91 protein-coding genes, 3 tRNA genes, 3 rRNA genes and 6 pseudogenes (2 of these 103 cut by a window edge) are annotated in these 115,343 nt (G+C 71.5%); 65 read left to right on the top strand and 38 right to left on the bottom strand.

All coding sequences use genetic code 11. The annotated features are described in order from the left end of the window. The 5 genes from WHN02_RS26990 to WHN02_RS26970 all read left to right on the top strand — a co-directional run. Positions 1 to 1,005 carry the 3' portion of a M16 family metallopeptidase gene (locus WHN02_RS26990; protein ID WP_434741420.1) on the top strand. The gene continues 336 nt to the left of window position 1, outside the view, so only the last 1,005 of its 1,341 coding nucleotides appear in the window; its start codon lies beyond the left edge, outside the window; the stop codon is at positions 1,003 to 1,005. 84 nt (positions 1,006 to 1,089) lie between these two features. Further along, positions 1,090 to 2,115, top strand: a complete 1,026-nt coding sequence (locus tag WHN02_RS26985) for an aspartate-semialdehyde dehydrogenase (RefSeq protein WP_434741419.1) — start codon at positions 1,090 to 1,092, stop codon at positions 2,113 to 2,115. Positions 2,116 to 2,346: 231 nt separating this feature from the next. Then, positions 2,347 to 2,763, top strand: coding sequence for a CBS domain-containing protein (locus WHN02_RS26980; RefSeq protein WP_434741418.1), 417 nt, complete (start codon positions 2,347 to 2,349; stop codon positions 2,761 to 2,763). Between the two features lie 259 nt (positions 2,764 to 3,022). Then, on the top strand, positions 3,023 to 3,394 hold the full coding sequence (locus WHN02_RS26975; protein WP_350899778.1) for an SCP2 sterol-binding domain-containing protein: 372 nt from the start codon (positions 3,023 to 3,025) through the stop codon (positions 3,392 to 3,394). After that, on the top strand, positions 3,394 to 5,448 hold the full coding sequence (locus tag WHN02_RS26970) for an amylo-alpha-1,6-glucosidase (protein ID WP_434741417.1): 2,055 nt from the start codon (positions 3,394 to 3,396) through the stop codon (positions 5,446 to 5,448). The genes WHN02_RS26975 and WHN02_RS26970 overlap by 1 nt, the downstream gene beginning before the upstream one ends. Positions 5,449 to 5,480: 32 nt before the next feature. Here the strand turns inward: WHN02_RS26970 and WHN02_RS26965 are convergent, their stop codons facing one another. Beyond that, on the bottom strand, positions 5,481 to 8,417 hold the full coding sequence (locus WHN02_RS26965) for a helix-turn-helix transcriptional regulator (RefSeq protein ID WP_434741416.1): 2,937 nt from the start codon (positions 8,415 to 8,417) through the stop codon (positions 5,481 to 5,483). A gap of 647 nt (positions 8,418 to 9,064) precedes the next feature. Here WHN02_RS26965 and lanKC point away from each other — a divergent pair. From lanKC to WHN02_RS26940, 5 genes are read left to right on the top strand one after another with little or no spacing between them, the layout of a single operon-like run. Beyond that, on the top strand, positions 9,065 to 11,734 hold the full coding sequence (gene lanKC, locus WHN02_RS26960; protein ID WP_434744091.1) for a class III lanthionine synthetase LanKC: 2,670 nt from the start codon (positions 9,065 to 9,067) through the stop codon (positions 11,732 to 11,734). Beyond that, complete coding sequence (locus WHN02_RS26955) at positions 11,724 to 12,275, top strand: flavoprotein (RefSeq protein ID WP_434741415.1); 552 nt, start codon at positions 11,724 to 11,726, stop codon at positions 12,273 to 12,275. Before lanKC ends, WHN02_RS26955 begins: the two co-directional genes overlap by 11 nt. Continuing rightward, positions 12,272 to 13,501 carry an MFS transporter gene (locus WHN02_RS26950; RefSeq protein ID WP_434741414.1) on the top strand — a complete coding sequence of 410 codons (1,230 nt, stop codon included), beginning with the start codon at positions 12,272 to 12,274 and terminating at the stop codon, positions 13,499 to 13,501. The genes WHN02_RS26955 and WHN02_RS26950 overlap by 4 nt, the downstream gene beginning before the upstream one ends. 28 nt (positions 13,502 to 13,529) lie before the next feature. Continuing rightward, positions 13,530 to 14,756: a cupin domain-containing protein gene (locus WHN02_RS26945; protein WP_434741413.1), complete on the top strand. Its 1,227-nt coding sequence runs from the start codon at positions 13,530 to 13,532 to the stop codon at positions 14,754 to 14,756. Positions 14,757 to 14,778: 22 nt separating this feature from the next. Further along, a complete protein-coding gene (locus WHN02_RS26940) occupies positions 14,779 to 15,534 on the top strand; it encodes a lysophospholipid acyltransferase family protein (RefSeq protein ID WP_434741412.1) in 756 nt (251 codons plus the stop codon). 100 nt (positions 15,535 to 15,634) lie between these two features. On the opposite strand, the gene WHN02_RS26935 is transcribed toward WHN02_RS26940, so the two are convergent. From WHN02_RS26935 to WHN02_RS26915, 5 genes are all read right to left on the bottom strand, one after another. Then, on the bottom strand, positions 15,635 to 16,390 hold the full coding sequence (locus WHN02_RS26935; RefSeq protein ID WP_434741411.1) for a hypothetical protein: 756 nt from the start codon (positions 16,388 to 16,390) through the stop codon (positions 15,635 to 15,637). Positions 16,391 to 16,465: 75 nt separating this feature from the next. Further along, a complete protein-coding gene (locus WHN02_RS26930) occupies positions 16,466 to 17,182 on the bottom strand; it encodes a response regulator (protein WP_434741410.1) in 717 nt (238 codons plus the stop codon). Then, positions 17,152 to 18,456, bottom strand: a complete 1,305-nt coding sequence (locus WHN02_RS26925) for a hypothetical protein (protein ID WP_434741409.1) — start codon at positions 18,454 to 18,456, stop codon at positions 17,152 to 17,154. Before WHN02_RS26925 ends, WHN02_RS26930 begins: the two co-directional genes overlap by 31 nt. Further along, the gene (locus WHN02_RS26920) at positions 18,446 to 19,663 is read right to left on the bottom strand and encodes a sensor histidine kinase (RefSeq protein WP_434741408.1); all 1,218 of its coding nucleotides are present in this window, start codon (positions 19,661 to 19,663) and stop codon (positions 18,446 to 18,448) included. The genes WHN02_RS26925 and WHN02_RS26920 overlap by 11 nt, the downstream gene beginning before the upstream one ends. A 199-nt stretch (positions 19,664 to 19,862) precedes the next feature. After that, entirely contained in the window at positions 19,863 to 20,756 is an 894-nt protein-coding gene (locus tag WHN02_RS26915; RefSeq protein WP_434741407.1) for a septum formation family protein, read from the bottom strand. Positions 20,757 to 20,897: 141 nt separating this feature from the next. On the opposite strand from WHN02_RS26915, the gene WHN02_RS26910 reads away from it, so the two are divergent. Next, positions 20,898 to 21,428: a hypothetical protein gene (locus WHN02_RS26910; RefSeq protein ID WP_434741406.1), complete on the top strand. Its 531-nt coding sequence runs from the start codon at positions 20,898 to 20,900 to the stop codon at positions 21,426 to 21,428. Here WHN02_RS26910 and WHN02_RS26905 read toward each other — a convergent pair. The 3 genes from WHN02_RS26905 to WHN02_RS26895 form a co-directional block, all read right to left on the bottom strand. Then, positions 21,421 to 22,296 (bottom strand): hypothetical protein, encoded by an 876-nt coding sequence (locus WHN02_RS26905; RefSeq protein ID WP_434741405.1) that lies wholly within the window; start codon positions 22,294 to 22,296, stop codon positions 21,421 to 21,423. The genes WHN02_RS26910 and WHN02_RS26905 overlap by 8 nt on opposite strands. Beyond that, positions 22,293 to 23,447: a WxL protein peptidoglycan domain-containing protein gene (locus WHN02_RS26900; RefSeq protein ID WP_434741404.1), complete on the bottom strand. Its 1,155-nt coding sequence runs from the start codon at positions 23,445 to 23,447 to the stop codon at positions 22,293 to 22,295. The genes WHN02_RS26905 and WHN02_RS26900 overlap by 4 nt, the downstream gene beginning before the upstream one ends. Positions 23,448 to 23,537: 90 nt before the next feature. Then, on the bottom strand, positions 23,538 to 25,079 hold the full coding sequence (locus tag WHN02_RS26895; protein ID WP_434741403.1) for an HtaA domain-containing protein: 1,542 nt from the start codon (positions 25,077 to 25,079) through the stop codon (positions 23,538 to 23,540). A 231-nt stretch (positions 25,080 to 25,310) separates the two neighbouring features. Here WHN02_RS26895 and WHN02_RS26890 point away from each other — a divergent pair, with 231 nt between their 5' ends. The 8 genes from WHN02_RS26890 (at position 25,311) to WHN02_RS26855 (ending at position 31,566) form a co-directional block, all read left to right on the top strand. Continuing rightward, positions 25,311 to 26,159, top strand: coding sequence for a hypothetical protein (locus WHN02_RS26890; RefSeq protein WP_434741402.1), 849 nt, complete (start codon positions 25,311 to 25,313; stop codon positions 26,157 to 26,159). Beyond that, positions 26,156 to 27,184, top strand: coding sequence for a heme/hemin ABC transporter substrate-binding protein (locus WHN02_RS26885; RefSeq protein WP_434741401.1), 1,029 nt, complete (start codon positions 26,156 to 26,158; stop codon positions 27,182 to 27,184). The genes WHN02_RS26890 and WHN02_RS26885 overlap by 4 nt, the downstream gene beginning before the upstream one ends. Then, positions 27,181 to 28,281: a FecCD family ABC transporter permease gene (locus WHN02_RS26880; protein ID WP_434741400.1), complete on the top strand. Its 1,101-nt coding sequence runs from the start codon at positions 27,181 to 27,183 to the stop codon at positions 28,279 to 28,281. Before WHN02_RS26885 ends, WHN02_RS26880 begins: the two co-directional genes overlap by 4 nt. After that, positions 28,278 to 29,174, top strand: coding sequence for a heme ABC transporter ATP-binding protein (locus WHN02_RS26875; protein WP_434741399.1), 897 nt, complete (start codon positions 28,278 to 28,280; stop codon positions 29,172 to 29,174). The genes WHN02_RS26880 and WHN02_RS26875 overlap by 4 nt, the downstream gene beginning before the upstream one ends. Continuing rightward, positions 29,171 to 29,854, top strand: coding sequence for a heme oxygenase (biliverdin-producing) (locus tag WHN02_RS26870; RefSeq protein ID WP_434741398.1), 684 nt, complete (start codon positions 29,171 to 29,173; stop codon positions 29,852 to 29,854). The genes WHN02_RS26875 and WHN02_RS26870 overlap by 4 nt, the downstream gene beginning before the upstream one ends. Then, positions 29,851 to 30,159 carry a DUF2470 domain-containing protein gene (locus WHN02_RS26865; protein ID WP_434741397.1) on the top strand — a complete coding sequence of 103 codons (309 nt, stop codon included), beginning with the start codon at positions 29,851 to 29,853 and terminating at the stop codon, positions 30,157 to 30,159. The genes WHN02_RS26870 and WHN02_RS26865 overlap by 4 nt, the downstream gene beginning before the upstream one ends. 193 nt (positions 30,160 to 30,352) lie before the next feature. After that, a complete protein-coding gene (locus WHN02_RS26860; RefSeq protein WP_434741396.1) occupies positions 30,353 to 30,877 on the top strand; it encodes a DinB family protein in 525 nt (174 codons plus the stop codon). A 56-nt stretch (positions 30,878 to 30,933) separates the two neighbouring features. Then, on the top strand, positions 30,934 to 31,566 hold the full coding sequence (locus WHN02_RS26855; protein ID WP_434741395.1) for a hypothetical protein: 633 nt from the start codon (positions 30,934 to 30,936) through the stop codon (positions 31,564 to 31,566). Between the two features lie 84 nt (positions 31,567 to 31,650). Here WHN02_RS26855 and WHN02_RS26850 read toward each other — a convergent pair. Next, a pseudogene (locus WHN02_RS26850) lies at positions 31,651 to 31,716 on the bottom strand (hypothetical protein); the annotation flags it as partial. 121 nt (positions 31,717 to 31,837) lie between these two features. Here WHN02_RS26850 and WHN02_RS26845 point away from each other — a divergent pair. Beyond that, the gene (locus tag WHN02_RS26845; protein ID WP_434741394.1) at positions 31,838 to 32,674 is read left to right on the top strand and encodes a hypothetical protein; all 837 of its coding nucleotides are present in this window, start codon (positions 31,838 to 31,840) and stop codon (positions 32,672 to 32,674) included. Here the strand turns inward: WHN02_RS26845 and WHN02_RS26840 are convergent. From WHN02_RS26840 to WHN02_RS26815, 6 genes are all read right to left on the bottom strand, one after another. Beyond that, positions 32,640 to 33,119, bottom strand: coding sequence for a DUF488 domain-containing protein (locus tag WHN02_RS26840; RefSeq protein ID WP_434741393.1), 480 nt, complete (start codon positions 33,117 to 33,119; stop codon positions 32,640 to 32,642). The two genes, WHN02_RS26845 and WHN02_RS26840, sit on opposite strands and share 35 nt — an antisense overlap. A 57-nt stretch (positions 33,120 to 33,176) precedes the next feature. Then, positions 33,177 to 33,249 (bottom strand) — tRNA-Arg (locus tag WHN02_RS26835). A 106-nt stretch (positions 33,250 to 33,355) separates the two neighbouring features. Next, positions 33,356 to 34,396, bottom strand: a complete 1,041-nt coding sequence (locus tag WHN02_RS26830) for an alpha/beta hydrolase (protein ID WP_434741392.1) — start codon at positions 34,394 to 34,396, stop codon at positions 33,356 to 33,358. A 125-nt stretch (positions 34,397 to 34,521) separates the two neighbouring features. Continuing rightward, positions 34,522 to 34,941, bottom strand: coding sequence for an HPF/RaiA family ribosome-associated protein (locus WHN02_RS26825; RefSeq protein ID WP_434741391.1), 420 nt, complete (start codon positions 34,939 to 34,941; stop codon positions 34,522 to 34,524). Positions 34,942 to 35,158: 217 nt separating this feature from the next. Further along, entirely contained in the window at positions 35,159 to 35,632 is a 474-nt protein-coding gene (locus WHN02_RS26820) for a hypothetical protein (protein ID WP_434741390.1), read from the bottom strand. After that, on the bottom strand, positions 35,629 to 36,171 hold the full coding sequence (locus WHN02_RS26815; RefSeq protein WP_434741389.1) for an RNA polymerase sigma factor: 543 nt from the start codon (positions 36,169 to 36,171) through the stop codon (positions 35,629 to 35,631). The genes WHN02_RS26820 and WHN02_RS26815 overlap by 4 nt, the downstream gene beginning before the upstream one ends. A 249-nt stretch (positions 36,172 to 36,420) precedes the next feature. On the opposite strand from WHN02_RS26815, the gene ssb reads away from it, so the two are divergent. The 3 genes from ssb to WHN02_RS26800 all read left to right on the top strand — a co-directional run bounded on the left by ssb (position 36,421) and on the right by WHN02_RS26800 (position 39,990). After that, positions 36,421 to 37,302: a single-stranded DNA-binding protein gene (ssb, locus tag WHN02_RS26810; protein ID WP_434744090.1), complete on the top strand. Its 882-nt coding sequence runs from the start codon at positions 36,421 to 36,423 to the stop codon at positions 37,300 to 37,302. Between the two features lie 100 nt (positions 37,303 to 37,402). Next, entirely contained in the window at positions 37,403 to 38,446 is a 1,044-nt protein-coding gene (locus WHN02_RS26805; protein ID WP_434741388.1) for a cobalamin biosynthesis protein, read from the top strand. Then, complete coding sequence (locus WHN02_RS26800; RefSeq protein WP_434741387.1) at positions 38,443 to 39,990, top strand: cobyric acid synthase; 1,548 nt, start codon at positions 38,443 to 38,445, stop codon at positions 39,988 to 39,990. The genes WHN02_RS26805 and WHN02_RS26800 overlap by 4 nt, the downstream gene beginning before the upstream one ends. A gap of 166 nt (positions 39,991 to 40,156) precedes the next feature. Here the strand turns inward: WHN02_RS26800 and WHN02_RS26795 are convergent, their stop codons facing one another. Continuing rightward, positions 40,157 to 40,558 (bottom strand): rhodanese-like domain-containing protein, encoded by a 402-nt coding sequence (locus WHN02_RS26795; protein WP_434744089.1) that lies wholly within the window; start codon positions 40,556 to 40,558, stop codon positions 40,157 to 40,159. A gap of 192 nt (positions 40,559 to 40,750) precedes the next feature. On the opposite strand from WHN02_RS26795, the gene WHN02_RS26790 reads away from it, so the two are divergent. The 5 genes from WHN02_RS26790 to WHN02_RS26770 all read left to right on the top strand — a co-directional run bounded on the left by WHN02_RS26790 (position 40,751) and on the right by WHN02_RS26770 (position 46,414). Then, positions 40,751 to 41,374 (top strand): uridine kinase family protein, encoded by a 624-nt coding sequence (locus WHN02_RS26790; RefSeq protein WP_434741386.1) that lies wholly within the window; start codon positions 40,751 to 40,753, stop codon positions 41,372 to 41,374. Between the two features lie 171 nt (positions 41,375 to 41,545). Further along, on the top strand, positions 41,546 to 42,670 hold the full coding sequence (locus tag WHN02_RS26785; RefSeq protein ID WP_434741385.1) for a M48 family metallopeptidase: 1,125 nt from the start codon (positions 41,546 to 41,548) through the stop codon (positions 42,668 to 42,670). A 36-nt stretch (positions 42,671 to 42,706) separates the two neighbouring features. After that, the gene (locus WHN02_RS26780) at positions 42,707 to 44,065 is read left to right on the top strand and encodes a dipeptidase (protein WP_434744088.1); all 1,359 of its coding nucleotides are present in this window, start codon (positions 42,707 to 42,709) and stop codon (positions 44,063 to 44,065) included. Between the two features lie 62 nt (positions 44,066 to 44,127). Further along, positions 44,128 to 44,334 (top strand): hypothetical protein, encoded by a 207-nt coding sequence (locus WHN02_RS26775; protein ID WP_350899549.1) that lies wholly within the window; start codon positions 44,128 to 44,130, stop codon positions 44,332 to 44,334. A 277-nt stretch (positions 44,335 to 44,611) separates the two neighbouring features. Then, a complete protein-coding gene (locus WHN02_RS26770) occupies positions 44,612 to 46,414 on the top strand; it encodes an ATP-dependent DNA ligase (protein ID WP_434741384.1) in 1,803 nt (600 codons plus the stop codon). A gap of 88 nt (positions 46,415 to 46,502) precedes the next feature. Here WHN02_RS26770 and WHN02_RS26765 read toward each other — a convergent pair. Then, a pseudogene (locus WHN02_RS26765) lies at positions 46,503 to 47,297 on the bottom strand (SURF1 family cytochrome oxidase biogenesis protein); the annotation flags it as partial. A gap of 199 nt (positions 47,298 to 47,496) precedes the next feature. Between WHN02_RS26765 and WHN02_RS26760 the strand changes: the two are divergent. Next, positions 47,497 to 48,915: a cobyrinate a,c-diamide synthase gene (locus WHN02_RS26760; protein ID WP_434741383.1), complete on the top strand. Its 1,419-nt coding sequence runs from the start codon at positions 47,497 to 47,499 to the stop codon at positions 48,913 to 48,915. Between the two features lie 90 nt (positions 48,916 to 49,005). On the opposite strand, the gene WHN02_RS26755 is transcribed toward WHN02_RS26760, so the two are convergent. Then, positions 49,006 to 51,138 (bottom strand): transglycosylase domain-containing protein, encoded by a 2,133-nt coding sequence (locus tag WHN02_RS26755; protein ID WP_434741382.1) that lies wholly within the window; start codon positions 51,136 to 51,138, stop codon positions 49,006 to 49,008. A 121-nt stretch (positions 51,139 to 51,259) separates the two neighbouring features. On the opposite strand from WHN02_RS26755, the gene cobC reads away from it, so the two are divergent. The 3 genes from cobC to cobA are packed head-to-tail and all read left to right on the top strand — an operon-like array spanning position 51,260 to position 54,746. Beyond that, entirely contained in the window at positions 51,260 to 52,330 is a 1,071-nt protein-coding gene (cobC, locus tag WHN02_RS26750) for an Rv2231c family pyridoxal phosphate-dependent protein CobC (RefSeq protein WP_434741381.1), read from the top strand. Beyond that, positions 52,330 to 53,481, top strand: coding sequence for a nicotinate-nucleotide--dimethylbenzimidazole phosphoribosyltransferase (gene cobT / locus WHN02_RS26745; protein WP_434741380.1), 1,152 nt, complete (start codon positions 52,330 to 52,332; stop codon positions 53,479 to 53,481). The genes cobC and cobT overlap by 1 nt, the downstream gene beginning before the upstream one ends. Beyond that, the gene (gene cobA / locus WHN02_RS26740; protein ID WP_434741379.1) at positions 53,478 to 54,746 is read left to right on the top strand and encodes a uroporphyrinogen-III C-methyltransferase; all 1,269 of its coding nucleotides are present in this window, start codon (positions 53,478 to 53,480) and stop codon (positions 54,744 to 54,746) included. The genes cobT and cobA overlap by 4 nt, the downstream gene beginning before the upstream one ends. 78 nt (positions 54,747 to 54,824) lie before the next feature. Here the strand turns inward: cobA and otsB are convergent, their stop codons facing one another. Then, positions 54,825 to 57,434 (bottom strand): trehalose-phosphatase, encoded by a 2,610-nt coding sequence (otsB, locus tag WHN02_RS26735; RefSeq protein ID WP_434741378.1) that lies wholly within the window; start codon positions 57,432 to 57,434, stop codon positions 54,825 to 54,827. Further along, the gene (locus tag WHN02_RS26730; RefSeq protein ID WP_434741377.1) at positions 57,431 to 58,831 is read right to left on the bottom strand and encodes an alpha,alpha-trehalose-phosphate synthase (UDP-forming); all 1,401 of its coding nucleotides are present in this window, start codon (positions 58,829 to 58,831) and stop codon (positions 57,431 to 57,433) included. The genes otsB and WHN02_RS26730 overlap by 4 nt, the downstream gene beginning before the upstream one ends. 370 nt (positions 58,832 to 59,201) lie before the next feature. Between WHN02_RS26730 and ettA the strand changes: the two genes are divergently transcribed. The 4 genes from ettA to WHN02_RS26710 all read left to right on the top strand — a co-directional run bounded on the left by ettA (position 59,202) and on the right by WHN02_RS26710 (position 62,813). Further along, positions 59,202 to 60,878: an energy-dependent translational throttle protein EttA gene (ettA, locus tag WHN02_RS26725; protein WP_434741376.1), complete on the top strand. Its 1,677-nt coding sequence runs from the start codon at positions 59,202 to 59,204 to the stop codon at positions 60,876 to 60,878. Between the two features lie 2 nt (positions 60,879 to 60,880). Next, positions 60,881 to 61,336 (top strand): acyl-CoA thioesterase, encoded by a 456-nt coding sequence (locus WHN02_RS26720; protein WP_350899162.1) that lies wholly within the window; start codon positions 60,881 to 60,883, stop codon positions 61,334 to 61,336. Then, a complete protein-coding gene (locus tag WHN02_RS26715) occupies positions 61,333 to 62,097 on the top strand; it encodes a hypothetical protein (protein WP_434741375.1) in 765 nt (254 codons plus the stop codon). The genes WHN02_RS26720 and WHN02_RS26715 overlap by 4 nt, the downstream gene beginning before the upstream one ends. A gap of 131 nt (positions 62,098 to 62,228) precedes the next feature. Beyond that, positions 62,229 to 62,813, top strand: coding sequence for a YbjN domain-containing protein (locus WHN02_RS26710; protein WP_434741374.1), 585 nt, complete (start codon positions 62,229 to 62,231; stop codon positions 62,811 to 62,813). 21 nt (positions 62,814 to 62,834) lie between these two features. Here the strand turns inward: WHN02_RS26710 and WHN02_RS26705 are convergent, their stop codons facing one another. From WHN02_RS26705 to WHN02_RS26695, 3 genes and pseudogenes are all read right to left on the bottom strand, one after another. Beyond that, a complete protein-coding gene (locus WHN02_RS26705; RefSeq protein WP_434741373.1) occupies positions 62,835 to 63,257 on the bottom strand; it encodes a globin in 423 nt (140 codons plus the stop codon). Between the two features lie 67 nt (positions 63,258 to 63,324). Then, positions 63,325 to 64,726: pseudogene (locus WHN02_RS26700) on the bottom strand (MFS transporter). Positions 64,727 to 65,438: 712 nt separating this feature from the next. Further along, positions 65,439 to 66,401: pseudogene (locus tag WHN02_RS26695) on the bottom strand (mechanosensitive ion channel family protein); the annotation flags it as partial. A gap of 379 nt (positions 66,402 to 66,780) precedes the next feature. Here WHN02_RS26695 and WHN02_RS26690 point away from each other — a divergent pair. Beyond that, positions 66,781 to 67,314 (top strand): HNH endonuclease, encoded by a 534-nt coding sequence (locus tag WHN02_RS26690; protein ID WP_350898125.1) that lies wholly within the window; start codon positions 66,781 to 66,783, stop codon positions 67,312 to 67,314. A gap of 58 nt (positions 67,315 to 67,372) precedes the next feature. Here WHN02_RS26690 and WHN02_RS26685 read toward each other — a convergent pair whose 3' ends face one another. From WHN02_RS26685 to WHN02_RS26675, 3 genes are all read right to left on the bottom strand, one after another. Beyond that, the gene (locus WHN02_RS26685) at positions 67,373 to 68,257 is read right to left on the bottom strand and encodes a class F sortase (RefSeq protein ID WP_434741372.1); all 885 of its coding nucleotides are present in this window, start codon (positions 68,255 to 68,257) and stop codon (positions 67,373 to 67,375) included. A 15-nt stretch (positions 68,258 to 68,272) separates the two neighbouring features. Then, positions 68,273 to 68,818, bottom strand: a complete 546-nt coding sequence (locus tag WHN02_RS26680) for a hypothetical protein (protein ID WP_434741371.1) — start codon at positions 68,816 to 68,818, stop codon at positions 68,273 to 68,275. Between the two features lie 72 nt (positions 68,819 to 68,890). Next, a complete protein-coding gene (locus WHN02_RS26675) occupies positions 68,891 to 69,328 on the bottom strand; it encodes an Lrp/AsnC family transcriptional regulator (RefSeq protein WP_434741370.1) in 438 nt (145 codons plus the stop codon). A 114-nt stretch (positions 69,329 to 69,442) separates the two neighbouring features. Between WHN02_RS26675 and WHN02_RS26670 the strand changes: the two genes are divergently transcribed. The 4 genes from WHN02_RS26670 to WHN02_RS26655 all read left to right on the top strand — a co-directional run bounded on the left by WHN02_RS26670 (position 69,443) and on the right by WHN02_RS26655 (position 72,633). After that, entirely contained in the window at positions 69,443 to 70,378 is a 936-nt protein-coding gene (locus WHN02_RS26670; RefSeq protein WP_434744087.1) for a tryptophan 2,3-dioxygenase, read from the top strand. Positions 70,379 to 70,410: 32 nt separating this feature from the next. Beyond that, complete coding sequence (kynU, locus tag WHN02_RS26665; RefSeq protein ID WP_434741369.1) at positions 70,411 to 71,706, top strand: kynureninase; 1,296 nt, start codon at positions 70,411 to 70,413, stop codon at positions 71,704 to 71,706. A 218-nt stretch (positions 71,707 to 71,924) separates the two neighbouring features. Then, complete coding sequence (ctaJ, locus tag WHN02_RS26660) at positions 71,925 to 72,233, top strand: aa3-type cytochrome oxidase subunit CtaJ (protein WP_434741368.1); 309 nt, start codon at positions 71,925 to 71,927, stop codon at positions 72,231 to 72,233. Then, complete coding sequence (locus WHN02_RS26655; protein WP_434741367.1) at positions 72,220 to 72,633, top strand: DUF5130 family protein; 414 nt, start codon at positions 72,220 to 72,222, stop codon at positions 72,631 to 72,633. The genes ctaJ and WHN02_RS26655 overlap by 14 nt, the downstream gene beginning before the upstream one ends. 98 nt (positions 72,634 to 72,731) lie before the next feature. Here WHN02_RS26655 and pepN read toward each other — a convergent pair whose 3' ends face one another. Further along, complete coding sequence (gene pepN / locus WHN02_RS26650) at positions 72,732 to 75,287, bottom strand: aminopeptidase N (protein WP_434741366.1); 2,556 nt, start codon at positions 75,285 to 75,287, stop codon at positions 72,732 to 72,734. 234 nt (positions 75,288 to 75,521) lie between these two features. Between pepN and WHN02_RS26645 the strand changes: the two genes are divergently transcribed. From WHN02_RS26645 to WHN02_RS26635, 3 genes are all read left to right on the top strand, one after another. Beyond that, the gene (locus tag WHN02_RS26645; protein ID WP_434744086.1) at positions 75,522 to 76,121 is read left to right on the top strand and encodes a mycothiol-dependent nitroreductase Rv2466c family protein; all 600 of its coding nucleotides are present in this window, start codon (positions 75,522 to 75,524) and stop codon (positions 76,119 to 76,121) included. A 181-nt stretch (positions 76,122 to 76,302) separates the two neighbouring features. Next, a complete protein-coding gene (locus WHN02_RS26640) occupies positions 76,303 to 77,499 on the top strand; it encodes a DUF1015 family protein (RefSeq protein ID WP_434741365.1) in 1,197 nt (398 codons plus the stop codon). A gap of 97 nt (positions 77,500 to 77,596) precedes the next feature. After that, positions 77,597 to 78,064, top strand: a complete 468-nt coding sequence (locus tag WHN02_RS26635; RefSeq protein WP_350898117.1) for a ribose-5-phosphate isomerase — start codon at positions 77,597 to 77,599, stop codon at positions 78,062 to 78,064. A gap of 15 nt (positions 78,065 to 78,079) precedes the next feature. On the opposite strand, the gene WHN02_RS26630 is transcribed toward WHN02_RS26635, so the two are convergent. Next, positions 78,080 to 78,529, bottom strand: coding sequence for a hypothetical protein (locus WHN02_RS26630; RefSeq protein WP_434741364.1), 450 nt, complete (start codon positions 78,527 to 78,529; stop codon positions 78,080 to 78,082). A gap of 188 nt (positions 78,530 to 78,717) precedes the next feature. Here WHN02_RS26630 and WHN02_RS26625 point away from each other — a divergent pair, with 188 nt between their 5' ends. Continuing rightward, on the top strand, positions 78,718 to 79,290 hold the full coding sequence (locus tag WHN02_RS26625) for a hypothetical protein (RefSeq protein WP_434741363.1): 573 nt from the start codon (positions 78,718 to 78,720) through the stop codon (positions 79,288 to 79,290). Between the two features lie 162 nt (positions 79,291 to 79,452). Here the strand turns inward: WHN02_RS26625 and WHN02_RS26620 are convergent, their stop codons facing one another. Next, positions 79,453 to 82,200, bottom strand: a complete 2,748-nt coding sequence (locus WHN02_RS26620) for an Hsp70 family protein (protein WP_434741362.1) — start codon at positions 82,198 to 82,200, stop codon at positions 79,453 to 79,455. Positions 82,201 to 82,329: 129 nt separating this feature from the next. Between WHN02_RS26620 and WHN02_RS26615 the strand changes: the two genes are divergently transcribed. The 5 genes from WHN02_RS26615 (at position 82,330) to WHN02_RS26595 (ending at position 88,372) form a co-directional block, all read left to right on the top strand. Further along, positions 82,330 to 82,467 carry a hypothetical protein gene (locus WHN02_RS26615; protein WP_434741361.1) on the top strand — a complete coding sequence of 46 codons (138 nt, stop codon included), beginning with the start codon at positions 82,330 to 82,332 and terminating at the stop codon, positions 82,465 to 82,467. Positions 82,468 to 82,493: 26 nt separating this feature from the next. Then, the gene (locus WHN02_RS26610; RefSeq protein ID WP_434741360.1) at positions 82,494 to 85,598 is read left to right on the top strand and encodes a M14 family zinc carboxypeptidase; all 3,105 of its coding nucleotides are present in this window, start codon (positions 82,494 to 82,496) and stop codon (positions 85,596 to 85,598) included. A gap of 240 nt (positions 85,599 to 85,838) precedes the next feature. Further along, the gene (locus WHN02_RS26605; RefSeq protein WP_434741359.1) at positions 85,839 to 86,297 is read left to right on the top strand and encodes a hypothetical protein; all 459 of its coding nucleotides are present in this window, start codon (positions 85,839 to 85,841) and stop codon (positions 86,295 to 86,297) included. Positions 86,298 to 86,400: 103 nt separating this feature from the next. Beyond that, on the top strand, positions 86,401 to 87,294 hold the full coding sequence (locus WHN02_RS26600; protein ID WP_434741358.1) for a helix-turn-helix domain-containing protein: 894 nt from the start codon (positions 86,401 to 86,403) through the stop codon (positions 87,292 to 87,294). A 73-nt stretch (positions 87,295 to 87,367) separates the two neighbouring features. Next, a complete protein-coding gene (locus WHN02_RS26595) occupies positions 87,368 to 88,372 on the top strand; it encodes an SMP-30/gluconolactonase/LRE family protein (RefSeq protein WP_434741357.1) in 1,005 nt (334 codons plus the stop codon). Positions 88,373 to 88,489: 117 nt separating this feature from the next. On the opposite strand, the gene WHN02_RS26590 is transcribed toward WHN02_RS26595, so the two are convergent. Beyond that, positions 88,490 to 88,563: transfer RNA gene (locus WHN02_RS26590), tRNA-Gly, on the bottom strand. Positions 88,564 to 88,864: 301 nt separating this feature from the next. Between WHN02_RS26590 and WHN02_RS26585 the strand changes: the two genes are divergently transcribed. From WHN02_RS26585 to WHN02_RS26560, 6 genes are all read left to right on the top strand, one after another. Beyond that, positions 88,865 to 88,938: transfer RNA gene (locus tag WHN02_RS26585), tRNA-Pro, on the top strand. 157 nt (positions 88,939 to 89,095) lie between these two features. Beyond that, positions 89,096 to 90,442 carry a trigger factor gene (gene tig / locus WHN02_RS26580; protein WP_434741356.1) on the top strand — a complete coding sequence of 449 codons (1,347 nt, stop codon included), beginning with the start codon at positions 89,096 to 89,098 and terminating at the stop codon, positions 90,440 to 90,442. A gap of 172 nt (positions 90,443 to 90,614) precedes the next feature. Then, positions 90,615 to 91,256: an ATP-dependent Clp protease proteolytic subunit gene (locus WHN02_RS26575; RefSeq protein ID WP_350898111.1), complete on the top strand. Its 642-nt coding sequence runs from the start codon at positions 90,615 to 90,617 to the stop codon at positions 91,254 to 91,256. Between the two features lie 14 nt (positions 91,257 to 91,270). Continuing rightward, positions 91,271 to 91,933, top strand: coding sequence for an ATP-dependent Clp protease proteolytic subunit (locus WHN02_RS26570; RefSeq protein WP_350898110.1), 663 nt, complete (start codon positions 91,271 to 91,273; stop codon positions 91,931 to 91,933). 212 nt (positions 91,934 to 92,145) lie between these two features. Beyond that, complete coding sequence (clpX, locus tag WHN02_RS26565) at positions 92,146 to 93,444, top strand: ATP-dependent Clp protease ATP-binding subunit ClpX (RefSeq protein WP_350898109.1); 1,299 nt, start codon at positions 92,146 to 92,148, stop codon at positions 93,442 to 93,444. Positions 93,445 to 93,485: 41 nt separating this feature from the next. Then, positions 93,486 to 94,283: a carbon-nitrogen hydrolase family protein gene (locus tag WHN02_RS26560; protein ID WP_434741355.1), complete on the top strand. Its 798-nt coding sequence runs from the start codon at positions 93,486 to 93,488 to the stop codon at positions 94,281 to 94,283. A gap of 80 nt (positions 94,284 to 94,363) precedes the next feature. Here WHN02_RS26560 and WHN02_RS26555 read toward each other — a convergent pair whose 3' ends face one another. Then, a complete protein-coding gene (locus WHN02_RS26555; RefSeq protein WP_434741354.1) occupies positions 94,364 to 94,585 on the bottom strand; it encodes a hypothetical protein in 222 nt (73 codons plus the stop codon). Between the two features lie 656 nt (positions 94,586 to 95,241). Between WHN02_RS26555 and WHN02_RS26550 the strand changes: the two genes are divergently transcribed. The 3 genes from WHN02_RS26550 to rrf all read left to right on the top strand — a co-directional run bounded on the left by WHN02_RS26550 (position 95,242) and on the right by rrf (position 100,455). Further along, positions 95,242 to 96,756: ribosomal RNA gene (locus WHN02_RS26550) — 16S ribosomal RNA — on the top strand. Positions 96,757 to 97,140: 384 nt separating this feature from the next. Further along, positions 97,141 to 100,254, top strand: a 23S ribosomal RNA gene (locus WHN02_RS26545). Positions 100,255 to 100,338: 84 nt separating this feature from the next. Continuing rightward, a 5S ribosomal RNA gene (gene rrf / locus WHN02_RS26540) occupies positions 100,339 to 100,455 on the top strand. Together the 16S, 23S and 5S rRNA genes form the textbook arrangement of a ribosomal RNA operon. 264 nt (positions 100,456 to 100,719) lie before the next feature. On the opposite strand, the gene WHN02_RS26535 is transcribed toward rrf, so the two are convergent. Next, positions 100,720 to 101,439, bottom strand: a complete 720-nt coding sequence (locus tag WHN02_RS26535; RefSeq protein ID WP_434741353.1) for a hypothetical protein — start codon at positions 101,437 to 101,439, stop codon at positions 100,720 to 100,722. A 69-nt stretch (positions 101,440 to 101,508) separates the two neighbouring features. Here WHN02_RS26535 and WHN02_RS26530 point away from each other — a divergent pair, with 69 nt between their 5' ends. The 3 genes from WHN02_RS26530 to WHN02_RS26520 all read left to right on the top strand — a co-directional run bounded on the left by WHN02_RS26530 (position 101,509) and on the right by WHN02_RS26520 (position 106,024). Further along, positions 101,509 to 104,127, top strand: coding sequence for a valine--tRNA ligase (locus WHN02_RS26530; protein ID WP_434741352.1), 2,619 nt, complete (start codon positions 101,509 to 101,511; stop codon positions 104,125 to 104,127). Between the two features lie 152 nt (positions 104,128 to 104,279). Continuing rightward, positions 104,280 to 105,551 carry a bifunctional folylpolyglutamate synthase/dihydrofolate synthase gene (locus tag WHN02_RS26525; RefSeq protein WP_434744085.1) on the top strand — a complete coding sequence of 424 codons (1,272 nt, stop codon included), beginning with the start codon at positions 104,280 to 104,282 and terminating at the stop codon, positions 105,549 to 105,551. After that, positions 105,548 to 106,024 carry a DUF4233 domain-containing protein gene (locus WHN02_RS26520; RefSeq protein WP_434741351.1) on the top strand — a complete coding sequence of 159 codons (477 nt, stop codon included), beginning with the start codon at positions 105,548 to 105,550 and terminating at the stop codon, positions 106,022 to 106,024. Before WHN02_RS26525 ends, WHN02_RS26520 begins: the two co-directional genes overlap by 4 nt. Before the next feature lie 12 nt (positions 106,025 to 106,036). Here WHN02_RS26520 and WHN02_RS26515 read toward each other — a convergent pair. Both WHN02_RS26515 and WHN02_RS26510 read right to left on the bottom strand, forming a co-directional pair. Then, positions 106,037 to 106,654, bottom strand: a pseudogene (locus WHN02_RS26515) (VOC family protein); the annotation flags it as partial. 297 nt (positions 106,655 to 106,951) lie between these two features. Further along, a pseudogene (locus WHN02_RS26510) lies at positions 106,952 to 107,968 on the bottom strand (glyoxalase/bleomycin resistance/dioxygenase family protein); the annotation flags it as partial. Positions 107,969 to 108,110: 142 nt separating this feature from the next. Here WHN02_RS26510 and ndk point away from each other — a divergent pair. Then, positions 108,111 to 108,536 carry a nucleoside-diphosphate kinase gene (gene ndk, locus WHN02_RS26505; RefSeq protein WP_434741350.1) on the top strand — a complete coding sequence of 142 codons (426 nt, stop codon included), beginning with the start codon at positions 108,111 to 108,113 and terminating at the stop codon, positions 108,534 to 108,536. 58 nt (positions 108,537 to 108,594) lie between these two features. Here ndk and WHN02_RS26500 read toward each other — a convergent pair whose 3' ends face one another. Further along, entirely contained in the window at positions 108,595 to 108,981 is a 387-nt protein-coding gene (locus tag WHN02_RS26500; RefSeq protein ID WP_434741349.1) for a carboxymuconolactone decarboxylase family protein, read from the bottom strand. Positions 108,982 to 109,389: 408 nt separating this feature from the next. Between WHN02_RS26500 and ileS the strand changes: the two genes are divergently transcribed. Both ileS and WHN02_RS26490 read left to right on the top strand, forming a co-directional pair. Beyond that, positions 109,390 to 112,551, top strand: a complete 3,162-nt coding sequence (ileS, locus tag WHN02_RS26495; protein ID WP_434741348.1) for an isoleucine--tRNA ligase — start codon at positions 109,390 to 109,392, stop codon at positions 112,549 to 112,551. Between the two features lie 208 nt (positions 112,552 to 112,759). Further along, complete coding sequence (locus WHN02_RS26490; RefSeq protein WP_434741347.1) at positions 112,760 to 113,455, top strand: lysophospholipid acyltransferase family protein; 696 nt, start codon at positions 112,760 to 112,762, stop codon at positions 113,453 to 113,455. A 108-nt stretch (positions 113,456 to 113,563) separates the two neighbouring features. On the opposite strand, the gene WHN02_RS26485 is transcribed toward WHN02_RS26490, so the two are convergent. Beyond that, complete coding sequence (locus tag WHN02_RS26485; protein WP_434741346.1) at positions 113,564 to 115,039, bottom strand: cryptochrome/photolyase family protein; 1,476 nt, start codon at positions 115,037 to 115,039, stop codon at positions 113,564 to 113,566. A 64-nt stretch (positions 115,040 to 115,103) separates the two neighbouring features. Continuing rightward, positions 115,104 to 115,343, bottom strand: the final stretch of a protein-coding gene (locus WHN02_RS26480; protein ID WP_434741345.1) for a hypothetical protein. Its footprint extends 1,674 nt past the window's final position; 240 of the gene's 1,914 nt are visible here — the last part of the coding sequence; the start codon falls outside the window, past its right edge — the gene reads right to left on this strand; its stop codon occupies positions 115,104 to 115,106.

Raw genomic sequence — 115,343 nt, 5'->3', positions numbered from 1 at the left:
CTGACCGCCGCCGTCGAACTGCTCGCCGAGGCGGTCCGTACGCCCCGACTCGACCCCGCCGACGTCCGGCGGGTCCGCGACGACGAGGCGACGGCGCTGCGGATGGACTGGGCGAACCCGGGTCCGCGCGCCGACGCGGTCCTGCGGGCGGACCTGTACGGCGCCGGGAACCGCTGGGGCCGCCCGATGTACGGCGACCCGGACTCGGTGGCCGCCCTCGACGTCGACGACGTCACCGTCTTCCACTCCGAGTGGTTCATCCGGCCGGGGACCCTGGTCGTCGCCGGTGACCTGGACCGGATCGACCTGGACGCGCTGGCCTCGGTGGCGTTCGCCGGCACCGCCGGTGGGGCGGTCGAGCGGGGTGCCCCGATCGAGGTGCAGGTTCGCCCCGGTCGCCGGATCATCCTCGTCGACCGTCCCGGTTCGGTGCAGTCCACGCTGCGCCTGGGCCACCCGGCCCCGTACCGGGCGCACCCCGACCACGTACCGATGACCCTGGCCGGCACGGTGCTCGGCGGGGCGTTCACCTCCCGGCTCAACCACCTGATCCGCGAGGTGCGCGGGTACACCTACGGCATCCGGGGCGACTTCGGGTCGTCCCGCCGGTTCGGTCGGTTCGCTGTCAGTTCCGGGGTGCAGACGGCGGTGACCGCGCCGGCCCTGGTCGAGGCGGTGGGGGAGATCACCCGTACCCAGGCGGGTGGTGTGACCGAGGACGAGCTGGCGGTGGCGCGCTCCTGGCGGGCCGGTCAGCTCTCGGTGGAGTTGCAGAGCCCCCGGGCGATCGCCTCGGCCCTGACCACCCTGGTCGTTCACGACCTGCCGGACGACTACCACGCCCGGCTGCGCGAGGAACTGCTCGCCGCCGACGTGGAGCAGGTCAGCGCCGCCGCCGCCACCCACCTGCACCCCGAGGCCCTCACCCTGGTGGTCGAGGGCGACGCGGCGGCGATCCGCGACGACCTGACCGCCGCCGGTCTGGGGGAGGTCCTGGCGGGGTGATGTTCGTCGCTCAGGGCGACGGTACGGGCCGGGCGGTGGGAAACGGTTCCCCGTCCGGCCGGTGGGCTGGGTAGCCTCGCGGGCATGAGGATCGGCATTGTGGGCGCCACCGGCCAGGTCGGTGGGGTCATGCGGCAGGTGTTGGCGGAGCGGTCTTTCCCGGCGGACGAGGTGAGGCTGTTCGCCTCCGCCCGGTCGGCGGGACGGACCCTGCCGTGGCGGGACGGCGAGGTCACCGTCGAGGACGCGGCCACCGCGGACTACCGGGGGCTGGACATCGTGCTCTTCTCCGCCGGGAAGGGCTCGGCCAAGGAACTGGCCCCCCGGGTCGCCGAGGCCGGCGCTGTGGTCATCGACAACTCCTCGGCCTTCCGGATGGACCCCGACGTGCCGTTGGTCGTCGCCGAGGTCAACCCGGAGGCCGCCGCCGTACGCCCCAAGGGCATCATCGCCAACCCGAACTGCACCACCATGGCGGCGATGCCGGTGCTGCGTCCGCTGCACGCCGAGGCGGGACTGGTCAGCCTGGTCGTCTCGACCTACCAGGCGGTGTCGGGGGCGGGGCTGGCCGGCGTTGCCGAGCTGGACGAGCAGGTCCGCAAGGTGGCCGAGGACGCCACCGGACTGGCCTTCGACGGGGGCGCCGTGGAGTTCCCCGCCCCCCGCAACTTCGCCCGGCCGATCGCGTTCAACGTGCTCCCCCTCGCCGGTTCGATCGTCGAGGACGGCTCCGCCGAGACCGACGAGGAGCAGAAGCTCCGCAACGAGAGCCGCAAGATCCTCGGGATCCCGGACCTGAAGGTCTCCGGCACCTGCGTCCGGGTGCCCGTCTTCACCGGCCACTCGTTGCAGATCAACGCCCGTTTCGCCAGGCCGCTGAGCCCGCAGCGCGCCGTCGAACTCCTCGACGGGGCACCCGGGGTGGCCCTGTCGGACGTCCCGCACCCGCTGGAGGCGGCCGGTCAGGACCCGACGTTCGTCGGTCGGATCCGGGCCGACGAAACCGTCGAACACGGCCTGGCCCTGTTCTGCTCCAACGACAACCTGCGCAAGGGCGCCGCCCTCAACGCCGTCCAACTAGCCGAACTGATCGCCACCCAACTCCACTGACCCCCACCCCCACCCCCACCCCACCCCCACCCCCTGCGCCCTCCCCCCGGCTCCCCGTCGCGTTGATCAAGGGATTTGCGTCACGGAGACGGGGGGAGGTTGACGCAAATCCCTTGATCAACGCTCAGGGGGAGGGTGGGGAGGGGTGGGGGAGGGCAGGGGTGGGGGTGGGTGTTAGTTCGGGGTGGGGGTGGGTAGGCGGGGGGTTGCCGACACCGAGAGGGGAGCACCATGACGACGGTCGGAGAGTTCATGACGACCCGGTTGGTGACCATGGACGGCACGGACACGCTCACGGCGGCGGCTCGGGTGATGCGCGACAACGCGATTGGTGACGTGGTGGTCACCGACGACGGCGACGTGGTCGGGATCGTGACCGACCGGGACATCACGGTCAGGGGGATCGCCGAGGAGATGGACCCCGACCGGACCCCGGTCAACCAGATCGTCTCCCGGGACGTGATCACCGTCAGCCCGGACGACGACGCGGTCTCGGCCACCGACCTGATGCGCACCTACGCGGTCCGCCGGCTGCCGGTCGTCGACGACGGTCGCCTGGTCGGGCTGGTGTCGATGGGTGACCTCGCTGTCGAGCGTGAGCCCCAGTCGGTGCTCGCCGACATCAGCGCCGACGACCCGAACAACTGACTTCCCTGTCGCAGTGACGCCGGTCCCCGGTTCGGGGGCCGGCGTTCGACGTCGAGGCGGCCGGTCCCACCCCACCGATGTGACACGCCGCCACCCTCGCGGTGTCCGAACCCTGCCCGAGCGGCGCTGAACCCCTGTCGTCGGCGGCCGGTCGCGGGGGTGTCCCGGACCTCACCCGAAGCGGGCGAGGTTGGCCGCGACGGCGGCGGGGACCCTGCTCGGACGTCCGAACACCGCGGACTGCGGGAGGGGTGCACCGATGGTGGACGCGACCACGAGGTTCTTCGAGGACCTGCAACGGCGGGGACACGAGCCCCTGCTGGAGAAGCTCTCCGGGGTCATCCGCTTCGACCTGCGCGAGCGGGCACAGACCCAGCACTGGATGCTGCGCATCGACCGGGGTCGGATGCAGGTCAGCCGGGAGGACGAGGGCGCGGACAGTGTTCTGTCGACGAGCCCACAGCTGTTCGAGGAGATGGCCACCGGACGGGAGGACGGGATCGCGGCCCTGCTGCGCGGCGACGTCACTGTCACCGGTGACGCCCGGCTGGTGCTGCAGATCGAGCGGCTCTTCCCCGGCCCGCCGGACTCCACGGGACCACGTCGGCTCTTCGGTAGGGAGGCGTACTGATGGGGCAGAGTGACACGATCCGGATCCTGGACGGCAACACCTTCGTGGTTTCGGAGGACACCGGCGACATCGAGGCGACACCGAGCGAGCCGACCGGGATGTTCTCCCTGGACACCCGATTCCTGTCCCGGTGGGTGCTCACGGTCAACGGGGAGCGCCTCAACGCGCTGTCCTACGACGACCTCCAGTATTACGAGGCGCGCTTCTTCCTGGTGCCGGGCCTGGCCACGCACTACATCGACGCGAAGCTCTCGATCATCCGGGAGCGGGCGGTGGGCGGCAGCTTCCGGGAGACACTGACCTTCCTCAACCACGACGAGCGCCCCGTCGACCTGGACATCCGGATGGAGGCGGGGTCCGACTTCGCCGACCTGTTCCAGATCAAGGACGAGATCCTCAACAAGAAGGGCGAGCTCTACACCGAGGTCGAGTCCGACCGGCTGCGGCTGGGATACCGGCGGGGCAACTTCCGTCGGGAGACCGTCATCTCCACCTCCGGCGGCGCCCGCTTCGACCAGCGGGGATTCTCGTACACGGTGCATCTGGAACCGAACGAGGAGTGGCGTACCGACATCGACGTGCAGACGTTCGCCCTCGGGCCGGGCGGCCGGGACCTGCGCGTGGGGGTCCAGTCGCACGGCCCGGAACGGCTGGCGTTGCAACAGGACCTGGAGGAGTGGGTCGCCGGTGCGCCGACGGTGAACGCGGAGTGCGAACACCTCGGTCGGACGTACCAGCGGAGTCTGGTGGACCTCGCGGCGCTGCGTTTCGCCCCGCTGACCATGCCCGGACAGACCGTCCCGGCCGCTGGTTTGCCCTGGTTCATGACCCTGTTCGGGCGGGACAGTCTGCTCACCTGTCTTCAGGTGCTCCCGTTCGCCCCGGGCCTGTCGAAGACCACCCTGCGGATCCTGGCCGCCGTGCAGGGCACCCGGTTCGACGACTTCCGGGAGGAGGATCCGGGTCGGATCCTGCACGAGATCCGGTACGGCGAGACCGCCGCGTTCGAGGAACAGCCGCACTCGCCCTACTACGGCTCGGTGGACGCCACCCCGCTGTTCGTGATCCTGCTCGACGAGTACGAGCGATGGAGTGGGGACACCGCGCTGGTCAAGGAGCTGGAGCGGGAGGCCCGGGCGGCACTGACGTGGATAGACGAACACGCCGACCTCGTCGGTAACGGCTACATCTGGTACGAGCGGCGGAACACCGACACCGGCCTGGAGAACCAGTGCTGGAAGGACTCCTGGGACTCCATCTCGTACTCCGACGGGCAGTTGCCGGGTTTTCCCCGGGCCACCTGCGAGGTGCAGGGGTACGCGTACGACGCGAAGATCCGCGCGGCGCGCCTGGCCCGCGAGTTCTGGAACGACCCGGCGTACGCCGACCGGCTGGAACGGGAGGCCGCAGACCTCAAGGAACGGTTCAACCGGGACTTCTGGGTCGCCGACGGCGAGTTCTACGCCCTGGCGCTGGATGCCGACGGGCGGCAGGCCGACGTGCTCAGCTCGAACATCGGGCACCTGCTGTGGAGCGGGATCGTGGACGACTCCCGGGCGGCGAGGATCGCCGAGCACCTGGTCAGTGACCGGCTCTTCTCCGGGTGGGGGGTCCGCACCCTGGCCGAGGGGGAGGTGCGGTACAACCCCATCGGCTACCACAACGGCACGATCTGGCCGTTCGACAACTCGTTCGTCGCCTGGGGGCTGCGGCGGTACGGCTTCGCCGAGGAGGCCGCCACCGTCGCCGACGGCATCCTCGCCGCCGCCAGCTACTTCGACGGGCGGCTGCCCGAGGCGTTCGGCGGCTACCCCCGGGACCTGACCAAGTTCCCGGTGGAGTATCCGACGGCGTGTAGCCCGCAGGCCTGGTCCACCGGGGCGCCGATGCTGCTGCTGCGGACCATGCTCGGGATCGAGCCGCACGAGGGGCACCTGGCGGTCGAGCCGCAGCTGCCGGTGGGTATGGGCCGCATCGAGGTGCTGGACATCCCGGGCCGGTGGGGTCGGGTGGACGCCTTCGCCCGGGGGCGCATCGAGCTGCCACCGCACTAGGCGGTCCCGCCACCGCCGGCCCGGTGCCACTGTCATCCCTCGGTGGCCAGGCCGGCGGTGGCGGCGAAGGCTGCCAACTCCCGCCTGGTGGACTTGCCCACCTTCACCAGCAGGTTCGTCACGTGCTTCTCCACCGTCCGGTCGGAGATGAACAACCGCCGACCGATCTCGGCGTTGCGCAGCCGACCGGTCAGCAGCACCAGCACCTCGAACTCCCGCGCTGTCACCCCGGCCAGCCTCAGCGGCCGGGGAATCCGTTCGCAGCCCCGCCGCTGCTGGTTGACGGGGTGTCCGGCGCGACGGAGCAGGGCCCGGCAGGCAGCGGCTGGTGCGGGTGCCTGCCGGCCGCGGAAGAACTCCTCGGCGGTGCGGACCCAGTCCGCTGCCGGACCCCACCCGTCGGCCAGCGCCGCCTCACCCGCCAACCGCAGGATCAGGTGCCGGGCCAGGGGAAACGGTGCCGCCGTCTGGTCCGCCTGCTGTAGGGCGGCGATCGCCTCGTCGACCCGCCCCGCCCGACCGGCCACCACCGCCCCGGCGGCCAGCCCGAACTGACGGTTCCAGCGCAGGTCGGCCCGGGACGCGGCGGCCGGGTCCCGGTACCCGGTGTCCGTCCGCCCGTCCACCGCAGCGAGCAGGAGAGCCAGCCCGTGGGTCCCGGAGAGGTCGTACGCGTCCGGGTGCGCCGCCTCGGCCGCCCGCGCCGAGGCCAGGAGTTCCACCGCGTGCGGTCGGTCCTCCTCCAGGAGGGCACAGCACACCTCGGCCAGCCCGAGGGCGGTGGCGACCTGCCGGGGCGGGGTACCGCCGTCGTGGAACAGGGTCAGGTGTTCGGCCATCTGTCGGTGGTGACCCTGGTGGGCGGCGCAGATCGCGGCCACCAGGGCGGCCTGCCGGACCACCCCGGGCAGGCCCCGGTGCTCGGCGTCCCTGCGGAGTTGATCGACCAGGGTGGCGGCCCGCTCGTACTCCCCGTTCAGCACGGCGACCAGGGCAGTCGTCGCGTCGAGGTCAGCGGTGATCGGGTACTGACCGAGACGGGCGGCCTGGGCGCGTACCGTCGGCAGCCGGTCGGCGCAGCCCCGCCGCCAGGCGTCCTCGGTGGCGAGCAGGGCCGACGACCGCAGGCGCCACCCCGGCAGGTCGTGCCGTTCTGCCTCGGCGTGCAACTCCTGCAGGTGCGACCGGGTCTGTTCCACGTCGGACCGGGCGGAGAGGGCCGCGCGTACCTCCAGTGCCGCGCAGGTCTGTTCCGGGTGGCCGGTACGCCCAGCCCGGTCGGCGAGTTCGGCGACCCGTCCCGGGGGCTCGTCGGGCAGGTGCAGCAGCAGGTTCGCCTCGACCAGGTCCAGGGCCGCCCGGGTGGCCGCCGGATCGGGGGCCGGATGACCGCTGTCGGCCCCGCCCCGGTCGGTGGCCGTCTGCAGGTCACGCCGGGCCCGGCGGATCCGGGACAGGCCGTCGTGGTGCTGTCCGGCGAGTCCGTCGACGCGCGCCAGGTGCATCCGGAGCCGGGCGAGCCGGGTGGGTGGCACCGCCTCGGCAAGGTCGTCGAGGGCGTCGGCGAGCGCCGTGGCCCGCTGCGGCTCCCCGGCGTCGACCAGGGCGCCCAGCAGGGGATCCAGCACCTCGGCCCGGTCGACGGCGGGCTGGTCCGATGTGGACTCCCAAGCCCTGGTGAGCTGGTCGACGCCGAGATCCGCCAACCCCCGGGCCACGGCCACCCGGCCCGCCTCGGCATGCAGGTCGGCGGCGGTGGCCAGGTCACCGGCGGCGTGCCGTAGCGTCGCGGGGTGGGGCAGCCAGGGCGTGGCCGGATCGGGCAGGGCGTCCTGCACCCCGTCGGCCAGTCGTCCCGCCAGGTCCTGGCGTTCCGCGACGGTCAGACCGGCCAGCAGTGCGTCCGGGGCCAACGCCTCGCGGAAACGGTACCGGCCCGGGGTGGTGTCGTCGGCCCGGACGAACCGGTGATCGACGGCCTGGTCGAGCAGGTCGTGCAGGGCGTTCTCGGTCACCCCCAGGGTGGCCCGGAGGACGTCTGCGGGGAAGACGGCGCCGATCAGGGCGGCGGCCCGCAGCGTCCGGTGCACGTCGGTGGGAAGGTGACGCAGGCGTTGCTCGATGCTGCACACCACGGTGGGGGGCAGGAGCCGCCCCGGTTCGGCGTCGACTCTCCATCCGTCACCGTGGCGGACCAGGACACCGTCGCAGACCATCGCGGTGAGCAGTTCCTCGACGACGAACGGGTTGCCGTCACCGTGTGCGCAGAGCCGGTCGAGGACGGCCGGGGGAACCCGGTCCGGGTCGACACCGAGCCGCCGGGCGGCCAGCAGGGTGACCGACTCCGGGTCGAGGGGGTCCAGACGTACCAGTCGGGCGGTACGTCGCAGCCGGGCGGTGTCGGCGAGGTCGATGGCGGCCCCGGCGTCGGCCCGGGCGGTGCCGACCAGGGCGGTCGGCTGGTCGGTGAGGTTGTCCAGCAGGTACTCGGTGACCGTCAACGTCTCGTCGTCGGCGTGGTGCAGGTCCTCGACGACCAGCAGGCAGCCGTGGTGTCGGCCGACCACCCGCAGCAGGCGCAGCACCGCCTCGGCGAGGACGAGTGGGGAGTGGACCGGCCCGACCTCGGCGTACCGGGTCCATTCGGGCACCAGTTGGCCCAGCACCGGCCGCAGCGGCTCCAACTCCGGGTCGGCGGGCATCCCCCGGGAACGGGAGAGAGCCGACAGCGCCTCGGCGTACGGGCGGCAGTGGGTCAGTCGGGCGTTGGGGGAACTCCGTCCGGTGAGGACGGTGAGTCCGCCGGCTCGGGCTCGTCGTCCCAGCTCGGTCACCAGCCGTGACTTGCCGGTCCCGGCGTCACCGATCAGGAAGGCGGACCGGCCGACCGGACGGTCGGGCCGAGGCAGACATCCGGTCAGGTGGTGCATCTCGTCGGTACGGCCCACCAGGGCCTGCGGATTCGTCATCGTCGGCGGCTCCACGAGACTCGTGTGCCGGGCGCCTCGCGCCCGTTCGGCTACGTCGATACGACTGTCCTCGACTGATTCCTACCAGTCGGTAGCAACGCCGTCCAGTCTTCGCCGTCACTATCCGTAGCGGCGTCTCGTCGGGTGTGGGCTTCCGGCGGTGGGGCGTCCGCGCTGGTCGCGATCGCCCGTCGGCTTCCGGGGAGCGGCTCCGGCGTCCCCCGAGAGTTCAGAACACGAAAAAGCCTCCCGTAGAAGATGCGTGATCGACGGGTGTCGACGGGGAGGCCCGTACCGGTCGTCGGGCGGGCGCGCTCCCACCCCGCAGGTTCGGTCGGCGAACCCCCCACTTTCCCGCAGTGCCATTGATGGTCGTGGGAATCCGGGATTGGCTGTGGACATCCGATCGGACGGAATTCCCGTACACCGACCAAGGAGATCGCCATGATGCACGAGGTTCTGGAGCTGCAGGTCGTGGAGACCGAGGACACGGAGTTCATGCCCGAGCAGCCGATCACCGACGGCAGCGGGGTCAGCTTCACCTGCTGACGCGGTCTTGCCCGGGATCCGGTCCACGCCGGATCCCGGGCACCGCCCGTCACCGAGGAAGTCTCCACCCCGCTGCGTTGGAGGTTGCGTTGCGACTCATGGACTCCCTGCGGTCGTACACGGTGAGCGACCCGCTGCACTTCGAACGTCTCGAACACCGACTGCCCGCCGACGACCTGCTGGCCCTCGTCGAGCGCCGGCTGGGTGCCGTCGCGCCGGTCGACACCGCCGGGATCTGGGCACGCTGTCTGCCCCGGCCGATGGCCGACCTTCCCGGGTACGGGTGGAAGCTGCACGTCTCCAGCCGCCCCGCCGACGTCACCGCCGTCCTCGCCGCCGTCCTCGACGAGTACGAGGTCGAACCCTTCAACTTCAAGTGCGTACGGGACTCCGTCCTCGCCCTGTCCCAGGTCGCCCGGTGGTGGCCCCGGGGCGGCGCCGGCAAGGCGGTGACCGTCTACCCGGAGTCGACAGGTCACGCGTTGCGTCTCGCCGACCGGCTCAGTCGCCGCCTCGCCGCCTTCGACGGCCCGTACATCCTCAGCGACCGCCGCTACCGGGACAGCCGGGTGGTGCACTACCGCTACGGCACCTTCCGCAACGGCGGGGGCATCGACACCGACGGCCACACCGTCTCCGAGGTCACCGGCCCGGACGGCACCGTCTGGTGCGACGACCGGACCCCGAAGTTCGATCCGCCACAGTGGGCCGGGCCGGACCCCTTCGGACCGGCCGTCCCGGACGACTCCTCCGGGACCGGATCGGACCTCCTACGGCGGTACCGGATCACCGGCGTCCTGCGGCACACCACCGCCGGCGGCGTGTACGCGGCGACCGGCCCGGACGGGCGCGACGTGGTCATCAAGGAAGCACGTCCGCACACCGCCGTCGCGCCGGACGGCTCCGACGCCGTCGAGCGGCTGCACCGCGAGCACCGCTTCCTGGAGAAACTGGTCGGTACCGGGATCGCCCCCCGACCCCTGGAACTGGCCACTGTCTGGGAACACACCTTCCTCGTCCAGGAACGGATGCCCGGTGTCACCCTCCAGGTCTGGTTGGGACGCAACCAACCACTGGCCCAGGGGCACTTCGACGCCGGAACCCACGCCACCTACCGGGCCCGGGTCGCCTCGTTGCTCACCCAACTGCGGACGGCCCTGGCGACCTGCCTCGACCACGGGGTGGTCTACAACGACGTGTCGCTGGGCAACATGATCGTCGACGACGAGGACGCCCTGCGTCTGATCGACTTCGAGTCCGGGCGCGAGGTGGGCGGTGACCCGCACCGCCACCAGCGCACCGCCGGCTTCGCCCCGGCCCCCGGCTCACCCGCCTGGTCCGACGACGACCAGTGGCTGCGGTTCGGGGTGGCCGCCGTGGAGGCCGCCTGCCTGGCACCGCGCAACTCGCTGTTCGCCCTGGACCCGGTCGCCGCCGGTCGAAGCATCGCGCACGCCGGTCGACTCGTGGGCTGGGACACCGACGGGCTGCTGCGGATCCTGGACACCGGAGTGCCCGGCATCCGGGCCGCCACCGAGCCGGCTCCGGCCCCACAGTCGGCCCGGGTCGGTCGACGCGAACCCCTCCGCGACGACCCCGCCACCGCGCCCCTGGACGCGACCGACCCCGGCGGCATCGCCGTCGACATCGCCCGGCACATCCGGGCCTCGGCCACCCCGGAGCGTGCCGACCGGCTCTTCCCCGCTGACCCCGAGCTGTTCCGGACCAACCCGCTCTCCGTCGCCTGGGGCGCCGCCGGGATCCTACGTGCGCTGCGGCACCTCGACGGTGAGGTCGACCCCGAGCACGTCACCTGGGTGTACCGCCGGCTCGACGTGGGCCGCCCCCTCCCGCCCGGCCTCTACGTCGGCAGCGCCGGCATCGCCGTCGCCCTGCTGGAGACCGGCTGCCCGGACCGCGCCGCCGACCTGCTGGAATCCGCCACCATCCGGGCCGAACGGGATCCCGACCTGCCCGCCGACGTGGCCACCGGACGGGCCGGCATCGGACTGGCACTGCTCGCCGCCGCCGACCTCACCGGCGACCCGGCGTACCTCGACCGGGCCGCCGCCGTCGCCCGCCGACTCCGCCACGACGCCGAGGACGACGGCACCGGACTGTGGTGGGCACCGAAGCCCGGTACCACCCGCTCGATCGGCTACCTGTACGGCTCCTCCGGCGTCGCCGGGTTCCTCACCGCCCTCGCCGTGGCCACCGACGACCGCCAGCACCTGCGCACCGCCCGCCGCGCCCTCGACCACGACCTGGACCGGGGACAGGTACGCGCCTGCGGAGGACTGGGCTACAACGCCCACGTCGGGGCGGTCGCCTACGAGCCCTACTACTCCCGGGGCGGATCCGGGGTGGCGATGGCGGCCGCCGCACTGCTCGCCGCGACCGGCGACGATCGGCTACGGGAACTGCTGCCGTCGATGGTCAGGGGGCTGGTCACCCCGATCACCGTCCAGCCGGGACTGTTCACCGGTACCACGAGCATCGGCGAGATGCTGCTCGACGTCCGGGCGGTACTACCCGGCACCCCGTACGTCGACGACGGGCTGCGGGATCTGGTGGCGGCGCTCTGCACGCTGGGGCGGCGGACCGGCCAGGGGATCGCGGTACCCGGCAGCGGGTTGGCCCGGTACAGCTGTGACGTGGCCACCGGGTCGGCCGGGGTGGCCCTGTTCCTCCGCCGGCTCGCCGACGGGACCCGCACCGCCGACCTGCGCCACGGTCGGCCGCTGCCGGGGGGCACCGATGGCCGTTGAGCGTACCCACCTGGGGGTGATCTGCACCGGGGCCAGCGGGGCACTCGGCCTCCCGACCCACCTGGCCCAGTGGCGACGGGTGGTGGACGCCCCGGTCCGGCTGCTGCTCACCAGGTCGGCCCTGGGGTTCGTGAACCCCGACGCACTGCGGTGGCTCGCCGACGAGGTGATCGAGCCCGGTGACCGGCGGTTCAACCCGGTCGGGTTCGGGAAGACCGCCCGGCTCCTGGTGATCTGCCCGGCCACCACGAACTTCGTGGTCTCGGCCGCTCTCGGGCTGGCCGCCACCCCGGCGCTGACCGCCCTCCTGGCCCACGGGGAGTCGACGCTGTTCTTCCCGCACACCGATCCGGTGATGTGGTCGGCGGAAACCACCCGGGACGCCGTGGACCGGCTGCGGGACCTGGGTCACACGGTGGTCTCCCCCGAGCGTGAGGAGGCGTACCGGATGTTCGACCGGACCTTCGCCGAGAGCCGGCCGATGCCGCAACCGGCCCGGACCGCCGAGATCGTCGGTAAACGCTGGGCCGACCTGCCGTGACCGGGCGCCTGTCCCTGCTCCGCGACCGGCCGGACTTCGCCCGGTACTGGTGGGGGCAGGCGCTGTCCCACTTCGGCAGCCGGACCGGGGACGTGACCCTGCCGTTGACGGTGCTCACCCTCAGCGGGTCACTCTGGGCGGCCGGGCTGGTCACCACCGTCCGGCTGGTCGTGCTCAACCTGGCCCGGCTCCCCGCCGGGGTGCTCGCCGACAGGTGGGACCGCCGTACGGTGATGGTCGGGGCCGACCTGGCCAAGGCCGTGATCTGGACCGTCCCGGCGGTCCTGCTCCTGCTCGGTCAGGCTCAACTGTGGATGCTGGTGGCGGTCGGCGTGCTCGACGGGCTGGCCAGCGCGATCTACAACCCGGCGGCGGGGGCGGCCCTGCGTCGGTTGGTCGACGACGACGAGCTGACCCCGGCGGTGGCGCTCAACGAGGCCCGCAGTCACGCGGCCGGCATGGCCGGGCCGATCGTCGGCGGGGCGCTCTGGGCAGTCGCCCCCTGGCTGCCGTTCCTGCTGGACGGGGTGACCTTCCTGGTCTGCGCCGGTCTCACCCTGCGCATCGGCACCCCGCTCGGCGGCGGTCCGGCGGCGGTCGCCGACGGAATGGTGGCGGGTATCCGCAGTGGACTGCGGTTCGTCCTGGGGAACCGGTTCCTGCGGACCATGACCGTCTGGGCCGCGCTGTTGAACTTCGCCACCGCCGGGGCGTTCTTCGGCATCGTTCCACTGTTGGAGTCCGCCGGTACCTCGGGCACCTTCATCGGGGTGGCCACGGCCGCGATCTCCGCCGGGGCGCTGGTGGGCGCGCTGGCCGCGCCCCGACTCGCCGGGGACCGGCCGTACCCGGTGCTGCTCGCGGCCGGGGTCGCCGCCGCGCTGCTCACCGCCGCCGTCGCGGTACGCCCCGTCGTCACCGTCACCGTCGGCTGCCTGGCCCTGCTCTCGGCGCTCGGCCCGGTACTGGTGGTGCTGCTCACCGCCCGGATGTACCGGCTCGTCCCGGACGAGGTGATGGGCCGTACGCAGGCCGCCATGCTGCTCGTCGGGTCGCTGCTCTACCCGTTCGGTTCGGTGGTGGTGGGGGCGGTGTGGCAGGCCGCCGGCCCTGCCACCGCGTACGCCCTGATCACCTGCTGCCTGTTCGGGTGCGCGGCGTTGTCGCTGTCGCGGCCGATCCGCGCCGAACTCGCCCGGCCCCCCGTCCAGCCGGTACCCGCGTGAGCGGGGTCGCCCGCCGAAGGAGGAATCGATGCCGTCAGTGCTCGCCCAGCTCGTCGCCGACCCGGACAAGTTCCTGGCCCGACCGCCGACCGAGGCCACCGTCTGGCACCAGCCGGCTGAACCGTTGACCGCGGTGCTCTCCCTGGAGTCGGTGGACACCCTGGTCGCGGAGGGTTCGCTGCGGGCCGCCATGCTCAGTGTGGTGCTCGGCGGTCAGCGGCAACCGGCGACCGCATACACCTGGGGACAGCGACCCACCCAGCCCGGCTTCGCCGACGTGGTCCGTCCGGCGGAGCTCACCGTCCTGCTCGACCGGGGCGCCACCCTGGTGTTGGAGTCGCTGCACCGGACCTGGCCGCCGGTGGGTCACCTGTGCCGGCAGCTCAGCCGGGAGATCGGGATGCCGGTGCAGGCCAACGCCTACCTGACCCCGGCCGGGGCGCAGGGCTTCGCCCACCACCACGACACCCACTCGGTGCTCATCGTGCAGACCGTCGGGAGCAAGACCTGGCAGGTCAGCCCGCCCATCGTCACCGACCCCCTGGAACACCAGCCGTTCCGGGCCTCCATGGTCACCGACGAGCACCGGCGTCGGTTCGCCGAACCGGTGCTGGAGGTCGTGCTGCGTCGGGGGGACGTGCTCTGGGTGCCCCGGGGCTGGATCCACAACGGGTTCGCCACCGACGAGGCGTCCCTGCACCTGAGCCTGTCCCTGCCACCGATCACCCCGTACTGGGTGGCCACCGAGCTGGTCCGGGGCCTCGACGTCGACGAACGGTTCCGCCGGGACCTGCCGTGGGGTTTCGGGCAGGACCCGCAGCTGCGCCGGGAGGTGGTCGCCGAGGTGGTCGACTTGCTGGCGGAGGCGCTCGCCGACCTCGACCGGACCGAGGCGGCCGACCGGCTGGCCCAGCGCTGGCGACGGTACTTCCTGGAACCGCAGCGCCGACCGGTGGAGACCGTGCTCGGTGCGCCGGTGGGGCCGGACACTGCGGTACGGTCGGTGCCCGAGGCAGTCTGCGGCACCGACCGGCTGCCCGACGGGCGGCTGCGGCTGCACCTGGCCGACACGGCGGTGGTGCTGGATCCGCCGACGGTCGATCCGGTCACCGTCCGGCTGGTCGACGCCGACAGGACCTGGACGGCACGGGATCTCGACCTCCCCGAGACGGTGGCGGTGGAGCTGGTCCGAGGGCTGCTCCGGGCCGGGGTGGTACGCCGGGAACCACACGCGCCGGCGTCGATCCGGGCATGACCGGGCAGGGTAGGGTCGCGGCATGCCGGAACTCGTGTACCCGCCCGTGATCGCCGCTGCCAGGACGATGTTCCGGGTGCTCGACCTGCGCCTGACCGTGGAGGGTTCGCACCACGTTCCGCGTACCGGCGGGGCGGTGATGGCCAGCAACCACATCGGCTACCTCGACTTCATCTTCTGCGGTCTCGGTGCCCTGGAGTCCCGGCGGCTGGTCCGGTTCATGGCCAAGCAGGAGGTCTTCAACCACCGGATCTCCGGCCCGCTGATGCGCGCGATGAAGCACATCTCGGTGGACAGGCAGGCCGGTTCCGCCTCGTTCCGGGCGGCGGTCGAGGCGCTGCGCGCCGGTGAGGTGGTGGGGGTCTTCCCGGAGGGCACCGTGAGCCGCTCGTTGACGGTGAAGGAACTCAAGAGCGGCACCGTCCGGATGGCCCGGATGGCCGGGGTCCCGGTGCTGCCGACCGCCCTCTGGGGTACGCAGCGACTCTGGACCAAGGGACGTCCGCGTACCCTGACCCGCCGGCACCTGCCGGTGACGATCCTGGTCGGGGAACCGATGGACCCGGCCGACTACCCGAACAGCCCGGCGATGGCCACCGCGTTGACCGAGCGGTTGCACGCCCTGGTGGAGCGGGCCCAGCGGGAGTACCCGGAGAAGCCCTCGGAGCCGGACGAGACCTGGTGGCAGCCGGCCCACCTGGGTGGGACCGCCCCCACCCCCGAGGAGGCCGCCGTCATCGACGCCGCAACCGGCACCGATCGCAGCCCCACCACCTGACCTCGGCACCGATCGCGGGTCACGCCCGGGCGCGGGCACCGATCGCAGTCCCACCGCGTGACGCCGGGGCCGGCACCGGCACCGGGACCGGCGGTTCGGGTCAGCAGGCCGAGCCGGGGCGGCCGGGCTGCGGCAGCTCGACGGTCTGGGCCGTGCCGACCACGGCGACCGGCCGCACCGGCTCCGGACGGGCGCCCGGGTGGTAGTAGTCGTCGCGGGACAGGAACTCCACAGGCAGGGCACCGGCCAGCCGGACCCGTCGACCGGGCCCGAACGTCTGCGGGACCAGCCCACGGAGCAGTTCGTCGCGCTCCGGCGGGGCGAGTTCCACAAGCTCGGGGCGGTTGAGCCGGAAGGTGGCCACGGCCCGCTGGACCTGCCGGGCGAGCTCCGACACCTCCCGCGTCGGGCCGCGCAGGGCGAGCGCAGGCTGCCGGATCGTCCGCAGCGCGTCGCAGACCACGAAGAGTTCGTCCTCCCACCCGGGGGCGACGTCGGCCAACTCCAGACGTGAGGGCCACTGCCAGCGGATCTGCCCGGTGACCAGTCGGGGTCGACCGATCGGGCGTCGGTGCCGACCGTCGGGCTGGACCACCGTCAGGGTCACTCCCGCGCAGACGTGCACCAGTCGACGGTCGGTCACCGTCACCGTCGCGATGCTCGGCAGCGACCACTGACGCCGCCCCTCGGACGGGCCGAGCAGGTGGCCCGCCAGCCACAACCGGTACCGCCCGAGGATCCGTTCGCCGAAGTCCGGCACCAACTCGTACCGTCGATCCAGGACCGGACCCTCGACCTCGCCGTACGCATCGAACCGATGCGGACCGACGAAGAACGGGTATGCGTCCTCACCCATCGTGCCGACCTCCCCCCCACCGAGGAATTCTGGCCCCGAGCCTCGCCGAACCTGCCCGGAATGTCATGACACCCGTTAGGGGGTCGGCCGGTCGTGCGCTGCGTACGACCGGTAGTTGCCGATGTCTTCCGGTCGGACGAGTCCGTCCTCGATCGCCCGGGCGAGCAGGGCCGACTTGGTGGCCGCCGGCCGTCCCGCCCGGGTGTACTTGATGCGGGCCCGGTCCACGTACTGCTTGACGGTGTGCTCGCTGATCTGCATCCGCCGCGCCACCGACCGCTTCGACATCGACTGGAACCACAACAGCAGCGCCTCCCGCTCCTTGTCGGACAGGGCGGGCCGGTCCGGCCGGGGGTCGCCGACCATCGCCCCGGCCAACGACGGTGGCACGTACGGGCGGTCGCTGGCAGCGGCGAGGACGGTGGCCACGCAGTGCTCCCGCCCCTCGTGTTTGGCGAGGAAGGCCACCGCCCCGGCGTCGAGCGCGGCGAGCATGGTCTCCGGTTCGGTGTGCTCGGAGTAGACCACCACCCGACGACCGGCCGCGCAGAGATCGGCGAGCCGGTCGAGGACCATCCGCCCGTGCAGGCGCAGGTCGAGCAGGAGCACGTCGGCGTCGGGGGCGGCCCGCAGCACCTCGTCCGGGTCGTCGCCGGTGGCCAGCACCGTCAACCGGGGCTCGGCGGCGAGCCAGGCCCGGACCCCGTCGATCACCACCGGGTGGTCGTCCACGATCGCCACCGTGACCGGACCTCCGGCGGTCATCGCCGTCGCCACCGGGTCTGTGTCCATCTGATCGTCCCGTCCCGCTCGTCGAGGTGCTCCACCTGATCGTCGTCCGGGCCCGCGGCGTCGTACGGGTCGGAGGCCGGGGGACCGGCACCGTCCAGTGTGCCAAAGTCGGCACCCGTGGTCTCCTCGTCCGGGGTGACCAGACCGACCACGACCTCGTCGGGACCGGCGACGACCGTCAACCGGGCCCACCCCCGGGCGTCGACGAGTGCGGCGGTGAGCGGTTCTGCCAGCCGACGTCGGATCCGTACCGGCAGGGCCGGGGGCACGCCGACGGTGGCCAGGTCGATCCGGACCCCGTGCCGCTCGGCCAGGTCGGCGGCGGCCCGGATCTCGTGCAGCAGCGGGTCCGGCACGTCGTCGGACTCGGCGATCAGCCGTCGGAGCCGGGCCGCCGCCAGCGCGGCCCTTCGCTGTACCCCCGGGTCACCCGGGTCGGCCCGCCCGGCGGCGAGGTCGGCGAGGACGTCCCCGGCGGTCCCGCCGACCGACCGGAGCCGGTCCCGCCGCTCCCGGAGGGCCTGCTCCGCCGCCTCCCGCTCGGCGGCGGCGGCGAGCGCGGCGGCGGCGGCCTCGGCCCGTTCCCGGGCCAGCGAGGTGATCGTCGCACTGCCGAAGGAGATCGCCAGCGGCAGCGACGCCGTGCCGTAGGCGTACATCGCGTACCGGGCGAGGTCGGCCGGTTCGGTGGCACCGTAGGCGAGCAGCGCGCCGAGGGCCACCGCCGAGTGGGCGCCGAGCAGGACGGCCAGCCCGGTCACCGGACGTCCCCAGCAGATCAGCACGAAGAACCAGCCGAGGGTGCTCCACACCCAGTTCGCCGTGGTGAACAGGTGCGTCGACCCGGCGGCGGCGAAGACCGCCACGTCGAGCGCGAGCAGCAGGACCGCCAACCGGCGTACCGGAAGGGTCCCCCCGGTCAGCAGCCGACCGGCGGCGAAGGCTCCCGCCCCGGCCGTGACCAGCCAGCCCACGCCGACCACCAGCGGTGCGGTCAGGGTGGACCAGCCGGAGAGGACGGCCGGGAGTCCGATCGCCACGTGCCACGCCGCCGCGATGGCGACTGCCACCACCCGGCCACCCCGCTCCGAGGCCCGTCCGACCCCGGCACCGGCCCGGCCCGGTCCCGCCGGATCCGACCGGTCGGGGTGGTCCGCCCCGGGCACCGGGAGGCCGGTTCGGGGCTCCGCGGGGCGGCCGACCGGGGGACGGGGTGGGCGGCGACGGGCCCCGGCGTCGGTCGGTGCCGCGATCGCGTACGGGTCAGCCGACATCGGGCCACTCCAGGCGGATCCGGGTGCCCGATCCGGGGCGGCTGTGCACCTCGACCCGGCCGCCGACCGACTCGGTGCGTCCGCGTACCGACTCGCGCAGCCCGTACCGGTGGACCGGGACCTCGGCCGGGTCGAATCCGGGGCCGTCGTCGGCGACCTCGACCACTGCTCCGACCGTGGTGCAGGTCAACGACAGGGTGGTCCGGGCGGCCGGTGCGTGTCGGGCGACGTTCGACAGCGCCGCCCAGGTGCTCGCGGTGAGCGCCTCGGCGACCTCCGGCGGCACCCGGCAGGGCGAGAGCCGGGCGGTCACCGACAGTTCGGGTAGCCGGTCGAGCAGGCCGCGTAACCGGTCGTCCAGGCCGGACGCCCGGTCGTCCCGGCCGCGTGACGGGTCGTCCCGGTCGGCCCCCGCGCCGCCCGTCGGTTCCACCGACCCGGAGAGGGTACGCAGGTCGTCCGCACACCGCTCGCGCAACGCCGGTGACCCCTGCGGGACCGCCCCGAGACCGACCATGGTGAGGGTGGCCAGGACCGTGTCGTGCAGATCCCGGTTGTGGCGACGCTCCACCTCCCGGGCGGTCCGCGCCACCACCGCCTCCCGGCGGACCCGCTGGTAGTCGCCGAAGGCCCGGTCGGCCCGGCCGATCCGTCGTCGCATCAGGGTGGCCATCATCGCCGTGCAGGTGATCTGGACCAGCAGGGTCGCCACGTGCGCCCGGGCCTCCCCGGGCTGCCCGGCCCAGGTGGCGCCGGTGGCGTACCCGGCGGTGACCAGCAGTCCGGCCGGGATCGACAGGCGGGCCGCTGTGCTGGCCTGGGCGTTGATGACCGTGGTGCTGGCCAGGACCGCCACCCAGCTGCCCTCACCGGGCAGTACCTCCGGCGCCACCAGCCAGGGGATCAGCAGGCAGGTCGCAGTGGTCAGGGTGACGTCACCGAGCACCAGCGGGCCGTCGATGCCCCGACGGAGGGCGCGTACGGCGTACCAGACCGACCATGCGGTCAGGACCACGACGACGGCCAGGAGCAGCGGCACCCGCACCGGCGGGGTACGCACCGACAGGGCCACCGCCGCACCCGCCAGCCCGCAGGTCAGCCGGAGCAGGGCGGGCAGGGTGGTGAAGATCAGGTTCAGCGCGCCCCCGGCCGGGGAGTCGAGCGCCGGTGACGGGGCGGGCGCGGGTGGCACGGATGCGGCCGACATCGGGGCGTCCTTCGGTGGCAAACGACCCGATCCGGGTACGCAAATGCAGATCGACGTCGGAGAGTAGCACGGGGGGTTGCTCCTGATTACCCACCGTACGTGACTGTTTCGCCCCTGGAAACACCGACACCGGCGACACCGACCCCGGCGATCCTCGGCGGTGGCGACACCGGGTTGCCTGCTTCCGGTCGACGCCGGATCAGTTGACCGGGAGTACCGCCGTGCCACCCGCCCGGATCGAGTCGCTCAACGGGCGACCCCCCGACCAGTAGAAGCAACGCACTCCCCGGTCCCCCCGCGACCAGGCCTCCCTCGACGGTAACCGGAACGCCGACCCCGTGCGGTACCGCAGCCGCTCGTCCACCGGCACCCCGGCGTACTCGGCGATCATCTCCCGGCATCGGGCGTGCAGGGCCTCCTCGTCGTCGGCCGCCCTGGTCCACTGTCGCTCCGAGGTGGTCCAGGTGCCGACGTACTCGAACCGGTGCGGCCCGGCGCAGGGCTCGGGGCGCAGCCGGGACCCCTCGTCCTCGTCGAAACAGGTGAGCCGCAACGGCGAGTCGCGCGACAGCACCGACCGGAGGGTGCCGGAGTGCTGGACCGCCCGGTCGCTGGCCCCGTTCGGCCCCGCGACCTCGTCGAGGACGAACAGGTCGCAGCGGAACCAGCGGCTGCCACCCGCCCACCCCCGGGGCGACGGCGGAGTGACCTGGACCGACAACCGGCTGTCCCGCCAGTCGCCGCCGACGAACTCCCCGGCCCTGCGGTCACACTCGGTGAAGGCGGGTCGCATCTGCGCCGATCCGACCCGGGGCGGGACCGCCCGACCCGCCGGTTCCCCGGTGAAGGTGCCGACGTGGAAGGTCTCCACCAGGTGCGCCAGGGCGCAGTCGACCGGCCGGTAGGTGCTCAGGTGTCCGAGCGGTTCGGCGTCGGGATGGCACTCCCCGGCCCGGGGGGTGAACGGCTGCGCCGTGCCGAGCGAACCCCAGCCGTCGGTCAGGTCCCGGTCCAGGTCACCGGCGACACCACAACCCGCGAGAAGCACCGCCACCAGCACCACCGACGCGACGGAGGCGAGCAGTCGTCGCATGTGGACCCCCGAAATCACCCGCGAAGAAGCCGGCGCAGCATACGACACCGGACCCGTGTCGTCGTACGGGTGGCCGAACGGCCCACCCGCTCCGACGGTTTGCCGGACCGACGGATCGGGCATTTGTCCACGATGGACTCCGTGGGGGTGTCGAACGAGGTCCGGTTCCGTCGATCGCGCCGACGGGTCGTCGTCAGCCTCCTGCTGTTCCTCCTGGGCACCTGGGGCCTGACCGTCCTGCTCCTGGCTGTGGTGTTCGGTGCCGACTGGACGGGTTCGCTGTTCTACCTGGCCGCACTGCTGGGGATCACCGTCGCCGGTCGGCGACAACTGTGCGGGTCCGCCGGGCTGCCCCTGGTGCTCGACGGCAGGGGCCTACGGCTGACCGGGCACGGCGGTGAGCCGGTCGCCGTCGACTGGACCGATCTGGCCGAGGTACGGGTGCGGGGACGGCTCGACCGGAAGCTTGTCGTCGAACTCACCGAGAACGGCAGTACCCGGCCGGAGAGCAGCAGGTGGCAGTGGCCCCGGGTGAGCCGGGGCAGCTCCACCCGGGTCCAGCTGACGGTGCCGTTGCTGGGGGTCAGCCCCGGTGTCGGCCGGCTGCGTCGGGAGTTGGCGGCCCGACACGAAGCCGCCCGTCAGGTGGCCGCCGACGAGCAGGTCACCTGATCCGTGAGGCGCGGGCGGGCTCGGCGGGGGCGGGACCGGGTGCGGGGCGGCGGCGGAGTCGGGCGACCAGCGGGAGCAGCAGGAGCCCGACGACAGCGAGCAGGCCCCACGGGTGTCGGGTGTCCTCCACGGCGAAGACCAGGGGTGGACCGGGTGGCTCGATCCGGCCGTGTACCTCGTACCGCCCGAGGGTGGCGACGTCGACCGGCACCGTGAACGAGTAGTCGCGGGTCTGTCCCGCCGCGACGGTGCCGAGCGCCGGGGCCGCGACGATCGTACGGACCCGGTCGGGGGGACCGACGAGCAGCGAGAACGGGGGGTCGACGACGTCGGCCGGGCCCGGATTGTGCAGGCGCAGCTGCACCGTCAGCTTCCCGGGCAGGCCAAACCAGCCACCGAGACCCGACCGGTCGGCGGCGTCCAGGGCGACCAGGTTCAGCTCCCCGGGGCGGGTCTCGGCAGCGACGGCGGGCGCGGTGACCCCGGTCAGTGGCAGGTCCAGGGTGGCGGCGGCGGTGCCGGTCGGGGTACGGGCCCGCAGCAGGCAGGGGCAGGCCACCGGTGGGGCGGTCAGCACCATGGGCAGGGTGGTGGTGCCCGACACGGGTACCTGCCCGGGGGTGGCTCCGTCGGCGGCGCAGTCCAGGGCACCCCGGCGGCCGGCGTTGCCGCAGACCTCCACCTGGACCGTGCCGGCGGGCCAGCCGCTCAGGGTGACCAGTACCTGGTCTCCGACCCGGAGGGTGCCCGCTGGCAGCAGGATGCGGGGCTCGGTGGCCGTACCCGGGGAGGGGTCTGCGGAGGATGCGGGGGCGGGTGCCGGCGCGGCCAGGACCAGCGCGGCCAGCAGGGCGGCGATCCGGCTCACGCGCCGCCGCCACCCGACGGTCGGTCACCCGAGGCGGTGGGGCCGGAGTCGGCGGTGGGGCCGGTGGTCGGACCCGGGGTGGTCCTCGCGCGGCGGCGGCGCCACCACCGCACCCCGAACCAGCCCAGCAGGGCGGCGACCAGGGCCAGCAGCAGCCACGGGGGTGCCCAGACGGCCGCCGCCCGCAGCACCGGGGGCAGGGGATCGTCGACTGTGGTCGCCCTGACGTCCACCTCGGCGGTGAGTCGCAGGGCCGGGGGTACGCCGGTGATCCGCTCGGTCACCGTGAAGGTCGCCCCGGGAAGCAGCTCCGGCAGTTCGACGGGGTCGGTGCGAGCCAGCTCCCAGCCGAAGGGTCCGGCCAGGGTGACGGCCCCGGTGCCGGCGACCCGGATGTTGCCGCTGTTGCGCAGCGTGTACGTGACCACGGCGTCGCCCCCACCGAGGGGGTTGATCGGGTTGTCGTAGGCGACGGTGACCGACTCGACGGTGACGGCCGGCTGTACCTCTCCGGCCACCCGCAGGTAGATCCGGGCGGCGAGGCGCTGGTCGACGAGGACCCGCTGCCCGTCCTGCGTGGTGCGGGCCTGGGCGATGGACCCGATCACCCCGCCGGCGTGGTCACCCGGGGTGGCGTTGGCGGGCACCGTCAGCCGGAAGGGGATGTCGGCCCGCCTGCCCGGCTCCACGGTCCAGCGCCGCTGCTCGAACTGCACCCAGGAGCCCACGTCGGTGGCGGTCTGGGCGGCGGGGAGCAGGGCGAATGCACCGTCGGTGGTGGTGTAGGCGTCGGTGCCGTACACCTCGAAGGCCAGCGGCCGGTCGCTGAGGTTGCTGACCCCGACGTGGTCGGTCAGGGTGTCGCCGGGGGAGAGGTCGTAGATGAAGTAGTTCCGCCCGGTGGGTCCCTTCGCGCTGGAGGGCTGCACCGCCCAGCGGGCACCGGCCGAGGCGTCGGGGGCCGGTGCGGAGGTGCTCCCGGAGGGGCTCGGGGCGGGGGCGGCGAGGGCCGCGCCCGGCCCGGCCATGGGAGCCAGGAGCAGGAGCCCGAGCAGGGCGACCGCGGTACGGGACCGGGCGGCCCGGGGTGCGGCGACCCGCTGCACCGGCGGTGCGGCGAGACTCCGGGACAGGGCGGTACGCAGGGACATTGCCGGGCTCCGGGAGAAAGGGTGGCAGGAGGGAGGTACGGGCCGGTGGGACGGGGGAGGACCCCCCGCCCCACCGGTGACCCGCCTGACTCAGGAGAGGGTCAGGGTGAGGGTCGCGCTGTAGTCACCGGCCGCAGCGGAGGCCGGGACCCCGAGGTTGAGCTGGGCACCACAGGTGAAGGTGCCGTTGCTCGCCCCGGTGGCGGAGGTGCACAGGGCACGGGCCCCGCCGAGGCCCGCACCGGGGTTGGCGGGGGCACCGGGGGTGACCACACCGGAGGTACCGGCGAGGGGGTCCTGCACGGCGGCCGCACTCGGCACCCAGCCGAGGTTGTCCGCCGCGATGGTCCCGCCACCGGTGGAGGAGAAGTCGGAGACCTGACCCACCAGGCTCCAACCGGCGTTGGTGCCCCGCAGGTCCGAGACGGTCGCCTCGTTCAGGGCGCCGCTGGCCACCTCACCGTTGCTGACCGCCGGCAGGGCCACTGTCGAACCGGCCACCCCGAGGGTCAGCGGGCCGCCCTTGACGGTGGCGGTGATCTGCTGGTCGGTGTCGCCACCACCCGGATTACCGGGGTCCGGGTCGCCGCCGCCGGGGGTGGCGAAGGTGACCGGGGTGAAGGTGTCCTGGCTCCGGTCGGGCGAGCCGTGCGCGGCGAAGGTGACGACGTAGCACTGGACCTTGGTGCAGTCCACGGTGTCGCCGTTGCCGTCGGTGTAGACGGCGACGATCGGCAGGGTGGTCCGGAAGGTGCCGTCGGCGTTGAGCCGGTCCCGGGCCTCGGTGGGCTGGTTGGTCCGGCTGACCCACTTGACCGGCTTGAGGACGGCCGAGTTCAGCCAGTGGTTGTCGACCTTCGGGCCGAAGGCGGCGTAGACCCCGAAGCCGTTGTTGCCGACGGGGTCGAACCCGCTGCCCTCGACGGTGATGGTCGCCCCGGCCGGGTCCACCCCGGTGGCCGGGGAGACGCTGACCGCCGGTCCGGCCGGCTCCTCGCCGCCGCCGTCGTTCCCGCCGTCACCAGAGGTGCTGAAGGTGAAGGAGACGGGGTCCAGCGAGTCGCCGGCGGCGTAGAACCCGTTGAAGGCCGAGGCCCCCTCGGTGGTCAGGACCGCCGCGAGGTTGCTGCCGGTGACCGTCCCCGAGCCCCCGGGGGTGCCCGTGAGGGTGGCCACTGTGGCCTGGGTCACCGACACCGGCTCGGCGGCCGTCGTGGTGAGGTCCACATCGGCCTTCAGGGAGGTGGCTCCACCGTCGACGACAACCGTCGGGTTGGCCAGCTTGATGGTGAAGAAGTGCCCCGGGTACGAGAAGGTGACGGCCCCGCCGTACTGGGCGCTGGCCGCACCGGTGGCGGAGTCGTGGGTGCCGCCCTTCGACGGGAAGGTGAACGTCCCGTTGGAGTTGATGGTGGCACCGTTGCTGGCCGCGATCGGCGGATTCCCGTTGCCGGTGTTGACGTACGCGCGGAACGACGCCTTGAAACCCCAGGTCAGGCTACCTGCGGTGATGTCGGCGGGAGCTGCCGAGGCGGGGCTGGCGGCCACGAGTGCGGCAGATGCGCCGAGTGCGGCGACGGCCGCGAAGCGCATCGACAGGTGCCAAGCGCTACCGGCTCTGGATCGGACCATGCTCAATCCCTTCGTGGAACCTACTACGGACAGTGCATGAGGTTAGGCAAACCTAACCCTCTTTGCATCCGTCCGGCGGGTCGAAGATCTTGATCCGAAGAACCCCTTGTGAACAGCGGATCTGTCATTTAGGTTAGGCAAACCTTAGCTACGGTCGGTGGAGCAGCCGACCGTTATCGTCACGTGGGGAGCCTGATGCGAGCAGTGCGTAGCGCCATCCTGACCGCAGCCTTGGTTACTCTGAGTGTTCTCGTTGCCGGGCAACCCGCACATGCCGGCACCGCGCGCGGAGCCGAAGGGCAGACCCTCACCGCGACGCCGAGCACCGGCGTCGCCCGGACCGGGACCACCGTCACCGTCACCGGCAGCGGGTACGACACCACCAAGGGCGTCTACGTGGCGTTCTGTGTGGACAACGGGGCCGGGAAGACCCCCGCCCCCTGCGGGGGAGGGGCCGACACCAGCGGCAGCCTCGGCGCCTCACACTGGATCTCGTCGAACCCGCCCAGCTACGCCGAGGGACTGGCGAAGCCGTACGGCCCCGGCGGCTCCTTCAGGCTGACCCTGAAGGTCACCCCCACCATCGGTGACGTCGACTGCACCACCGGCCGGTGCGTGGTGGCCACCCGGGCGGACCACACCCGCCCCGCCGACCGTAGCCAGGACGTCCGGGTGCCCGTCACCTTCGCCGCCGCTCCCGCCCCCAGCCGTAGCACCGCCCCGGCGAACCCGGCCCCCGCGAACCCCGCCCCCGCCGGGAGCACCGGCGGCGCTGGTGTCACCACCGGAGGCTCCAGCACCACCACCGGCGGCGGCGCCCCGGCCGCCACCGCCCCGGCCGCCGCAGCCCCCACCCCCACCGTCGCCGCCGGGGCAGACCCGACCGGCCCCGCCGGTACGCCCGCAGCCGAGGCGGCCCCCGGCAACCCGGTCGCCCCCGACGCCACCCAGCCGCAGGTCACCCGGGTCAGCGCCGCCACCGAGATCAACCGATGGTGGCTGGTCGCTCCGGTGGTGCCGATCCTGCTGATCACCGCCCTGGCCGGGGCGCGTCGACGCCGGCGGCGGGTGACCCGGTGACCCGACGTGCCCTCGGACCGGTCGTCCTGCTGCTGACCGGCCTGCTCGTCGGCTGCTCCGCGCCCGCCGGGGGGACCGCCTCCGGAACGGCACCGCCCGTCGACTGTGGTCCGGTCACCGCCACCCTGACCGACACCGACGTCACAGCCCTCGACCCACCGCCCACACCCACCCTGCCGGCCACCGTCACCTCCGCCGACGGGCGCACCGTCACGGTCACCGACACCAGCCGGATCCTCCCGGTCAACATGTACGGGTCGATCGCCGAGATCGTGTTCAGCCTCGGCCTCGGCGGAAACGTCGTCGGGCGGGACACCTCCACCACCTTCCCGGCCGCAGCCGGCCTGCCGGTGGTCACCCCGGCCGGGCACGACCTCGCCGCCGAGGCGGTCCTCGCCCTCGACCCGACAGTGGTCCTCGCCGACGACAGCATCGGGCCACCCGAGGTGCTCAACCAGCTGCGTACCGCCGGGATCCCGGTCGTCCTGATCGAGTCCGAGCAGACCCTCGCGGCCGTACCCGCGCACGTGCGGGCGGTGGCGGCGGCGCTCGGGGTGGCCCCCGCCGGGGAGGATCTGGTCGCCCGGGTCGAGGCGGACCTCGCCGAGGCCAGACGCGGCGTCCCGCAGGGCGCGGCGGCCCCCCGGATCGCCTTCCTCTACCTGCGCGGCACCGCCGGGGTCTACCTGATCGGCGGGAAGGGCGCCGGCTCCGACGCGATGATCGAGGCCGCCGGTGGGGTGGACGCGGGCACCGCCATCGGGCTGGCCAAGTTCCGACCCCTCACCAGTGAAGGCCTGATCAACGCGGCACCCGACGTGCTGCTGGTGATGAGCAGCGGACTGGCCTCCGTCGGCGGGGTCGACGGCCTGCTGAAGCTCCCCGGTGTCGGCCAGACCCCCGCCGGGGAGAACCGCCGGATCATCGACATGGACGACGGGGTCCTGCTCACCTTCGGCACCCGCTCCGGCAAGGTCGTCCAGGCCCTCTCCGACGCGGTGCACTCCTGCGGAGCGACGTCGTGACCGATGTGGACACCCGTCCCGGCGCGACGACACCGGTGACCGCCGCCCCGAGCGGCGGTCACCGGGCCGCGACAGGTCGGCTGCTGCTCGTCGGGCTCGGCATCGCCCTGGTGCTCGTCGCCCTGGTGGCCGCCGGTCGGGGACAGGTGCAGACCTCCCCGGCCGAGGTGCTCGGCTCGATCCTGCACCGACTCGGGCTGGAGTGGGGCGCGCTGCCCGCCGCCCCGCAGGGGGAGAACGCCCTCTGGGTCGTCCGGTTCCCCCGGGTCGTCCTCGCCGCCGTGGTCGGTGCCGCGCTCGGTTGCGCCGGGGCCGTCATGCAGGGAGTGTTCGGCAACCCGCTGGCCGAACCCGGGGTGATCGGGGTCTCCGCCGGGGCCGCCGTCGGCGCGGCCCTGGCCATCGTCACCGGCGTCACCGTCCTCGGCGGGTGGACCGTCCCGGCGGCCGCCTTCGCCGGTGGGCTCGTCACCACCTACCTCGTCTACCTGCTGGCCCGCTCGAACGGCCGGACCGAGGTGGTGACCCTGGTCCTGACCGGTGTGGCGGTCAACGCCGTCGCCGGGGCGGTGATCGGGCTGCTCATGTTCGTGGCCGACGAGTCCGGGGTGCAGGCCATCGCCTTCTGGAACCTCGGCAGCCTCGCCCAGGCGAACTGGTCGGCGGTCACCCTGGCCACCCCCTGCCTGCTGGTCGGCCTCGCCGCCGCCCTCGTCGACGCCCGGCGGCTCGACCTGCTCGCTCTCGGCGAACGCTCCGCCCGCCACCTCGGGGTGGACGTGGAACGGCTCCGGATCCGCATGATCGTGGTGACCGCGCTGCTCGGTGCCGCCGCCGTCGCCTTCACCGGCATCATCAGCTTCATCGGCCTGGTGGTGCCACACCTGGTACGCATGGTCGCCGGTCCCGGCCACCGGGTGCTCCTGCCGGCCAGCGCCCTCGGCGGAGCGATAGTGGTGATCGTCGCCGACCTGGCCGCCCGGACCCTCGTCGAACACCAGGAACTCCCGCTCGGGGTGCTCACCGCGGTCGTCGGCGGGCCGGCCTTCTTCTGGCTGCTGCGTCGCACCCGCGACCGGGCCGGTGGTTGGCGATGACCTCCCGACAGTCGACCGCTCCCACCCGCAACCGCCGAGGGCGACTCCGTGCCCTGGGCCGCCGACAGGCGCTGCGGGTACCCGGACCGGTGCCCCCCGGAACCACCCGGATCGAGGCCGCCGGGCTGCGTGTCGAACGCGCCGGCCGACCGGTCCTGGACCAGGTCGACCTTCAGGTCCGCGCCGGTGAACTACACGCCCTGGTCGGCCCCAACGGCGCCGGGAAATCCACTCTGCTCGCCGCGATCAGTGGTGACCTACCCGTCGCGGGCGGCACCATCGAGGTGGACGGTCGGGCCCAGGCCGACTGGTCGCCGGTGGAGTTGGCGATGCGTCGGGCGGTCTTGACCCAGAGCAGCACCCTGAGCTTCCCCTTCGTGGTCGAGGAGGTGGTACGGATGGGACGCGCCCCGTGGACCGGGCGTCCCGAGGAGGAGCACGACGACGCCGTGGTGGCCGAGACGATGGCCCGCTGCGACATCGCCCGGTTCGCCGCCCGGACGTACCCGTCGCTCTCCGGCGGGGAGCAGGCCCGCGCCGCCCTGGCCCGGGTCCTCGCCCAACAGGCGTCGGTGCTGCTGCTCGACGAGCCCACCGCCGCCCTGGACCTGCACCACCAGGAGTTGGTGATGCGGATCGCCCGGGACCGCGCCGACGCCGGGGACGCCGTCGTCGTCGTCCTGCACGACCTGGCCCTGGCCGCCGCGTACGCGGACCTGGTCACCCTGCTCGCCGACGGTCGGATCCGGGCCGCCGGCCCACCGGCCGAGGTGCTCACCGCACCCCTGCTGACCGAGGTGTACCGGCACGACATCGAGGTCGTGCCCCACCCGCGCACCAACCTTCCGCTGGTCGTCCCCCGCCGCCAGCCTCACCCATTGGAGAACCGATGAGTACGACCGACGTCCCGTTCTCGGCCCGGCTGCGCGCCGCCACCCAGGAGGCGCACCAGGACGCCGAGTCCCAGCGGTACGTCTCCGCACTGGTGTCCGGGGACCTCGACCTGGCCGGCTACACCGACCTGGTGGTGCAGCACCACACCATCTACGCCGCCCTGGAGTCCGTCGGCGACCAGTTGCGCGACGACCCGCTGGCCGGTCCCTTCGTCGACGAGGCGCTGACCCGGCTCCCCGCACTCGTCGCCGACCTGGAGCACCTCGTCGGCGACGACTGGCCCACCCGGACCACCCCCACCCCGGCCACGGTGGAGTACGCCGACCGGATCCGCGAGGTCTGCGCCGACTCGCCCGAGCGTTTCATCGCCCACCACTACACCCGGTACCTCGGTGACCTCTCCGGAGGAATCCACATCGGACGTTCTGTTGCCCGAGCCTACGGACTGACAGACGATGAGGGGGTAGCGTTCTACCGGTTCGACCGGATCCCCCGCCCGAAGGTGTACAAGGACGCCTACCGGGCCCGGTTGGACGCGTTGCCGCTGAGCGAGCCCGCCGAGGCCGCCCTGCTGGAGGAGGTGCTCGTGGCGTACCGGCACAACACGGCGGTCTTCGCCGACCTGGCCCGGCACGTACCCGCCGACCGCGCCGTCGAGGACACGGAGGCGGCGGCGTGACCGGCCAGCCGTTCGGTCCCGAGGTGGTCGCGGCGGTCAGTCGGCACATGAACGACGACCACGCCGAGGACTCACTGCTGATCGCCCGTACCCTCGGCGGCTGTCCGAACGCGACCCGGGCCCGGGCCACCGGACTGGACGCCGAGGGGATGGACTTCGCGGTCACCGTCGACGACATCGAGGTGCCGGTCCGGGTCCCCTTCGCCCACCGGCTCACCGAGCGGGCCGAGATCCGCCACGAGGTGGTCCGGATGTACCGGGAGGCCTGCGCCCAGCTCGGCATCGAACCCCGCGACGCCGACTGACCCTATGTGTCGCCCCTGACGCGACGTGTCGCCCCTGACCTGATGTGTCGCCGCTGCCGCGACGTGTCGCGGCTGATGGAGATCTTGGAGCTGAGTGGCCCCTCCGGGGGCCACCTGCCTCCGGGTTCCTCGGGGCGGTCGTCGGGTGTCGGGGGACGGTGGGACGGTCGGGGCTTCGCTAGGCTCACCGGACATGGCGAACCCGATCGATCCGGCGGACGTGTTCACGCTGGATCCGCACGTCACCCTGACCGCCGACGAGCGGACCCAGCTGACCGCCTTCCTCGACGCCCACCGTCGGCTGCTCAACCAGTGCCTCGACGGGCTCACCGAGGAGGAGGCCCGCCGACGCCTGGTCCCGTCCCGGACGACCCTGCTCGGGCTGGTCAAGCACGTCACGTACGTCGAACGGGTCTGGTTCGGCGAGGCGGTGACCGGTGTGTCCCGGGTCCGGATGGGGCTTCCCGCGAAGGTCGACGACTCCTACCTGTTCGACGACACCGACACCATCGCCGACGTCCGGGAGGCCCACCGGGCGGCCTGCGCCTCCTCCGTGGCGGTCCTGGCCGACCTGGACCTCGACGACGTCGTCACCGGGCACCGGTTCGGCCCGATGGCCGTCCGGTGGATCCTGCACCACGTCCTGCGGGAGCTCGCCCACCACTGCGGACACGCCGACATCCTGCGGGAACAGATCATCGCCGCCCGATCGAGCTGACCCGACACCCTTGGACGAGGGTGCTACGGTGCCGCCGGTACCAGGGAGGAGTCAACGTGCAGAAGAAGCATCTCGGTCTCCTGGCCGCCGTGGTCGCGGTGACCGCCGTCTTCGCCGTCGTCGGGACGGTCGGCGGCGAATACCTGGCAGACCGCCTCGGATCACGCTCCGTCGAGTCCACCGGCGACCCGAGCCTGACCGGCTCGGAAACCCCCGACGCCGACCCTGCCGAGTCGTCGTCCCCCCGCCCGGTTGAGTCCCCGACCCCGGTGTCGCGTACCCCCGAGGCCGACATCCCGCCGGGGGACCTCGCCAACGGGACGTACCGGATCGGCCGGGTGATGTACGACCAGTCCGCGCTGACCGTCACCCTGGTCAGCGCGGAGGTCGTCGACGGTCGGCTCCGGCTGAACCTGACCTACCGCAACAACTCGGCGTCGTCCTGGCCGGTCAGCTGCCCGACCGCCGAGATCGACCTGACCTCCTCGGAGGTCACCCTCTCCGACGGGCGGGCCGTGCACCCCGTGGACACCTGGTGCATCAAGGAACGCGCGGGGGAGTTCTTCAGCATCGCGGCGGGCCGGGAGGTGAGCACCTGGGCGATCTACCCGACGGTCCCGGAGCACACCGAGTCCTTCGACGTCACCTGGTACGACTTCCCCACCCTGAAAGCCGTCCAACTCCGCTGACCGACTGTTCGGGCCTACTTCTCGCCTGCGACGTAGACCCCGCGTCCGGGTTGACACCACGACCAGGCCCCGGTCGTGCAGGAGTGAGACCGCCCGGTACGCGGTGGCCACGCTGACGGAGAACCGGTCGGCGAGCTCACTCGCGTCCATCCATTTCAGACCTCGGGCGGCGCTGCAACCTCGTGTTCGGAGCGAGTCCATGAGAATCTGATTCCTCTTGTAGTCGCTCGACTACTTGCGGTGTTCGCAGCTGGGGGTTGATGTGTCGCAGATGTCCTTCTTCGGTCCGGGGAGCGGTGACTTCGACGCTGCATCGAAGCCGACAGGCGACCGCATCATCCGCTTGAAGATCCTGATCACCGTGAAGGCGGCGCCGAATCCCTCCGAGAAGTACGGTGAGACAGTCTGCGTGGCAGGTCTTCGGACTGACGTACTGACTACCTCGTGGATCCGGCTGTATCCGATCAACTTCAGGCACCTGGACAGTGACGAGGCGTTCCGGAAGTACGACATCGTGTCGATCGACGTCAAGCCCACACGGCAGGACCACCGGCGCGAGAGCTGGAAGCCGGTCATGGATACCATCCGCAGAGAGCGTTACCTCGACGGCTGGCGACCCCGACAACCGTTGCTTGATCCGGCCGTTGAGGATTCGATGTGTCGTCTCAATCGCGAAGCGCGGGAACGTTCGGATGCGCAGTCGCTAGCCCTCGTGCGACCAAAGGAGGTACGGTCTTTGATCATCACGCCGCATCCCGGATGGACGATCGACGAACAGCGAAAGATCGACGCGTACGCCTCCCAGCCGGATCTCTTCAGTAGCCGCAGCAGATCGCCGTTGCAGGCCCCACGTTTCAAGGCGGCGTATCACTACCTGTGTCACGAGCCGCGTTGCAACGGACACAAGCAGCATGTCATCGATTGGGAGTTGATCGCGTGCCAGCGTCGGCTCAAAGGTTGCTCGGATGCTGACCTGCGAGCCGCGCTCGAAAGCAAGTTCATGGGTGAGATGTGCCCACCGAACCGCAACGTCGCCTTTTATGTGGGAAACCAGGCCAAGCGCGCTCACGTCTTCAGCGTGTTGGGGGTGTACTGGCCCAGACGGTAGCCGACCGGTCCTTGAGGGCACGCATCACGACGTGACGGTGGCATCGGCTCTCGTCCGCCTCGAAACAGAGCAGAGCGACCAACTCGTCCTGCGCCGCGCTGGCGAGCTCGTCAAGGGCAGCTATGGACTCGGGGCGGTCGAGCAGATCGGCGTACGCCTGGCGTGCAGATTCGAGTTCCGCGGGAGTTCCTGCGAAACCGGGACGGTTCTCCTTAGGGTTTCCGAGTTCGCGCAAGTGTTCGTATCGAATGCCTCGCTCGTTCAGTGCCTGGCTGATCGCGGACTTGCTGAAGCCACGTTTGCGTGAGAGCGGCATCAGCCGGACATCCACCAGCCGATTGACACCCAAGCTCACCAGGCCTGTGACGAACTCGCCGATGGATCGTCCTTCGTACCCGACACCCAGAACGCCGGTTCGGTCACCTACGGCTGCTATGGCGCTCATCGGGACACCCTCTCAGGCTCAGGCTCAGGTTCGGCTGGCGCAGCTGGCTATTGGGGGCGCGCCCGGCAGGATTCGAACCTGCGGCCTTGGGATTAGAAGTCCCCTGCTCTATCCGCTGAGCTACGGGCGCCCGCTGTGTGTCGCGCCAAGAGGGTACCGCCGTCCCCCGGGCGGTGGGTGGAACGGGGGCGGCCCCCGATCGGGACGGCGGGTCGCCGCCGGGGTGGCGGGTCCGTTCAGCCGTCCCGAGGGGTGATCTCGGCGGGGTCGGTGTCCTCCGACGGGGTGCGGGCGGCCGGTACCGCCGGGTTGCCCGTCGTGGTGGTGGGGCCGGTGTCGAGGAACCCCTCGGCCCAGCGGCCGACCTCGGCGAAGACCTGCTCACGGACGGGTGGGCCGGAGAGGGTCAGGTCGTGCAGGGCGCCGTCGAAGCGGACCACTGTGACGTGTCGGCCGAGGCGGGGGGCCCACCGGACCATGTGCTCGACGTCCAGGACGGTGTCGGCGAGGGCTGCCGAGTCGTTCCAGCGTAGGCCCCGGTAGCTGCGGCTGGAGCAGGCCAGCAGGACGGGCACCGGGATGGCCAGGCCCTTGCGCAGTCGCCGCTGGGCGGTACGGACGGCGTCCAGCCACCCCAGTCTGACCGGGAATCCGCGCAGCGGCTTCCAGGCCAGGTCGTAGCGCCACTCGCCCCGGTGGTCGGCGTGCAGGCTCTCGCCGTACACGGTGCCGAGGGTGAGGGGGAGGACACGGTGCGGCGAGCGGCGGCCCAGGTGGGCGACGGCCGCCGCGAGGGGTCGACGGACCAGCCAGGGGGCGTTGAGGTCGAAGAAGGGGCTGTTCAGGACGAGACCGTCGATCAGGCCCGCGTCACGTCGGGCGTGCGCCCACAGGGAGAGGATCAGCCCGCCGGTGGAGTGGCCCATGGCAAGGATCGTCGAGTGCCCGTCCTCGTCGCGGACGATCTTCGCGGCGGCGTCCAGCTCGGGGAAGTAGTCGGCGAGGTGCCGGCAGAAGTTCGGGGTCTGGTGGGGGAGCAGGCTCCGGCCGTACTTGCGCAGGTCGAGGGCGTAGAAGTCCCAACCCCGGGCGACGAAGAAGTCGGCGACGTGGGTCTGGAAGAAGTAGTCGACGAAGCCGTGCACGTAGAGGACGGCGCGGCTGGTCGGGCGGTCGGCCCGGCGGCGGACCAGGGTGGCGACCACCGGCCCCTCGTCGTCGGTGCCCAGGTCGATCGTGTGCCGCTCGTACGGCGGTCCCAACACGTCCGGTTCCACGACCGTGACGGTACGCCCGTGGTCGTACCCGGCGGTAGCCCTCGTGGTCGTCGCCACCCGCGACGCCTCGCCCCCGGCGACCGGGGGAACCGGTGCCGGGGGCGAGGAACCACCGCTGGTACGCCTCAGACGGTCTCCGCCTGGGCGCGGGGCTGGTCGACCTCGGGCAGGTCGACCGGCTCGGCCACGACCGGGACGTCCCGCAGGTGCTTGTTGTTGCGGGGCTCCTGACGGGTCTTGGAGTCGTTGAGCTTGCGACGCAGGTCGTCGCGGACGTCGTTGAGGGCGGCCCGCAGGTCGATCTCGCTGGAGGTGGTGACGATCTTCTGCCGACCGGCGATCCAGCACTCCAGGGTGACCCGCTGCCCCCGGGCCTCCCGGTCCTTCACCGACACCTCCAGCTCGGTGGCGTCGGCGTGGAAGGTGGCCAGACGCGTGTCGAGGGTGCCGAACTGCTCGGCGATCCACTCCCGGTCACCCTGCGAGAATCCGGCACCGACCCGCAGGCACTCGGCCACGGTCGCCGGGTTCGCCACGGCGCTCATCGGCGCACCCCACCCTCGTTGCGGACGGAGCCGGTCGTACGGGGTCGGCAGAAAGTCATCTTCCGTGGCCCTTCTGATCGGACGGGCCGCCCCGGAGGGCGGCGGGCCGTCGTTGGTGCTCGGTTGTCGGATCCAGTACCCAGGGTCGGTCCGTCCGGAAACGTCCACCCGACGCCCGGTCGGGCGAAGCGGCGAATCAGTCGGGCGAAGCGGCGAATCAGTCGGGCGGGGTGGCTTCGAGCCGGCGGGCGTGGTCCAGGAGCCGCCTGCGGTGTGCCCTGGCCCGGACCAGCGCCACGGCGGCGGCGGCCACGAGGACCGTCCCCACCCCGACGGCGGTCAGCACCGCCGCCGTCCCGGCCTGGGTGGCGGCCACCGCCACGGTGGCTCCGCCGACCGACACGCTCGCGGTCAGCGCGAGACCGGCGGCGATGACCCGGTCGGCGGCGAAGAGCGGCCGCCGGGCCAGCGCCCACCCGGCGACGCCGGCCCAGGCCAGGCCGAGGAGTATCACCGCGCCGAAGGCCAGTCGGGTACGCACCGGCAGCGGACCCGGTTCGGTGACCCAGAGCGCGCCCACCAGGACTGCCATGGCGAGGCCGCCGAGACCGGCGACGACGTGGCCGATCCGTCGGGTCAGACTCACGTCCCGCAGGACGTCCTGCGGGGTGTATCCGGGACGATCGGTCATGACTGGTATCCCTTCTCGACGAGGTTCTCGCGCAGCATCCGGCGGGCGCGGTGCAGCCGGGACTTGGCAGTGCCCGGGGGCACCTGTAACACCTGGGCACAGTCGGCGAGCGGGAAGTCGAGCAGGTAGAACAGGACGAGGACGTCCCGTTCCCGGGGCGGCAGCCCCGCCAGCCCCTCGTCCACCTCCCGCCGGTCAAGGACCGTCGACACCTCGTCCGGTACGGCTTCGAACGTTGTCTCGTCGGCCTCGACCTCGGCCCGGCCGTACCGGTCGCGGAGGTGGTCGAGCACCGTACGCCGGGCGATGGTGAACAGCCAGGGGGCGAACCGTTCCGGCTCTCGGAGCCGGGGCAGCGCCTTCAACACCGCAGCCCAGGCCTCCTGGCTGACGTCGTCGGTCGCCCCCGGACGGCCGAGTAGTCGGTGCACGTACCGCCAGAGGGGTTCGTGCCACCGGTCGACCAACTCGCCCAGCGACCCTCGGTCACCGAGCTGTGCGCGTACGACGAGCAGCGCGTCACTGGTGTCCTGCCGCACATCGTCTCCCCTCGACTCGATCCGTCATGTTCGAACAGTCGTCGAGGAGGCGGCCGAGGTTCACGGTCGACGGACCCCGCTCCGACCAGCGGATCCGTGGCGGCTAGCAGAACGATCCATGATCAGGGGGTTTTCCACAGGGCGGTCCGTCGTCCACAGGTCGAGGTCGGCGTGGTGGTGGCACCCGGTCCCAGCGGCCAGTCTCGGCCCTGAGTCGACTCGTCCTGACCGTCCTTCCGTGGAGAGATGATGAACGACACCCATGTAACGATCATCGGTAACGTCCTGACGGCCCCGCAGTGGCGGCGTACGGCCCAGAGCGGCACCCTGGTCGCCAACTTCAAGGTCGCCTCGACCGCCCGCCGACTCGACAAGGAGAGTGGACGCTGGGTCGACGGCAACAGCCTGCGTGTCCGGGTCAACTGCTGGCGCAAGCTGGCCGAGGGGGTGGCCGCCTCGGTGATGGTCGGCGACCCGGTGGTGGTGGCCGGGCGGCTCTACACCCGGGACTGGACCGACGAGGCCGGCAACCACCGCACGCTCTACGAGTTGGAGGCCGTGGCGGTCGGCCACGACCTGGCCCGGGGTCGGAGCCGGTTCGTCCGTAACCGGCCGACCATGACCACCAGCTCGGTGGCGGATGCCGAGACGGAGAACCGGGTGCACGGCGAACCGACCCGACCGGTGCCGGACGAGCAGGCCCCGACGACCCTCGACGACCGTCCGTACGACGACGAGTTCGAGCTGCCAAGCCTGGCCGGGGTCGGCCGTGGTCCGTCGCCGCTGGACCTGCCGCCGCGTCCCGACTTCGGGCGGTCCCGAGTCGCCCTCGACCCGGCGGAGGAGGACCTCTCCCCGGTCGGCCCCGACGATGACGACGAGGACCTCGACGACAGCGACCACCTCTCCGGGACCGAGCAGGCCGACGCGGATTCGATCATCGCCGCGATCGCCGAGGCCCGACCCGTCGCCGGGTTGTCGGACGCGGACCTGACGCCCTCGGAGCAGTCGGACGTCGGGCAGTCGGACCTCGGGCGGTCGAGCGTCGGGCAGTCGGCCGGTGAGCAGCAGGAGACACCCGCTGCCGAGGGCAGCCGACGCAGGCGGTCCCGGGCGACGGCTCGCGCCTGACCGGGCGGTGACCGTCGTCGCCCCCGGGGTGTGGTGGCGATGACGAGCCCGCCGGGTGGTGGTGTCACCCGGTTAGGCTGCGGGCCGGAGGGGGTGCGGGGTGCGGCAGCAGTTGGCGGTGGCGACGACGGTGGGCCTGGCGGCCGGGTACGCCCTGGACGCACTGGTCGGTGATCCGCAACGGTGGCATCCGGTGGCCGGGTTCGGCCTGGCCGCCGCCGCCCTCGAACGGCGCACCTACCGACCGGATGCGACGGCCGGTGCGGTGTTCACGGGTCTGGCGGTGGCGGGTCCGGTCCTGCTCGGGACGGCGGCCACCGTGCTCACCCGGAACCGGCCGGTGGCTCGGGCGGTGCTGGTCACCGCCGGTACCTGGACAGTGCTCGGCGGCCGCACCCTGCGCCGGGAGTCGGCGGTGATGAGAAAGGCCCTGCGCCGGGGTGACCTGCCCGCCGCCCGCAACCGGTTGGGGCACCTCTGCGGCCGGGATCCCGCCCTGCTCGACGAGGCCGAACTCGCGAGGGCCACCGTCGAGTCGGTCGCCGAGAACACCTCCGACGCCGTCGTCGCCCCGCTGTTCTGGGGAGCGGTCGCCGGGCTGCCCGGTCTGCTCGGTTACCGGGCGGCGAACACGCTCGACGCGATGGTAGGGCACCGATCACCGCGCTACGCCCGGTTCGGCACCCCGGCGGCCCGCCTCGACGACCTGCTCAACCTGGCCCCTGCTCGGCTGACCGGGCTGCTGACCGTGGCGGTCGCCCCGGTGGCCCACGGCGACCGGGGCCGGGCCTGGCGGGTGTGGCGGCGGGACCGTAACGACCATCCCAGCCCCAACGCCGGTCAGTGCGAGGCGGCGATGGCCGGGGCGCTCGGTGTCCGGCTGGGTGGCCGCAACGTGTACTCCGGCCGGACCGAGGCCCGCCCGTTCCTCGGTGACGGGCCCCGCCCCGAGGCACGGCACCTGAAGCGGGCCGCCCGGATCTCCGGTGCGGTCGGCCTCGCCGCTCTCGGGGCGGCCGCCCTCTATCCGGTCACCGTCGGCCGGGCGGTCACCGCCCTCGGCCGGTACGCCTGGACCCGGTCCGCCCCACGCCGGACCGGCTGGTCCGACAGCCTGCGGCGCGGGCCCGGTCGACGCGGGTGAGCGGCGGGCTGCTCGTCGCCGGCACCACCTCCGACGCGGGCAAGAGCGTGGTGACCGCCGGGATCTGCCGGTGGCTGCACCGGCGTGGGGTGAAGGTGGCCCCCTTCAAGGCGCAGAACATGTCGAACAACTCGGCGGTCGTGGTCGGGGCCGACGGGTCCGGTGGCGAGATCGGGCGGGCGCAGGCGATGCAGGCCGCCGCCTGCGGGGTCGCCCCGGACCTGCGGTTCAACCCGGTGCTGCTCAAACCCGGCACTGACCTGGCCAGTCAGGTGGTGCTGCTGGGTGAGGCCGTCGACATCGTCACCGCCGACAACTTCGGAAGCCTCCGGCCCCGGCTCGCCGAGACCGCCTGGGCGGCCCTGGACGAGCTGCGGACCGCGTACGACGTGGTGATCTGCGAGGGGGCCGGGAGCCCCGCGGAGATCAACCTCCGGGCCGGGGACTACGTGAACATGGGGTTGGCCCGGCACGCCGGCCTGCCCACCGTCGTGGTGGGCGACATCGACCGGGGTGGCGTCTTCGCCGCCATGTTCGGCACTGTCGCGTTGCTCGAACCGGCCGACCAGGCGCTCGTCGCCGGATTCGTGATCAACAAGTTCCGGGGCGATCTCGGGCTGCTCCAGCCGGGGCTGGACATGCTGCACCGGGTCACCGGCCGTCCCACGTACGGTGTGCTCCCCTGGCACCTGGACCTCTGGTTGGACGCCGAGGACTCCCTCGCCTACGGCCGGGTGCTCGGACGGCCCGCCGCCCCCCGTGGCACCGAGTGGCTGGACGTCGCGGTGGTCCGGCTGCCCCGGATCAGCAACGCCACCGACGTCGAAGCCCTCGCCACCGAGCCCGGGGTACGCGCCCGGCTCACGGTGGAACCGGCCGAGTTGGCCGACGCCGACCTGGTCGTCCTGCCCGGCTCCAAGTCCACAGTCGCCGACTTGGCCTGGCTCCGGCAGACCGGCCTCGCCGACGCTGTCCACGCCCACGTGGCGGCCGGTCGACCCCTGCTCGGCATCTGCGGCGGCTTCCAAATGCTCGGCGACGCCCTCCACGATCCGGTGGAGAGCCGGCAGGGCAGCGTGCCGGGGCTGGGACTGCTCCCCGTCGAGGTCACCTTCGATCCGGTGAAGACCGTCCGCCGCTCGGTCGGCACCGCCGACGCCGACCCTGGCGTCCCCGTCCACGGCTACGAGATCCACCACGGCCGCGTCACCGCCGCCGACCCGGCGCTACCACCCCTGCTCAGGTACGCCGACGGCACCGGCGAGGGAGCGGTACGCGGCCCCGTGTCGGGCACCCACTGGCACGGCGCCTTCGAGTCCGACGAGTTCCGCCGCCGGTTCCTCGTCGACGTCGCCCGGCAGGCGGGCCGCACCGGCTTCCGCCCCGCCCCGGACACCTCCTTCGCCGCCGTCCGGGAACGTTCCCTGGACCTGCTCGGCGACCTGGTGGAGGAACACCTCGACACCACAGCGCTCTGGCAGCTCATCGAGTCCGGCCCACCGGCCGACCGCCCCTTCGTCGCCCCCGGCGCCCCACCCCTCTGACCTCCGCCTTCGGCCCTGCCGACGACGCCGTCGAGGCTTCGCCCTTTCGCGAGGATCTTGGTGGATTCTGGCCCCTCCAGGGGCCGATTCCTCCCGAGATCTGTCGGGCCGCTGCTCCGCGAGGTGGTGAGGTCTGGCGGTCAGGGGTGGTGGGGTCGAGGGTGGGTCAGTAGCGGATGTCGGCGGGGTTGTCGGAGAGGGGCAGCCCGGCGGCGAGCCAGCCCTGTACCCCGCCGATCATGTCGGTCGCCCGGTGCAGGCCGAGGGCGCGGAGCCCGGCGGCGGCCAGGCTGGAGCTGTAACCCTGGCGGCAGACCGTGATGATCATGCGGTCGTACCCGGTGGCCTCGGGGATCCGCCAGGCGCTGGCCGGGTCGAGCCGCCACTCCAGCACAGTCCGGTCGACAACGATCGCGCCGGGGAGGTTCCCCTGTGCGCGCCGCTGTCCGTCGGTCCGGGTGTCGATCAGGAGCGCACCGGCCCGGACCGCCTCGACGGCCTGGTGCGGAGTGAGCCGGCGCATCCCGGCACGGGCCTGTTCCAGCAGGGCGTCCACGCCCGGACTCATCACGTCATGCGGCACCACTCGATGATGCCGCTCCCGGCCCTGTCGCAGGTCGGGAACAGCCCGCTCAGCTCCCGCGATCACGCGAACGGGGACGCGATCACGTGAACGGGGACCGGTACGTCGGTGGCACCGACAGATCTTGGAAGACCCGGTACCGCTCCGGGGGTCGACGCAGGCCCTACCGTTGCAGAGGTGACGGTGGCCGTGGTCGAGGCGTACGCCGATCTGGCGCAGCGGGTGCTGGCCGGGCCGGCGCGGTTGGGGCGTACCCGACTGGTGGCGGTGGACGGGCCGAGCGGCGCGGGCAAGAGCGTGTTCACGGCGCGGCTCGCGGAGGCCCTGACCCCGCTCCTCGGCGACGACCGGCCGCCGGTGGTGCACACCGACGACCTGCTCGACGGCTGGGACGACCAGGTGACCTTCTGGCCTCGACTGGAGGCGACGGTGCTGGCGCCTCTGCGGGCGGGCCGACCGGGGGAGTACCGCCGGTACAGCTGGGTGCGCCGGGAGTTCCTGCCCCGGCCGGTGCCGGTGCCGGTGGCACCGGTGCTGCTGGTCGAGGGGGTCAGCGCGGCGCGGCGCGTCGTCGCGCCGGAGGTGACCCTCGCCGTCTTCGTCACCGCACCGGCCGGGCTCCGGTCGACCCGGGCGGTGGCTCGGGACGGCCCGGGGATCCTGCCCGAGCTGCGGGCCTGGCATGCGGGGGAGGCGGCGCACTTCGCCGGGGACCGTATCGAGCAGCGGGCCGACCTGGTGGTCGACGGGGCACCGGGGTTCCCCCACGACCTCCGGCGGTACTACGTCCGTCGCCGGTGACCGGCGGCCCGTGCCCGTCGTCGGGGTGACCTGCGCAGCGGGTGGTGGCGCGGTCCGGGCGGGGCCGCCGAATGGACGCTGTGGCCCAGGTAGGGCACGATGCGGTACAAGGACGGCCGCGCCGGTCCGCCGGGGTGAGCCACAGCCACCGATCGAGCGGGGGAGTCCACAATGGCACCCGGAGACGCGCCGGCGCGACGCCGGATCGCACTGACCGGAATCAGCTCACGAGCCTGGGAGCACCCGGCCGACCGGGGTGCCCTGGTCGCGCTGCGGGAGCTGCGTGGCTTCGACGACGTGGTCAAGTCGTTCTTCGGGGTGTGGAACGAACGCGGGTTCCGGTTGTCGTACCTGGCCACCGGGATCCGGGTGGACCACAGGCAGTTCCCCGAAGTGCACCAGCGGTACGCCGAGGCGGCCGCCGCACTGGACGTACCGGAGCTGCCCGAGCTGTTCGTGACCCAGTCGCCGTGGCTGAACGCGGAGGCGATCGGGCTGGAACGGCCGTTCATCGTGGTCAGCTCGGCCTGTGTGCAGCAGCTCGACCCCGACGAACTGCGGTGCCTGCTCGGTCACGAGCTGGGACACGTGGGCAGCGGGCACGCCGTCTACAAGACGATCCTGGCGATCCTCACCCGGTGGGCGGCCAACCTGAACTGGCTGCCGGTGGGGGCGGTGGCGCTCCGGGCGATCATGGCGGCGATGCTGGAGTGGTGGCGTCGGGCGGAGCTCTCCGCCGACCGGGCCGGTCTGCTCGCCGGACAGGATCCGGCCGCCGCGCTGCGGTTGCTGATGAAGCTCGCCGGGGGTGGTGACCTGTCCCAGATCGACACCACCGCGTTCCTTGAGCAGGCCGCCGAGTACGAGGGCGGTGGCGACCTGCGCGACAGCCTGCACAAGCTGCGGATGACGGCGGGGAGCACCCATCCGGTGCCGGTGGCCCGGGCGGCGCAGCTGCGGCAGTGGGTCGACTCCGGGGCGTACGGGCGGGTGTTGGCCGGGGAGTACCCGCGCCGGGCCGACGACTCCACGGCCCGGGTCTCGGAGGAGATCAAGGCGGCGGCGCAGGCGTACCGGGAGGAGTTCGCCCGCTCGACGGACCCACTCGTCGGTCTGCTGCGACGGGTCGGTGAGGGCGCCGACGACCTGGGGTCGTGGGTGGGTGGCGCGGCCGACCGGGCGCGATCCTGGCGGGACGCGGCGACTGCGGCCACCGACGCGCAGCGGTCCGGCGGGTGGCCGGGGGACGGCCGTAACGGCTCCGGCGGGGAGGGATCGCAGCGGCCGACCGGGTGAGGTCGGCCTACGATCTCGGCCATGACCACTGCCACCATGTCCGACGCCGAGGTACGCGCCGCCGTCGAGCGGGAGCTGCCCGGCGTCCGGGCCGACCTCGAACGCCTCGTCCGCATCCCGGGTGTCGCCTTCGACGGCTTCGACCACTCCCACGTGGAACGCTCCGCCGACGCGGTGGCCGAGTTGTTGCGCGGTTGCGGCCTCCAGGTGCGGATCGTGCGCTCCGGCGGCCAACCGGCGGTGATCGGGACCCGTCCGGCCCCACCCGGAGCCCCGACGGTGATGCTGTACGCGCACCACGACGTCCAGCCGGTCGGGGACCGCGCCCGGTGGGAGTCGGACCCGTTCGAGCCGGTCGAGCGTGACGGCCGGCTCTACGGGCGGGGCGCCGCCGACGACAAGGCCGGGATCATGGCGCACGTCGCGGCGTTGCGGGCCTTCGGCGACGCCCTTCCGGTCGGGGTGGTCCTCTTCGTCGAGGGGGAGGAGGAGTACGGCTCCGAGTCGTTGGAGCGGCTCCTCGCCGAGCACCGGGACCTGCTCGCCGCCGACGTGATCGTCATCGCCGACTCGGTCAACTGGGACGTCGGGGTGCCGGCGTTGACCACCTCGCTGCGCGGGATCGTCAACTGCTTCGTGGAGATCCGTACCCTCGACCAGGCGGTGCACAGCGGCATGTTCGGCGGGGCCGTGCCGGACGCGTTGACCACCCTGGTCAGGTTGCTGGCCACCCTGCACGACGACGCCGGTGACGTCGCCGTCGAGGGGCTCTCCGTCGGGGCCGGTGCTGCCGTCGACTACCCGCAGGAGCGGTTCCGGGCCGAGGCCGGGCTCGTCGACGGCGTGCAGTTGATCGGCACCGGGCGGATCACCGACCGGATCTGGACCCGGCCGGCCGTGGCGGTGATCGGCATCGACGCCCCACCCACCGCCGAGGCGCCCAACGCCCTGGTGCCCGCGGCCCGGGCCAAGATCAGCGTACGGCTCGCCCCGGGGGACGATCCGAAGCGGGCGTACCGGGCGTTGCAGGAGCACCTGGAGCGGCACCTGCCCTGGGGTGCCCGCCTCGACGTGGTGGCCGAGCATGCCGGGGACCCGTGCGCGATCGACGCCTCCGGTCCGGCCTTCGACGCGGCCCGGTCGGCGTTCCGTACCGCCTGGGACGGCACCGACGCCGTCGACATCGGTATCGGCGGTTCGATTCCGTTCATCGCCACCTTCCAGGAGATGTTCCCGCAGGCGGCGATCCTGGTGACCGGGGTGGAGGACCCGCACTCCCGGGCGCACGGCCCGAACGAGAGCCTGCACCTGGGGGAGTTCGCCAGGGTCTGCCTCGCGGAGGCACTGCTGCTGTCCCGGCTGGCCGACGGTACGGATTCGGTGTCGGAATCGTAACGACCACCCCGACGTGCGGCTTTACGGCGTGTCGTGGTCCCGGATGGACTAGGGTTTCGAACATGAGTACGAACGAGGTGATGGTGCGGCTGGAAGCCGCCGTCAGTGCTCTGGGGGACGTCTCCGTCTCCGCGTGGCCGGAGGCCACGCTCAGGGAACAGCTCGGGGAGCTCTCCACCGCACTGGTCGCGCTGGACGCGTCGCTGTCCCGGGTCGCCGACGAGGTCCGCGCCCGGGGTCTGCGCATCGAGGAGCCCGTCTCCGCCTGACCGGGCCTGCGCCCCGCCGGGGATCGGAGACGAGAGTGGGCCCGGGTCGGTGGCGGCAAACACCGACCCGGGCCACTCTGCACCGATCCGACGCGGGGTCCGCACCGGCTAGACGCGGGCCTTGATCGATCCCGTGCGGGTCTGCACCATCCCGACGCCGGGACTTCTCATCCCAAGGCCGCAGGTTCGAATCCTGCCGCGCCGGGCTGCACCCATTCGATGCGGGCAAACCCTGACAACGGCCGGCGTCGGCGGCGTCGGCTGGCAGGATGAACCCGTGCGGTTCATCGACCTGGCAGCCACCTCCGTCGCCGTGACGGCCACCAGCGGCCGACGGGCCAAGGTGGAGTTGCTGGCGGCGACGTTGCGGGACCTGGCCCCGGCGGAGGTGCCGGCCGGTGCCGGTTACCTCGCCGGGGAGCTGCGGCAACGGCAGACCGGGGTGGGCTGGGCGAGTCTGCGGGACCTGCCGCCACCGGCCGCCGAACCGACCCTCACCGTGATCGAGGTCGACGCCCTGGTCGACGAGATCGCCGACGTGCGCGGCAGCGGCTCGCAGGCCCGACGTCGGTCCCTCCTCGGTCGGCTCTTCGCCGCCGCCACCGCCGACGAGCAGCGGATGCTTGTCGGGCTCTTCAGCGGCGAACTGCGCCAGGGTGCCCAGTCGGGGCTGCTCGCCGAGGCGGTGGCCCGCGCTGCGGGGGTCCCGGTGGCCGATGTCCGACGGGCGCTGCTGCTCGCCGGTGACCTGCGTACCGTGGCGGTGGCCGCGTTGACCGGCGGAGCGGGGGCACTGGCCGGGTTCAGTCTGCGGGTGGGCCGTCCGCTGGCCCCGATGCTGGCCCAGAGCGCCCCGTCGGTGGACGCCGCGCTCGCCTCGACGGGGACCCCGGCGGTGGTCGACGTCAAGCTCGACGGGATCCGGGTCCAGGTGCACCGGTCCGGGTCCGAGATCGCGGTCTTCACCCGTAGCCTCGACGACATCACCGCCCGGGTTCCCGAGGTGGTCGCCGCCGTCCGGGCGCTCCCCGCCCGGGAGATCGTCCTCGACGGGGAGGCGATCGGCCTCGACGAGACGGGTCGGCCACTGCCGTTCCAGCAGACCTCCAGCCGGGCGGCCCGTCGCGCCACCGCCGGCCGCTCCTCGGCCGCCGACGGCGACGCGGACCCGGCCCGGACCGGTGACGCGACCCGGACCGGAGGCGCGGCCAGGACCCGCGACTCGGGCCAGACCGGTGACCCGGACCTCGCCGGTGACGCGGTCGAGGCCGGTGACCCGGACCTGGCCCCGGCCGACCGGGTGGACCTGGCGGAAGTCGGACCGTCACCGGCGGACGAGCCGGGCACCGGATCGCACGCCGCCGGTGCGGCCCAGGTCGCCCCGGCGGTGCGGTCCGCCGCCACCAGCACCGGGACGACGGTGCTGACGCCGTACTTCTTCGACCTGTTGCACCTCGACGGGGAGGATCTCATCGACCGTCCGGCGCGGGAACGCTGGTCGGCCCTCGCCGCCGCCGTCGACCCGGCCCTGCTCGTCGGCCGACTCACAGTCGAGGATCCCGAACAGGCGGGTCTGGCCTTCGCCGCAGCGATCGACGCCGGGCAGGAGGGGGTCGTGGTCAAGGCACCCGACGCCCCGTACGAGGCCGGTCGGCGGGGAGCCTCCTGGATCAAGGTCAAGCCCCGGCACACCCTCGACCTGGTGGTGCTGGCCGTGGAGTGGGGCAGCGGTCGACGCAAGGGATGGCTGTCCAACCTGCATCTGGGCGCCCGGGACCCGCACGGCGGTGACTTCGTCATGCTCGGCAAGACCTTCAAGGGGCTCACCGACGAGATGCTGCGGTGGCAGACCGAGCGGTTCCTCGCCCTCGCCGTCGAGCACGGCGACTGGGTGGTCCGGGTCCATCCCGAGCAGGTGGTCGAGGTGGCCTTCGACGGGGTGCAGACCAGCTCCCGCTATCCCGGTGGGATGGCCCTGCGGTTCGCCCGGGTGCTGCGCTACCGGACCGACAAGTCGGCCGCCGAGGCGGACACCGTCGACACGGTACGGGCGATCCACGCCGGGCGCCCCACCGCCTGAGCCCCGATCACCCGCCGGCCGTCGACCCCGCAGCCCGATCCGTAGGACGGGAGTCGGGTTCGGCGGCCCGGTCGGTCGGGCGGGGGTCGGGTTCGGCGGCGCGGTCGGTGGGGCCGGGGGTGACACCGGCGAGGCGACGGGCCTCCCGTCGGGCCACCCAGGCGTACCCGAACAGGGACATCACCGCGAACGTCCACCACTGCACCACGTACCCGAGGTTCTGCCAGTTGTTGGCGTGGCCGATGGGAACCGCCGTGAAACCGGGGTCGGCCGCCGGGGTCTGCTCGTCGACCAGCAGGTACGCCCCGAACACCGGGTACGGCAGCTCCTCGGCGAGCAGTGCCACGGCGATCCGACGGGTCTCCAGTCCACCGTCTCGGCGCTGCACCGCCGGGTTCCCGCTCTCGCTCTCGTGCACCCGGCCGACCACAGTCACCTCACCGGCGGGCAGTGGTGGCACGTCGGGGCGGGCGGTGGCACCCCCGGGTGCGGGTGGGATCCAGCCGCGGTTCACCAGGACGGCCGTCCCGTCGGCGAGCAGGAGGGGGGTGACGACCTCGTACCCGACCCGGCTCTCCGCGGTGCGACCCCGGACCAGGACGACGTTCTCCGGGTCGTAGCGGCCGGTGACGGTGACCCGGGCCCAGGTGTCCTCCACCGCCGGTCCGGGGCCTGCCGAACCCGCGCCGCCGGTGGGGACGGGGACCGCAGACGACAGCGGCACCGGGGTCGCCGTGAAGCCGGCGTCGATCCGCTCGTTGATCGCGCTGCGGGCCCGGTAACGGTCCAGCTGCCAGTTGCCGAGCTGCACCATGGCGTACGAGGCGACCAGCGTCAACGCGAGGATCCCCAGCCAGCGAGGGGTCAGCAGGAACCGGTACACAGGTTGAGGCTACCCCTCGGGCGCAGCGCCCCCGACGACTCCTCCGGCCACGGTGGGGGCGGTTGCCGACCCGGGTATCGTCACGCCCACGGTCCATCGGTGTCGGTCCTCGTCCTCCAGGTCCGTGCGCCGCCGGGGCCGCCGCGTACCCGTTTCGCCGGTCTGCCTGGGGCGTACCGTCGTCTACGAGGAGTCAGAGATGACCGTCGTGCCGCGTCTGGTGCTGAGTGCGCCTTCCTCGGGTCACGGTAAGACCGCCCTGGCTGTCGGCATGCTCGCCGCGTTCGCCGACCGGGACCTCACCGTCGCCGGTTTCAAGGTCGGCCCGGACCACGTGGACTCGGCCTACCTGGGGTTGGCCGCCGGTCGGCCGGGACGCAACCTGGACCCCCACCTGGTCGGTCCGCAGCGGATCGGGTCGTTGTTCGCCCAGGGGTCCGCCGGTGCCGGGTTCGCCCTGGTACAGGGCACCATGGGGCTGTACGACAGCGTCAACGGCCAGCCCGAGGCGGAGTCCACCGCCGCCGTGGCCGCCGCCCTGCGCAGCCCGGTGGTGCTGGCTGTCGACGTGTCCTCGATGGGGCAGTCGGTAGCGGCCCTGGTGCACGGCTTCCGCGCGTACGACGAGCAGGTCTGGCTGGGTGGGGTGATCCTCACCCAGGTCGCCTCCCGTCGCCACGAGTCCCTGCTGCGCGACGCGCTCGACGACATCGGGGTGCCGGTCTACGGTGCGCTGCGCCGACACGAGCTTCCCCCGGTCCTGCCGTCCCGGCGGCACGGGGTGGTCCCGGTGGTCCGCCGCGACGCCGAGGCGATCCGGGCGGTACGGCGGTTGGGCGAGGCGGTGGCGGGCACCGTCGACCTGGACCGGCTGCTGGTCCTGGCCCGGTCGGCGCCCCCGCTGACCGCCGACCAGCCGACCGCCGGGGTCGTGGCCGTCGGGGATCGGCCGACGGTGGAGACGGACCCCGCCGACGAGGCCCCGACCACGCCCGTGGTGACGCTGGGCGGTGTCGGACCGGTGGTGGCGGTGGCCGGGGGACCGGGGGGCAGTTACAGCCATCCGGAGACCGTGGAGCTGCTGCGGGCCGCCGGGGCCGAGGTGGTGGTCCTCGACCCGTTGTCCGACGAGGGATTGCCGACCGGCACCCGGGCGCTCGTCGTCGGGGGCGGGTTGCCCGAGTCGTACGCCGACCAGTTCTCCGCCAACCGTCGGCTCTGCATCGCGGTGGCGGAGCTGGCCCGTACCGGTCGGCCGGTGATCGCCGAGGGGGCCGGGCTGATCTGGTTGGCCCGCGAGCTGGACGGGTTGCCGATGTGCGGGGTCCTCGACGCTGTCGCCACCCGCCGGGAGGGCCTGGTCGTCGGCTACCGGACGGCGACCGCGACAGTCGACAGCGTGGTGGCGGGTGCCGGGGCCACGGTGGTGGGCTACAAGCAGCACAGCGCGGTGTTGACCCCCCGTGCCGGGCAGAACTCGGCCTGGACCTGGGAGGGCGGGTCTCCCGAGGGGTTCGTGTGGCGGGGTGTGCACGCCTCCCAGTTGACGGTGCACTGGGCCGCCGACCCCGGGATCGCCACCCGGCTGGTCGCGGCGGCCGGGACCGCTGTCCGCTGACCCGCCCGGCCCGGACGGCACGGGCGGGTCACCAGAAGGTCGGCCGGCACCCGGTCGGGTCAGCCGACGACCGGGAGCCACCCGGCTGGGTCAGCCGACGATCTGGTCCGACGGTGGGGTGAACTGGCGTACCGGCTGTCCCTTCAACGCCTCGCGCAGGGTCCGGGACACCGCCTCGATGGGGATCTGCGACTGTCCGTCACCCACCGCGTTGAACGGATTGTCCGGGTCGGAGATGAAGCTCGCCGCCGCCAGCTCCGGGGTGTATCCGACGAACCACGCCGACCTGGTGCTGTCAGTGGTACCGGTCTTGCCGGCGACCGGTCGGCCGACCGTACCCCGGACGCTGTCGGCGGTGGACCACCCGCCGCAGCCCCCCTTCGCCGGGGTGTCCCCGGTGGGGCAGCGGGCGGCGTCGGTGGCGGCCCGGGCCGCGTCGGCGCTCACCACCTGTCGGCAGCGGGGCTTGGCGACCTCCCGTTCGATGCCGGAGACCGTCGAGTACATCGTCGGGGTGCCGTCCCGGTCGGTGATGGTCTGCACCGGCATCGCCTCGCAGTACCGTCCGTCGGCGGCGATCGCCGCGTAGGCGTTCGCCATCTCCAACGGGGTGGCGTCGGAGACGCCGAGGGTGAAGGCACCCCACTGCTTGGCGTGCTCCGGGGAGGCGTGTTTGCGGTCGACGTCGGTCCGCCAGCGCAGGCCGAGCTGTTCGGCGAGGCGGACCGAGGTGTCCGCGCCGACCCGTTCCTCAAGCCACACGAAGTACGTGTTCACCGATTTGCCGAACCCGGACCACATGGTCTGGGTGCCGGTCATCGCCCCGCTGGCGTTCGAGGGGGCCCACCCGTCGTAGATCTCCGACCGGTAGCGGTGCGGCGCGTCGAAGGTGGTGGACAGCGGCATCCCGGCGTTGAGCGCGGCGAGCATCGGGAACATCTTGAACGTCGACCCGGCCTGGTATCCGGGCAGGTCACCCCCGCCGAGCAGGGGCGCCACCGTGTTGGGGTAGTTCGCCTTCACCTTCGGCGAGGCCTCCGGGTTGGAGGTGGGCGGGTTCTCGTCCAGGTTGAGGGAGTACGTCCGGTTCACCGCCATCGCCTTGACCCGTCCGGTGCCGGGTTCGGCCACCACGATGCCGTTGGCGAAGGGGCTGCCGGTCCGGTCCTTCGACCCGACGTTGTTCTCCGCCGCCTCCTGGACCTTGGGGTCGAGGCTGAGCACGATCCGGTAGCCGCCCCGGCGCAGCTTGTCCATCCGTTCCATCCGGCTCTCGCCGAACGCGGGCTGCGAACTCCACCAGTTCTTGAGGTAGTCGCAGGCGAAGCCCCAGCTGTTGTACTCCTTGGGGATGGCGGCGCAGTCGTTCGGCGGGTCTGTCAGCTTCAGCCGGATCGGTTCGCGTTTCATCGACTCCACCTCGTCCGGGGCGAGGTAGCCGAGGTCGGCCATCCGTTGCAGGACGTAGTTGCGTCGGTCGGTGGCGTCCTTGCGGTCGGAGCTGGCCGGGTCGTACTGGGACGGGGACTTGACCAGTCCGGCGAGGGTGGCCGCCTCGATCGGGCTGAGGTTGTTCGGGGTCTTGGAGAAGAAGATCTCGCTGGCCGCGTAGATGCCGTACGCCCGGTGGCCGAAGTACGCCGAGTTGAGATAGCGCTCCATGATCTCCGGTTTGGTCAGCTCCTTCTCCAGGTCGATGGCCATCCGCATTTCCTTGATCTTGCGAAGGCTGGTCTGCTGGGTGGCCTCCTGGACCTCCTGCGGGGTTGTCGCGCTGTCCCGCAGGGCCATCCGGACGTACTGCATGGTGAGGGTGGAGGCGCCCTGGGACACCCCGTTGGAGCGGGCGTTGGCCACGAAGGCCCGGGCCACCCCCTTCGGGTCGACGCCCCCGTGCTGGTAGAAGCGGGAGTCCTCGGCGGCCACGATCGCCTGCTGGATGTTCGGCGACATCTCCGACAGCTCGGTGTACTGCCGGTACTCCTCGTAGAACATCGTCAGGAGGGTCTTGCCGTCCGGGGCGTACAGGTACGAGGTCTCGGCGGGCAGGGCGGTGCTGAGCAGCTTGGTCTTGGCCTCCACGGCGTGTGCGGTGGCCTTGGCGCCGATCCCGGTCGCGGCGGCCAGTGGGTATGCGAGGGCGGCGACGACGAGGCCGGCGATGAGCCCGGCGCGCAGGAGTGGGACGAGGCGGTCGGCAACGGCGAGGGGTCGGTTGGTCACGGCCCGAAGTTATGACATTTCCGATACGTGCATGAGAAATATTCATAAACGAGTGTGTGGTGACGCGCCACACGCCGGGATCGGCTGTCCCCGGGGGCGGCTTCCCGGCAGGATCGCGAGCATGCCCGGTCAGTTGGACGCAGCGATCGACCCCGATCTCGGTCACCACGGCGACGTCGAGGCGACCGAGGGCCTGGTCGACCTGGCCGTCAACGTCCGCCGCGCCCCCGCGCCCCCCTGGCTGGCCGACCCGATCGCGGCCACCCTCACCGACCTGGCCCGCTACCCCGACCCTCGACCGGCCCGCGCCGCCGTGGCCGCCCGGCACCGTCGCCCCCCGGAGGAGGTCCTGCTCACCGCCGGGGCCGCCGAGGGCTTCGTGCTGCTCGCCCGCGCCCTGTCCGAGGTACGCCGCCCGGTCGTGGTGCATCCGCAGTTCACCGAGCCGGAGGCGGCGCTGCTGGCCGCCGGGCACCGGGTGGACCGGGTGCTGCTCGACCCGGCCGACGGGTTCCGCCTCGACCCGACCCGGATCCCCGCCGACGCCGACCTGGTCGTGATCGGCAACCCGACGAACCCGACCTCGGTCCTGCACCCCGCCGCCGGGCTGGCCGCCCTGGCCCGGCCGGGCCGGGTCCTGGTGGTCGACGAGGCGTTCGCCGACACCACGGTCGTCCCCGGCGTCGACGGGGAACCGGAGTCCCTGGCCCATCGGCGCGACCTGCCCGGCCTGGTGGTGGTCCGCAGCCTGACCAAGACCTGGGGGCTGGCCGGGCTGCGCATCGGATACCTGCTCGGCGAGGCGCCGCTGCTCACCCGGCTGGCGGCCGCCCAACCCCTCTGGGCGGTGTCCACCCCGGCCCTGGCCGCCGCCACCGCCTGCGCCGGCCCGGCGGCCGTCGCCGCCGAACGCGCCATCGCCGTCGACCTCGCCGCCGACCGCGACCACCTGGTGGCCCGCCTCGCCGGCCTGCCCGGGGTACGCGTCGCGGGCCGCCCGGCCAGCGCCTTCGTTCTGATCTCCCTGCCCGGGGCCGACCGGATCCGGATCCGGCTACGGGAGCAGGGCTGGGCGGTACGCCGGGGCGACACCTTCCCCGGCCTGGGCCCCGACTGGCTGCGGGTGGCGGTCCGTGACCGGTCGACGAGCGACGCGTTCATCGAGGTGCTGACGGGAATCCTGGAGGCGTGATGCTGGAGAACACGATCGCGGCGATCGGGCCGCTCGACGAGTCGGCGATGCGGGCCGCCCGGGAGCGGCAGAGCCGCCTGACCAAGCCGGTCGGGTCGCTCGGCGCACTGGAGGAGCTCGCCGTCCGCCTCGCCGGACTGGCCGGCGACTGTCCGCCGCCCCTGCCCGAACCGGCCGCAGTGGCGATCTTCGCCGGTGACCACGGGGTGCACGCCCAGCAGGTGACCCCGTGGCCGCAGGAGGTCACCGCCCAGATGATCGGCAACTTCCTGGCCGGTGGGGCGGTGGTCAACGCCTTCGCCAGGCAGGCCGGTGCCTCGGTCACCGTCGTCGACGTCGGCGTCGCCACCCCCCTCGCGGGCGGGGTCCCCGCCGACCCGGCGCCGGAGGGCGCCACCGGTGCCGGGCTGCCCCGCCCCCGGGCGGAGAAGGCCGGTCCGCCCCGGCTGGTCGCGGCGAACGTCCGGCCGGGCACCCGGGACATGACTGTCACCGCCGCCCTCACCCGCGACGAGGCGCGCAGCGCGGTGGAGATCGGGGCCCGGGTCGCCGACGACCTGATCGACGGGGGGGCCCGGATCCTGCTCACCGGGGACATGGGCATCGGCAACACCACCCCCTCCGCCGCCCTGATCGCCGCGTTCACCGGCGTCGACCCGGCGGAGACGACGGGCCGGGGAACCGGGGTCGACGACGCGACGTACGACCGGAAGGTGTCAGTGGTCCGGGCCGCCCTGAGCCGACACCGACCCGACCCGACCGACCCGCTGGGGACGCTCGCCGCCGTCGGCGGCCTGGAGCACGCCGCGCTGGCCGGGCTGATCCTGGCCGCCGCCGCCCGCCGGACCCCGGTCCTGCTGGACGGGGTGATCGCGGTCTCCGCCGCCCTCGCGGCGGCGGCCTTCGCCCCGGCGGCGGTCGGCGCGATGGTCGCCGGGCACTGCTCGGCCGAACCCGGTGCCCGGGTCGCGCTGCGTCACCTGGGTCTGGACCCCCTGATCGACTTGGGCCTGCGGCTCGGCGAGGGCACCGGGGCGCTGCTGGCCCTGCCGGTGGTCACCGGTGCGGTGCGGGTCCTGCACGAGGTGGCCACCTTCGACTCCGCGGGGGTGGCCGAGAAGGGTCCCGGGAACGGGGTGGAGGGAACGTGAGCACCAATCCGTACCCCCTCGGGCTTCGGCTGGCCGGTCGACGCGTGGTGGTGGTGGGTGGGGGAGCGGTGGCCACCCGCCGGGTGCCCGCCCTGCTGGACGCCGGGGCGGACCTGCTTCTGGTCTCCCCCCTGCTGACCCCCGCCCTGCAGACCCACGTCGACGCGGGGCGACTGCGGTGGGCGGCCCGTCGGTTCGTGCCGGCCGACCTCGACGACGCCTGGTTGGTCCAGGTGGCCGTCGACGACCCGGTCGCCGCCGAGTCGGTGAGCGCGGCGGCACACGAACGCAGGATCTTCTGCGTCCGGGCCGACGACCGTTTCGCCGCCAGCGCCTGGACCCCGGCGGTCACCCGCAGCGGCCCGGTCACCGTCGCCGTCCTCGGCGGCGGGGACCCCCGGCGCGCGATGCAGACCCGCGATGCCATCCGTGACCTGCTCGGTGCGGGAAAGAGCCCCCTGCCGACGCCACCTGTGGAGCGGGTCGCCCCTGCCGGCACCCCGGACTCCGGCGACGACGACAGCCCCCGACCGGTGGGGCGGGTGTCGCTGGTCGGCGCCGGTCCCGGTGACCCCGAGCTGATCACTGTCAAGGGCTGGCGGCTGCTCACCGAGGCGGAGGTGGTGGTCGCCGACCGGCTGGTGCCCGGTCTGCTCCTGGACGAGCTGCGCCCCGACGTCGAGTTGGTGGACGCGTCCAAGATCCCCTACGGGCCGTCGCGGACCCAGGAGGAGATCAACGAGATCCTGGTCGACCGGGCCCTCGCCGGTCGTACCGTGGTCCGACTCAAGGGCGGGGACCCGTACGTCTTCGGACGGGGCGGCGAGGAGGTGCTGGCCTGCGCGGCGGCCGGCGTACCGGTGACTGTGGTGCCCGGGGTGAGCAGCGCGGTCGCCGTGCCGGCGGTGGCCGGTGTGCCGGTCACCCACCGCGGGGTGGCCCACGAGTTCACAGTGGTCTCCGGGCATCTCGCCCCGGACTCACCCGCCTCCCTGGTGAGCTGGCCGGCGTTGGCCCGACTCCGCGGCACCCTGGTGATCCTGATGGGGTTGAAGAACCTGCCCGCGATCGCCGACACGTTGACCCGCAACGGCCGAGACCCGGCCACCCCGGTCGCCGTGATCCAGGAGGGGACCACGCCCGGCCAACGGAGTCTGCGGGCCACCCTCGCCACCGTCGCCGCCGAGGTGCGCGCCGCCGAGCTGCACCCGCCGGCCATCGTCGTCGTCGGGGACGTCGTCACCACCCTCACCCCACCCGGGTAGAGACGACCACGGGGTCGGCGGTAGCGAGTACCGCCGACCCCGTGGTCGACACCGGTGGAGCTCAGGTGATGCGGTGGTTCACTGCTTGAGCATGTTGTCCAGCAGCATGGCGCAGCGGATCAGGCCGAGGTGGCTGTACGCCTGCGGGTGGTTGCCCAGCCCGCGCTCGGCGAGCGGATCGTACTGCTCGGGCAGGAGCCCGGTCGGACCCGCAGTGTCGATCATCTGCGTGAACAGCTCCTCGGCGTCGGTACGCCGACCGGTGCGCAGGTACGCCTCGATCAGCCACGCCGTGCAGATGTGGAAACCGCCCTCGCGGCCCGGCAGGCCGTCGTCCCAGTGGTACCTGTAGACGACCGGCCCGCTGCGCAGGTCCGCCTCGATCCGCAGGACGGTCGAGAGGAACCGGGGGTCGTCCCCGTCCAGCAGCCCGGAGAGGCCGATCCAGAGCGAGGACGCGTCCATGTCCTCGTGGCCGTACGCGACGCTGTACGCCTCGGCGTCGTCGTGCCAGCCGTTCTCCAGGACGTTGGTGCCGATCCGTTCGCGCAGCTCCACCCACTCCGGACGGTCCTCGCCGCCGTGTCGACGGACCACGTGCAGCGCCCGGTCCACAGTCATCCAGCACATCACCTTGGAGAAGATGTGGTGCCGGGGTGGGAGGCGGGCCTCCCAGATGCCGTGGTCCGGCTCGTGCCACCGGCGGCGGACCGCCTCGACCATGTTCTCCAGGACCCGCCACTCGGTCTCCCGGACCGAACCCCTGGCGTCGGCCACGGCGGCGATCAGGTCGGCGATCGGGCCGAACACGTCCAGCTGCAGCTGGTGGTTGGCCAGGTTGCCGACGCGTACCGGTCGGGAGCCGGCGTAGCCGGGCAGGGTGTCGATGACCGCCTCGGCACCCAGCTCGAACCCGTCCACGGTGTAGAGCGGGTGGAGCCGCTCGGGGTGTCCCCCGGTCCGCTCCACGCAGCCGTCCACCCAGCGCAGGAAGGCTTCGGCCTCGTCCAGGGAACCCAGGTCGACGAGCACCCGGGCGGTCATCGCGGCGTCGCGCAGCCAGCAGTACCGGTAGTCCCAGTTACGGACCCCGCCCAGCTCCTCGGGGAGCGAGGTGGTCGCCGCGGCGAGGATCGACCCGGTGGCCTCGTGGCAGAGGCCACGCAGGGTCAGGGCGCTGCGGGCGACCAGGTCGCGGGCGGTGGTCGGCAGCCGGAGCGACTCGACCCAGTCCTTCCACGGCTGTTCGGCCGCGACCTGCCGGTCGTGCAGGGACGTCTCGTGGTGGGCGAGGCTCTGCGTACCGAACCGCAGCTCCAGGGTGACCTGTCCGCCGGCTGCCGACAGGTCGACGGTCGCCTTGGCGGTCTCGTTGCCGCCGTGGTCGTCGACCTCCCACTGCACCCCGGGGGAGTAGAGCGCCACCGGCTCGTTCGAGCCGAGCACCAGCAGGCCGTCCCCGCCCGGTTCCAGCTGCACCGCCACCTGTCCGAACTCCGGCCGGGGGACGAACTCCAGGTTGACCCGACCCCGCCCGGTGAGCACCCGGACCAGGGTCGAGTCCCCGGAGATCACCGCCGGGCCGGGAGGCACCCCGTCGGAGGAGGGCCGGTCGAGCCAGTCGGTGACGGTCAGCCCGGACCAGCGGGTCTCCACGGTCATGGTGCCGGACCGGTACCGCTGACCCAGCGGGATCCCGCCCCGCTCGGGGGCGACGCTGAAGTGTCCGGCAGGACTGCCGCCGACCAGGTCGGCGAAGATCGCCGCCGAGTCCGGCTTGGGGTGGCAGAGCCAGGTGACCTTGGCTTCCGGGGTCAACAACGCCACCGTACGCCCGTTGGCCAGCATGGAGTGCCGCTCGATCGGCACCGCCCGCTCGCCGAAGAGCCAGTGGCGTCGGGTCTCCAGGAGCAGGGCGAGCGCGCGGGCGGCCTCGATCGGCTCGGCCACCCGGTAGTCGGCCTTGGTGTTCCCCGGGCCGATCTTGATGCCGACGTCGGGGCCCTGGAGGTTGCCGAACGCGTTCTCGTCGGTGACGTCGTCACCGATGAACAGCACCGCACTCGCCGAGAGCTGGGTGCGGAGCTGGTCCACGGCAGTGCCCTTGTGGGTGGCCACCACCGACAGCTCGATGACCTCCTTGCCCTGGGTGACGGTGACGTCCTCCCAGGTCGCGGGGCCGGAGCGGACCGCCTCCACGGCGGCGGCGGCGACCTGCGGGTCGACGCCCCGGGTGTGCACCGCGACGCTCGCCGGCTTGCGTTCCAGCCGGATGCCGGGGTGGGCGGCGGCGATCTCGCGCAGCTCGTCACGGAGCCGGGTCCGGACGGCGATCAGCTCGGGGGTGAGCCGCTCGACGAACCCGATGTCGAACTCGGAGCCGTGGCTGCCGACCAGGTGTACCTCGCTGGGCAGCCGGGAGAGGGCGGCGAGGTCGCGCAGGGCGCGACCGGAGACCACCGCGACCGAGGTCTGGGGCAGCGCGGCCAGGGCCCGGACCGCTGCCACCGACTCCGGCAGCGGAACGGCCTTGCTCGGATCCGCCACGATCGGGGCCAGGGTGCCGTCGTAGTCGCAGGCGACCAGGAGTTGCGGCACCCGGGCGATCCGCCCGATGGCCGACCGGAGGGCCGGATCGAGAACCCCGGAGGTCGGGGGTGCTGCTCCGTCGGTGACGGACGTGTTCACGCGACCTCCGTATCGGGCACGCCGAGCTCGGTGAGGAACGATTTCGCCCAGTGCCCCACGTCGTGGGTACGCAGGTGACGCTGCATGATCCGCATACGTCGCCGTGCCTCGGGCTTCTCTACGTGCACGGCCCGGAGCAGGGCGTCCTTGACCGCCTCCGGGTCGTGCGGGTTACACAGAAATGCCTGGCGCAGCTCGGTGGCCGCGCCGGCGAACTCACTGAGTACGAGGGCACCCGCGCTGTCGGTGCGCGCTGCCACGTACTCCTTGGCCACCAGATTCATACCGTCCCGCAGGGGAGTCACCATCATCACGTCGGCCGCGACGTACATCGCGGCCAGTTCACTGCGACTGTACGACTGATGCAGGTAATGCACGGCAGGCACGCCGACCCGGCCGAATTCACCATTAATCCGACCAACTTCACGTTCGACCTTGACCCGTAGTGCCTGGTAATGCTCGACCCGTTCTCGACTCGGGGTCGCCACCTGCACCATAACCGCGTCCGGAACTGTCAACTTTCCGTCAGCCAACAGTTCGCGGAAGGCCTTCAAGCGAAGCTCGATGCCCTTGGTGTAGTCGAGGCGGTCGACGCCGAGGATGATGGTCTTGGGATCGCCCAGCTCAGCGCGGATCTGCTTGGCCCGGGCCTGGATCGACGGCTCGGCGGCGAGACGCTCCATCTCGGCGACGTCGATCGAGATGGGAAAAGCACCGGCCTTGACCTGACGGCCGTCGACCTGGATCATCTGGCCCTCGTACCGGAGGCCGAGCAGGTGCCGGGCGAGCCGGACGAAGTTCTGCGCCGCCAACCGCTGCTGGAAGCCGACCAGGTCGGCACCGAGCAGACCGCGCAGCACCTCGGCGCGCTGCGGCATCTGCATGAACAGCTCGATCGGCGGGAACGGGATGTGCAGGAAGAAGCCGATCCGCAGGTCCGGACGCAGTTCCCGCAGCATCGCCGGTACCAGTTGGAGCTGGTAGTCCTGCACCCAGACGGTGGCCCCCTCGGCGGCCACCTCCGCCGCGGCCTCCGCGAACCGGGCGTTCACCAGCCGGTACGCCTCCCGCCACCGCCGCTTGTACGCCGGTGTCTCCACCGCGTCGTGGTAGAGCGGCCAGATCGTGGCGTTGGACTGGCCCTCGTAGTACCGCTCCAGCTCGTCGCTGCTGAGCGGGACCGGGTGCAGCCGGATGCCCTCCAGGTCGAACGGCTCCGGTGCGGCACCGGTGCCACCGGACCACCCCACCCAGGTGCCCCGGTGCTCGGCGAGCACCGGATGCAGGGCGGTGACCAGTCCACCAGGGCTGCGGCGCCATTGCCGCCCTTCGGGTGTACTCACCTCATCGACCGGCAGTCGGTTTGCCACTACGACAAAGGAGCTACGGACGGTCACGATCGGCCACCTCCGGCTGCTGACGGGTCCACCGCGATGAGCGTACTGAGCGTAGCTGCGGCGTCTGCCACCCCGTGCCGGACTTCCCTACCCGTCCCAAAGCCAGCTCAACCGGCATGGTGATCTCGCCGACAGGGCGCCGGAGACGGGTGGGGCCGAGGGCGGTACGCGACGCGCCGCGTACCGGCCGACCGGGGTGATGTGGGCGCAGGGGGCCGTACCTGTCAGGATTGACTGTGGCGTGCGCGCGCCCGGCTCCCGGCCGGCGGCGGCGGGCACGGATCATGGCCGGTTCTGACGGTGGGCGCAGGTGACGAACCCGCGCCGGTGCCCGCCGGCCCAGACGCAATCGACGGAGGTAGCCCGCACCGTGGCCCAGTACATCTACTCCCTCAAGCAGGCGCGGAAGGCGCACGGCGACAAGGTCGTGCTCGACAACGTGACGCTGGACTTCCTGCCCGGAGTCAAGATCGGTGTGGTCGGCCCGAACGGCGCCGGTAAGTCCAGCCTTCTCAAGATCATGGCAGGCGTGGACCAGCCGAGCAACGGCGAGGCCCGACTGATGCCCGGCTTCACCGTCGGGATGCTGGCGCAGGAGCCGCCGCTCAACGACGCCAAGACCGTTCTCGGCAACATCGAGGAGGCGGTGGCGGAGACCAAGGCCAAGCTGGAGCGGTTCAACAAGATCGCCGAGCAGATGGCCACCGACTACTCGGACGAGCTGATGGAGGAGATGGGCAAGCTCCAGGAGGAGCTCGACCACTCCGACGCCTGGGACGTCGACTCCAAGCTCGAACTGGCGATGGACGCGCTGCGCTGCCCGCCGCCGGACGCCGACGTCACCCAGCTCTCCGGTGGTGAGCGCCGTCGGGTGGCGCTGTGCAAGCTGCTCCTGGAGGCCCCCGACCTGCTCCTGCTCGACGAGCCCACCAACCACCTGGACGCCGAGAGCGTGCAGTGGCTGGAGCAGCACCTGGCCAAGTACGCCGGCACCATCCTGGCCATCACCCACGACCGGTACTTCCTGGACAACGTCGCCAACTGGATCCTCGAACTCGACCGGGGCCGGACCTACCCGTACGAGGGCAACTACTCCACCTACCTGGAGAAGAAGGCCGCCCGACTCGCCGTCGAGGGGCGCCGCGACGCCAAGATGAAGAAGCGGCTCTCCGAGGAACTGGAGTGGGTCCGCTCGAACGCCAAGGCTCGGCAGACCAAGTCCAAGGCCCGCCTCGACCGGTACGACGAGATGGCCGCCGAGGCGGAGAAGACCCGGAAGCTGGACTTCGAGGAGATCCAGATCCCGCCGGGCCCGCGCCTGGGCAACACCGTCATCGAGGCGAACGAGCTCACCAAGGGCTTCGGCGACCGGATCCTCATCGACGACCTGTCGTTCTCGCTGCCGCGCAACGGCATCGTCGGCATCATCGGCCCGAACGGCGTCGGCAAGACCACCCTGTTCAAGACGATCGTCGGGCTGGAGCAGCCCACCGACGGTGCGGTGCGGGTCGGCGAGACCGTCTCCCTGTCGTACGTCGACCAGAACCGGCAGGGCCTCGACGGTGACAAGACCGTGTGGGAGGTCGTCTCCGACGGGCTGGACCACCTCATGGTGGGCAAGGTCGAGATGCCGTCGCGGGCGTACATCGCCGCGTTCGGGTTCAAGGGGCCGGACCAGCAGAAGCCGACCAAGGTGCTCTCCGGCGGCGAGCGCAACCGGCTGAACCTGGCGCTCACCCTCAAGATCGGCGGGAACGTGATCCTGCTCGACGAGCCCACCAACGACCTGGACGTGGAGACCCTCTCCAGCCTGGAGAACGCCCTGCTGGAGTTCCCCGGCTGCGCCGTGGTCATCTCCCACGATCGGATGTTCCTGGACCGGGTCGCCACGCACATCCTGGCCTGGGAGGGCGACGACCAGAACCCGGCCAAGTGGTTCTGGTTCGAGGGCAACTTCGAGGCGTACGAGAAGAACAAGGTCGACCGTCTCGGCGCGGAGGCGGCCCGTCCGCACCGGGTGACCTACCGCAAGCTGACCCGTGACTGATCATGGCTGACCGGTTCGTCTACCACTGCACACTCCGCTGGTCCGACCTGGACGCGTACGGCCACGTCAACAACTCGCGCTTCCTCACCCTCTACGAGGAGGCGCGGGTGGCGCTGATGTTCGCCGGCGGCCGGGCGTGGGGGGTCGGCTCGTTCGCCGACGGGGTGGTCATCCGTCGGCACGAGGTCGACTACCTGCGCCCGGTCGACTACGCCCTCGGTCGGGCCACCGCCGACGCCGCCCCCACGGTCCGGATCGAACTCTGGATCGAGGAGATCAAGGCCTCCCGGTTCACAGTGGCCTACGAGTTGTACGACGGGGAGGTGCTGGCCAGCCGGGCCCGTTCGGTGCTGGTCCCGTTCGACCTGTCGCGGCAACTGCCCCGACGGCTCACCGAGGAGGAGCGGACGTTCCTGCTCGGCTACGCCGCCCCCACCGAGGGCGGGAGCGGCAGATGAGCGCCCCCGGCGGGGCCGGTACGGGCGGGACCGGTCCCACCGGCGTCGGGCCGGACGGGTCCGCCCCGTCCGGCGTCGACGTGGGGGCGGGAGGGCACGGGCTGACCGGAGTCGAGGACGCCGGTGCCTTCCTGGCCCGGCTGGTCCGGTTGGACCGGTCCGCTCCGGTACGGCTGCGGTCGACGGCCACGTCGGGTCGGACCGCCCTGTGGGGCCGGCTGCCGTGGGGGGTGCTCGTGGTCCGGACGGTGGCCGGGACCGGCCCCGCAGACGCCACAGTCGCCGCCGGGGAGCTGTTGGCCGCCCTGGAGAACCGCCGTACGGAGTTGCCCGCCCGTCGGGACGCCCAGTGGCGGTGGCCCCTTCCCCCCACCGGGAGCCGGGCGGTGGAGACGCTGCCCGCCGCCGAGGTCCGCCGGATCGCGGACGCGGCGGCGGGCACCCTGCGTACCGCCGCCGTGCACGGGGTGGGGGGCCGGGCGGTCGGGCAGCGGGTCCTCCGGGACGCCCTGCTCGACCACGTCCCGGTGGTGGTCACCCCCGACACGGGACCGGCGGAGCCGGTGGAGGTGTCCCAGCGACTGATCCAGGGGCTGGTCCGGATGGGCTTCCTGGGCTCCGCCGACGCCGATCCGGCCGGCGGGGTGGGGGTCCGGGCGAGTGGCCGATGGGTCGGCCTGGTGGGACCATTCGGCGCGGCCTGGTCGCAGAAGGTCGTCGATCTCGCCGTGACTCCGGTCCGGGCTCGTCCGTTCGGTTGACCCTCACTCGTTCTTCTGGGCTGGGGCTGCCGTTGGGGGGGTGCTTCAGCTCGGCTGTCCGGGTACCGTCCATCCTCGGATCCAACGCACCGTAGGCAGCTGGATCCGCTGGGGAGTGAGGTGCGCGAGCGATGCCGTGGTGGTCATGGCGCCCAGGTCCCGCCGACGGCGGTGGCCGGGAAACTCGAAGCGGGATCACAGTGGACGACAGCGTCCGGGTCGGACCGCCGTCCCCACGCACACCGGGGGACGCCTGCCCGACGACGGACCGGACCGCGATGACCGACATGCCGGTCACTGTGGAACCGGTGACACTGAGCCGGGTCTGCACCGCCCTGGACCGGCTCGACGTCCGTTACCTGGCCGACGGCGACGGCAACCTGCTCGCCATGTGGGAGCGGCACGCGGTGCTGGTGACGCTCGAAGGGCCGGAGGACGAGATCCTGGTGATGCGGGCACGTCCACACGCGACGGTCCCGCCGGACTGGGCCGACCGGGCCTATCGGGTGGTCAACGAGTGGAACCACACCCGACGGTTCTGCAAGGCGTACGTGGGGGACCCGACCGAGCGTGGGCAGCTACCGATCTACGCCGAACTCCAGGTGCCGCTCGGTGCCGGGACCCACGACGCGCTCCTGGTGGAGATGCTCGACTGTGGCGCGGCGGTGGCGACGACCTTCGTGGACTGGTTGCACGACGAGGGCGCCCTGCTCTGAGGCCGGCGGACCCGGTCCGGGTCAGGCCGGTCCGGCCGGGTCCTCCATCACGTTGACCATGAAGTACGCGGCCCGTTCCAGGTAGTCCCAGAGCGCGGCGGCCGCCTCCGGCGACAGGTCGAGCCGGTCGACCGCCCGGCGCATGTGGTGTAGCCAGGCGTCGCGCTCCACCGCCCCGATCCGGTACGGGGCGTGCCGCATCCGCAGCCGAGGGTGCCCCCGCTCGGTGGAGTACGTGTTCGGGCCACCCCAGTACTGCATCAGGAACAGCCGGAGCCGGTCCGCCGCCGGACCGAGGTCCTCCTCGGGATACATCGGCCGCAGCACGGGGTCGTCGGCGACGCCGGCGTAGAACTCGTCCACCAACGCACGGAAGGTGGGTTCGCCGCCGACCGCCTCGAAGAAGGTCACCTTCGGCTGGTCGGACTCACCTACGGGATTCACCGTTCCATCCTGCCAGGCGGGTTCCCGGCCCGGCCGCCGCCCACCGCCGGTCGGGCTGCGGGCTCGGTCACACCCGTACGCTCGGCCGGTGCGGCGCAGGTCCGACGTCCCGTGCCGTCGACGGGTCAACGCGGGCGGGCGTCGGTCCCCGCGGTGCTCCGGGTGGCGGGCGTTCCGGGCGGCCGGGCCGCCGGTGCGGTCCCCCGCTGACCGGTGGTCACCTCGTACCACGCCTGGGTCGGGGACCCGACCACCACCAGGAGCATGAGCACCACCCCGGCGACACTCCACACCCCGACCACCACCGGGATCGAGAACTGCTCCGCCAAAAGGCCCGTGACCAGGACCGCGATGCCCTGGATCACCTGGAGTCCGGTGGCCATCACGCCGAAGGCGCGGGCCCGGAAGCCGTCCGGCAGGGCCCGGACGAACAGGCCGTTGGCGACCGGGAGCAGTCCTCCGACCGCGGCTCCGCAGCCGGCGGCGAGCAGGGCGACCGCCAGTGGGGGCAGGTCGAACAGGGTGGGCACCAGCATCAGCGGCGCGGCGACCGCCAACGGGCGGATGAGGCGTACCCGGCGGGCGGGTCGGACCGCCCGACCGATCACGAGACCGCCGAGGATGAACCCGACCGGGTTGGCGGCCATGATGACCGCCTGGGCCACCCCGGCGTCCAGGTCGGTGCTGTTGCCCTCCCGGGCCCAGGCGGCGGCCAAGCCCTCCGGCACGATGGCGAAGAGCATGCTGCTGAAGACCAGCACGGCGATCGACCGCAGGACCGGGTCGCCGAAGACGAGTCGGAACCCCTCCCCGGTCTCCCGGAACAGGTGACTGCGGTGCGCGGAGGTCATCGCCGAGGGCCTGTCACGCACCCCGAGGCGGACCAGGGCTGCGGAGAGGGCGAAGGTGGCCGCGTTGGCCACCAGCGCGGCGGTCGGGTCGACCGCCGCGATGGCAGCACCGACGAGGTAACCCACCACCTGCGCGGCCTGGCCGACGCTGGCGTTCACCGACAGGCCGACCACCAGCCGGTCACCGGTGAGGATCAGCGGCATCAACGCGGAGCGGGCCGCCTGGCTGGGCGGATTGGCCAGGGTGGTGAGGAAGAGCAGACACAGGATCGCCCAGATCGGCATCCCGGGCACCGCCACCAGGGCGACGAAGACCATCCGGATGAGGTCGCAGGTCACCATCACCCGCCGGTACGGATACCGCTCGGCGACGGTGGCGAGCAGCGGCCCACCGATCAGCCAGGGCAGGAAGCTCACCGCGAAGGCGGCGGCGGAGAGGGCGACCGACTCGCTCTGCCGGTAGACCAGGACGGTGACGGCGGCCTTGGCGATGTAGTCGCCGACCCACGCCAGGGTGGTGGCGGTGAGGACCGCGCGGTATTCCCCCTGGGAGAACACCTCCCGGAAGGTCGCCGCCCGCTCCGTGGCAGGTCGCTCGTGGGACACCGGGGCCTCCATCACCCCGGCACCGTGAGGGACGGCGTGCCGCCGGGGAACCGTCGTCAGAGATCTACGGATCGGCGAGGATGTGATCACTCTCTGCCAGGATCGCTTCCGAATTCTGCCCGATCGTCTGACGACTGGCTAGGGTGAATGGCTTGATCGTCGCATCCCCGACTGAACGAACGGACGATACCCGAGGGGCCACCCGGGTTGCGACCCCTCGATATCTGGACAACCACAGCAGTTCGGGCGGCCCCTCCGGGGATCGGCTCGGTGTCCGCCCCGCAGCGGTCGGCCGCAGGGGTGCGCCCGAACGGACGTCGGGCCCGGTCACTCACGGTGGCCGGGCCCGGACGGTGGTGCTGTCGTACGGTCAGGTCGCCCCGCTCTGTCCGGTCGAGGCGGCCCCTCCGCCGCTCCCGCCCGTGGTGCCGGTCCCGCCCGTGGTGCCGGTCCCGCCGGTGGTGCCGGTCCCGCTCGTGGTGCCGCTCCCGCCGGTGGTGCCGGTCCCGGTGTGTGTGCCGCTGGTCCCGCCGGCCGTCGTGCCGGTCCCGCCGCTCACCGGGCCGGTGGTGCCCGTGCCGGCCGACGGATCCAGGGTGCCGGTACCGGCGTTCTCGCTGTTCCCGGTGGGGGTCGTGCCGGTGCCGGGGGCCGTGCCGCCTCGGGTGACGGGGGTGCTGCCGGGCCGGACCGCCGTCTCTGCGGGGCTGCCAGGGCGGACCGCCGTCTCGACTCCGTTGCCGGTGGGCAGACCGGGGAAGAACCGGGCCGCGGCGATCTTGGCGGTGATCCCCGAGTTCTCCAACGCCTCGGCCAGTCGTCGGCGCAGCTCCCGGGCGACCTTGAACTGACCGTCCGCCGTCGTCTTGACGGTGGTACGGATGACCGCCCCGTCCACTGTCATCTGCTCCACCCCCAGCACCTCGGGGGCCTCGACGATCTCCGGGGCGAGATCGGGGTCGACCGCCACCGACGCCGCAGCCGTCCGCATCACCGCTGCGGCCTCCTCCGTACCGGCGAATCCGATGGGCAGGTCGACGACGACCATCGCCCATCCCTGGCTCTTGTTGCCGACCCGGATGATCTCGCCGTTGCGGATGTACCAGAGCACGCCCCGGGCGTCGCGCACGGTGGTGACCCGTAGCCCGACCGCCTCCACCGTCCCGGTGGCCTCCCCCAGGTCGACGTTGTCGCCGACGCCGTACTGGTCCTCGATCAGCATGAACAGACCGGCGATCAGGTCCTTGACCAGGCTCTGCGCACCGAACCCCAACGCCACCCCGGCGATCCCGGCGCTGGCCAGCAGCGGTGCCAGGTCGAAGCTGAACTCCTTGAGCACCATCAGCAACGCGATGCCGAAGATGAACGCCGTCGCGAAACTGCGCAGCACCGAACCGATCGCCTGGGCCCGCTGTCGGCGGCGTTCCGGGATGAACTCGGTCGGATCGGCGCCGGCGGTGGGGATCCGCTCGCTCAACGGTCGCAGCAGGGTCGGCATGGAGGTGTCGGCGGTGGTCCGGACCAGCCTGTTGATCGCCCGGGCCACCAGGAACCGCAGGACCACTGCGACCAGGAGGATCAGGGTGATCCGCAGGGGCTTGAGCAGGATCCAGTAGCTGCCCTCGGCGAACCAACTGGAGTCGGTGGCCTCGAACACCGCCTTGCAGAGCGCGTCGTCGAGGCAGATCCCGGAGGGCTGGCTCTCCTGCGGCTCCGGCTCCGAAGAAGGAGAGGGGACGGGAGAGGGGGAGGGGATGGTGGCCCGGCCACCGATCGTACGAATGACGGTAGTCACTGTGACTTCGTACCGCACGGGTCGACGCCGCCGTCGCCGACCCGCCCGTGGTGTGACCCCGCAAACGGACGGAACAGGCCATCTTGCCACGGCCGGGGGACCCCCCGGCGGGGGCCACCCGATTAGTGCGTGCAATCCCGGTTCCGATCAGGGACGATTGCGCTGACGGACGTCGGTGAACCCACCCACGTCGCCCGTGGTCCCGCCCTGCGCGGGCGCCCGGTCGACGCCGTGGACGAGGTGGGGCTGACCGGACCGGGAGGGTGAACAGATGCCTGACATACGACCCACAGCCGGGTCCGGTGTGCTGGTCCTCAACGCCACCTACGAGCCCCTGTGTGTCGTGTCCGTGCGTCGGGCCGCGATCCTCGTCCTCTCCGCCAAGGCGGTCTGCGTGGCCGACGGGGAGGGCATCCTGCACAGCGCCCGCAACGCGTTGCCGGTTCCGTCGGTGGTCCGGCTCAACCGGTTCGTCCGGGTCCCGTACCGCACCCACGTCGGGCTCTCCCGTCGGGGGATCTTTGCCCGGGACGGCTGGCGGTGCGCGTACTGCCGGGGGCCTGCCGAGACGATCGACCACGTCTTCCCGCGCAGCCGGGGTGGTCGGCACGCCTGGGAGAACGTGGTGGCAGCCTGCGCCCGGTGCAACCACACCAAGGGCGACCGGACCCCGGCCGAGCTGGGTTGGCGGCTGCACTGCGTGCCGTCGGCCCCGAAGGGTACGGCGTGGCGGGTGCTCGGGCACCGGGCGCCCGACCCACGGTGGGCCGGGTGGCTCGACCTGCGCGAGCCCGAGGCCGCGTGAGACACCCCGGGAGACCGGGGCACCTCAGCCGTGAGACACCTTCGGTGACCTGGGCGTCTCAGCGGTGGGCGTCGACCAGGGACGCGAACACCACGACGTTGTCGGCGTAGCCCGTCGCACCGCCGACCCAACGTCCCCCGCAGGTGACGAGCCGCAGGTGGGGGCGGCTGAAGTCACCGAAGACCTGGTCGGCGGGGAAGCGGTCCTTGTCGAACCGGTCCACCGACTCGACCTCGAAGACCGCCACCGCCCCGTCCTCCCGTGACACCTGCACCCGGTCCCCCTCGTCCAGCTCCTTGAGCTTGTGGAAGACCGCCGGGCCGGTGCTGGTGTCCACGTGGCCGACGATCACCGCCGGTCCGTCCTGGCCCGGGGTGGGGCCCTGGTCGTACCAGCCGCCCTCCTGGGCCCGCGCCGAGTCCGGCACCCCGATGGTGCCGTCGGCGGCGATGCCGACCGGGTGCACCGGGGCGTCGACCGAGATGGTCGGGATGCTGATGCTCGTCGGCGGGCTGGCCGGGAGCACCGGATGGTCCCGGGGCGGTGGGCGCAGACCCGCGGTGAGCCGGTCGGGCAACATGCTCACGCCGGTGACCCACTCCACGCCGAGCATCGTCACGATCAGCACCATCACGGTGGCCACCACCAGCACGGGCGCCCCAGGTCCGGAGCGTCCGGCGAAGGCGAACCGAGGTGTACGCCGTACCGCAGTCGCCCGTCGGGTGACCGCCGTCCGCAGGTGCCCCTCGGTCGGGGAACCGTACGTCGTGACGCTCGCGGCGAAGGCGTGCCCGGCGGCTCGGCGTACCCGCCCGCCCACCCGGCGGACGACCCGGGCCACCCCGCGCCCCGCCGCCCGTAGCCGTCCGCCGTCGGTCCGTCGCCCGGGTCGACCCGGTCTCCGGTTCTCGGGACGCCGCCGAGGCGTCGGTGAGCCGGCCATCGCCTGTCACCGGCTTCAGGCGCCGGTACCGGGACGCCGTCGGCCGATCAGGCCGAGCCCGGCCACCACGGCCAGCGCGGCGATCCCGCCGACGATCAGGACCGAACCGGTGCCCCGCCCCTCGGCCGTACCGCCGCCCCCGGTCGCCGGGCCCTTGCTGGGTTGGGCCATGTTCAGCACCGTGAGCATGGTCTGGGCGGTCTTGCCGTCGCGGCAGCGCAGGTCGACCGGGTAGTCACCGGCCTGTTGGTTGCTCGGGACGTCGGTGGTCCCGGTCAGGAAGCCGTTGTTGTCCGGCCGGAGGGTGACCTTGCCGTCGAAGGCGTCGGAGTGTGCCTCGGCCGACTGTTTGTTGTCGTTGTCGCAGCTGGCCCGGATGGTCACCCGGTTACCGGCCTGGACGCTGTTCGGCGTCACCTCGATGAACGTGTTCTCGCCGGCCCGGGCCGAACCGGCTCCGACCAGGACGAACGCGCCGACCAGGACCAGCGTCCCGATCGCGGTGAGTACGGTGGACAAGGCGGCGAGCACCCGGCTGCCGTTCGGTCGTGGACCCCGCATGATCCTCCCTCCCGGCACCGGCGCACCGGTTCCTGCTGGGGCGACCCGGCGGCTTTCCCCCTGCTGCGGCGGCTAACCCAATCGGGTGACCGGATGCCAGTCCAGCGGCGTGGAGAGCACCATCGTGCTGGCCGGCTGCCCGAACGGGGCGAGACGGTCGATGAGCCCCTCGAACGCCCCGATCGACGCGGCGGCGACCTTGAGCACGCTGCACGCGTCCCCGGTGACCCGGTGGATCTCCCGGATCTCCGGCCACTGCGGGACGTCGGGGTCGTGCAGGATGCACCGGGGTCCGTAACAGGACATCCGGATCAGGGCGACCACCGTCCGACCGGCCCGGGTGAGGTCCACGTGGGCGTGGTAGCCGGTGATCACCCCGGATTCCTCCAGTCGACGGACCCGTTCGGCGACGGCGGGCGGGGACAGATGCACCCGGCGGGAGAGTTCGCTGAAGGACAGCCGGGCGTCGGCCTGTAGCTCGCGCAGCAACGCCCAGTCCATGTCGTCCACGGAGCGCACCTTCCGTACGGAAATCCTGAAAGCCGATTCGCCTTCGGGATGATAGGTGGTCGGCGCGTGCTGCCGTTGATCCGGCATTCCGTCGGCCCGTCCACCCGCGAGATCATGAAGTCGGTGCCGACGGACGGAGGGAGACCGGTGGTGGAGACGGATCTGCGCGAACCCGACCAGCGGCCGGGGGTACGTCCGCTCACCGGCCGGCAGCGCAAGGCCCGGGCGGTACGCAACGGCGGCGAGCCGACCCTGGAGTTCACCGAGCGGGTGCCCTACGACACGTACGTGCACGCCAGCACCCTGCACACGCTCCAGCAGCCGCTCAGCGACGACCCCGGTGAGATGTCCTTCCTGGTGGTCAGCCAGATCATGGAGCTGTACTTCGGGCTCACCTGCCACGAACTGCGACAGGCCCAACGGGAGCTGCGCGCCGACCGGGTCTGGGAGGCGCTCGCCCCACTGCGTCGCGCCGCCCTGCACCTCGAAGGACTCAACGCCGCCTGGCGTTCCCTGCGGTGGATGACCCCGGCGGACTTCAACCGGTTCCGCAACCTCCTCGGCGAGGGCTCCGGGTTCCAGTCGGCGATGTACCGGCGGCTGGAGTTCCTGCTCGGCCTGCGTGATCCGGCGTTGATCCGCCCGTTCCGCCGCCAGGAGCAGGTGCACGCCGACCTGACGGCGGCGCTGGCCGCCCCGAGCGTCTGGGACGACGTCGTCGCGCTCCTCGCCCGACACGGCCACGACGTCCCCGCCGACCTGCTCGCCAGGGACGTCACCGAGGAGCACCAGCCGCACGCGGCGGTCGAGGCGGCCTGGGTGGGCGTCTACTCCGACGCCGGGCCGGACAACCACCTGCGGTCGCTCGGTGAGGCGCTGGCGGCGGTGGCCGAGGAGTTCGGGGACTGGCGGTGGAACCATCTCAAGGCGGTCCAGCGCACAATGGGCGCCAAGGTGGGCAGTGGCGGGTCGGCGGGGTTGGCCTGGCTGCAACGGAGCACCGCCCGGGTGGTCTTCCCGGAGCTGTGGTCGGCCCGTACCGCGATGTGATCCTGCGACGAACCGGAAGTGAGAGACCGACGATGACCACCTCGGAGCCGGCGAACCTCGCCGCCGTCGAGGCCGAGGCCCGGCGGCGTGACGCCGCCGACCCCGGCCACCGTCACCTGTTCCACGTGCCGCCGGCGCAGGGTGGGGCACACCCCGAGGTGGCCTACTTCGCCGGGAACTCCCTCGGCCTCCAGCCCCGGGCGACCGAGGCCGACCTCGCCGCCGAGCTGGAGACCTGGCGTCGGCTGGCGGTGGAGGGGTGGTTCGAGTCGGAGCGGCCCTGGACCCGTTACCACGAGCTGTTGGCCGGACCGAGTGCCCGCCTGGTCGGCGCCCGGCCGACGGAGGTGGTGGTGATGAACACCCTCACCGTCGACCTGCACCTGCTGATGGTCAGCTTCTACCGCCCGGCGGGGGAGCGGACCAGGATCGTCATCGAGGACAACGCCTTCCCCTCCGACAGCTACGCCGTGCGCAGCCAGGCCCGGTTCCACGGCCTCGACCCGGACCGGACCGTGGTCCGGCTGCGGCCCCGCGACGGTGAGGAGACCCTGCGCGCCGAGGACGTGACCGCGTACCTGGCGGCCGAGGGGGACACCGTCGCCCTGGTGCTGCTCGGCGGGGTCAACTACCTCACCGGGGAGCTGGTCGACATCCCGGCGATCACCGCGGCGGGACGGGCCGCCGGGGCGGTGGTCGGCTGGGACCTGGCCCACGCGGTGGGCAACGTGCCGCTGGCCCTGCACGACTGGGACGTCGACTTCGCCGCCTGGTGCACCTACAAGTACCTCAACTCCGGCCCGGGGAGCCCGGCCGGTCTCTTCGTCCACGACCGGCACCACGGCCGGTCGGACCTGCCCCGGTTCGAGGGATGGTGGGGCAACGAACTCGCCACCCGGTTCCAGATGGCCCCGGTCTCCCGCCCGGCGGCCACCGCCGACGCCTGGCAGGTCTCGTGCCAGCCGCTGCTGGCCATGGCACCGGTCCGGACCTCGCTGGAGCTGTTCGACTCGGTCGGCATGCCCGCCCTGCGCGAACGGAGCCTGCGGCTCACCGGCTGGCTGGCGGAGCTGCTCGACCTGGTGACCGCCGACCGGCCCCTGACCGTCGTCACGCCGCGTGAGAACCACCGCCGGGGCTGCCAGATCTCCGTCCGCACCGGCGGCGTCGGCGCCGCCGAGCTGACCCGGCGCCTGCGGTACGAGCACGGGGTGATCGCCGACTCCCGGGAGCCGGACATCGTCCGGTTCGCCCCGGTGCCGCTCTACTCGACCCATCACGACTGCTGGCGCGCCGCCACCGCCCTGGCCGCCACAGTCGATGTATGACCGGTCCGGGAGCTGCTCGCCGTCGACCGGGAGTGAGTGACGCCCTTTTGATTGCCTTTCGGGGGAATCGGAGCAGAACGACACCGGTGGGGATCGCCACCCCGCAAGCTGGCAGGCCACCGACTCCGCTAACGTGAGCAGGAGCGGATCCGGGTGATCGGCGAGATCATCATCCGGCCCACCCTTGAACGTAAGGTCACTCTTTCCGCCTGGGGGCGTTGGGATTGTCTGTTACCGAGACGTTGCTGGTCTTCGTCGGCATCCCGGCGGCTGCGGTGCTGGTGATCGCCGGTCTGGCGCTCGCCGGCGGTCGCGGCGGTCGTGGCGGCACCAAGCGCTACCGGCCGGGCCGGTCCTTCGACTTCACTCCGGTCTGGTTCCTGGCCCGCCCGGAGCAGCTGGCCGACTCGGCCGGCACCGCCCTGGCCGCAGGTGCCCAGGCACCCGCGCTGAGCAGCCGTAAGCAGGAGCAGGCCGGCATCGAGGCGCCGGCCGGGGGAACGGGAGGCGCAAGTGACCGTTGGTGAGAAGCAGGCCGAGGTCGAGGCGGGCAGCCCGCCCGAGGTGCTGGACGGGCCGTTCTCGACCCGGCAGCTGCTCCGCATCGACGAGGCCCTCCGCCTGGCCGACCAGGGCACCGGGCTGACCTTCTCGGTCTACGTCGGGGCACTCGACGAGCCGGTCCGGGAGCACGCCGAACGGCTGCACCGGCAGCTCGCCGACCCCGACATGTCGGTGCTGATCGCCGTGTCACCCAACCAGCGTCAGCTTGAGGTGATAACCGGTCGGCAGGCCCGGCGGCGCATCCCCGACACGTACGCCAAGCTCGCCGCCCTCTCCATGGTGGCCGCCTTCGGCGTCGGTGACCTGGCCGGTGGCGTCATCAACGGCCTCGACCAGCTCGCCACCCACGCCGGCCGGGCCTGAGCAGCGGGATCCGGCCGACCACACCGGTCGACCACTTCCCACCCGATACGACGAACCGCCCGGTGCCGTGCCACACGGCACCGGGCGGTTCTCTGCGTTCACGCGCTGCGGGTGTCCCGGGCGCGGGCCTGCAGGGCGCGGAGCACACCGTCGCGCCCCTCGGCGACGAGGCGACGCAGCGGGGCCGGGTGCCCCTCGCCGGCCAGCCAGGCGTCGGTGGCGGCCACCGTCGCCTCCTCGACGAGGTACGCCGGGTACGCCAACTGGGTGAACTCCTGCGCCGGTTCGCTGTCCCGGCTGGCCCACACCTGACCCACGGTGGCGAAGTACCGCTCCCGGTACGGCGCGACCAGCTCCACCTGCGCCGGGTGGGCGAAGCCCTGCAACAGCGCCCGGTTTCGCCAGTTCGGCAGGGCCTGCGCGCCGGTCAGCTGCGCCCAGACGGCCGCCTTGTTCTCCGGGGTCGGCACCAGGGCGTGCGCGTACGCCGCCTCCCGCTCGCCACTGGCGGTACGGTCCCGGGCCAGCTCCGCCTCGATCTCGTCGGCTCCGGCCGCACCGTTGGCGACCAGGGCACCCAGCAGCGACCAGCGCAGTTCGGTGTCGACGGTCAGCCCCTGCGGTGCCCCGGTGCCGTCCAGCCAGCTCCGCAGCACCGACAGGTCCTCCGCCGAACGGGTCGCCGAGGCGTACGCCCTGGCCCAGGCGAGCTGGAACCCGCTGCCCGGCTCGGCGTCGGCGAGCGCCGTCTTCGCGGTACGGGCCAACTCCGCCCAACCGGTCGGCGCCCACTCCGGGTCGGCGTAGAAGACCAGCGTCGAGGCGGCCTGCCGCAGCGTCGCGGTGACCAGGTTGATGTCGGTCTCGGCGGGCAGCCCGGCGGCGACCAGTGCCACGTAGTCGCGGGCGCCCAGCTCGGCGTCGCGCACCATGTCCCAGGCGGCGGCCCAGCACAGGGCGCGGGCCAACGAGGACTCGAAGCCGGCGATGTGCTGGACCACGGTGGCCATGGACTGCTCGTCCAGCCGCAGCTTGGCGTAGGTGAGGTCGTCGTCGTTGAGCAGCAGGACGTCGGCGGCGGGCAGGCCGTGCAGGACGGAGAGCTCGGTACGGTCCCCGGCGACGTCGACCTCGAACCGCTCCCGCCGTACCAACCGGCCGTCGGTGAGGTCGTACAGCCCGACCCCGATCCGGTGGGTACGCAGCGTCGGGTGCTCGGCCGGTGCCTCCTGCCGCACCACCACCTGCTGGTACGTGCCGTCCGGGCCGACGGCCACCTCCGGGCGCAACGTGTTGACCTGTGCGGTTTCCAGCCACTGGGAGGCGAACTTGCGCAGCTCCCGCCCCGAGGCGGCCTCCAGCTCGGAGAGGAGGTCGTCGAAGGTGGCGTTGCCCCAGGCGTGCTTGCCGAAGTAGCTGCGCAGCCCGGCCAGGAACGGCTCGATCCCGACGTACGCCACCAGCTGCTTGAGGACGCTGGCACCCTTGGCGTACGTGATGCCGTCGAAGTTGACCTCGACGGCCTCCAGGTCCGGCATCTCGGTGTAGACGGGGTGGGTGGAGGAGAGCTGGTCCTGCCGGTAGCCCCAGTTCTTGCGCACCGACAGGAAGGTCGTCCAGGCGTCGGTGAACCGGGTGGCGTGGGTGTTGCACCAGTGGCTGGCCCACTCGGCGAACGACTCGTTGAGCCACAGGTCGTTCCACCAGCGCATGGTGACCAGGTCACCGAACCACATGTGCGCCAGCTCGTGCAGGATCGTGTTGGCCCGCTGCTCGTACTCGAAGTCGGTGACCTGGGACCGGAAGATGTAGTGCGACTCGGCGTGCGTCACGCAGCCGAAGTTCTCCATCGCCCCGGCGTTGAAGTCAGGCACCCAGACCTGGTCGTACTTGGGCAGCGGGTAGCGGACCCCGAACTGCTCGTGGAAGAAGTCGAAGCCCTGGGTGGTGACCAGGTGCAGGTCGTCCACGTCGAGGTGGGACGCCATCGTGGCCCGGCAGAAGTAGCCCAGGTCGATCCCGTCGTGGGTACGGCGCACCTCGTGGTACGGCCCGGCGCAGAGCGCGGTGATGTACGTGCTCATCCGCGCCGACTCGGCGAAGTGGACGGTCTTGGTCTGCTCGTCCGCGGGGTCCTCCCGCACCACGGGCATGTTGGAGACGACCCGCCAGTGCGCCGGGACGGTGGCCTGCCAGGTGTAGACGCTCTTCAGGTCGGGCTGGTCGAAGCAGGCGTAGACCCGCTGGGCGTCGGCCGTCTCGAACTGGCTGTAGAGGTAGGTCTCGCCGTCGACCGGGTCCACCGTCCGGTGCAGGCCCTGCCCGCTGCTGGAGTACAGGAAGTCGGCCTCGACGACCAGGACGTTCTCGGCGGCCAGCCCGGTCAGGGTCAGCCCCTTCTCGGCGGACCAGTCGCCGAGGTCCACCGGGTCGCCGTTGAGCGTCGCGGAGCGTACCGAATCGGCGGCGACCTCGATGAAGGTGCTCGCCCCGGGTTCGGTGCACCGGAACCGGACCTCGGTGACCGAGCGGAAGGTCCGGCCCTCCGCCAGGACCGCGGTCGACAGGTCCAGCCTGATGTCGTAGCCCGTGACGTCGAGCAGGCGGGCCCGCTCGACGGCCTCGACCTGGGTCAGGTTGCGAACTCCCGGCACTCTCGTTTCTCCATCCCGTTATGCCGTACGGCGCGGCGGCCCGGTCAGCCGTCCGTTCGTGACGGTCAGCCCGAACCGAGTCTTGCATGCACGGACCTCTTGTGGTGGCCTAGCTCACGCTCTCATTCCGCTGCCTGTCGATGGGCCTCGGGGTGAAGATCGGGGCAGGGCCCCAGGAGCTGGGATCCCCCGTCACGAAGGGAGCCGGCCGTGGCTGAACGCGCTGCCGTGGACATGTGGTTCGACCCGATCTGCCCGTGGGCCTGGATCACCTCCCGCTGGCTCTTGGAGGTCGAGCAGGTACGGGACGTGGACGTCAGGTTCCACGTGATGAGTCTGTCGGTGCTCAACGAGGGACGTGACGTTCCCGAGCAGTACCGCACCCTGCTGGAACGGGGATGGGGGCCGGTGCGGGTCTGCATCGCCGTCGAGCAGGGCCACGGCGGGGACGCGGTCCGGGCCTTCTACACGGCGCTCGGCACCCGGATCCACCTGGGCCGGGCCGAGCTGGGGCCGCAGCTGTACGTCGACGCGCTGACCGACGTCGGCCTGGACCCGGCGCTGGCCGACGCCGCCACCTCCACCGGGTACGACGAGGCCCTGCGGGCCAGCCACGAGGCCGGGATGCGCCCGGTCGGCGCCGACGTGGGCACCCCCGTGGTGCACGCCCCCGGCCCGGACGGCCGGCCGGTGGCCTTCTTCGGCCCGGTGGTCACCCCGGCGCCCAAGGGCGAGGCGGCCGGCCTGCTGTGGGACGGGGTCCTGCTGGTGGCCGGGACGCCCGGCTTCTTCGAACTGAAGCGGTCCCGCGACGTCGATCCCAGCTTCGACTGACGGTCGCCGAGGGCCCCGGCCGACGGGCAAAGTGTGAGAAGGGTTCCCTTCTGCGCCTCGAACGTCGACCCGGGGCCCTTTCGCGCCCCGGCCGTACCCGGTCTCACCTGGTCGTTCATCTGATGGACCGGGGGCGGGGTGGCCGTCGGGGGCGGACCCGACGCCGGTAGCGTCTGCGGGCATGACGGTCGTGCATCCGATCGCCCGGGCCTGGATCACCACTGGCGGCACCGGCGCGCAGAACTATGACGAGTTCGCCGACGACGCGGAGATCACCGCGATCATCGAGGCCAATCCGCACAGTGCCCTCGGCATCGAGATGCCGCACAAGGCGCCGCAGAGCCTGGGCACCTCGTTCCTGGACGCGCTGCCGGCGGCGGTGTCCCGGCTGGCCGAGGCGAAGGCCGACGGCAGCTACACCCCCGCCGAGCAGGTGGTGGTGCTGTACCGGATCAGTGCCCCGGGGGAGGAGACGGCCTACGGGCTGTTCGCCACCGTCGACACCGACCAGATCTCCACCAGCGCCGACGAGCCGGGCCTGGTGATCCGCAACGAGGACGTGTTCATCGCCAAGGTCCGGGAGCGGGTGGCGCTCGCCGAGGCGCTGGGGCACCTCCTCTCGCCGGTACTGCTGTTGCAGACCGGGCGGGGTGACGAGTTGCACACCGCCCTGGAGCAGGCCACCGACCAGGCCGGGGCGCCCGCCGCGACCGACACCGACCAGGCCGGTCGGACCCACGCCATCTGGCTGGTCGGTCCGGGTCCGCGGCAGGACGAGCTGACCGCGTTGGCCGGCGGCGGCGAGCTGGTGGTCGCCGACGGCAACCACCGGAGCCTGGCCGCGCAGACCGGCGGCCTGTCCCGATTCCTGGCCGTGGTGACCACCCCGCGTTCGGTGGCGATCCAGCCGTACAACCGTCTGGTGAGCGAGCTGACCACCAGCCCCGCCGAGCTGCTCGACCGGCTGCGGTCGGCCGGTGCCACTGTCACCCCGGTCACCGGTCCGCTGGCGGTCCCGGCGGCCGGCGGCACCGTCCACCTCCGCCTCCCCGACCAGGCGTACGCCGTCACCCTGCCGCACGTCGGCTCCGGCCGCCTGGACAACCTGGACCACGCCCTGGTGGAGCGGCTGATCCTGCGCGACGCGCTCGGCCTGGACCCGGGTGACAAGCGGATCACCTACGTCGGCGGCGACTACCCGGCCGACTGGCTCACCGGCGAGGTGGAGGCGGGCCGCGCGGAGCTGGCGATCCTGATCGCTCCGGTGACCGTCGACGACTTCGTCGCGGTGAACCTGGCCCGGGAGAAGATGCCGCGCAAGAGCACCTGGTTCACCCCGAAGGCGCGCGGCGGGCTGGTCGTCGCCGAGTCCGTCTGAGCCGTCCGGTGCGACCGGGGTCGTCCCCGGTCGCACCCCACGGGAGAGGTACGGCCCGGGCGGCGTCGGCGCGTCCGGGCCTGAAAGACTTGACGGTATGCGCGTCTACCTGGGATCCGATCACGCCGGCTACGAACTGAAGGTGCACCTGGCCAGCCATCTGGCCACGCAGGGCTACGAGGTGGTCGACGTCGGCCCGCACGCCTTCGACCCCGAGGACGACTACCCGGCGTTCTGCCTGCACACCGGGGACCGGGTGGTGGCCGACCAGGGCAGCCTCGGCGTGGTCATCGGCGGTTCGGGCAACGGCGAGCAGATCGCCGCGAACAAGGTCGCCGGGGTACGCGCCGCCCTGGCCTGGAACGTCGACACCGCCCAGCTCGCCCGGCAGCACAACGACGCCAACCTGGTCGCGGTCGGTGCCCGCCAGCACACCCTGGACGAGGCGACCGCCCTGGTAGAGGCGTTCCTGGCCACGCCGTTCTCCGGCAACGAGCGGCACGCCCGCCGGATCACCCAGGTCGCCGAGTACGAGCAGTCCCGCAAGCTGCCCGACCTGCCCTGACCGGTGGCGCCCCGGTCAGCGCGGCGACCGGGGCAGGTCCTCCCGGGGCACCCAGTTGCGTCGGACGACCACCACCTGCTCCTCGGCCCGGGCGAGGTCCTCGGCGCTCGGCCGGGCCGCGTCCCGGGCCCGCAGGGCGGCACTGAGCCCGACCTGTGAGGAGCCGGACCCGACCAGGCCCCGCAGTCCCCGGTCGCCGTCCCGGTCCTCGCCGCCGCGTCGACCCCGGGGCGGTTCCCCGTCGTGCACCCGCGTGGTCGTCGTGCTCGACCCGCCCCGGCCGGCGGTCTCGGGGTCGGTCCGGCGGGAGGTGTCGGACTCGGCCCGCCGGGGTGTCTCGGAGTCGGCCCGCCGGGTCGTCTCGGGGGTCGTTCGGCGGGATGCCCCGGACTCTGTCCGGCGGGTCGCCGCCTCGGGGTCGGGATGGTGCCGCTGCCGCCGTCGGCGCCGCTCCACATCACTCATCAACCGACCGTACCGCCCGGGGGCCGCAACGTGGTCCCCGCTGCGCGGGGGCGTCGCCACCGGCCGGACGGTCGGAGGCCGCCCGCAGTGCGGCGGGGGTGTGCCGGTCGGCGGGGGATGTGGCCGATGGCTACCCTCGGATACAGACGGCGGTCGTCGACCGACGTCGGGCATGGGGAGGATTTGAGATGGCAGACCAGACACAGCCGTGGGCCGAGCGAACCGTCGAGGTGCCGCCGCAGCCGGGTGTCGGGATTCCGCCGCAGCCGGGTGGGGAGGTTCCCCCGCAGGGAGAGCCGTTCCGTCGGGGTGTCGCCTCCGTGGGTCGGCCCCGCACCCCGCGTACCGAGTCCTTCCCCACCGTCGAGCACGAACCCAGCGGCACCGGCTGGCCGGGCGCCAGCCAGGAGCCCCGGCGGCCGTTGAGCTGGCACGTCGAGCAGTTGAAGATCGGCGGAGAGTACAGCGCCGCCGCCGCCCTGTTCGCCTTCGTCTGCTGGGGCATCTGGGCACTGTCCGGCGGTGGCAACCTCACCGGCCCGTTCCTCACCTTCCTGATGAGTCTGCTGGTGGCGGTGGGTCTGTTCGGTCTGTCCCGACTCCTGGGCCGGGTCGTCCTGGAGCGGCAGCTCGGCCGGATCCGGCGCAGCGCCAAGGGTGCCCACGCGGCGACGGCGGTGTTCCTCGTCGGCCTGGGGATCGCCTACCTCCAGCAGACCGCCTGGGTCATCTCCGTCTGGAACTGGCTGACCGGCTTCTGAGCACCACCCACGCACTCGCGGGCGGGTCGGCTCGCCGCCGCCCGCCCGCGTGTCCGGTCGCGTCCGCGACCGTGGTCGTCCCCCGTCAGATCGGCCGCCGTATACCCGACCGGCCGCGGTTCATCCCGCCCCGTACGAGGGTTCCCGCGCCGCCGGTGTCGGCTACCCGGCGAAGCGGTGCAGGACGAACTCCTGCCTGGCCCCGCAGACGATCGTGGTGTCGTTCCACGAGCAGGAGCCCGAGCGTACGCCGGTGAGCAGGCCCAACTCGGTGACCCCACCGGAGCGGGCCCAGACCCCGGCGACGCTGGAGTCGGACTCGAACGAGCCCAACTGCTTGGCGAAGACCAGCAGGTTCCCCGCGTCGAGGCGGACCCCCACCCCGCCCCGGTCGGTCAGCAGCGCCCGCCCCTGCGGGTCGAACAGGGTCACCGACTCCTCGGGTGAGGTGCGGGAGGCGAGCAGGTGCTCGCCGAAGGGGAGCAGGGTGGTGGCTCCGGAGGCCGCCCAGCGTCGGGGGTCCGAGCCCTCCTCGACGGCCACCACCTCGGTGGTCTCCGCGTCGTGGTCGGCCACCTCCAGCAGGCAGACCCGGTGCTCCCCGCAGGCCGTCATCGTCCGGGGTCGCCGGTTCTCGCCGGCGCTGTAGAGGATCACCGGCTCGCCCAGCTTCCCGAGGTCGTACGCCTCCAGGCGGTAGCCGTTGCCGTCGGCGGCGACGTACATCCGGTCACCGGTGACCACGACGGTGTCGTCGGGCCGGGCGACGTTGGGACGGTCGCGGACCACCGACCCGTCACGTACGTCCACGACCCGGACCGACCGGTCCGCCCCCACCTGGACCAGGCGTCGTTCGTCCCCGCTCCAGAGCGCCGCGGGTCGACCGTCGGCCGACGCCGGTCCGTTCGACTCGTCGGCGGTGACCACCGGATACACCCGGGTGCGGGTGCCGCCGGAGGAGGTCCTCGGACTGTCCCGGGTCCAGACCTCACTGCCGTCGCGCAGGTCCAGCCCGACCAGACGGTCGGCGCTGCGGTCGACGAGCACCGCCCGGTCGGAGCCCAGGAGCACCTCGTCCTCGCGTTGCAGTGACCGCTCCCACCTCTGTTCTCCGGTGCGGGCGTCCAACACCAGGACGGTCCGGGGGTCGGTGGTGTCGGCGAAGACGGCGACCACCCCCGAGGTGGCCTCGATCCGGTTCCACCGGGCCGTCGTGGCCGTCTCCCGGTCCCACACCTGGTCGCCGGTGCCCGCGTCGACGGCGACCACCCGCAGCCGGCTGTCCGGCAGCGTGTACGCCAGGTACGACCGGTCGCCGAGGACGGCGGTGAGCATCGTCGCCGGTCGCTGCTCCCCGGTGGTGATCCGCCCCACCGGTTCGAAGGCACGGAACTCCAGGTCGGGATGGGGTTCCCGGGTCAGCAGGAGGACCACCGCCGCGCCGACCACCCCGGCGAGGGCCACCAGGGCGGCGGCGGTGATCCAGAGGGCCCGTCGCGGGGCACCGGGACCCGGTGGAGGACCGGCCGGTGGTCCGACGGCGGGCTGGTACGGGACGTACGTCGATCCCCCGGGGCCGACGAGTGTCGGGGCGGGGGGCAGGTGACCGGTGGGGGCCGGAGAGGCCGGTGCGGTCGGAGCGGGGGAGGCCGGAGCGGACGGCGACCAGGCGGCCGTCGGATGCGGAGGGGACGGCGGCCAGTCCGGTGCGGGCGTCGGGGTGGGCGGCGACCAGGCGGGTGCCGGAACCGGGCCGGCGGCGGCCGGTACGCCCCGAGGCGTCGGCAGGTCGGTCAAGGCGCCCTCGGCGACGGGTAGCTCCGGCTGGTCCAGGACGGTGGGGGAGACCCCCAACCCGGCGTGCAGCAGCCGCGCCACCAGCGGGACCCGGGACCCGCCGCCGACCAGGAAGAGCCCGCCCAGCCCGGCCGGGGTGAGTCCGGCGTCCCCGATCACCTCCCGGGTGACGGCGACCGCCCGGTCGGCCAGCGGGGCGGCGACCCGGTCCAGGTCGTCGCGGGTGAGCACGACCACCTCCTCCCGCCCCGGTACGGCCACCGGCGCGGTGAGGGCACGCGACAGCATCTCCTTGGCACCACGGACCTGTTCCCAGAGCTGGATCTGGTCCCGGCGTTCACCTGTGGACCGGGGTCCGGTCAGCCGACCCCAGAGCGCCGGATCGGCCCCGGCCACCTGTTCCCCGACGACGGCGACCAGGGCGGCGTCGAGGTCGAGGCCACCGAAGTCGGCTCCGCCGGTGGCGAGCACCGTGAACCCGGAGTCGCCCCACGGGTCCGCCCCGTCGTTGCGGACCACCGTGACGTCCAACGTGCCGCCGCCGAGGTCGAAGACGGCGATCGAGGAGCCCACCGGCACCGGTCGACGCAGGACCCGGGTGTAGTAGCGGGCCGCCGCGACCGGCTCCCGCAGCAGCCGGGTGCCGTCCGGGATCGGCCCGGAGAGGGTGTGCTCGGCCGCCGAGGGCCACCCGGCGCGCAGCAGCGCGTCGGCCAGCACCTGACGTCGGGCGTCGTCCCAGGTCGCGGGGCAGGTCACCACTGCCGGGGGAAGGAAACCCACAGCCTCGACGGCGGCGGTGGCCACTGCGCCGAGGATCGCGGCGAACAGTTCGGCCGGGGCGTGGTCCCGGTCTCCGAGCCGTACGGCGGACTCGTCGACGTGGCGCTTGGGGTTCGGCTCGTACCGGCCGGGATCGGCCTGGGCCAGCCGGCGGGCGTCACGGCCGACGTGCAGCCGCCCGTCGGGGTCGGCGTACACCCCGGACGGCATGATCGGTTCCCCCTCGACCAGCAGCGGTCGGGTCCGCCCGTCCGGGTGCCGCAGCACGGCCACGGTGTTGGACGTGCCGAGGTCGACGCCGAGGGCGTAGCCGTCCCGCCGTCCTGTCATCCGTCGCCACCTCCGCCGAACCGATCTCCGGCCCCGCATCGTACGCAGCCCGTGCCGCCGGGCTGGACGCGCTGGTCAGCCGTGGGACGGGTGGTCGGAGGGGAGCCCGGGGGGAGGACCATGCGTACCGTGGAGATCACTGTGGGTGTCCGTTCGTCGGAGTCGCGCGACCTCCGCACGGCCGCCGAAGGTGCGCCGTCGGGCCGACGAGAGCTGGACATCAAGGCATTGACATGTATGGCGGACGTGGAAGGCTCGCGTCAGTGATCGGTCCTTCCACGACAGGGGGCGCGATGAGGCGCACACGGCTGGCGATCGCCAGTGTGTTCACATTGGTCGGGGCGCTGGTTCTGACCGCACCGGCGACCGCGAAGCCACCGTCCGGTCCGCAGGCCCAGGACGGTCTGGAGGTGTACGTCGGGACGGTCGACCCGGCCCAGCTGGCGACGCTGCGGGCCACCGGGGTCGACCTGGGCCACGGCGAGCAGGCCACCGACCCCTCCGGGCGGACCCGGGTCGAGGCGGTGCTGAGCCGGCGGCAGGCCGAGCGGCTCAAGGCCCAGGGCGTCACGCTCGACGTCAAGAAGGTCGGGGGCAAGGCCGCCTCGCAGGCCCTGCGGGACCAGGCGGCGCAGGGGTGGACGGCGTTCCGGCCGTACAGCGCCCCGGGGGGAATCCGGGACGAGCTGACGGCCACCGCCGCCCGGTTCCCGAAGCTGACCAAGGTGGAGACGATCGGCCGTTCGGTGCAGGGCAAACCGATCCTCGCCGTGAAGGTCACCCGCGACGCCCGGACGACCCCGGACGGTCAGAAGCCCGCGGTCCTCTACGCGGGCGCCCAGCACGCCCGGGAGTGGATCACCCCGGAGATGACCCGCCGGCTGATGCACCACGTCCTCGACAACTACGGCAAGGACCAGGAGATCACCCGGCTGGTCAACAGCACCGAGCTGTGGTTCCTCCCGGTGATCAACCCGGACGGGTACGACCACACCTTCACCCCCGGCAACCGCCTGTGGCGCAAGAACCTGCGGGACAACGACGGCGACGGTCAGATCACCTCGGTCGACGGCGTGGACCTCAACCGCAACTTCGACTTCAAGTGGGGATACGACAACGAGGGCTCGTCTCCGAACCCGACCAGCGAGACCTACCGGGGGACCGCCCCCAACTCGGAGCCGGAGACCAAGGCCCTGGACCGACTCTTCAAACGGGTCAGGTTCGAGTACCTGCTCAACTACCACTCGGCCGCGCAACTGCTGCTGTACGGCCTCGGGTGGCAGGTCAGCACCCCCACCCCCGACGACGTCATCTACGAGGCGCTGGCCGGTGACGACGCGAACCCGGCGGTCCCCGGATACGACCCGGACCTCTCCGCCGAGCTGTACACCACCAACGGCGACACCGACTCGTACGCCACCGTCGAGTACGGCACCCTCGGGTTCACCCCGGAGATGTCGACCTGCACGGCGGCGGCCGAGTCCGACCCGGACGACCAGTGGCGACCCGAGGACTGCGTCTCCGACTTCATCTTCCCCGACGACGAGAAGCTGATCGCCGCCGAGGTGGCGAAGAACCTCCCGTTCGCGTTGGCCGTGGCGAAGTCGGCGAAGAAGCCGGACGAGCCGGTCTCCGTGGTCGGGCGTACCACCCCCGACTTCGTCGTCGACGCCTTCGACACCTCGTACGGCCGGACCCAGGAGGTCGCCGCGATCACCCGGCGGTCCCTGAAGAACGTCAAGCTCCACTACGTCGTCAACGGCGGCCGACCCAAGTCGGTCGACGTCGCCCCGTGGCGCGGCGGCGAACGGTACGGCGACACCCACAACGACTACTACGCCGAGATGCGCGGCACCGTGACCGGCACCAAGCCGGGCGACCGGGTCGAGGTGTGGTTCTCCGGCCGCAAGGCGGGCACCGGAGTGGTAGGCAGCGAACGCTTCACCTACCGGGTGCACGACGACGTCGGCGGCGACGTCCTGGTCCTGGCGGTCGAGGACGTCACCGGGCTCAGCCCCGCCCAGACCGGGACCTCCGCCAAGTACGCCGACGAGATGGTCGCCGCCCTCACCGCCGCCGGGCACACCAGCGACGTGTACGACTTCGACGCCGCCGGTCGGAAGGCCCCCCACCACCTCGGGGTGCTCTCGCACTACGACACGGTCCTCTGGGAGACCGGTGACGACGTCATCCTCCGGTCACCCGGTCAGGTGGCCGGGACCGCTGCCCGGGCCGCCCTGGAGACCGAACTGAACGTCAGGGACTACCTCAACGAGGGTGGCAAGCTCCTGCTCAGCGGCAAGTACGCGCTCTACGCCCAGTCCGCGAACGGGCTGTACGGGTACCAGCCGAACGGGCCGCAGGAGTGCACCGACGCCGACGACCCCACCTGCCTGCCCCTGTTCAACGACTTCCAGCAGTACTACCTGGGCGCCCACACGTACGTCAGCGACGGCGGAACCTCGCCGGAGGGTGACCCGTACCCGGTCGCCGGTCGGTCCGGGGCCTTCGAAGGGTTCTCCGGCTCACTCAACGCGCCCGGATCGGCGCAGAACCAGGACCACACCGCCTCGTTCCTGACCACCAGCACCTTCCTCCCACCGGACCAGTTCCCGCAGTTCACCAGCTCCGCGCCGGTGGGGTGGAGCCGTCCGGGCGGGGCGCCGTTCGACCCGCGCACCGGGGACTGGTACCTCTACAGCGGCCAGGCCGACGAGGCGTACAAGCGGCTGACCCGGACCGTCGACCTGACCTCGGCGACCAGCGCCCAGCTGAAGTTCTGGACCTCGTACGAGATCGAGACGGACTGGGACTTCATGATCGTCGAGGCCCACGAGGTGGGCTCCGACACCTGGACGACCTTGCCGGACGCCGGGGGGCGGACCACCACCGCGACCGGGGAGAGCTGCCAGTCCGGTTGGGTCGACCAACTCCACCCGTTCCTCGGCCACTACCAGGGGGCGGACTGCTCGCCGACCGGCACCACCGGTCAGTGGCACGCGGCCACCGGGTCGTCCAACGGGTGGCAGGAGTTCACCGTCGACCTGTCGGCGTACGCCGGCAAGCAGGTCGAGGTCTCCATCTCCTCGGTCTCCGACTGGGCCACCCAGGGGCTGGGGATCTTCCTCGACGACGCCCGGGTGATCGTCGACGGGCAGACGGTGACCGAGACCTCGTTCGAGTCCGACGACCTGGGCGGCTGGCAGGTGGCCGGACCCCCGGCGGGCTCCGCCCCGAACGGCAACGACTGGTCCCGTAGCCGGCAGGCCTTCGAGGAGGGTTCCGTGGTGGTCACCGAGGACACCGTCTTCCTCGGGTTCGGGCTGGAGGGGCTGCCCCCGGCCGCCCGGGACGACCTGGTGGCCCGCTCCCTGGCCCACCTGTCCGGGCAGGACTGACGACTCGCCGACCGGGAACGGGGGCGTACGGATCTTCCGTACGCCCCCGTTCGTCGGCCGGTCGACGGTGGGGCCGGGGTGCGCGGATCTCCGCGTGCCCCGTTCGTCAGTGGGTCGGACGGCACGTCATTGAATCGATGTCCGTCGAATGACAGACTGTGTCCCACGCAGCCCGGCAGTCGGCGCCGTCCCCCTCGCCGCCGGGCCGTCGCAGTGCCATCCCACCCCTCGGAGGTACGGATGCTCCGCACCATCGGGGCGGCCCTCGCCGCCACCCTCGCCCTGACCGGCATCGCCGCCGGCCCCGGATCGCCCGCCCCCGGATCGATCACCCTCGGATCGCCCGCCCCCGGGCCGCCCGCCGCACCCCCGACCCCGCCGGTCGCCTGCCCACCGGCCTTGCCGATCACCGGCATGGTCACGGCGACCACCTCCACCAGCGTGACGGTCCGATACTCGATGCTGCTCACCCCGCCCTGCGGCTACGACCCACCGATCCGGGTCACCCTCTACTCCGGTCGGCAGGACGCCCAGCAGCGCAACGCCCCGGTGGCCTCCGCCGTCTCCGGCCCGCAGCGCTTCGGCGACGTCACAGTCGACGGCCTCACCCCGGCCACCGAGTACTGGTACCGGTTCAGCGACGCCCACGGCACCTGGGACCCGTACATCATCGGCGGCCCCGCCCGCACCACGCCCTGACAGCCGGTCCGCAACGTGACCACCACCCGTCGAGGCCACACCCCGCCGTGCCTGTCCACGGCAGGGTGTGGCTGGGCCGGCAGGGTGCGCCGATACTCGATCCATGGATGGAAAACGGCAGATGGGTCGGTTCCTGCAGACCCGCCGCTCCCAGTTGCGACCGGAGGACGTCGGCCTGACCGGGTACGGCGACCGTCGGCGGGTGCCGGGACTGCGACGGGAGGAACTGGCCATGCTGGCCGGGGTGAGCGCGTCGTACTACGCCCGGTTGGAGCAGGGCTACTCGCTGAACGCATCACCAGAGGTGCTCGACGCGATCGGCCGTGCACTGCGCCTCGACGAGGCCGAGCGTCGCCACCTGCACGACCTGGCGCAGGCCACCCGAATCCGCCCCGCCACGCGGCGGACGGCCCCCGAGAAGGCCACCGCCGCGCTCGTCGACCTGGTGGCCGCGATGGGGGACACCCCCGTACTGGTCCTCGGCCGACGCGGCGACGTGTTGGCCTGGAACCGTACCGGGCACGCGCTGTACGCCGGCCACCTCGACCCGGACGGCCCGGACCGGCCGTCGGACCGACCGAACATGGCCCGGATGGTGTTCCTCGACGAGCACACCCGTGAGTTGTACGTGGACTGGCCCAGCAAGGCGCGGGCGGTGGTGGGCAACCTGCGGGTCACTGCGGCCCGGCACCCGGACGACACCGCCCTCGCCGCCCTCATCGGCGAGCTGACCCTCGGCAGTGACGACTTCACCGCCATCTGGGCCGACCACCGGGTCAAGTCCGGCGGTGACGCGACCTACGAACTGCGACACCCGCTGGTCGGCGCGATGACGGTGACCCAACAGACCCTGCGTACCGAACAGGGGCAGCTCCTCGTGGTGGCCACCAGCCCGGCGGGGCCGCCGTCACGGGCCGCGATGACCCTCCTCGCCCACAGCGTCGCACCGGACCCCGGTACGGCGGCTGCCCCGCACACCGCATCCCCGCGGGGATAACCCCCTCCGCTTCCCGCACCGATCGCACCCGTCGTGCGCGCGGGGCTTCCGCGCGCCCAGAACACCGAAGGACATGATGAAGAAGAGACTGTCTGCCCCCGTCCTGGCCGTCCTGGCCGCCGGGGCCTTGGCGGTTCCCGGCACGGCCGCAGCGGTGCCCGGCAGGGCTGGGCCGGTTCCCGGTGGGGCGGCCTCGGCAGGGGTCGCCCCGGTCGTCTCCGTCCGGATCGCTGTGCACTTCGACGTCACCGCAGGGCAACTGCCCGAGAACGTGGCGTTGGCCCCGGACGGTACCGCCCTGGTGACTCTCGCCGCCGCTCGTCAGGTGGCCGCCGTCACCAGGGCCGGGTCGGTCCGGACACTGGCCACCCTCCCCGCCCCGGCCGACGGCGGGGTGCACACCCCGGTCCTCGGGTTCCCCCTCACCACCGGTATCGCCCGGTCCGGCGACGGCACGCTCTACCTGCTGTACGCCACCGGCACCGCCGACCTGACCGGCGTGTGGCGGGTACGCCCCGGCGACCGGCCCCGACGGATCGCGGCGCTGCCCGCCGAGGGGCTGCCCAACGGGCTGGCGCTGGACGAGCGGCGCGGCACCCTGTACCTCACCGACTCGGTACTCGGGAGGATCTTCACCGTCCCGGTGTCCGGCGGAACCCCGACGACCTGGTCGGCCGACCCGACCCTCGCCTCGACGGGCTTCCTCGGCGCCAACGGCCTGAAGCTCCACGACGGCGCGGTGTGGGTGAGCAACCTCGACCAGGGCACCCTGCTCCGGTTCCCCCTCGAACGGGGTCGGGCCGGCACCGTCGAGGTCCGGGCCGCCGGTCTGGTCGGCGTCGACGACTTCGCCTTCACCGGTCGCGGTGCCGAGGTGATCGCCGCCCTCAACGGTCCGAACACCGTGGTCCGAATCCGTCCCGGTGGCACCGTGACGCCCCTTCTCACCGCAGCCGACGGACTCCAGAACCCCACCTCCGTGGCGGTACGCGGCACCACCCTGTACGTCCTCAACGCCGCCTACCTCACCGGCACCGACCCGAACCTCCTCCTGGCCCGGGTCCCCGGTCGGCACTGAGTTCGGCGGGTGCGCCCCGACGCCGGTGCAGGCACGGATTGGCACGCGAGGTCGGAGCGGCTGAGACGAGAGCGGCCCAGGCTCGGCGAATGCGCCGCTGACCTGGGCCGTTACTGCTGGAGCGGGCGACGAGAATCGAACTCGCACCGTCAGTTTGGAAGACTGAAGCTCTGCCATTGAGCTACGCCCGCGTACTCCCCGATGTCTCGGGGTGCGACGACAGCCTACCCGGTCCGGTCGGCGGGCGCGCAGGCAGATTCCGCCGCGTCGGGGCGTACCCGGTCCGGGGCTCACCCGACGTGCCCGGACGGCGGCGGCGCGTGGGTTCGGCCCGGTCGGTTCGTGCCCGACCGGGGAGGGGGTGCGGGCGGCGTACCACGGGATTCGTCGGTTCGGGTGGCGGGCGGTCGGCGGCCGGCGACGGGCGGTGGTGGGTCGGGGGCCGCCCCGGGACCCCGGGCGGGCGCGGACGGCATAGACTGCACGTCGCCACGGGGTGTGGCGCAGCTTGGTAGCGCACTCGCTTTGGGAGCGAGGGGCCGTGGGTTCAAATCCCGCCACCCCGACTGTCGTCCGCGGGCCGTCTCCGGGCGGTCTCGCCGGGCGCTGCCGGAGCGTCGGGCCGGCTCGCCTACACTCGGTGGGCTGCATCATGTCGTCGCGCCCGGTAGTGGACCGCGCGACGCCCAGACCCGAACCGAGATCCGTTCAAGGAGTACGCCTGTGAAGAGCACCGTCGAGACTCTGAGCCCGACGCGCGTGCGGCTCGCCATCGAGGTGCCGTTCGTCGAGCTCGAGCCGAGCCTCAAGAAGGCGTACCGGGAAATCGGCCAGCAGGTCCAGGTGCCCGGTTTCCGGCGGGGCAAGATCCCGGCTGCCGTGATCGACCAGCGGGTCGGCCGGGGTGCCGTGCTCAACGAGGCGGTCCAGGAGGCCATCCCGCAGAACATCCTCGCCGCGGTGCGGGAGCACGACCTGAAGACGCTGGGTCGCCCCGAGGTCGAGATCACCGAGTTCAACGACGGTGACTCGCTCAACTTCACCGCCGAGGTCGACGTCCGCCCCGAGCTGACGCTGCCGGACCCGTCCACCATCGAGGTCACCGTCGACGAGCTCCAGATCGACGACAGCGAGATCGACGAGCAGGTCAAGAGCCTGCGGGAGCGGTTCGCCACGCTGAAGACCGTCGAGCGGGCCGCCGCCGAGGGCGACTACGTCCAGATCGACCTGAACGCCACCGTGGACGGCGCTGACGTGCCGGGCGGCTCGGCGAGCAACATCTCCCACGAGGTGGGCAGCAAGCAGCTCCTGCCGGGCCTGGACGAGGCCCTCGTCGGCCTGTCCGCCGGTGACTCCACCACCTTCACCACGCAGCTCGTCGGCGGCGACTTCGCCGGCCGGGACGCCGACGTGGCGGTGACCGTCCGGACGGTCAAGGAGAAGGAGCTGCCCGAGCTGGACGACGACTTCGCCCAGATGGCCAGCGAGTTCGACACGATCGACGAGCTCCGCGCCGACCTGCGGGAGAAGGTCACCCGGGGTAAGCGGGTCGAGCAGATCTACGCCGCCCGGGACAAGGCCCTGGAGCAGATCGTCGAGGCCGCCGACGTGCCGGCCCCGGAGGGGGTCGTGCGCGAGGAGGTCGAGAGCCGTAAGCAGGCCATGATCGACCAGCTCGAGCGGATCGGCGCCTCCATGACGGAGTACCTCGCCGCCGAGGAGAAGACCGAAGAGGAGATCGACGCCGAGCTGACCGAGTCGGCCACCCAGGGCGTCAAGATCCAGCTGGTGCTGGACACCCTGGCCGACGCCGAGGACGTCCAGGTCTCCGACGACGAGTTCGGCCACGAGATCGTGCACCGGGCGCAGCGTGCCGGGATGGCCCCGCAGCAGTACTACGACCAGCTGGCCCGTTCCGGCGCGGCAGGTGCGGTCTTCGGCGACGTCCGTCGGGGCAAGGCGCTGGCCGCCGTCATGGAGCGGGTGAAGATCAAGGACGCGGCGGGCAACGAGGTCTCCCTGGACGCCCTGCGTGCCGAGGGCGAGCAGGAGCACGACCACCAGCACTGACCGTCGGGCACGGCCGTCGTCCGTCGCTTGCGGCGTGCGGCGGCCGAAACCCGTTTTCCGGGTACGCACCCGGCGCGCGTGCGCTGAGAGCGAACAGTGCCCCGACCGGGACGCTGCCACCCGGTACAGCGGTTAGTGTCGGGTACGACGGTACGGAGAGCGAAGGGCTGCCATGACCGACATGCACATCCCGAAGAAGTCGCGCCAGGCGATCGAAGCCCGCGGCGGCGACTCGATTGGCAACCTCGACGACTCGGTCTACAACCGGTTGCTCAAGGAACGGATCATCTTCCTGGGCAGCGAGGTGAACGACCAGGTCGCCAACCGCATCTGCGCGCAGCTGCTGCTGCTCGCGGCGGAGGACCCGGACCGGGACATCTTCCTCTGGATCAACTCGCCGGGCGGTTCGGTCTACTCCGGCATGGCGATCTACGACACCATGCAGTACATCGACAACGACGTGTCGACCGTGGCGATGGGCATGGCCGCCTCGATGGGGCAGTTGCTGCTCTGCGCGGGCACCAAGGGCAAGCGGTACGCCCTCCCGCACGCGCGGATCATGATGCACCAGCCCTCCGGCGGCATGGGCGGTACCGCCTCCGACATCGCCATCCAGGCCGAGCAGATGCTCTACACGAAGCGGATGTTCCAGGAGCGGGTGGCCCACCACACCGGCCAGGACCAGGCCCAGATCGAGGCGGACTCGGACCGTGACCGCTGGTTCACCGCCCGGGAGGCCATGGAGTACGGCTTCATCGACAAGGTGATCACCGGAGCCGCACAGGTTCCGGAAGGCGCCGGGACCCTGAGCTGATCGAGGAGCTGACGATGACCGACCTGAGCCTGCCGCCCCAGTTCGCGGCCGTGCACAACCGCTACATCCTCCCGTCGTTCGTCGAGCGCACGTCGTACGGGGTCAAGGAGTCCAACCCGTACAACAAGCTCTTCGAGGACCGGATCATCTTCCTCGGTGTCCAGGTCGACGACGCGTCGGCCAACGACGTCATGGCGCAGTTGCTGACGCTCGAGGGCACCGACCCGGACCGCGACATCATCATGTACATCAACTCGCCCGGCGGTTCCTTCACCGCCATGACGGCGATCTACGACACCATGCAGTACGTCCGGCCGGACATCTCCACCGTCTGCCTGGGACAGGCGGCCTCGGCCGCCGCCGTGCTGCTGGCGGCGGGCACCCCGGGCAAGCGGATGGCCCTGCCGAACTCGCGGATCATCATCCACCAGCCGGCCACCGAGGGCGGCTACGGCCAGGGCTCGGACATCGAGATCCAGGCGCGGGAGATCCTGCGGATGCGGACCCAGCTCGAGGACATGCTGAGCCGGCACTGCAACCGCCCGATCGAGAAGGTCCGCAAGGACATCGACCGGGACAAGATCATGACCGCTGAGGAGTCCCGCGAGTACGGGTTGGTCGACACCATCCTGACCAGCCGCAAGAAGGGCCTGCTGGCGGCTAACGCGGCCAGCTGAGCATCATGGGATCAGAGGTCGGCCGGGGCCTGGCGGGCCCGGCCGACCTCTGACACACCCGTTTTGGGGGTCGGAGAAACCCTCCCCACCGGGTAACGTCGGTCCCGTACCCCTTCGGAGGGTCGGACCGGCAGGGTCAGCCAGGGACGACGGACCGTAGGGTCCGCAGGTCAGGGCCGGGGCTCCGGCCGATGAGTGCAGGGAGAACGTAGGTGGCACGGATCGGTGACGGTGGCGACCTACTGAAGTGCTCCTTCTGTGGCAAGTCCCAGAAGCAGGTCAAGAAGCTCATTGCGGGCCCCGGGGTCTACATCTGTGACGAGTGCATCGATCTCTGCAACGAGATCATCGAGGAGGAGCTGGCCGAGTCCGGCGAGGTGAAGTGGGAAGAGCTTCCCAAGCCGATGGAGATCTGCCAGTTCCTCGACAACTACGTCGTCGGTCAGGACCAGGCCAAGAAGGCGCTCGCCGTCGCGGTCTACAACCACTACAAGCGGATCCAGGCCGAGTCGGCCAGCGCTCCGGGGTCTCCGGGCCACGAGGGCGTCGAGGTGGCCAAGTCGAACATCCTCCTGCTCGGCCCCACGGGCTGCGGGAAGACCCACCTGGCCCAGACCCTCGCCCGGATGCTCAACGTCCCGTTCGCCATCGCCGACGCCACCGCGCTGACCGAGGCCGGGTACGTCGGCGAGGACGTGGAGAACATCCTCCTCAAGCTGATCCAGGCCGCCGACTACGACATCAAGCGGGCCGAGACCGGCATCATCTACATCGACGAGGTCGACAAGATCGCCCGCAAGTCGGAGAACCCCTCGATCACCCGGGACGTCTCCGGTGAGGGTGTGCAGCAGGCGCTGCTGAAGATGCTGGAGGGGACTGTCGCCAACGTCCCGCCGCAGGGCGGACGTAAGCACCCCCACCAGGAGTTCATCCAGATCGACACCACCAACGTGCTGTTCATCTGTGGTGGGGCCTTCGCCGGGCTGGACCAGATCATCGAGGCCCGTACCGGGCACGGCGGCACCGGGTTCGGTGCGCGGCTGCGGGCGGTCTCCGAGCGGTCCACCGACGACATCTTCAGCCAGGTCATGCCGGAGGACATGCTCAAGTTCGGGCTGATCCCGGAGTTCATCGGCCGACTCCCCGTGATCACCAACGTACGCAGCCTGGACCGTGGCGCCCTGGTGGCGATCCTCACCGAGCCCCGCAACGCCCTCGTCAAGCAGTACCAACGCCTGTTGGAGCTCGACGGCGTGGAGCTGGAGTTCGAGGCCCCGGCGTTGGAGGCCATCGCCGACCAGGCGATGCTGCGGGGCACCGGTGCCCGGGGACTTCGGGCGATCATGGAAGAGGTCCTCCTCTCCGTGATGTACGAGGTGCCGAGCAACCCCGACGCGGCCCGGGTTCTGATCACCCGGGAGGCGGTCCTGGAGAACGTCAACCCGACGATCGTCCCGAGGGAGTTCACCGGGCGGCGTGCCCGCCGGGAGCGCGAGGAGAAGTCGGCCTGAGGCGGTTTCCGGATCGGGGCGGTGGCCGTAGGGTGAGCCACATGCGCGTCGCCGTCTGCCAGCTCAACGCCGGCACCGACCGGGTGGCGAACCTCGCCGCCGCAGAGCGGCTGCTGACCCGGGTCGCCGAGGCCGGTGCCGATCTGGCGGTCCTGCCCGAGTACGTCGACTACCTGGGCCCCGGGGCGGGTCTGCCCACCCCTGAGCCCGTCGACGGCGAGTTCGGCAGCTTCTTCGCCGATCTGGCCGCCCGGCTCGGCATCTGGGTGATCGCCGGGTCGTTCCACGAGCTCGGTCCGGACCCCGAGCGGACGTACAACACCTCGCTGGTCTTCGACCGTTCCGGCGCTCTCGCCGCCAGCTACCGCAAGATCCACCTGTACGACGTCGAGATCCCGGGCCGGGTCTCGTACCGGGAGTCGGCCTCTGTGGCGCCGGGGGAGCAGCCCGTCGTGGTGACCGTCGAGGGGGTCAGGGTCGGCCTGTCGATCTGTTACGACCTGCGCTTCCCCGAGCTGTACCGGCAACTGGCGACCGACGGTGCGGCCCACCTCCTGGTGGTACCGGCCGCCTTCATGCTGCACACCGGGCGGGACCACTGGGAGGTCCTGTTGCGTGCCCGGGCGATCGAGAACCAGTGCTTCGTGGCCGCCGCCGGTCAGACCGGCGACCACGAACCGGGGCGGACGTGTTTCGGGCGGAGTATGGTCGTCGACCCGTGGGGAACGGTCCTCGGTCAGGTGCCCGACGGATTCGGGTCGGTGGTGGTCGACCTGGACCTCGACCGGCTGGAGACCATCCGCGCTGAGCTGCCCAGCCTGGCGAACCGTCGACTCTGACCGGTCCGGCCGAAGGTCGTCGGGTCACCGGGGGTCGTCGGGTCGCCGGGTGCGTCACGCACCCGGACCCGCCGTCGACGTCACCCCTGGAAGAGGACGCCGACAACCGCCAGGCAGGCGATGGCGCCGGCGGTGACCAGCAGGGCGGTGGTCATCCGGGACGGGCCCCGACGGGCCAGCCGACCGATCGAGGCGAGTACGGCGAGCAGGACGAACGCACCGATGACCACCTGCCAGAAGGGCAGGAGCAGGTTCATGACCGCCTCCCCGGCGAGCACCGTCGTCCGACCCACGTCATCCATGACGAACACTCTGGCACGCCGGTCCGCTGTGCAGGGCGATCAGGCGTCTTCGTGCTTCCTCCGGGGGGCGTCGTCCCGTCGGTCCGACGCAGTGACGGACGCTGATTTGCCTTCTGCGGGCCGTACGCGTAACTTTCTCTCTGCAAGCGGGAGGCCGGACAAACCGGCCGAAAGCAAGCGCCAGGCTCGGGGCGGAGACGCCGACCGAGGCTGGTACCGGGCGGTGCGAAACACTCCGGAAGTTCGGGGTTGCGATCGCGAGGCCGACCGGGTAAGGTTTCGGAGCCGGCAGGGGCCAGGCGGAACACCGCGAAGCGGTGGTCAGCCAGCCAGCCGACTTCCCACGGTAGAGACGACCGCTGAGTACGGCGAGCGTCAAACGTGGATACGAACCAGCGAAGCTGATACTTCTTAGTGAAGTTGACGCGCCATGCCGGTTCACATAGCTTTGAACGGTTGCCCCGGGTTCGGGTTCCACGGTGTGGGGTTCGGGTTTGGTGTGTGGTTGTTCTTTGAGAACTCAACAGGGTGCTTGATAAGCCAGTGCCAATTGTTTTATACCCCGTGGCTGGCTGGGAGCTTCGGTTTCTGGTTGGTTTACGGAATTCCTTTGGCAACAATTTGGTTTGTTGCTGGGATGGATTTTCCACAGGTTTTTGTTGGAGAGTTTGATCCTGGCTCAGGACGAACGCTGGCGGCGTGCTTAACACATGCAAGTCGAGCGGAAAGGCCCTTCGGGGTACTCGAGCGGCGAACGGGTGAGTAACACGTGAGCAACCTGCCCTAGGCTTTGGGATAACCCCGGGAAACCGGGGCTAATACCGAATATGACCACCGGGCGCATGTTTGGTGGTGGAAAGTTTTTCGGCCTGGGATGGGCTCGCGGCCTATCAGCTTGTTGGTGGGGTGATGGCCTACCAAGGCGACGACGGGTAGCCGGCCTGAGAGGGCGACCGGCCACACTGGGACTGAGACACGGCCCAGACTCCTACGGGAGGCAGCAGTGGGGAATATTGCACAATGGGCGGAAGCCTGATGCAGCGACGCCGCGTGAGGGATGACGGCCTTCGGGTTGTAAACCTCTTTCAGCAGGGACGAAGCGCAAGTGACGGTACCTGCAGAAGAAGCGCCGGCCAACTACGTGCCAGCAGCCGCGGTAAGACGTAGGGCGCGAGCGTTGTCCGGATTTATTGGGCGTAAAGAGCTCGTAGGCGGCTTGTCGCGTCGACTGTGAAAACCCGCGGCTCAACCGCGGGCCTGCAGTCGATACGGGCAGGCTAGAGTTCGGTAGGGGAGACTGGAATTCCTGGTGTAGCGGTGAAATGCGCAGATATCAGGAGGAACACCGGTGGCGAAGGCGGGTCTCTGGGCCGATACTGACGCTGAGGAGCGAAAGCGTGGGGAGCGAACAGGATTAGATACCCTGGTAGTCCACGCTGTAAACGTTGGGCGCTAGGTGTGGGGGGCCTCTCCGGTTCTCTGTGCCGCAGCTAACGCATTAAGCGCCCCGCCTGGGGAGTACGGCCGCAAGGCTAAAACTCAAAGGAATTGACGGGGGCCCGCACAAGCGGCGGAGCATGCGGATTAATTCGATGCAACGCGAAGAACCTTACCTGGGTTTGACATGGCCGCAAAACTGTCAGAGATGGCAGGTCCTTCGGGGGCGGTCACAGGTGGTGCATGGCTGTCGTCAGCTCGTGTCGTGAGATGTTGGGTTAAGTCCCGCAACGAGCGCAACCCTCGTTCGATGTTGCCAGCGCGTTATGGCGGGGACTCATCGAAGACTGCCGGGGTCAACTCGGAGGAAGGTGGGGATGACGTCAAGTCATCATGCCCCTTATGTCCAGGGCTTCACGCATGCTACAATGGCCGGTACAATGGGCTGCGATACCGTGAGGTGGAGCGAATCCCAAAAAGCCGGTCTCAGTTCGGATCGGGGTCTGCAACTCGACCCCGTGAAGTCGGAGTCGCTAGTAATCGCAGATCAGCAACGCTGCGGTGAATACGTTCCCGGGCCTTGTACACACCGCCCGTCACGTCACGAAAGTCGGCAACACCCGAAGCCGGTGGCCCAACCCTTGTGGAGGGAGCCGTCGAAGGTGGGGCTGGCGATTGGGACGAAGTCGTAACAAGGTAGCCGTACCGGAAGGTGCGGCTGGATCACCTCCTTTCTAAGGAGCACCATTCGTCGAAAGACGGTATGGAGCCCGCGGTCTGCGAATGTCAGGTCGGGGTGCTCAGAGGCGGAGACACTGGTGAGTTTTCTCCTGGCAACGGCCGGGTTCCTCTAGTACGGCTGATCTTCGGATTGGTGTGGAGCGGGGGGTCTGGTGCGGCTGGGGGAGGGCGGAGAGCACCCTGTTGGGTCCTGAAGGAACAACCATCGTGTTGTTGTTTCAGTTGACCGTGTGATGCCCCTTTGTGGGGGTGTTGTTGGTCGCCAGGCATGGCCTGGTCTCGCATACCGCCGGCCGTTGGGTTGGGTTTGGTGTGGGGCTGTGGGTTGTGGGTTGGTCGTTTGTTGAGAATTGCACAGTGGACGCGAGCATCTTTGTGGTCAAGTTGTCAAGGGCGAACGGTGGATGCCTTGGCACCAGGAGCCGATGAAGGACGTGGGAGGCCGCGATAGGCCTGGGGGAGCTGTCAACCGAGCTGTGATCCCAGGGTGTCCGAATGGGGAAACCTGGCATCAGTCATGTGATGTCACCCGCATCTGAATACATAGGGTGTGTGGGGGGAACGCGGGGAAGTGAAACATCTCAGTACCCGTAGGAAGAGAAAACAACATGTGATTCCGTGAGTAGTGGCGAGCGAAAGCGGATGAGGCTAAACCGGTTGCGTGTGATACCTGTCAGGGGTTGCGTGGTCGGGGTTGTGGGACCCTGCTCAACAGGCTGACGACTGTTGGAGGAGTGAGAAAGCCAGTTGCTAGCTGAACAGTCTGGGAAGGCTGACCGTAGACGGTGAGAGTCCGGTAGGTGAAAGTGGCTGGTCTCCTGTGGGTGTTCCCGAGTAGCGGCGGACCCCTGAAATCTGCCGTGAATCTGCCAGGACCACCTGGTAAGCCTAAATACTTCCTGGTGACCGATAGCGGACGAGTACCGTGAGGGAATGGTGAAAAGTACCCCGGGAGGGGAGTGAAATAGTACCTGAAACCGTTCGCCTACAATCCGTCGGAGCCTTGCGGGGTGACGGCGTGCCTTTTGAAGAATGAGCCTGCGAGTTAGTGGCATGTGGCGAGGTTAACCCGTGTGGGGGAGCCGTAGCGAAAGCGAGTCTGAATAGGGCGTTTGAGTCGCGTGTCCTAGACCCGAAGCGGAGTGATCTAGCCATGGGCAGGCTGAAGCGTGGGTAAGACTACGTGGAGGGCCGAACCCACCAACGTTGAAAAGTTGGGGGATGACCTGTGGTTAGGGGTGAAAGGCCAATCAAACTCCGTGATAGCTGGTTCTCCCCGAAATGCATTTAGGTGCAGCGTCGCGTGTTTCTTGCCGGAGGTAGAGCACTGGATGGTCTAGGGGGCCCACAAGCTTACCGAAATCAGCCAAACTCCGAATGCCGGTAAGTGAGAGCGCGGCAGTGAGACTGCGGGGGATAAGCTTCGTAGTCGAGAGGGAAACAGCCCAGATCACCAGCTAAGGCCCCTAAGCGTGTGCTAAGTGGAAAAGGATGTGGGGTCGCATAGACAACCAGGAGGTTGGCTTAGAAGCAGCCACCCTTTAAAGAGTGCGTAATAGCTCACTGGTCAAGTGGTTCCGCGCCGACAATGTAGCGGGGCTCAAGTACACCGCCGAAGCTGTGGCATTCACATTTTTACTTCGCGGGGATCCTTGTGGTTCTTGTGCAGGTGTGTGGATGGGTAGGGGAGCGTCGTGCCGGGGGTGAAGCAGCCGAGTGATCGAGTTGTGGACGCGGCACGAGTGAGAATGCAGGCATGAGTAGCGAAAGAAGGGTGAGAAACCCTTCCGCCGGATGACCAAGGGTTCCAGGGCCAGGTTAATCCGCCCTGGGTGAGTCGGGACCTAAGGCGAGGCCGAGAGGCGTAGTCGATGGACAACGGGTTGATATTCCCGTACCCGCGAAGGAGCGCCCGTGATGAACCTCGTTGTGCTAACCACCCGAGCTGCCGGATGCCTTCGGGTTGATGGTGGGGAGCGTGGGAACCTGGCGGGTAGTAGTCAAGCGATGGGGTGACGCAGGAAGGTAGCTGAGCCCGGCCGGTGGTTGTGCCGGGGTAAGCGTGTAGGCCGTGTCGTAGGTAAATCCGCGGCACATGTGGGCTGAGACGTGATGCCGAGCCGATTCAGGTGAAGTCAGTGATCCTATGCTGCCGAGAAAAGCCTCTAGCGAGTTCCGAGCGGCCCGTACCCCAAACCGACACAGGTGGTCAGGTAGAGAATACCAAGGCGATCGGGTGAACTGTGGTTAAGGAACTCGGCAAATTGCCCCCGTAACTTAGGGAGAAGGGGGGCCGGAGACGTGAAGCCCCTTGCGGGTGGAGCGTTGTATGGCCGCAGAGAGCAGGGGGAAGCGACTGTTTACTAAAAACACAGGTCCATGCGAAGAAGTAATTCGATGTATATGGACTGACGCCTGCCCGGTGCTGGAACGTTAAGGGGACCTGTTAGCTCTTCGGGGCGAAGCGGAGAACTTAAGCGCCAGTAAACGGCGGTGGTAACTATAACCATCCTAAGGTAGCGAAATTCCTTGTCGGGTAAGTTCCGACCTGCACGAATGGCGTAACGACTTCCCCACTGTCTCAACCACAGGCCCGGCGAAATTGCATTACGAGTAAAGATGCTCGTTACGCGCGGCAGGACGGAAAGACCCCGGGACCTTTACTATAGCTTGACATTGGTATTTGAGTTAGCTTGTGTAGGATAGGTGGGAGCCGGTGAAGTCCATACGCCAGTATGGGTGGAGGCAATCTTGAAATACCACTCTGGTTGATTCGGATATCTAACTTCGGGCCGTGATCCGGTTCAGGGACAGTGTCTGGTGGGTAGTTTAACTGGGGCGGTTGCCTCCTAAAAGGTAACGGAGGCGCCCAAAGGTTCCCTCAGCCTGGTTGGCAATCAGGTGTTGAGTGTAAGTGCACAAGGGAGCTTGACTGTGAGACTGACAGGTCGAGCAGGGACGAAAGTCGGGACTAGTGATCCGGCACTTGCGTGTGGAAGCGGTGTCGCTCAACGGATAAAAGGTACCCCGGGGATAACAGGCTGATCTTCCCCAAGAGTCCATATCGACGGGATGGTTTGGCACCTCGATGTCGGCTCGTCGCATCCTGGGGCTGTAGCAGGTCCCAAGGGTTGGGCTGTTCGCCCATTAAAGCGGTACGCGAGCTGGGTTTAGAACGTCGTGAGACAGTTCGGTCCCTATCCGCCGTGCGCGTAGGATACTTGAGAAGGGCTGTCCCTAGTACGAGAGGACCGGGACGGACGAACCTCTGGTGTGCCAGTTGTCCCGCCAGGGGCACGGCTGGTTGGCTACGTTCGGAAGGGATAACCGCTGAAAGCATCTAAGCGGGAAGCTCGCTTCAAGATGAGGTATCCCGCCACACCTTTGGTGTGGGTAAGGCCCCCAGTTAGACGACTGGGTTGATAGGCCGGAGATGTAAGCTCGGTAACGGGTTGAGTTGACCGGTACTAATAGGCCGAGGACTTGACTACGAAGCTGCTACGCGTCCACTGTGCAACTCTTGACAAACGAACAGCAGACCACGTGTGTGGTGTTGTTTGATATGTCGATAGGGTTACGGCGGTCATGGCGGAAGGGAAACGCCCGGTTACATTCCGAACCCGGAAGCTAAGCCTTCCAGCGCCGATGGTACTGCACTCGGGAGGGTGTGGGAGAGTAGGACACCGCCGGACATCTTTCACGTGTAGGGCCACCCTTCGGGGTGGCCCTACACGTGTTTCCTGCTGTATCCGACCTGGGCATTCCTCTGCCCTCTGCCCTCTATGCGCTGTCCGCCCTCGCGGTCCCCTGCCGGCGGCCGGGCGTCCCCGATCGTTCCGTGATCAAGGGATTTGCGTCTGGATGATCTCCAATCGTGACGCAAACCCCTTGATCAACGTGGCAAACGGGGGTGGGCTGGGCGGCAGGTGGAGGTGGGGTGGGGTGGGGTGGGGGGTTCAGGGGCGGGTTTGGATTTCTTCGCGGATGGTGCGGAGGAGGCCGCCGGCCTCACTGACCGGTCGACCGGGGAACATCGCCATCACCACGCTGCCGTGGTCGGCCCAGCCGCAGACCGCGAAGTCGCCACCCTCCCCGCCGGTCGTACCGCACTTCATGGTGCCGCCGAGTCGACCGGCGGGAACGTCGCTGATGCCGGCGACCTCGCCGGTCTCGTCGGCCATCAGACCGAAGAGGGTGTCCAGATCCCGTTCCGGCTGCCACAACAGGGCCGAGCCGCCGAAGATGAGCACCGGCCGCCGGTCGTCGGCGGGGTCGCCGTACACGGTGCCGAAACTGCTGTCCAGGTCGATCTGGGCGGCGAAGCCGCTGCGCAGGTAGTCGGCGGTGCTGCGGGCCCGTTCGCTGTCGTCGCGGGACAGCCCGGCGACCCGGTCCGGAGTGGCCAGGTCGGTGTCCCGCTGCTGTGCCACCCGCCACCCGGCGACACCGAGGGCACCGGCTCCGGCCAGCCCGACGACGAGGGCCGCGGCCAGTGCCCACCGCGCCCGCTTCGAGCCGAACAGGGAGCGCCGGGGGCCGTCGTCCGGGTCGTGGTGACTCAGCCGGATCGGCTCGTCGACGAGCTCCACCGGCTCGGCCCCGTCGGGGTACGGGCGGCCGGAGGCAGGTGCGAACCCACCGGACACGGAGGTGCCGGTGACGTGTGCGTCGGACATGACCGACACCGTACGCGAACCACCGGTGGTGCACGTCAGGTCCGCCGAAGCGCTCCGTAGACTTCGAGGGTGACCGAGAGACTGGATGCCCGACGCCCCGACGCCCCGACCCTTGCCGGCCAGTACCAGCCCGGCGAGGTAGAGCAGCGACGGTACGAGCAGTGGGTAGCCGCGGGCCACTTCCGGGCGGATCCCCGCAGCGACCGGCCCCCGTTCACGATCGTCATCCCCCCGCCGAACGTCACCGGCGTCCTGCACATGGGGCACGCCCTCGACCACACCGTCCAGGACGCGCTGATCCGGCGTAAGCGGATGCAGGGGTTCGAGGCGCTCTGGCTGCCCGGGATGGACCACGCCGGTATCGCCACCCAGAACGTCGTGGAGCGGCAGCTGGCCGGCGAGGGGCTGTCCCGGCACGACCTGGGGCGCGACGAGTTCGTCGAGCGGGTGTGGCGGTGGAAGGCCGAGTCCGGCGGGGCGATCCTCGGCCAGATGCGCCGGCTCGGCGACTCCGTCGACTGGGACCGCGAGCGCTTCACCATGGACGAGGGGCTGTCGCGGGCCGTACAGACGATCTTCAAGAAGCTGTACGACGACGGTCTCATCTACCGGGCGAACCGGATCATCAACTGGTGTCCACGGTGCCTGACGGCGCTGTCGGACATCGAGGTGGAGCACACCGACGACGACGGTGAGCTGGTCTCCATCAGGTACAGCGACGACGTTGTGGTGGCCACCACCCGGGCCGAGACGATGCTCGGTGACACGGCGGTGGCTGTGCACCCCGACGACGAGCGGTACCGGCACCTGACCGGCACCGAGGTCGAGCTGCCGCTCACCGGGCGGCGGATCCCGATCGTGGGTGACCCGCACGTCGACCCGTCCTTCGGCACCGGCATGGTCAAGGTGACCCCGGCACACGACCCGAACGACTTCGAGATCGGCCAGCGGCACGGCCTGCCCTCGTTGACGGTGATGGACGAGCGGGGCGTGATCACCGTGCCCGGTCCCTTCCAGGGGCTGGACCGTTACGAGGCCCGGCCGGCGATCGTCGCCGCCCTGCGGGAGCAGGGCCTGATCGTGGCCGAGAAGCGGCCGTACGTGCACGCGGTCGGGCACTGTTCGCGCTGCAAGACGACTGTCGAGCCCCGGCTGTCGTTGCAGTGGTTCGTCAACACCACCCCGCTGGCCCAGGCGGCGGGGGACGCGGTGCGCGACGGCCGGGTGAAGATCGAGCCGCCCGAGCTTGCCAAGCGGTACTTCGCCTGGGTGGACAACATGCACGACTGGTGCATCTCCCGCCAGCTCTGGTGGGGCCACCGGATCCCGGTCTGGTACGGCCCCGACGGTGAGGTCGTCTGCGTCGGTCCCGACGAGCAGCCGCCGACCGGCGAGGGCTGGCACCAGGACGAGGACGTCCTGGACACCTGGTTCTCCAGCGGGCTGTGGCCGTTCTCCACCCTCGGCTGGCCGGAGCAGACCCCCGACCTGGCGAAGTTCTACCCGACGAGCGTCCTGGTCACCGGGTACGACATCCTCTTCTTCTGGGTCGCCCGGATGATGATGTTCGGGCTGTACGCGATGGACGGCAAGCCGCCCTTCGAGGTGGTGGCCCTGCACGGCATGGTCCGTGACGAGTTCGGCAAGAAGATGTCGAAGTCCTTCGGCAACGTGGTGGACCCGCTGGACTGGATCGACCGCTTCGGCGCCGACGCCGTCCGGTTCACCCTGGCCCGGGGAGCCAACCCCGGCTCGGACGTCCCGGTCAGCGAGGACTGGTGCCAGGGCTCGCGCAACTTCTGCAACAAGCTCTGGAACGCCACCCGGTTCGCACTGATGAACGGTGCCCACACCGAGGGGCCGTTGCCGGCCGCCGAGCAGCTCTCCACCGTCGACAGGTGGATCCTGTCCCGACTCGCCCACGTCACCGCCGAGGTGGACGAGCAGTTCGAGGGGTACGAGTTCGCGAAGGTCTGCGACCTGCTCTACCACTTCGCCTGGGACGACGTCTGCGACTGGTACGTCGAGCTGACCAAACCGGTGCTCGCCGGTGGCGGCGCGGCGGCCGAGGCGACCCGACGGGTGCTCGGGCACGTCCTGGACCAGCTGCTGCGGCTGCTGCACCCGGTGATGCCGTTCGTCACCGAGGAGCTGTGGACCGCGCTGACCGGCGCGCAGACGGTGGTGACCGCCGCCTGGCCGACGGCCGACCGTACCCTCGTCGACGACCGTGCTGAGACCGAGGTCGGCACCGTCCAGCGGGTGGTGACCGAGATCCGGCGGTTCCGCTCCGACCAGGGGCTGCGCCCCACGCAGCGGGTCGCGGCGCGGCTGGACGGCCTGACCGGGGCGGGTATCGAGGCGCACGAGCCGTTGATCCGCTCCCTGGTCCGGCTGGACACCCCCGGGGACGACTTCCAGGCCAGCGCCACCCTGGCCATGCCCGGCGAGGTCAGTGTCGCCCTGGACACCCGGGGCTCCATCGACGTGGCCGCCGAGCGGGCCCGGCTGACCAAGGACCGTGTCGCCGCCGAGAAGGAGGTGACGCAGGCCCGGGGGAAGCTGGGCAACCCGGCGTTCGTGGGGAAGGCCCCGGAGCACGTGGTCGACAAGATCCGGACCCGGCTCGCCGCCGCCGAATCCGACCTGGTCCGCATCGACGCCGCACTGGAGGCGCTGCCGTCGTGACCGAGCGCACCGAACGCACCGATCAGCCCGCCGACCCGTCGGGTCGGGAGGGCTCCGCCCGTCGTGCCGCCCGGACTGACCGGGCGGCGCGGGCCGGGAACCCCGAATTCGCCGCCGTCGAGGCCGAACTGGCCGGGCGGGGATTCACCCGGATGGTCTTCGAGCTGGACCGGATCGAGAGCCTGCTGGACCTGCTCGGCAGCCCACAGCGGGCGTACCCGTCGATCCACCTGACGGGGACGAACGGCAAGACGTCGACCGCCCGGATGATCGACTCCCTGTTGCGCGCCTTCGGCCTGCACACCGGCCGGTACACCAGCCCTCATCTGGAGACCGTCCGGGAACGGATCAGCCTCGACGGTGAGCCCGTCGACGAGGAGCGGTTCACCGCCACCTACCGGGAGGTCGCCCCGCTGGCCGGGCTGGTGGACGAGCGCTCCGCCGAGCCGCTCACCTACTTCGACATGACCACGGCGCTGGCCTTCGCGACCTTCGCCGACGCTCCGGTCGACATCGCGGTGGTCGAGGTGGGGCTCGGTGGGGCCGAGGACGCCACGAACGTCCTCCAGGCCGGGGTCTGCGTGCTGACCCCGATCGGGCTGGACCACACCGAGTGGCTTGGTGACACGATCCAGGACATCGCGCTGGCCAAGGCGGGGATCATCCATCCCGGGGCGACAGTGGTCTGCGCGGCACAGGACGAGGAGGCCGCCCGACCGGTCCTGGAACGCTGCGCCGAGGTGGGCGCGACGATCGCCCGGGAGGGCGCCGAGTTCGGCGTGCTGCGCCGGTCGGTGGCGGTCGGCGGTCAGGTGCTCACCCTCCAGGGCCTCGGCGGGGTGTACGAGGAGATCTTCGTACCGCTGCACGGGGCCCACCAGGCCCAGAACGCGGCCGTGGCGCTGGCGGCGGTCGAGGCGTTCCTCGGTGCCGGGACGAAGCGACAACTGGACGTGGAGACCGTCCGGGAGGGCTTCGCCACGGCCAGCTCCCCAGGGCGGCTGGAGAAGGTCCGGACCGCGCCGACGGTCCTGCTCGACGGTGCCCACAACCCGCAGGGGATGGCCGCCACTGTCACCGCCATCCAGGAGGAGTTCGCGTTCAGCAAGCTGGTCGGGGTGCTCGGTGTCCTCGCCGACAAGGACGCCTCCAGCCTGCTGGAACTTCTGGAGCCGGTGCTCGACCAGGTGGTCGTCACCGGCAACAGCTCGCCCCGGGCGATGCCCGCCGCGCAGCTCGGTGCCCTGGCCGTCGAGATCTTCGGCCCGGACCGGGTGGAGATCGCCGAGGAGATGCCGGACGCGATCGAGGCGGCGGTGGCCGCCGCCGAGTCCGACGTGCCGGGTGAACTCAGCGGAGTGGGTGTGTTGATCACCGGGTCGGTGGTGACAGTGGCCGACGCCCGCCGGCTGCTCAAGCGATGACCGCCCCGGATCAGCCGGACTCGCGACAGCCCGACCCCGGGGAGCCCGATCCGGGGCAGCCGGGGCCAGGGCAGCCCGGTCCGGGGGAGCCTGCCCCGGGGGAGCGTCGGTCGGGGCTGCGCAACCCGGAGGGGGCGGTACGGGGACTCGGGGCCGCCACCCTCGGCCTGGAGGCATTCGTCCTGCTGCTGGGCATCCAGCCGATCCGGGTGCTCGGCGGGGAACTCAGCGGAGCCACCATCGGTCTGATCATCGGGATCGCCGTGGTGGCGGTGGTGCTCGCCGGCCTGATGCGCCGGGCGTGGGCCTGGCACGCCGGCACGGTGTTGCAGGGCGTACTGATCCTGGGCGGGTTCCTGCACTGGTCACTGTTCGTGCTCGGGGTCATCTTCGCCCTGGTGTGGGCGTACGCCCTGCACGTCCGGCGGGTGATCCTCGGTCCCGGGGGCGGGTCGGCCGCCCCCGGGGTGTGAAGGGTCGGCCGGTCAGGCGCCGGTGAGGGTCCGCCACTGGGTCAGGGCGATGCCGTGCCCGTCGGGGTCACGGAACGCCGCAGCCCACACCTCCAGCTTGGTGCCCCGGTTGACCACCCGAGGGGCGTAGGTGAACCGGAGCCCGGTGTCCCGCAGCCGCTCGTAGGCCGCCTGGATGTCGTTGACCTCGAGGTTGACGTGGACCAGCCGACGGCTGATCGGGGCCGCCTCGGTGACCTCCCGTAGCACCAGCCGGGTGGTCCCGGAGGCCAGCACGGCGTTTCCGGATCCCCGGTCCACCTCGGTGAAGCCCAGCACGTCCCGGTAGAACTCCAGGGACCGGCCCAGGTCGGTGACCAGCACGGTGATCCCGACTCCGGCGATCGGAGCACCGGTGTCGAGGTCGGGGGAGTCGGCCCTGGGGTCCTCCGGGGCGTACCCGAAGATCGCCGCGTCGAGGTGGTCGGCACCGACGTCGGAGTCGGTGTCCGGGTGTTCCCGGCCGGGGGCGGGGTCGTCCAGCGCCAGGTCGATCGGGTCGAAGTCCGGGTCGTCGGCACCGGTCGTCGGTGCATGCCGGGCAGCGGTGGACGGCTCGGTGGCATGGGGCGGCGGCGCGGTCCGGGCAGCGGTGGGCGACTCGTCGGTGCGTTGCCCCGGTGCCGGGGCGGTCGGCGGGACGATGGTGTCGATCGGCACGGTGGGGTCGTTCGAGCCGACCGTGGGGTCCTGGGAGTCAGCGGTGGGGTCGGCCGAGGTGGGGGTGTCGGTCCGTTTCGGGGTGCCGACCTCGGACTCCGCCGACCTGGCAGGGCCGTCACTCGACGGCGAGGGCTCCGACCGGACCGCGACCGGGGTCGTCTCGGGTCCCGGTGCGTCGACCGGCGGGGTCGGCTCGTCCGGGCGGGAGGGCGGGGCGGCGTCGACCGGCCGGCCGGGCTCCTCCGGCGGGGTCGGCTCGTCCGGGCGCCGGTCCGGAACGGTGTCGGTCGGCGGGGTCGGCTCGTCCGGGCGCGGGTCGGGGACGGTGTCGGCAGGCTGCTCCGAGCGGGGGCGGGGGGAGAGATCCGTCGGGTCGAGGTACGCGTCGTCGAGACCGGCGGCGGCGGTCGTCGTGGTCCGCTCCCCGGCCGGTGGGTCGAGGGCGGCGTCCGGGGCGACCGGGTCCTCCGACGGAGTACGGGGGTTGGGCGTGGCCCGACGGGGCAGGGTGGGGTCGCTCGGCTGCTCGACCAGGGTGCCCTCGACCACCTTCGGGCCGCCGGGCCGCTGGTGGACCACCACGGTCCTGCGCCGCTCGGAGTGCTCGCCCGGGTCGTCAAGGATCGGGTCGACGGCCGGTTGGTCACCGAACCCGTCGTGGTAGGCGTCCCGGAAGTCGGTGCCGAACTCGTCCCGGAAGTCGTCGTCGGTCCGCCCGGCCCACGGGGGCGCCTCCTGCTGGATCAGCATCTCGTCGACCGGCTCGGCGGCGACGACGGCGAACTCCGGTGGCAGGTCGGCGGCGGCGGCCTCGGTGTGGGTCGCCACCTCGTCCCAGAGCACCCGGACGTGCCGGTGGTCGTCGAGGGCCACCCGGATCGGCAGGGCCTGCCCGACAGTGGGCCACTTGGACACCGGAACCCGCGGTTCGACGATCTTCTTCGACCGGGGCGGCATGCCCGGAGCGTCGATCATCAGTTGCAGCTCGCACCGGCCGAACGCGTACTGGGTGGGTGGTTCGGAGGTGCTGTGCACGTGTCCGATCCCGACCACCCAGGTACGGCCACCTCCACGGACTGTGGCCAACGCGATGGCCAGCGCCAGGATGGCGACACCGAGGGCCACGATGGCCCAGCTCGTCATGCCCAGGCCGAACACGACAACGAAGGCCGCCACCGTACCGAGCACGGCGGCGATCAGCCTGCGCACCGGCGCGATGGGTCGGTTTCCGCCAGTCGCCACAGTGGACCTCCCAGGGGTCGGGACCAGGCTAGGCCGCATCGCCGACGGAGCGGAAGAGCAGCCGCCGCTTCGGTGACCGGACCGGGTCGCTACGCTGACCGTACCCAGCCGAGCCGCCTTCCGCGTACAGGAGGAACCCAGCGTGTCCACCAGCAGCTCCGACGAGCGCACGCTCGTCCTGATCAAGCCCGACGCCGTCAGTCGGGGTCTGGTCGGCGAGATCGTCTCCCGCTTCGAGCGCAAGGGGCTGCGGATCGACGCCATGCAGACGCGGACCCTGGACGGGGACTTCGCCGACCAGCACTACGCCGAGCACGTCGACAAGCCGTTCTACCCGCCGCTGAAGGCGTTCATGACCTCCGGGCCGCTGGTCGCCCTGGTGCTCTCCGGTGACCAGGTGATCGACGTGGTGCGGACCATGATCGGGGTCACCGACGGGCGCAAGGCCGCCGCCGGCACCATCCGGGGTGACCTGTCCCTGTCCAACCGGGAGAACCTGGTGCACGCCTCGGACTCCCCGGACAGCTCCAAGCGCGAGATCGCGCTCTGGTTCCCCGAGCTGGGCTGACCGCCGGGGTTCCCGGGGACGGTCGACGCCCCCCGGCCGATGGCCGGCCCCGGTCGGCTCACCCGTGCGCTCTCGTCCGGAGCCGTCCCGCCGCCGCCTGGCGGTTCCGGGCGTCGACGGTGGCGATGGCGATGGTCAGTTCGGCCAGTTCCCGCTCCGACCAGACCCGCGCTGCGGCGTCCCAGACGTGGTCGGGTACGCCGCCCTCCCCGAGTCGGGTGAGCGCGTCGGTGAGGGCGAGGGCGGTGCGCTTCCGCTCGTCGACGTCCGGTGCGGGGTCGTCCTGCGGGGGTGGTACGGCGTCGGTGTCGTCGTGGAGCAGGCGGACGCGTCGCTCCACCAGCTCCAGCACCGCCGGGTCGACGGTCCTGCGGGCGAGGTGCGCCAATCCGCACACCGCCTCGTACGCCTCGGGCGTCACCGCCGCCGGGTCGATCCGGCCCATCGTGTCCTCCCGTCCTGGATGTCACTTCACAAGACGTGCGGCGGGCCCGGTTTGCAGCAACCGAGGCGTGTGAGTCCGCCCACTCGTCGGGCCGCGCCCGTGTGGTGGCCCCGACCGGTCGGCCCCCGGTTACTCGCAGGCGCGCACCGGAAGGCGACGGGTATCGTGGTGGTACACGGCGACGATCCGGCATCACCGGGGAGCCTCCGGAAGAACGGCTGGGTGACCGGCTCAGTAGACCCGGACGGGTGCGGCCCGTCACAGCCGACAATCGAGCGGGCGGTCGATCTCGACCGTCAAGCGGGGTGGTACCGCGGGCCCGACCCGGGGCGCCGGATTCGGCGTACCGGAGGGGGCTCGTCCTCGCAGACCACACGACAGTGAGCTGCGCGAGGAGAGCGACCCCCGATGGCCTATCCGTTGCACGACCCGACCGCCGCCGGTGTCCCGGCGAGCCCTGACCTGCCCGCGGTCGAGCGCGGGGTGCTGGAGCACTGGACGGCCGACAAGACCTTCGAGGCCTCCGTCGCGGCCCGGCCTGCCTCCGGATCGGCCGACGACGGCGGCGCCGACAACGAGTACGTCTTCTACGACGGGCCGCCGTTCGCCAACGGCCTGCCGCACTACGGGCACCTGTTCACCGGCTACGTCAAGGACGTCGTCCCCCGCTACCAGACGATGCGGGGTCGGCGGGTGGAGCGGCGTTTCGGCTGGGACTGTCACGGACTGCCCGCCGAGGTGGTCGCCGAGAAGCAGCTCGGCATCACCTCCAAGGCCGAGATCCTCGACCTCGGGGTGGCCCGGTTCAACGAGGCGTGCCGGACCTCGGTGCTGGAGTTCACCCACGACTGGGAGCGGTACGTCACCCGGCAGGCACGGTGGGTCGACTTCGCCGACGACTACAAGACCCTCGACCTGGACTACATGGAGAGCGTCATGTGGGCCTTCCGGACCCTGTACGACAAGGGTCTGGTCTACGAGGGCTTCCGGGTGCTGGCGTACTGCTGGCGGTGTGAGACGCCGCTGTCGAACACCGAGACCCGGATGGACGACGTCTACCGTGACCGGCACGACCCGACGTTGACCCTGTGGTTCGGGCTGACCGCCGACGAGTCCGCCCCCGAGGCGGTGCGCGGCCCGGTCAACCTGGGCGTCTGGACCACCACCCCGTGGACCCTCCCGTCGAACCTGGCGCTCGCCGTCGGCCCGGACATCGAGTACGCGGTCCTGGAACGGGACGGGACCCGGTACGTGGTGGGCGCGGGCCGGGTCGGCGCGTACGCCAAGGAGTTGGAGGGGTATACCCAGGTCGGCACGGTGTACGGCCGGGACCTGGTCGGACGCCGCTACACCCCGCTGTACGACTTCCTCGTCGAGCAGGGCGGGGAGAACGCGTACCAGGTCCTCGGCGCGGACTTCGTCACCACCGAGGACGGCACCGGGATCGTCCACCTGGCCCCGGCCTTCGGCGAGGACGACCAGAACGTCTGCAACGCGGCCGGGATCCCGACGGTGGTCACCGTCGACGACCACACCCGCTTCACCTCGCTGGTCCCGCCGTTCGAGGGCGAGCAGGTCTTCGACGTCAACAAGTCGGTGATCAGGCAGCTCAAGGAGCGGGGGGTGGTGTTGAAGCAGGACACCTACACCCACGCGTACCCGCACTGCTGGCGGTGCGACACCCCGCTGGTCTACAAGGCGGTCTCCTCCTGGTTCGTCGCGGTGACCCGGTTCAAGGACCGGATGGTCGAGCTGAACCAGGAGATCAACTGGACGCCGGGGCACATCAAGGACGGCTCGTTCGGCAAGTGGCTGGCCAACGCCCGGGACTGGTCGATCAGCCGGAACCGGTTCTGGGGGTCGCCGATCCCGGTGTGGCGCTCCGACGACCCGGCCTACCCCCGGATCGACGTGTACGGCTCGCTCGCCGAGATCGAGCGGGACTTCGGCGTACGCCTGACCGACCTGCACCGGCCGGCGGTGGACGAGCTGACCCGGCCCAACCCGGACGACCCGACCGGGCGTTCGACGATGCGTCGGGTCCCCGAGGTGCTGGACTGCTGGTTCGAGTCCGGGTCGATGCCCTTCGCCCAGGTGCACTACCCGTTCGAGAACCGCGACTGGTTCGAGCACCACTACCCGGGTGACTTCATCGTCGAGTACATCGGGCAGACCCGCGGCTGGTTCTACACGATGCACGTGCTGGCCACCGCCCTGTTCGACAGGCCGGCGTTCCGCAACTGCCTCAGCCACGGCATCCTGCTCGGCTCGGACGGCCGCAAGATGTCCAAGAGCCTGCGCAACTACCCGGACGTCTACCACGTCTTCGACTCGTACGGCTCCGACGCGATGCGGTGGATGCTGATGTCCTCGCCGGTGCTGCGGGGCGGGGACATGGCGGTCACCGAGGCGGGCATCCGGGACGCCGTCCGGCAGGTCCTGCTGCCGCTGTGGAACGTCTGGTACTTCTTCACCCTCTACGCCAACGCCGACGGGCACACCGCGCGGCGGCGGGTGGACAGCACGCACCTGCTCGACAGGTACGTCCTGGCCAAGACGAGGGAACTGGTGGCCACCGTCGGCGCGCAGATGGACGCGTACGACATCTCCGGGGCGTGCGCGACCGTCCGGTCCTACCTGGACGCGCTGACCAACTGGTACGTCCGGCGGTCCCGGGACCGGTTCTGGGGCGGCGACGCGGACGCCTTCGACACCCTCGCCACGGTGTTGGAGACGTTCTGCCAAGTGGTGGCGCCGCTGGCGCCGCTGACCACCGAGGAGATCTGGCGTGGGCTGACCGGTGGGCGGTCGGTGCACCTGACCGACTGGCCGTCGGCCGAGGAGTTCCCCGCCGACCCCGACCTGGTGGCCGCGATGGACGCCACCCGGGAGGTCTGCTCGGCGGCGCTGTCCCTGCGTAAGGCCCAGGGTCTGCGGGTCCGGCTGCCGCTGGCGACGTTGACAGTGGCCTCGCCCCGGGCGGCGCAGCTGCGGCCCTTCGCCGACCTCGTCGCCGACGAGGTCAACGTGAAGGAGGTCGTCTTCTCCGAGGACCTGTCGGACTACTGCCGGCAGGTCCTGACGGTGGTGCCCCGGGCGCTCGGTCCCCGCGTCGGCAAGCAGGTGCAGCAGGTGATCAAGGCGGTGAAGGCGGGGGACTGGGAGCTGGTCGACGGCGCCCCGGTCGCCGCCGGGATCACCCTCGCCGAGGGCGAGTACGAACTGCGCCTGGTCGCCTCGGACGCCGAGCAGTCCGCCCCGCTGCCCGCCGGTGAGGGAGTGGTGGTGCTCGACACCTCGGTCACCCCGGAGTTGGCCGCCGAGGGGCTGGCCCGGGACGTGGTCCGGGTGGTCCAGCAGGCCCGCCGCGACGCCGACCTCGACGTCTCGGACCGGATCGTGTTGACGTTGTCCGCGTCGGATCAGGTGCGGGCGGCGGTGTCGACGTACACCGAGGTGGTCGCCCGGGAGGTGCTCGCCGACCGCATCGAATTCGCCGAGGAGGTCGCCGGGTTCACCGGTGAGGTCGGCGACGGCGAGTCGGTGACCGCCGCCGTCAGTCGGGTCTGACCCGTCGCCGCCCGGTCCCCTGCCGTCGCGTCCGCCGTCGGCAGGGGACCGGGCGCGCGCCCGACGGGAGCGGCTCCCACCGCGCGGTCACCGGGCCGTCGCGGATCGCCGCCGCGGTGACCCGATCGGTGTCGCTCGACGGCGTCGGCTAACGTGACAGCGCCCGGCCAACCACACCGCCCGTTGGGTACGACAGTCCGGAGGACCAGTGCCGCTGCTCTACACGATCGGCAAGCTCACCGTGGCCCCCGTGCTGCGGATGGTCTTCCGTCCCACCGTGCAGGGGCTGGAGAACGTGCCGAGGTCCGGGGGGCTCATCTTCGCCAGCAACCACCTGTCGGTGGCCGACGAGATCTTCCTCGGCACCGTGGTTCCCCGGCACCTGGCCTTCTGGGCGAAGTCGGAGTATTTCAAGGGCAAGGGCCTCAAGGGCACCTTCCACAAGCACTTCCTGACCGGGCTCGGTGCGATCCCGGTCGAGCGGGGCGGCGGACGGGCGGCGTTGTCGGCGTTCGACGCGGCCGTCCCGGCGCTACGCGCCGGCGAGCAGGTGGCCATCTATCCGGAGGGGACCCGGTCGCCGGACGGTCGGCTCTACCGGGGACGGACGGGCGCGGCCCGGCTGGCCCTGGCCGCCGGGGTGCCGATCGTCCCGGTCGGAGTGAGCGGCACCGACAAGGCCCAGCCGATCGGCGCCCGGATGCCCCGGCCGGGCACCGGCCCGATCGTCCTGCGGTTCGGCAAGCCGCTGGACTTCACCGGCCGGTCCGACGACCGGAGTTCGCTGCGGGCGATGACCGACGAGCTGATGAGCGAGATCCAGAAGCTCACCGGCCAGGAGTACGTGCCGAGGTACGCCCCCCCGAAGCGGGACGAGCCCGCCACCGGCGCCACCCCTGTCTGACCCACCCGCCGGGGTGCCACCGGCTCCCGCCCGCATCCCGGCGTCCCGCCCGTTGTCGGGCCCCCGTCTACTCCCCGGCTCCCGCCCGCATCCCGGCGGGCGGCGGGTTCACGGCGGGTCGATGCCGCGCTGCCGTTCCTGGGCGGCCACGGCGTCCACGTCGGCGAGCTGAGCGAGCTGCTTCAACGGCCGGGCCATCCGGGGGTTGTCCCGGATCCGGTCCTTGTTGCGGTGCAGGAAGGACCAGTATCCGGCGGTGAGGGGACACGCGTTCTCGCCGAGACGTACCTTCGGGTCGTACGGGCAGCCGCCGCAGTAGTCGCTCACCCGGTCGACGTACGCCCCCGTCGACGCGTACGGCTTCGTGGACATCCGGCCCAGGTCGGCGAACTGGCTCATGCCGGCGACGTTGGCGGTCATCACCCACTCGTACCCGTCGACGAAGCTGCGGTGGAACCAGTCCACCAGTTCGTCCGGCCGCCAACCCCGTTGCAGGGCGTAGTTGCCGAGCACCATCAGCCGGGGGATGTGGTGCACCCACCCACGACTCCGGACGCCGTCGAGGGCGTCGGAGAGGCAGTGGGCGCGTACCGCGTCGGCGTCGATCTCCTGCCACCACCGCGGGACGGTACGGCGGGCGGCCAGGGCGTTACTGTCGCGCCATCCGGCGTCGAAGTACCAGTACAGGTTCCACACGAAGTCCCGCCAGCCGAGGAGCTGCCGGACGAACCCCTCCACGCTGGGCAGCGGGGCACCGTCGGCCCGGTACGCCTTCTCCGCGCCCCGGATCGCCTCCATCGGGTCGAGCAGCCCCAGGTTGAACGACGACGAGAGCACGCTGTGCGCCATCGACGCGTCGGTGGAGAGCATCGCGTCCTCGTACGGGCCGAACGCCGACAACCGGTGCCGGAGGAAGTGCCGCAGCCGGGTCTGGGCCTCCCGACGGGTCACCGGGAACCGGCGGGGGCCGTCCCGGCCGACGAACCGGATCCCCTCCCGCTCCCACCGGTCCAGGTCGGCCCGGACCTCGGCGTCGATGTCGTCCTCCCGGGGCGTCGGCGGGTTCGGCACCGACACCCGTCCGGCCTGCTTCGGCGCGGGCCGCCGGTTCTGCTGGTCCAGACTCCACCGGCCGCCGACCGGGTCCGCCCCCTCGACCAGGACCTGGTGTCGGAGCCGGGCGAAGCGGTAGAAGGTGTCCAGCCGCAGGGAGCTCCGCCGGGTGCCGTCGGCCCAGTCGGCGAAGTCGGTCATCGCGGTGACGAACCCCCGGGCGGGCAGGATCGTCACCCGACCCTGCCGCCGGACGAAGTCCAGCGCCCGCCGGGACGTCGGGTGGCACACGTCGAGCGGCTCGGAGACCTGGCGGAGCCCGTCGGCGTACGTCTCGGTGCGCAGGTAGCGGGCCTGGTCGCCGAGTTCGGCAGCCCGGTGCCGCATCGCGGAGAGCACGAGGTGCGCCTTCTGCCTGTGGAAGGCCCGCCGACGGAAGACCGATTTCGACTCGATCAGGAGTACGGGTTGACGCCTGTCGTCGAGGAAGTGTGGCCCCAACTGATCAGCGAATAGCCAACGCCGTGACATGCCCTGATTGTGGCTCAGGTGGAAGATCCGCGCTTGGTGACGTGAGGGGGTCGCCGCCCGGTTCTCACGTCCGGTCCACTGTGATGATCCGACTGCGGAGCGTACCGAGCAGGGAGGCGCTGTCGGGCAGCGAGAGTCGGGTGAAGACGCCCGTGATCAGGCTGCCGTGGTCCACCGAGGTGCAGACCACCACTGAGGTCTCCCCGGCCCGACCGGTGCCACACCGCACGTGCCGTCCCCGGATCGCCGAGTCCACCGGTGTCACGTCGGTCAACGCGTACCGCTCGGTGAGCCGTTGGAGTTC

The organism is Micromonospora sp. SH-82 (assembly GCF_051132485.1).
Lineage (GTDB): Bacteria > Actinomycetota > Actinomycetes > Mycobacteriales > Micromonosporaceae > Micromonospora.
The sequence above is the reverse complement of the archived record's forward strand: the minus strand, read 5'-3'. Positions and strand labels throughout refer to the sequence as shown.

Coding starts and splice junctions, on each gene's coding strand:
- WHN02_RS26875 (WP_434741399.1), top strand. CDS start 28,278: ATGACCTCCCGACAGTCGACCGCTCCCACCCGCAACCGCCGAGGGCGA.
- WHN02_RS26620 (WP_434741362.1), bottom strand. CDS start 82,200: ATGACAGGACGGCGGGACGGCTACGCCCTCGGCGTCGACCTCGGCACG.
- cobC (WP_434741381.1), top strand. CDS start 51,260: ATGCCCGGTCAGTTGGACGCAGCGATCGACCCCGATCTCGGTCACCAC.
- WHN02_RS26595 (WP_434741357.1), top strand. CDS start 87,368: ATGATGAAGAAGAGACTGTCTGCCCCCGTCCTGGCCGTCCTGGCCGCC.
- WHN02_RS26605 (WP_434741359.1), top strand. CDS start 85,839: ATGCTCCGCACCATCGGGGCGGCCCTCGCCGCCACCCTCGCCCTGACC.
- WHN02_RS26915 (WP_434741407.1), bottom strand. CDS start 20,756: ATGCGACGACTGCTCGCCTCCGTCGCGTCGGTGGTGCTGGTGGCGGTG.
- WHN02_RS26685 (WP_434741372.1), bottom strand. CDS start 68,257: ATGGCCGGCTCACCGACGCCTCGGCGGCGTCCCGAGAACCGGAGACCG.
- WHN02_RS26520 (WP_434741351.1), top strand. CDS start 105,548: ATGACCGCCCCGGATCAGCCGGACTCGCGACAGCCCGACCCCGGGGAG.
- WHN02_RS26940 (WP_434741412.1), top strand. CDS start 14,779: ATGCCGGAACTCGTGTACCCGCCCGTGATCGCCGCTGCCAGGACGATG.
- WHN02_RS26930 (WP_434741410.1), bottom strand. CDS start 17,182: ATGGACACAGACCCGGTGGCGACGGCGATGACCGCCGGAGGTCCGGTC.
- lanKC (WP_434744091.1), top strand. CDS start 9,065: ATGGACTCCCTGCGGTCGTACACGGTGAGCGACCCGCTGCACTTCGAA.
- WHN02_RS26945 (WP_434741413.1), top strand. CDS start 13,530: ATGCCGTCAGTGCTCGCCCAGCTCGTCGCCGACCCGGACAAGTTCCTG.
- WHN02_RS26690 (WP_350898125.1), top strand. CDS start 66,781: ATGCCTGACATACGACCCACAGCCGGGTCCGGTGTGCTGGTCCTCAAC.
- WHN02_RS26670 (WP_434744087.1), top strand. CDS start 69,443: ATGAAGTCGGTGCCGACGGACGGAGGGAGACCGGTGGTGGAGACGGAT.
- WHN02_RS26610 (WP_434741360.1), top strand. CDS start 82,494: ATGAGGCGCACACGGCTGGCGATCGCCAGTGTGTTCACATTGGTCGGG.
- WHN02_RS26935 (WP_434741411.1), bottom strand. CDS start 16,390: ATGGGTGAGGACGCATACCCGTTCTTCGTCGGTCCGCATCGGTTCGAT.
- WHN02_RS26625 (WP_434741363.1), top strand. CDS start 78,718: ATGGCAGACCAGACACAGCCGTGGGCCGAGCGAACCGTCGAGGTGCCG.
- WHN02_RS26720 (WP_350899162.1), top strand. CDS start 60,881: ATGGCTGACCGGTTCGTCTACCACTGCACACTCCGCTGGTCCGACCTG.
- WHN02_RS26525 (WP_434744085.1), top strand. CDS start 104,280: ATGGTCTTCGAGCTGGACCGGATCGAGAGCCTGCTGGACCTGCTCGGC.
- WHN02_RS26640 (WP_434741365.1), top strand. CDS start 76,303: ATGACGGTCGTGCATCCGATCGCCCGGGCCTGGATCACCACTGGCGGC.
- WHN02_RS26680 (WP_434741371.1), bottom strand. CDS start 68,818: ATGCGGGGTCCACGACCGAACGGCAGCCGGGTGCTCGCCGCCTTGTCC.
- WHN02_RS26555 (WP_434741354.1), bottom strand. CDS start 94,585: ATGGATGACGTGGGTCGGACGACGGTGCTCGCCGGGGAGGCGGTCATG.
- WHN02_RS26635 (WP_350898117.1), top strand. CDS start 77,597: ATGCGCGTCTACCTGGGATCCGATCACGCCGGCTACGAACTGAAGGTG.
- WHN02_RS26560 (WP_434741355.1), top strand. CDS start 93,486: ATGCGCGTCGCCGTCTGCCAGCTCAACGCCGGCACCGACCGGGTGGCG.
- WHN02_RS26845 (WP_434741394.1), top strand. CDS start 31,838: ATGTCCTTCTTCGGTCCGGGGAGCGGTGACTTCGACGCTGCATCGAAG.
- WHN02_RS26575 (WP_350898111.1), top strand. CDS start 90,615: ATGACCGACATGCACATCCCGAAGAAGTCGCGCCAGGCGATCGAAGCC.
- WHN02_RS26825 (WP_434741391.1), bottom strand. CDS start 34,941: ATGAGCGCCGTGGCGAACCCGGCGACCGTGGCCGAGTGCCTGCGGGTC.
- WHN02_RS26985 (WP_434741419.1), top strand. CDS start 1,090: ATGAGGATCGGCATTGTGGGCGCCACCGGCCAGGTCGGTGGGGTCATG.
- WHN02_RS26975 (WP_350899778.1), top strand. CDS start 3,023: ATGGTGGACGCGACCACGAGGTTCTTCGAGGACCTGCAACGGCGGGGA.
- ileS (WP_434741348.1), top strand. CDS start 109,390: ATGGCCTATCCGTTGCACGACCCGACCGCCGCCGGTGTCCCGGCGAGC.
- WHN02_RS26775 (WP_350899549.1), top strand. CDS start 44,128: ATGAGTACGAACGAGGTGATGGTGCGGCTGGAAGCCGCCGTCAGTGCT.
- WHN02_RS26500 (WP_434741349.1), bottom strand. CDS start 108,981: ATGGGCCGGATCGACCCGGCGGCGGTGACGCCCGAGGCGTACGAGGCG.
- WHN02_RS26715 (WP_434741375.1), top strand. CDS start 61,333: ATGAGCGCCCCCGGCGGGGCCGGTACGGGCGGGACCGGTCCCACCGGC.
- WHN02_RS26925 (WP_434741409.1), bottom strand. CDS start 18,456: ATGTCGGCTGACCCGTACGCGATCGCGGCACCGACCGACGCCGGGGCC.
- WHN02_RS26870 (WP_434741398.1), top strand. CDS start 29,171: ATGAGTACGACCGACGTCCCGTTCTCGGCCCGGCTGCGCGCCGCCACC.
- WHN02_RS26900 (WP_434741404.1), bottom strand. CDS start 23,447: ATGTCCCTGCGTACCGCCCTGTCCCGGAGTCTCGCCGCACCGCCGGTG.
- WHN02_RS26645 (WP_434744086.1), top strand. CDS start 75,522: ATGTGGTTCGACCCGATCTGCCCGTGGGCCTGGATCACCTCCCGCTGG.
- WHN02_RS26535 (WP_434741353.1), bottom strand. CDS start 101,439: ATGTCCGACGCACACGTCACCGGCACCTCCGTGTCCGGTGGGTTCGCA.
- WHN02_RS26965 (WP_434741416.1), bottom strand. CDS start 8,417: ATGACGAATCCGCAGGCCCTGGTGGGCCGTACCGACGAGATGCACCAC.
- WHN02_RS26955 (WP_434741415.1), top strand. CDS start 11,724: ATGGCCGTTGAGCGTACCCACCTGGGGGTGATCTGCACCGGGGCCAGC.
- WHN02_RS26760 (WP_434741383.1), top strand. CDS start 47,497: ATGACCGTCGTGCCGCGTCTGGTGCTGAGTGCGCCTTCCTCGGGTCAC.
- WHN02_RS26600 (WP_434741358.1), top strand. CDS start 86,401: ATGGATGGAAAACGGCAGATGGGTCGGTTCCTGCAGACCCGCCGCTCC.
- WHN02_RS26980 (WP_434741418.1), top strand. CDS start 2,347: ATGACGACGGTCGGAGAGTTCATGACGACCCGGTTGGTGACCATGGAC.
- cobT (WP_434741380.1), top strand. CDS start 52,330: ATGCTGGAGAACACGATCGCGGCGATCGGGCCGCTCGACGAGTCGGCG.
- WHN02_RS26795 (WP_434744089.1), bottom strand. CDS start 40,558: ATGAGTCCGGGCGTGGACGCCCTGCTGGAACAGGCCCGTGCCGGGATG.
- WHN02_RS26485 (WP_434741346.1), bottom strand. CDS start 115,039: ATGTCACGGCGTTGGCTATTCGCTGATCAGTTGGGGCCACACTTCCTC.
- WHN02_RS26840 (WP_434741393.1), bottom strand. CDS start 33,119: ATGAGCGCCATAGCAGCCGTAGGTGACCGAACCGGCGTTCTGGGTGTC.
- WHN02_RS26780 (WP_434744088.1), top strand. CDS start 42,707: ATGTCCGACGCCGAGGTACGCGCCGCCGTCGAGCGGGAGCTGCCCGGC.
- WHN02_RS26785 (WP_434741385.1), top strand. CDS start 41,546: ATGGCACCCGGAGACGCGCCGGCGCGACGCCGGATCGCACTGACCGGA.
- WHN02_RS26920 (WP_434741408.1), bottom strand. CDS start 19,663: ATGTCGGCCGCATCCGTGCCACCCGCGCCCGCCCCGTCACCGGCGCTC.
- WHN02_RS26630 (WP_434741364.1), bottom strand. CDS start 78,529: ATGAGTGATGTGGAGCGGCGCCGACGGCGGCAGCGGCACCATCCCGAC.
- WHN02_RS26970 (WP_434741417.1), top strand. CDS start 3,394: ATGGGGCAGAGTGACACGATCCGGATCCTGGACGGCAACACCTTCGTG.
- WHN02_RS26895 (WP_434741403.1), bottom strand. CDS start 25,079: ATGGTCCGATCCAGAGCCGGTAGCGCTTGGCACCTGTCGATGCGCTTC.
- ssb (WP_434744090.1), top strand. CDS start 36,421: ATGAACGACACCCATGTAACGATCATCGGTAACGTCCTGACGGCCCCG.
- WHN02_RS26710 (WP_434741374.1), top strand. CDS start 62,229: ATGCCGTGGTGGTCATGGCGCCCAGGTCCCGCCGACGGCGGTGGCCGG.
- WHN02_RS26860 (WP_434741396.1), top strand. CDS start 30,353: ATGGCGAACCCGATCGATCCGGCGGACGTGTTCACGCTGGATCCGCAC.
- WHN02_RS26820 (WP_434741390.1), bottom strand. CDS start 35,632: ATGACCGATCGTCCCGGATACACCCCGCAGGACGTCCTGCGGGACGTG.
- kynU (WP_434741369.1), top strand. CDS start 70,411: ATGACCACCTCGGAGCCGGCGAACCTCGCCGCCGTCGAGGCCGAGGCC.
- WHN02_RS26570 (WP_350898110.1), top strand. CDS start 91,271: ATGACCGACCTGAGCCTGCCGCCCCAGTTCGCGGCCGTGCACAACCGC.